This window comes from Streptomyces sp. NPDC048191 (assembly GCF_040652655.1).
Lineage (GTDB): Bacteria > Actinomycetota > Actinomycetes > Streptomycetales > Streptomycetaceae > Streptomyces.
Window position 1 is genome coordinate 1 of record NZ_JBEZMO010000020.1, and the last position, 115343, is coordinate 115343.

97 protein-coding genes and 1 riboswitch (1 of these 98 running past the window's edge) are annotated in these 115343 nt (G+C 71.3%); of the genes, 32 read left to right on the forward strand and 65 right to left on the reverse strand.

All coding sequences use genetic code 11. The annotated features are described in order from the left end of the window. Both AB0D93_RS28010 and AB0D93_RS28015 read right to left on the reverse strand, forming a co-directional pair. A partial coding sequence (locus tag AB0D93_RS28010; protein ID WP_362124706.1) for an amino acid adenylation domain-containing protein occupies positions 1-3519 on the reverse strand: 3519 nt, incomplete at its 3' end. 60 nt (positions 3520-3579) lie between these two features. Further along, positions 3580-3798, reverse strand: coding sequence for an MbtH family NRPS accessory protein (locus tag AB0D93_RS28015; RefSeq protein WP_362124709.1), 219 nt, complete (start codon positions 3796-3798; stop codon positions 3580-3582). Positions 3799-3984: 186 nt separating this feature from the next. Between AB0D93_RS28015 and AB0D93_RS28020 the strand changes: the two genes are divergently transcribed. From AB0D93_RS28020 to AB0D93_RS28035, 4 genes are all read left to right on the forward strand, one after another. Further along, the gene (locus AB0D93_RS28020; protein ID WP_362124712.1) at positions 3985-4353 is read left to right on the forward strand and encodes a helix-turn-helix domain-containing protein; all 369 of its coding nucleotides are present in this window, start codon (positions 3985-3987) and stop codon (positions 4351-4353) included. Next, positions 4350-4619 (forward strand): hypothetical protein, encoded by a 270-nt coding sequence (locus tag AB0D93_RS28025; protein WP_362124714.1) that lies wholly within the window; start codon positions 4350-4352, stop codon positions 4617-4619. The genes AB0D93_RS28020 and AB0D93_RS28025 overlap by 4 nt, the downstream gene beginning before the upstream one ends. Positions 4620-4741: 122 nt before the next feature. Then, positions 4742-5167, forward strand: a complete 426-nt coding sequence (locus AB0D93_RS28030) for a hypothetical protein (RefSeq protein WP_362124717.1) — start codon at positions 4742-4744, stop codon at positions 5165-5167. 90 nt (positions 5168-5257) lie between these two features. Continuing rightward, entirely contained in the window at positions 5258-5971 is a 714-nt protein-coding gene (locus AB0D93_RS28035; protein ID WP_362124720.1) for a DUF4097 family beta strand repeat-containing protein, read from the forward strand. Between the two features lie 105 nt (positions 5972-6076). Here the strand turns inward: AB0D93_RS28035 and AB0D93_RS28040 are convergent, their stop codons facing one another. After that, positions 6077-8074 (reverse strand): BTAD domain-containing putative transcriptional regulator, encoded by a 1998-nt coding sequence (locus AB0D93_RS28040; RefSeq protein ID WP_362124723.1) that lies wholly within the window; start codon positions 8072-8074, stop codon positions 6077-6079. Positions 8075-8209: 135 nt separating this feature from the next. On the opposite strand from AB0D93_RS28040, the gene AB0D93_RS28045 reads away from it, so the two are divergent. Continuing rightward, positions 8210-9277 (forward strand): hypothetical protein, encoded by a 1068-nt coding sequence (locus AB0D93_RS28045; protein ID WP_362124726.1) that lies wholly within the window; start codon positions 8210-8212, stop codon positions 9275-9277. 337 nt (positions 9278-9614) lie between these two features. Here AB0D93_RS28045 and AB0D93_RS28050 read toward each other — a convergent pair whose 3' ends face one another. Both AB0D93_RS28050 and AB0D93_RS28055 read right to left on the reverse strand, forming a co-directional pair. Further along, complete coding sequence (locus AB0D93_RS28050; protein WP_362124729.1) at positions 9615-10943, reverse strand: TRAM domain-containing protein; 1329 nt, start codon at positions 10941-10943, stop codon at positions 9615-9617. Positions 10944-11072: 129 nt separating this feature from the next. Beyond that, positions 11073-13124 carry an APC family permease gene (locus AB0D93_RS28055; RefSeq protein ID WP_362124732.1) on the reverse strand — a complete coding sequence of 684 codons (2052 nt, stop codon included), beginning with the start codon at positions 13122-13124 and terminating at the stop codon, positions 11073-11075. Positions 13125-13285: 161 nt separating this feature from the next. Between AB0D93_RS28055 and AB0D93_RS28060 the strand changes: the two genes are divergently transcribed. From AB0D93_RS28060 to AB0D93_RS28070, 3 genes are all read left to right on the forward strand, one after another. Beyond that, a complete protein-coding gene (locus AB0D93_RS28060; protein ID WP_362125076.1) occupies positions 13286-13414 on the forward strand; it encodes a hypothetical protein in 129 nt (42 codons plus the stop codon). A 144-nt stretch (positions 13415-13558) separates the two neighbouring features. Next, positions 13559-14230, forward strand: coding sequence for a TrkA family potassium uptake protein (locus tag AB0D93_RS28065; protein WP_362124735.1), 672 nt, complete (start codon positions 13559-13561; stop codon positions 14228-14230). After that, entirely contained in the window at positions 14230-14901 is a 672-nt protein-coding gene (locus AB0D93_RS28070) for a TrkA family potassium uptake protein (protein WP_362124737.1), read from the forward strand. Before AB0D93_RS28065 ends, AB0D93_RS28070 begins: the two co-directional genes overlap by 1 nt. 60 nt (positions 14902-14961) lie before the next feature. On the opposite strand, the gene AB0D93_RS28075 is transcribed toward AB0D93_RS28070, so the two are convergent. The 8 genes from AB0D93_RS28075 to AB0D93_RS28110 all read right to left on the reverse strand — a co-directional run bounded on the left by AB0D93_RS28075 (position 14962) and on the right by AB0D93_RS28110 (position 22355). Further along, positions 14962-15738 (reverse strand): DUF3159 domain-containing protein, encoded by a 777-nt coding sequence (locus AB0D93_RS28075; protein WP_362124740.1) that lies wholly within the window; start codon positions 15736-15738, stop codon positions 14962-14964. 3 nt (positions 15739-15741) lie between these two features. Continuing rightward, positions 15742-16140, reverse strand: coding sequence for an OB-fold nucleic acid binding domain-containing protein (locus AB0D93_RS28080; RefSeq protein ID WP_362124743.1), 399 nt, complete (start codon positions 16138-16140; stop codon positions 15742-15744). A 43-nt stretch (positions 16141-16183) separates the two neighbouring features. After that, positions 16184-16903: a response regulator gene (locus tag AB0D93_RS28085; RefSeq protein ID WP_362124745.1), complete on the reverse strand. Its 720-nt coding sequence runs from the start codon at positions 16901-16903 to the stop codon at positions 16184-16186. Next, positions 16897-19455: a sensor histidine kinase KdpD gene (locus AB0D93_RS28090; protein WP_362124748.1), complete on the reverse strand. Its 2559-nt coding sequence runs from the start codon at positions 19453-19455 to the stop codon at positions 16897-16899. Before AB0D93_RS28090 ends, AB0D93_RS28085 begins: the two co-directional genes overlap by 7 nt. Positions 19456-19579: 124 nt before the next feature. Further along, positions 19580-20272, reverse strand: coding sequence for an ABC transporter ATP-binding protein (locus AB0D93_RS28095; protein WP_362124751.1), 693 nt, complete (start codon positions 20270-20272; stop codon positions 19580-19582). Positions 20273-20456: 184 nt separating this feature from the next. Next, positions 20457-21221 carry a DUF3710 domain-containing protein gene (locus AB0D93_RS28100; RefSeq protein WP_362124754.1) on the reverse strand — a complete coding sequence of 255 codons (765 nt, stop codon included), beginning with the start codon at positions 21219-21221 and terminating at the stop codon, positions 20457-20459. A 1-nt stretch (position 21222) separates the two neighbouring features. Next, on the reverse strand, positions 21223-21774 hold the full coding sequence (gene dut, locus AB0D93_RS28105; protein ID WP_362124757.1) for a dUTP diphosphatase: 552 nt from the start codon (positions 21772-21774) through the stop codon (positions 21223-21225). Then, positions 21771-22355: a PaaI family thioesterase gene (locus AB0D93_RS28110; RefSeq protein WP_362124760.1), complete on the reverse strand. Its 585-nt coding sequence runs from the start codon at positions 22353-22355 to the stop codon at positions 21771-21773. The genes dut and AB0D93_RS28110 overlap by 4 nt, the downstream gene beginning before the upstream one ends. A 58-nt stretch (positions 22356-22413) precedes the next feature. On the opposite strand from AB0D93_RS28110, the gene AB0D93_RS28115 reads away from it, so the two are divergent. Further along, complete coding sequence (locus AB0D93_RS28115) at positions 22414-22878, forward strand: DUF3093 domain-containing protein (protein ID WP_362124763.1); 465 nt, start codon at positions 22414-22416, stop codon at positions 22876-22878. A gap of 15 nt (positions 22879-22893) precedes the next feature. Here AB0D93_RS28115 and AB0D93_RS28120 read toward each other — a convergent pair whose 3' ends face one another. From AB0D93_RS28120 to AB0D93_RS28135, 4 genes are all read right to left on the reverse strand, one after another. Further along, entirely contained in the window at positions 22894-23808 is a 915-nt protein-coding gene (locus tag AB0D93_RS28120) for a hypothetical protein (protein WP_362124767.1), read from the reverse strand. A gap of 13 nt (positions 23809-23821) precedes the next feature. Next, complete coding sequence (locus AB0D93_RS28125) at positions 23822-24118, reverse strand: DUF4193 domain-containing protein (RefSeq protein WP_003997302.1); 297 nt, start codon at positions 24116-24118, stop codon at positions 23822-23824. A gap of 393 nt (positions 24119-24511) precedes the next feature. Beyond that, positions 24512-25759 (reverse strand): HAMP domain-containing sensor histidine kinase, encoded by a 1248-nt coding sequence (locus AB0D93_RS28130; protein WP_362124770.1) that lies wholly within the window; start codon positions 25757-25759, stop codon positions 24512-24514. A 5-nt stretch (positions 25760-25764) separates the two neighbouring features. Beyond that, positions 25765-26418 carry a response regulator transcription factor gene (locus AB0D93_RS28135; RefSeq protein ID WP_031165802.1) on the reverse strand — a complete coding sequence of 218 codons (654 nt, stop codon included), beginning with the start codon at positions 26416-26418 and terminating at the stop codon, positions 25765-25767. Positions 26419-26833: 415 nt separating this feature from the next. Between AB0D93_RS28135 and AB0D93_RS28140 the strand changes: the two genes are divergently transcribed. Beyond that, positions 26834-27007, forward strand: a complete 174-nt coding sequence (locus AB0D93_RS28140) for a hypothetical protein (protein WP_023546087.1) — start codon at positions 26834-26836, stop codon at positions 27005-27007. A 91-nt stretch (positions 27008-27098) separates the two neighbouring features. Here AB0D93_RS28140 and AB0D93_RS28145 read toward each other — a convergent pair whose 3' ends face one another. Further along, entirely contained in the window at positions 27099-27914 is an 816-nt protein-coding gene (locus tag AB0D93_RS28145; RefSeq protein ID WP_362124773.1) for an inositol monophosphatase family protein, read from the reverse strand. Between the two features lie 8 nt (positions 27915-27922). Then, entirely contained in the window at positions 27923-29050 is a 1128-nt protein-coding gene (locus AB0D93_RS28150; RefSeq protein ID WP_362124776.1) for a ferrochelatase, read from the reverse strand. Between the two features lie 171 nt (positions 29051-29221). Here AB0D93_RS28150 and AB0D93_RS28155 point away from each other — a divergent pair, with 171 nt between their 5' ends. From AB0D93_RS28155 to sepH, 3 genes are all read left to right on the forward strand, one after another. Then, positions 29222-30460: an MFS transporter gene (locus AB0D93_RS28155; RefSeq protein WP_362124779.1), complete on the forward strand. Its 1239-nt coding sequence runs from the start codon at positions 29222-29224 to the stop codon at positions 30458-30460. Next, positions 30420-31739 (forward strand): D-arabinono-1,4-lactone oxidase, encoded by a 1320-nt coding sequence (locus tag AB0D93_RS28160; RefSeq protein WP_362124782.1) that lies wholly within the window; start codon positions 30420-30422, stop codon positions 31737-31739. The genes AB0D93_RS28155 and AB0D93_RS28160 overlap by 41 nt, the downstream gene beginning before the upstream one ends. Before the next feature lie 485 nt (positions 31740-32224). Next, positions 32225-33265: a septation protein SepH gene (gene sepH, locus AB0D93_RS28165; RefSeq protein WP_351208949.1), complete on the forward strand. Its 1041-nt coding sequence runs from the start codon at positions 32225-32227 to the stop codon at positions 33263-33265. Between the two features lie 91 nt (positions 33266-33356). Here sepH and AB0D93_RS28170 read toward each other — a convergent pair whose 3' ends face one another. Beyond that, positions 33357-34208, reverse strand: coding sequence for a sulfurtransferase (locus AB0D93_RS28170; RefSeq protein WP_362124785.1), 852 nt, complete (start codon positions 34206-34208; stop codon positions 33357-33359). Between the two features lie 320 nt (positions 34209-34528). Here AB0D93_RS28170 and AB0D93_RS28175 point away from each other — a divergent pair, with 320 nt between their 5' ends. Then, entirely contained in the window at positions 34529-35320 is a 792-nt protein-coding gene (locus AB0D93_RS28175) for a VOC family protein (protein WP_362124788.1), read from the forward strand. Between the two features lie 45 nt (positions 35321-35365). On the opposite strand, the gene AB0D93_RS28180 is transcribed toward AB0D93_RS28175, so the two are convergent. The 4 genes from AB0D93_RS28180 to AB0D93_RS28195 form a co-directional block, all read right to left on the reverse strand. Beyond that, complete coding sequence (locus AB0D93_RS28180; RefSeq protein ID WP_362124792.1) at positions 35366-36016, reverse strand: thymidine kinase; 651 nt, start codon at positions 36014-36016, stop codon at positions 35366-35368. A gap of 41 nt (positions 36017-36057) precedes the next feature. Further along, on the reverse strand, positions 36058-37248 hold the full coding sequence (locus AB0D93_RS28185) for a nucleotide pyrophosphatase/phosphodiesterase family protein (RefSeq protein WP_362124795.1): 1191 nt from the start codon (positions 37246-37248) through the stop codon (positions 36058-36060). Next, positions 37248-37844, reverse strand: coding sequence for a DUF5998 family protein (locus AB0D93_RS28190; RefSeq protein WP_362124797.1), 597 nt, complete (start codon positions 37842-37844; stop codon positions 37248-37250). The genes AB0D93_RS28185 and AB0D93_RS28190 overlap by 1 nt, the downstream gene beginning before the upstream one ends. A gap of 164 nt (positions 37845-38008) precedes the next feature. After that, the gene (locus AB0D93_RS28195; RefSeq protein ID WP_362124800.1) at positions 38009-40831 is read right to left on the reverse strand and encodes a GNAT family N-acetyltransferase; all 2823 of its coding nucleotides are present in this window, start codon (positions 40829-40831) and stop codon (positions 38009-38011) included. Between the two features lie 178 nt (positions 40832-41009). On the opposite strand from AB0D93_RS28195, the gene AB0D93_RS28200 reads away from it, so the two are divergent. Next, positions 41010-41291 carry an HPr family phosphocarrier protein gene (locus AB0D93_RS28200; RefSeq protein WP_030021209.1) on the forward strand — a complete coding sequence of 94 codons (282 nt, stop codon included), beginning with the start codon at positions 41010-41012 and terminating at the stop codon, positions 41289-41291. 147 nt (positions 41292-41438) lie between these two features. On the opposite strand, the gene AB0D93_RS28205 is transcribed toward AB0D93_RS28200, so the two are convergent. The 4 genes from AB0D93_RS28205 to AB0D93_RS28220 all read right to left on the reverse strand — a co-directional run bounded on the left by AB0D93_RS28205 (position 41439) and on the right by AB0D93_RS28220 (position 46267). Next, on the reverse strand, positions 41439-42125 hold the full coding sequence (locus AB0D93_RS28205) for a GntR family transcriptional regulator (protein WP_362124804.1): 687 nt from the start codon (positions 42123-42125) through the stop codon (positions 41439-41441). A gap of 198 nt (positions 42126-42323) precedes the next feature. After that, positions 42324-43067, reverse strand: coding sequence for a M23 family metallopeptidase (locus AB0D93_RS28210; protein WP_362124807.1), 744 nt, complete (start codon positions 43065-43067; stop codon positions 42324-42326). Positions 43068-43079: 12 nt separating this feature from the next. After that, a riboswitch (cyclic di-AMP (ydaO/yuaA leader) is annotated at positions 43080-43241 on the reverse strand. Between the two features lie 246 nt (positions 43242-43487). After that, positions 43488-44876 (reverse strand): pitrilysin family protein, encoded by a 1389-nt coding sequence (locus AB0D93_RS28215; RefSeq protein ID WP_362124810.1) that lies wholly within the window; start codon positions 44874-44876, stop codon positions 43488-43490. After that, positions 44873-46267, reverse strand: coding sequence for a pitrilysin family protein (locus tag AB0D93_RS28220; protein WP_362124812.1), 1395 nt, complete (start codon positions 46265-46267; stop codon positions 44873-44875). Before AB0D93_RS28220 ends, AB0D93_RS28215 begins: the two co-directional genes overlap by 4 nt. A 258-nt stretch (positions 46268-46525) precedes the next feature. Between AB0D93_RS28220 and AB0D93_RS28225 the strand changes: the two genes are divergently transcribed. Continuing rightward, a complete protein-coding gene (locus AB0D93_RS28225) occupies positions 46526-48985 on the forward strand; it encodes a DNA topoisomerase IV subunit A (protein ID WP_362124815.1) in 2460 nt (819 codons plus the stop codon). Here AB0D93_RS28225 and AB0D93_RS28230 read toward each other — a convergent pair. Next, positions 48982-50046: a GTP-binding protein gene (locus AB0D93_RS28230; RefSeq protein WP_362124818.1), complete on the reverse strand. Its 1065-nt coding sequence runs from the start codon at positions 50044-50046 to the stop codon at positions 48982-48984. The genes AB0D93_RS28225 and AB0D93_RS28230 overlap by 4 nt on opposite strands. 120 nt (positions 50047-50166) lie before the next feature. Here AB0D93_RS28230 and AB0D93_RS28235 point away from each other — a divergent pair, with 120 nt between their 5' ends. After that, on the forward strand, positions 50167-50403 hold the full coding sequence (locus AB0D93_RS28235; protein WP_362125059.1) for a hypothetical protein: 237 nt from the start codon (positions 50167-50169) through the stop codon (positions 50401-50403). A gap of 88 nt (positions 50404-50491) precedes the next feature. Next, positions 50492-51139: a DUF6082 family protein gene (locus AB0D93_RS28240; protein WP_362124821.1), complete on the forward strand. Its 648-nt coding sequence runs from the start codon at positions 50492-50494 to the stop codon at positions 51137-51139. A gap of 9 nt (positions 51140-51148) precedes the next feature. Here AB0D93_RS28240 and AB0D93_RS28245 read toward each other — a convergent pair whose 3' ends face one another. Beyond that, on the reverse strand, positions 51149-52312 hold the full coding sequence (locus tag AB0D93_RS28245) for a citrate synthase/methylcitrate synthase (RefSeq protein WP_362124824.1): 1164 nt from the start codon (positions 52310-52312) through the stop codon (positions 51149-51151). 116 nt (positions 52313-52428) lie between these two features. Here AB0D93_RS28245 and AB0D93_RS28250 point away from each other — a divergent pair, with 116 nt between their 5' ends. The 4 genes from AB0D93_RS28250 (at position 52429) to AB0D93_RS28265 (ending at position 57201) form a co-directional block, all read left to right on the forward strand. Then, a complete protein-coding gene (locus AB0D93_RS28250) occupies positions 52429-53685 on the forward strand; it encodes a citrate synthase (protein WP_362124827.1) in 1257 nt (418 codons plus the stop codon). Positions 53686-53798: 113 nt separating this feature from the next. After that, on the forward strand, positions 53799-54740 hold the full coding sequence (locus AB0D93_RS28255; RefSeq protein ID WP_362124830.1) for a sucrase ferredoxin: 942 nt from the start codon (positions 53799-53801) through the stop codon (positions 54738-54740). A gap of 104 nt (positions 54741-54844) precedes the next feature. Further along, positions 54845-56524 carry a sensor histidine kinase gene (locus tag AB0D93_RS28260; RefSeq protein WP_362124833.1) on the forward strand — a complete coding sequence of 560 codons (1680 nt, stop codon included), beginning with the start codon at positions 54845-54847 and terminating at the stop codon, positions 56522-56524. Next, positions 56521-57201, forward strand: coding sequence for a response regulator (locus AB0D93_RS28265; RefSeq protein ID WP_362124836.1), 681 nt, complete (start codon positions 56521-56523; stop codon positions 57199-57201). The genes AB0D93_RS28260 and AB0D93_RS28265 overlap by 4 nt, the downstream gene beginning before the upstream one ends. 18 nt (positions 57202-57219) lie before the next feature. Here AB0D93_RS28265 and AB0D93_RS28270 read toward each other — a convergent pair whose 3' ends face one another. The 3 genes from AB0D93_RS28270 to AB0D93_RS28280 form a co-directional block, all read right to left on the reverse strand. Then, a complete protein-coding gene (locus AB0D93_RS28270) occupies positions 57220-58278 on the reverse strand; it encodes an ABC transporter substrate-binding protein (RefSeq protein ID WP_362124839.1) in 1059 nt (352 codons plus the stop codon). A gap of 86 nt (positions 58279-58364) precedes the next feature. After that, complete coding sequence (locus AB0D93_RS28275) at positions 58365-59228, reverse strand: ABC transporter permease (RefSeq protein ID WP_362124842.1); 864 nt, start codon at positions 59226-59228, stop codon at positions 58365-58367. Then, on the reverse strand, positions 59218-60033 hold the full coding sequence (locus AB0D93_RS28280) for an ABC transporter ATP-binding protein (protein WP_362124845.1): 816 nt from the start codon (positions 60031-60033) through the stop codon (positions 59218-59220). The genes AB0D93_RS28275 and AB0D93_RS28280 overlap by 11 nt, the downstream gene beginning before the upstream one ends. Before the next feature lie 158 nt (positions 60034-60191). Between AB0D93_RS28280 and AB0D93_RS28285 the strand changes: the two genes are divergently transcribed. Next, positions 60192-60884, forward strand: coding sequence for a response regulator (locus AB0D93_RS28285; protein WP_362124848.1), 693 nt, complete (start codon positions 60192-60194; stop codon positions 60882-60884). 18 nt (positions 60885-60902) lie between these two features. On the opposite strand, the gene AB0D93_RS28290 is transcribed toward AB0D93_RS28285, so the two are convergent. The 6 genes from AB0D93_RS28290 to AB0D93_RS28315 all read right to left on the reverse strand — a co-directional run bounded on the left by AB0D93_RS28290 (position 60903) and on the right by AB0D93_RS28315 (position 68094). Next, positions 60903-62495 carry a cation acetate symporter gene (locus AB0D93_RS28290; RefSeq protein WP_362124852.1) on the reverse strand — a complete coding sequence of 531 codons (1593 nt, stop codon included), beginning with the start codon at positions 62493-62495 and terminating at the stop codon, positions 60903-60905. Beyond that, positions 62492-63040, reverse strand: a complete 549-nt coding sequence (locus AB0D93_RS28295; RefSeq protein WP_362124855.1) for a DUF485 domain-containing protein — start codon at positions 63038-63040, stop codon at positions 62492-62494. The genes AB0D93_RS28290 and AB0D93_RS28295 overlap by 4 nt, the downstream gene beginning before the upstream one ends. A gap of 68 nt (positions 63041-63108) precedes the next feature. Beyond that, entirely contained in the window at positions 63109-63798 is a 690-nt protein-coding gene (locus tag AB0D93_RS28300) for a response regulator transcription factor (protein WP_362124858.1), read from the reverse strand. Then, positions 63795-64946 (reverse strand): histidine kinase, encoded by a 1152-nt coding sequence (locus tag AB0D93_RS28305; protein WP_362124862.1) that lies wholly within the window; start codon positions 64944-64946, stop codon positions 63795-63797. The genes AB0D93_RS28300 and AB0D93_RS28305 overlap by 4 nt, the downstream gene beginning before the upstream one ends. Beyond that, positions 64943-65464, reverse strand: coding sequence for a DUF1453 domain-containing protein (locus AB0D93_RS28310; RefSeq protein ID WP_362124865.1), 522 nt, complete (start codon positions 65462-65464; stop codon positions 64943-64945). Before AB0D93_RS28310 ends, AB0D93_RS28305 begins: the two co-directional genes overlap by 4 nt. A 506-nt stretch (positions 65465-65970) precedes the next feature. After that, entirely contained in the window at positions 65971-68094 is a 2124-nt protein-coding gene (locus AB0D93_RS28315; RefSeq protein WP_362124868.1) for a DNA topoisomerase IV subunit B, read from the reverse strand. Positions 68095-68535: 441 nt separating this feature from the next. On the opposite strand from AB0D93_RS28315, the gene AB0D93_RS28320 reads away from it, so the two are divergent. Next, entirely contained in the window at positions 68536-68766 is a 231-nt protein-coding gene (locus AB0D93_RS28320) for a hypothetical protein (RefSeq protein ID WP_030735014.1), read from the forward strand. Positions 68767-68845: 79 nt separating this feature from the next. Here the strand turns inward: AB0D93_RS28320 and AB0D93_RS28325 are convergent, their stop codons facing one another. The 7 genes from AB0D93_RS28325 to AB0D93_RS28355 all read right to left on the reverse strand — a co-directional run bounded on the left by AB0D93_RS28325 (position 68846) and on the right by AB0D93_RS28355 (position 80835). Continuing rightward, positions 68846-69727, reverse strand: coding sequence for a serine protease (locus AB0D93_RS28325; protein ID WP_362124871.1), 882 nt, complete (start codon positions 69725-69727; stop codon positions 68846-68848). A 123-nt stretch (positions 69728-69850) separates the two neighbouring features. Then, on the reverse strand, positions 69851-71395 hold the full coding sequence (locus AB0D93_RS28330) for an RNA polymerase sigma factor (protein WP_362124874.1): 1545 nt from the start codon (positions 71393-71395) through the stop codon (positions 69851-69853). A gap of 438 nt (positions 71396-71833) precedes the next feature. Further along, entirely contained in the window at positions 71834-72721 is an 888-nt protein-coding gene (locus AB0D93_RS28335) for a FadR/GntR family transcriptional regulator (RefSeq protein WP_362124877.1), read from the reverse strand. A 161-nt stretch (positions 72722-72882) separates the two neighbouring features. After that, a complete protein-coding gene (locus tag AB0D93_RS28340) occupies positions 72883-75444 on the reverse strand; it encodes an ATP-binding cassette domain-containing protein (protein WP_362124881.1) in 2562 nt (853 codons plus the stop codon). A 177-nt stretch (positions 75445-75621) separates the two neighbouring features. After that, positions 75622-76380, reverse strand: coding sequence for an NUDIX hydrolase (locus tag AB0D93_RS28345; protein ID WP_362124884.1), 759 nt, complete (start codon positions 76378-76380; stop codon positions 75622-75624). Positions 76381-76510: 130 nt separating this feature from the next. Then, positions 76511-78484 carry a glycogen debranching N-terminal domain-containing protein gene (locus tag AB0D93_RS28350; protein ID WP_362124887.1) on the reverse strand — a complete coding sequence of 658 codons (1974 nt, stop codon included), beginning with the start codon at positions 78482-78484 and terminating at the stop codon, positions 76511-76513. A gap of 662 nt (positions 78485-79146) precedes the next feature. Next, positions 79147-80835: a DUF4192 family protein gene (locus AB0D93_RS28355; protein WP_362124890.1), complete on the reverse strand. Its 1689-nt coding sequence runs from the start codon at positions 80833-80835 to the stop codon at positions 79147-79149. A gap of 142 nt (positions 80836-80977) precedes the next feature. On the opposite strand from AB0D93_RS28355, the gene AB0D93_RS28360 reads away from it, so the two are divergent. Continuing rightward, positions 80978-83143 carry a RecQ family ATP-dependent DNA helicase gene (locus tag AB0D93_RS28360; protein WP_362124893.1) on the forward strand — a complete coding sequence of 722 codons (2166 nt, stop codon included), beginning with the start codon at positions 80978-80980 and terminating at the stop codon, positions 83141-83143. A gap of 267 nt (positions 83144-83410) precedes the next feature. Next, positions 83411-84031 carry a hypothetical protein gene (locus AB0D93_RS28365; protein ID WP_362124896.1) on the forward strand — a complete coding sequence of 207 codons (621 nt, stop codon included), beginning with the start codon at positions 83411-83413 and terminating at the stop codon, positions 84029-84031. A gap of 412 nt (positions 84032-84443) precedes the next feature. Here AB0D93_RS28365 and AB0D93_RS28370 read toward each other — a convergent pair whose 3' ends face one another. From AB0D93_RS28370 to AB0D93_RS28380, 3 genes are all read right to left on the reverse strand, one after another. Next, positions 84444-85076: a hypothetical protein gene (locus tag AB0D93_RS28370; RefSeq protein ID WP_362124898.1), complete on the reverse strand. Its 633-nt coding sequence runs from the start codon at positions 85074-85076 to the stop codon at positions 84444-84446. 68 nt (positions 85077-85144) lie between these two features. Further along, complete coding sequence (locus AB0D93_RS28375) at positions 85145-85846, reverse strand: ribonuclease HII (protein ID WP_362124901.1); 702 nt, start codon at positions 85844-85846, stop codon at positions 85145-85147. An 80-nt stretch (positions 85847-85926) separates the two neighbouring features. Beyond that, positions 85927-86550 (reverse strand): TetR/AcrR family transcriptional regulator, encoded by a 624-nt coding sequence (locus AB0D93_RS28380; protein WP_362124903.1) that lies wholly within the window; start codon positions 86548-86550, stop codon positions 85927-85929. Between the two features lie 185 nt (positions 86551-86735). Here AB0D93_RS28380 and AB0D93_RS28385 point away from each other — a divergent pair, with 185 nt between their 5' ends. Beyond that, positions 86736-88283 carry an MFS transporter gene (locus AB0D93_RS28385; protein ID WP_362124906.1) on the forward strand — a complete coding sequence of 516 codons (1548 nt, stop codon included), beginning with the start codon at positions 86736-86738 and terminating at the stop codon, positions 88281-88283. A gap of 355 nt (positions 88284-88638) precedes the next feature. Here the strand turns inward: AB0D93_RS28385 and AB0D93_RS28390 are convergent, their stop codons facing one another. The 3 genes from AB0D93_RS28390 to AB0D93_RS28400 form a co-directional block, all read right to left on the reverse strand. Beyond that, positions 88639-89544: an ADP-ribosylglycohydrolase family protein gene (locus tag AB0D93_RS28390; RefSeq protein ID WP_362124909.1), complete on the reverse strand. Its 906-nt coding sequence runs from the start codon at positions 89542-89544 to the stop codon at positions 88639-88641. Positions 89545-89556: 12 nt separating this feature from the next. Continuing rightward, a complete protein-coding gene (locus AB0D93_RS28395) occupies positions 89557-90216 on the reverse strand; it encodes a histidine phosphatase family protein (RefSeq protein WP_362124912.1) in 660 nt (219 codons plus the stop codon). A gap of 151 nt (positions 90217-90367) precedes the next feature. Beyond that, entirely contained in the window at positions 90368-90973 is a 606-nt protein-coding gene (locus tag AB0D93_RS28400; RefSeq protein WP_362124915.1) for a YdbC family protein, read from the reverse strand. A gap of 154 nt (positions 90974-91127) precedes the next feature. Between AB0D93_RS28400 and AB0D93_RS28405 the strand changes: the two genes are divergently transcribed. Next, positions 91128-91664 carry a TerD family protein gene (locus AB0D93_RS28405; RefSeq protein ID WP_362124918.1) on the forward strand — a complete coding sequence of 179 codons (537 nt, stop codon included), beginning with the start codon at positions 91128-91130 and terminating at the stop codon, positions 91662-91664. Between the two features lie 78 nt (positions 91665-91742). Here AB0D93_RS28405 and AB0D93_RS28410 read toward each other — a convergent pair whose 3' ends face one another. Both AB0D93_RS28410 and nrdR read right to left on the reverse strand, forming a co-directional pair. Continuing rightward, positions 91743-94640 (reverse strand): vitamin B12-dependent ribonucleotide reductase, encoded by a 2898-nt coding sequence (locus tag AB0D93_RS28410; RefSeq protein WP_362124921.1) that lies wholly within the window; start codon positions 94638-94640, stop codon positions 91743-91745. 164 nt (positions 94641-94804) lie between these two features. Then, on the reverse strand, positions 94805-95356 hold the full coding sequence (gene nrdR, locus AB0D93_RS28415) for a transcriptional regulator NrdR (RefSeq protein ID WP_362124926.1): 552 nt from the start codon (positions 95354-95356) through the stop codon (positions 94805-94807). A 565-nt stretch (positions 95357-95921) separates the two neighbouring features. On the opposite strand from nrdR, the gene lexA reads away from it, so the two are divergent. Then, positions 95922-96701: a transcriptional repressor LexA gene (gene lexA, locus AB0D93_RS28420; protein ID WP_361367348.1), complete on the forward strand. Its 780-nt coding sequence runs from the start codon at positions 95922-95924 to the stop codon at positions 96699-96701. Positions 96702-96849: 148 nt separating this feature from the next. Here the strand turns inward: lexA and AB0D93_RS28425 are convergent, their stop codons facing one another. From AB0D93_RS28425 to AB0D93_RS28440, 4 genes are all read right to left on the reverse strand, one after another. Beyond that, complete coding sequence (locus AB0D93_RS28425; protein WP_362124930.1) at positions 96850-98841, reverse strand: ATP-dependent DNA helicase; 1992 nt, start codon at positions 98839-98841, stop codon at positions 96850-96852. A 246-nt stretch (positions 98842-99087) separates the two neighbouring features. After that, the gene (locus AB0D93_RS28430) at positions 99088-99771 is read right to left on the reverse strand and encodes a GNAT family N-acetyltransferase (RefSeq protein WP_362125062.1); all 684 of its coding nucleotides are present in this window, start codon (positions 99769-99771) and stop codon (positions 99088-99090) included. A gap of 188 nt (positions 99772-99959) precedes the next feature. Then, a complete protein-coding gene (locus AB0D93_RS28435) occupies positions 99960-101915 on the reverse strand; it encodes an IucA/IucC family protein (protein WP_362124933.1) in 1956 nt (651 codons plus the stop codon). 289 nt (positions 101916-102204) lie between these two features. After that, positions 102205-103641, reverse strand: coding sequence for a diaminobutyrate--2-oxoglutarate transaminase family protein (locus AB0D93_RS28440; protein WP_362124936.1), 1437 nt, complete (start codon positions 103639-103641; stop codon positions 102205-102207). A 404-nt stretch (positions 103642-104045) separates the two neighbouring features. Between AB0D93_RS28440 and AB0D93_RS28445 the strand changes: the two genes are divergently transcribed. Further along, on the forward strand, positions 104046-105269 hold the full coding sequence (locus tag AB0D93_RS28445) for a hypothetical protein (RefSeq protein ID WP_362124939.1): 1224 nt from the start codon (positions 104046-104048) through the stop codon (positions 105267-105269). A 73-nt stretch (positions 105270-105342) separates the two neighbouring features. Here AB0D93_RS28445 and hflX read toward each other — a convergent pair whose 3' ends face one another. The 6 genes from hflX to miaA form a co-directional block, all read right to left on the reverse strand. Beyond that, entirely contained in the window at positions 105343-106833 is a 1491-nt protein-coding gene (gene hflX, locus AB0D93_RS28450; RefSeq protein ID WP_362124942.1) for a GTPase HflX, read from the reverse strand. 157 nt (positions 106834-106990) lie between these two features. Beyond that, complete coding sequence (locus AB0D93_RS28455) at positions 106991-108556, reverse strand: M1 family metallopeptidase (protein WP_362124945.1); 1566 nt, start codon at positions 108554-108556, stop codon at positions 106991-106993. 124 nt (positions 108557-108680) lie between these two features. Continuing rightward, positions 108681-110924, reverse strand: a complete 2244-nt coding sequence (locus AB0D93_RS28460; protein ID WP_362124949.1) for an HD domain-containing protein — start codon at positions 110922-110924, stop codon at positions 108681-108683. Between the two features lie 283 nt (positions 110925-111207). Then, positions 111208-112077 carry a diaminopimelate epimerase gene (gene dapF, locus AB0D93_RS28465; protein WP_362124952.1) on the reverse strand — a complete coding sequence of 290 codons (870 nt, stop codon included), beginning with the start codon at positions 112075-112077 and terminating at the stop codon, positions 111208-111210. Between the two features lie 124 nt (positions 112078-112201). Further along, on the reverse strand, positions 112202-112684 hold the full coding sequence (locus tag AB0D93_RS28470) for a hypothetical protein (RefSeq protein WP_362125065.1): 483 nt from the start codon (positions 112682-112684) through the stop codon (positions 112202-112204). Positions 112685-113007: 323 nt separating this feature from the next. Next, positions 113008-113946 carry a tRNA (adenosine(37)-N6)-dimethylallyltransferase MiaA gene (miaA, locus tag AB0D93_RS28475; RefSeq protein ID WP_362124956.1) on the reverse strand — a complete coding sequence of 313 codons (939 nt, stop codon included), beginning with the start codon at positions 113944-113946 and terminating at the stop codon, positions 113008-113010. 183 nt (positions 113947-114129) lie between these two features. Between miaA and AB0D93_RS28480 the strand changes: the two genes are divergently transcribed. Together AB0D93_RS28480 and AB0D93_RS28485 are read left to right on the forward strand one after the other, a co-directional pair. Next, a complete protein-coding gene (locus AB0D93_RS28480) occupies positions 114130-114423 on the forward strand; it encodes a hypothetical protein (RefSeq protein WP_362124959.1) in 294 nt (97 codons plus the stop codon). A gap of 24 nt (positions 114424-114447) precedes the next feature. Continuing rightward, positions 114448-114732, forward strand: a complete 285-nt coding sequence (locus tag AB0D93_RS28485; protein WP_362124962.1) for an antitoxin — start codon at positions 114448-114450, stop codon at positions 114730-114732. A gap of 109 nt (positions 114733-114841) precedes the next feature. Here AB0D93_RS28485 and AB0D93_RS28490 read toward each other — a convergent pair whose 3' ends face one another. After that, a protein-coding gene (locus AB0D93_RS28490; RefSeq protein ID WP_362124965.1) for a class III extradiol dioxygenase subunit B-like domain-containing protein crosses the window boundary here: on the reverse strand, positions 114842-115343 show its 3' portion. 212 nt of this gene lie beyond the right edge of the window; 502 of the gene's 714 nt are visible here — the last part of the coding sequence; the start codon falls outside the window, past its right edge; the stop codon is at positions 114842-114844.

Below are 115343 nucleotides of genomic sequence, written 5' to 3' on the forward strand. Positions count from 1 at the left end.
CCCCGCACCCGCATCCGACAACATCGCCTCCACACGCCCAGCCGGATACGACGGATCAAGCGGCACATACGCCCCACCCGCCTTCCACACACCCAACAGACACACCAACAACCCCACACCACGATCCAGCAGCACACCCACCACCGACTCAGGACCCACCCCAAGACCACGCAGCACACGCGCCACCTGATTCGCCCGCGCATCCAACTCCGCAAACGACAAACACCCATCCACACCAACCACCGCCGGCGCATCCGGAACCACCACCGCCTGCCGCTCCACCAGCTCCTGTACGGAGAGGGCGTCGCTCTCGGCGCTCGGGCCCGCGGCCCGCTCGGCGAGCCGGCCGCGCTCTTCCTGTGTCAGCAGGTCGATCCCGTCGAGGCGGCTGTGCGGCTGGGCGGCGAAGGCTTCCAGCAGGCGTACGTAGCGGGCGGCGATGCGCTCGACGGTGGCGCGCTCGAACAGCGAGGTGGCGTATTCGAGGCTGCCGGCGAACGAGCCGTCGGGCTGCCGCTTCATGTAGAGCGTCAGGTCCGTCTTGGCGACGCTCAGTGCCTCCTGGACGGCGCTCAGGTCCTCGGCGACCTCGACCGCCTGGGCTGCCTCGGCCGATCCGCCGAAGAGCTCGTCGTGCAGGTCGAAGGCGGCCTGGTACAGAGGCGTGCGGGACAGATCGCGTTCGGGTTCCAGGGTCTCCACCAGGCGCTCGAAGGGGAGCGTCGCGTGGGCGAAGGCGTCGCGGCAGACGTTGCGGACGCGCTGGACGGCCTCGGTGAAGTCCAGGCCGCCGTCGAGCCGGCAGCGCAGCACGAGGCTGTTGAGGAAGAAGCCGACCACGCCCTCGAGCTCGGGCCGGTCACGGCCCGCCGTGGGCGTGCCCACGGGAATGTCCCACTGGCCGGTGTGCCGGGCCAGAAGGGTGGCGTAGGCGGTGAGCAGGGTCATGAACGGCGTCGCACCGTGCTGCCGGCCGAGGGCCGTGAGGCTCTCGGCGACGGTGGCGGGAACGGTGAAGGGGACGCTGTCGCCGAGGGAGTCGCGCACGGACGGGCGCTGCCGGTCGGTGGGCAGCGCCAGCGGCTCGATGGCGTCGAGGACCTCTCGCCAGTGGGTGAGTTCCGCCTCCACCACCTCGTCGGTGAGCCGCTGCCGCTCCCACACGGCGTAGTCCGCGTACTGGACGGGCAGGGGCGGGAGTTCGGTGGCGCGGTGGGCGGCGTGGTCGGTCAGGAGCCGGCGCAGTTCGCGCTCCAGGACGCCGGAGGACCAGCCGTCGGAGGCGATGTGGTGCAGGGTGAGGAGCAGGCCGTCCGGCTCGCCGGGCAGCCGGACCAGCAGGGCCCGGGCCACCGGGCCGGTGACCAGGTCGAAGCCCTGGCACAGTTCTTCGCGCAGCGTCGCGGTGAGCTCCGCGCGGGTGGTCGCGACGGTGCGTACGGGCAGGGTGCCGTCGGCAGCGGGGATCTGCACCGGCTCGCCGTCGACGGCGGCGTACGTGGTGCGGAGCACTTCGTGCCGGGCGAGAAGGACGTCGAGGCACTGTCGTACGGCGTCGGCGTCCAGGCCCTCGGGAACGCGCAGCCACAGGCCGGTGACCCATTCGGGGCTGCGGGGTGCCATGCGGTCGAGGAACCACAGGCGTCGCTGGCCGAAGGACAGCGGCAGAGCCGCGCCGTCGCGGGAGGTCGGGGCGACGGGGCGGTCGGCCGTGGCTTCGGGGGCGATGAGCCGGGCCTGGGCCTCGATGGTGGTGGCGGTGAGCAGGGCCCGCAGCGGGATGGTCACGCCGGATGCGGCACGCAGATTGTTGGCGAGCCGGGTCAGCTGGAGGGAGGTGCCGCCGAGCTGGAAGAAGTCGTCGAGGACGCCGAGTCCGTCATCGCCTTGGCCCGTGCCCGTACCGAGGATGTCGCGCCAGGCGGCGGCGACGGTGTGCTCGGCGGAGGTGCGGGGCGCGACGCGCGTGGGCCGTCCGGTGGCGGGCGCCTGGTCGGGGGTGGGCAGCGCAGCGCGGTCGATCTTGCCGTTGGCGGTGAGGGGGAAGACGTCGAGCTGGAGGAAGAGGGACGGCAGGTGGGTCTCGGGGAGCCGGTCGCGCAGGAAGGCGCGCAGCCCGGCGGGGTCGAGAGGGCCGTCGTGGCGGACGTGGGCGACGAGGCGTGCCGTGCCGTCGGCCTTCGCCGCGGTGACCGCGCATTCCTGGACGCCGGGGTGGGCGGAGAGGGCGGCCTCGATCTCCGCGGGCTCGATGCGGACGCCGTTGACCTTGACCTGGTGGTCGACGCGGTCGAGGTACTCCAGGGTGCCGTCGGGACGCCAGCGCACGAGGTCGCCGGTGCGGTACAGCCGCTCGCCGGGGTGGCCGAACGGGTCGGGGACGAAGCGGTCGGCGGTCAGCCCCGGCCGGCCGAGGTATCCGCGGGCGACGCCGGGGCCGCCCAGGTGGAGTTCACCGGTGACTCCGATGGGCACGGGCATGCCGTGGCGATCGAGGACGAGGGCCCGGGTGTGGTGGATGGGGCGGCCGATGGGTACGGAGCCGACGGTCTGGGCGGGGTCGTAACGGTGCTCGGTGGCGTTGACCGTGCACTCGGTGGGGCCGTAGCTGTTCCAGACCTCGACGTCGGTCTTCTGGAGCAGCCGCTGGACGAGTTCGGCGTGCAGCGGTTCGCCGCCGGAGAGGACCAGGCGCAGCGCGGTGCGGTCCGCCCAGGCGGGTTCCTCGATCAGGAGCCTGAGGACGGAGGGTACGACCTGCAGGACGGTGATGTTGTGGGCGGCGACGGCACGGACGAGGGCCGTGGGGTCGCTCTCGGCTCCGTGCGGTGCCATGACGACGGTGGCACCGGCGAGCAGCGGGGCGAACAGTTCCCAGCACGAGGCGTCGAAGGTGAGGGGCGTCTTCTGCAGGACGCGGTCGGTGTCCGTCAGCTGGTGGGTGCCGGCCATCCAGCGGTTGAGGTTGGCGACACCCGCGTGGCTGACCACGACACCTTTGGGCCGGCCGGTGGTGCCGGAGGTGTACAGCACATAGGCGGTGTTCTGCGGACCCACGGCCACAGCGGGGGCGTTCGTGGGTTGTGCGGCGACCTGTTCGCGGACGGCCTCGATGACGAGGGGGCGGGCCGTGGCGCCGGGTACGGCGTCGGCGGACGCCTCGTCAGTGAGGACGAGGGCGGCCTTGGTGTCGTTCAGGACCCACTCGGTGCGCTGCCGGGGATGTCCCGGGTCGAGGGGGACGTAGCCGGCGCCTGCTTTCCAGATGCCGAGCAGCGCTGTCAGCAGGTCGGTGCCGCGCCGCATGCAGACGGCGACGAGCGTTTCCGGTCCCGCGCCACTGTCCCGCAGGAAGTGGGCCAGCTGATTGGCCCGTGCGTCCAGTTCGGCGTAGCTCAGCGCGGTCTCACCCGAGATCACCGCCGTGTGCGCGGGCGAGGCCGCGGCCTGGCCGGCGATGAGTACGTGAGTGAGCGCGTTCTCGTCGGAGAAGTCGCCCGACTGCGACTCAGGGGACATGGTGTTCCTTTGCGTGATCAGCAGCGGTGAGCGGGACAAGCGGTGCGGGACCGGGGCGGGTCAGGCGGCGGCCTGTTCCTGCATGCGGCGGCGCAGGCTCAGCGGACGCATGTCGGTCCAGACGGTGTCGATGTGAGCGAGGCACTCCTCCCGGGTGCCTTCCTTGCCCTCGGCGCGCCAGCCGGCGGGCAGGTCCCGGTCGATCCACCAGATCGAGTACTGCTCCTCGTGGTTGAGCACGACGCGGTAGGTGCGGTCATCGGTCCGCTCTTCAGCCATGGAATGAACTCCTCGCAGGATTCGTAGGTGGGGCGATTCACTCACCCCGTCCCTGCACTGCGGCATATCAGTCCTATACGGGCCCTATATCCGGCCCTTGGTCCCGCCGCCGGGTGGCCGTTCGCGAAGGCCCTTGCGGCGAAGGGCAGTTGCTCGATGATCTAGCACCTGCTAACTTCTGTTGGCATGAGCAAGGGGAACACCGCGAAGACCGGTGTGACCGGCGATGATCTGGTGCAGGTCATGGCGGCGCTGTCGAACCCGCACCGCATGCGGGTCGTGGCTGCTGTCGCCCGGCAACGCAACTATGTGAGCCGGCTCGCACGAGAGTTGGGCATCAGCAGGGCACTGCTGCAGATCCACCTTCGTAAGCTGGAGTCAGCAGGGCTCGTATCCGCCAGACTCGAACTCTCCGAGGACGGCAAGGCGATGAAGTTCTACGAGACGACGCCCTTCGCCTTCCACATCACACCGCAGTCCATCGCGACCGCTGCCGAAACGCTGCATTTCGAGGGCGCGTCAGACGGTGAAAGCAATCAGAAGGAGCAGTTGTGACGTTCTACGATCCGGACGCCGTCGTCTGGACTCTCGGATCGCTCGTCCTCATCGTGCCGGTCCTGATCGTGGCCATACGCCAGTCGGGCGCCACGGCACGGGCCAAGGCTCAGCTGGCGCGGGAGCAGGAGTACCAGCGGCTGACCGAACTGTCCGTGACGGCACAGGAACTGACGGATCAGAAGCTCGGCGAGATCGCCGCACAGCTCACGGACATCAGTGCGCGCGTGGCCTCTGTGGAAAGGTCCCTCAAGGAGATCGAGTAGAGATCCCGTAAAGAAATCTGGGTCGCCGGGCGGCCACCCGACGACCCAGGTCAGAGAAACACGCGTCTTCGTCTCGGGACGAATCCCGTCAAGCGCATCTCTCCGAGAAGGGAGAGCAGCCCGTGCTGCTCAAGAGCAAGTCCATCGACGACGGCTTCGCCGGCACCGACATGAGGAAACTGTCCCTCCCGCTCAGCGGCTGGTCCCTGCGGATCGGCCGGAGCAGCGAGAGGCGTACCTCACTGGCAGTTTACGACAGCGCGGGCGACTGCGTGGATGCCATGGTGTCGTCCTTCCTCGCTCCCACCTTGTTGCGCGACGCGTGCCACGGTGAACGGGACGGGCAGCACTGGACCGTCGCCTGGGGAAAGGTTCCCCGCCATGTTGAGGACGTGCACGTCGCCTTCCGGCAGCCACGAAGGGTACTGCCGGTCCCGCCCATCATCGTCGCGAACCGCTTCTGGGTCGCCGAGACCACCGGTCGGTTCAAACACGTCGCGGCCTTCGCCGACGGCTCGCCCTGGCGCCTGAAGGCGCGCGAGAGCTGACCGCCGGCAGCGCGCGAACGCCTCGGCGCCGTCCGTCCGACGGTCTCGTCCCGTCACCGCTTCCAGCACTGCATGAGGAACTCCACTGCCATGACGACCACGTCGCAATCCTCCCGTCTCACCAACGCCGCGAAGCTGGCCGCGCTGTGCGCGGTCACCGCCTCCCTGGCGACGGCCTGCTCCTTGACGCCGCCCAAGAGCGGTGAGAAGTCCTACGAGGTCACCGAGAAGGTCACGTCGCTGCGCGTCGACGACTATGCGGGATCCATCGAAGTCGTCGGTGGCAACAGCGGCGCCGTCAAGGTCACCGAGAAGTACGAGTACAGCGACGGCAAGCCGCGGACCGAACACTCCGTCAAGGGTGGCGAGCTGCTGCTCAAGAACCCCGGCTGCGGCGCCGACGCCGACAAGTGCAGCGTGAAGTACCGGGTGGAGGTGCCTGCGGCGGTCGCGGCCCATCTCACGCTCGGCGGCGGCGAGATCACCGTCCGCGGCCTGTCCGGTACCACCTACGCCAAGTCCGAGGGCGGGTCCGTGCAGGTCTCGGAGTCCAGTGCCAAGACGGTGACCGCCCTCGTGGACGGAGGCGACGCCTCCGCCTCCTTCGCCGCCGTACCCGACCAGGTGAGGGTGGAGTCCGGCGGCGGCGACGTCACGGTCCGCCTGCCGCAGAGCACGTACGCCGTGACCGCGCAGACGGACGGCGGGGACCGCAAGGTCGCGGTGAAGACCGACCCGGCTTCCCCGCACAAGATCAAGGCCCACACCGACGGCGGAGATGTCAGCGTCCTCTCCGCCGGATGACGTCCCCGTAACCCCCGACGGGGACGACCCTGCGGCTGAGCCCTCTCCGGGCTCAGCCGCAGACGGTCGCGGGCGGCGGCCGAAGGCCACCGACGGTCGGCCGTGTCAGGCCGCGCTGAGGGGGTGACCGACTCCGCCGGCCGGAACGCACGGCACGACGGTGTCGTCGACGCGCAGCGGCTCCATGCCCTCGGCATGAGCGTGCTCCCAGGCCATGACCCAGGTCAGCGGGTGCATGCGGTAGCAGTCCTCGGCGTCGTCGTGAACCATGAGCAGGTGGTGGTCGACGAGTTCGTCGATGAGGTTCTGTGTCTCCTCGGCCGGTTTGCCGACGGCCAAGACGGCCAAGGACAGCGGGAACGGCGAGGTACCCAGCGTCGCGAGGGCCAGCAGTGTGCGTCGCGCGTCCTCGCGGCACGCCGCGTAGGTTTCCTCGATCCGCGCCCTGACCCGCAGGTCGCCCAGCTCGAGTTCGTCCAGGATGCGGTCCTGATCGGCCAGTCGGCCGGCCAGTCTGGCGAGCGTCCAGTGCGGCCGGGCCGCGAGCCTGGCACCGCTGACCCGCACGGCGAGCGGATGACCGGCGCACAGCTCGACGATGCGGGACGCCGCCTGCGGCTCGCGGGCCGTACGTCGCGGGCCGACGATCCGGGTCAGCAGCTCCAAGGACTCCTCGTGGCTCAGTTCACCGAGGATCACGCTGCGGGCACCTTCTAATGCGGCCAGTCGGCCGCGGCTGGTGACCAGCACTCCGCAGCCGGATGTACCAGGCAGCAGAGGACGGATCTCGTCCTCGCTCCGTGCGTTGCCGATGACGATCAGCAGGCGGCGCCCGGAGACACAACTGCGGTAGTAGCGGGCGAGCTCACCGAGGCTCTCCGGCATCGCGGCGGCGTCGACGCCGAGCGCGCCCAGCAGGTCGCGCAACGTCCCGGCGGGCCCGGCCGACCGGTTGGCCGCGTCGAGGTCGATGTACACCTGCCCGTCCGGGTACTGGGTCCGCAGCCGGTGCGCCGCGTGGAGCGCCAGCGCGGTCTTGCCGATGCCGGGCATGCCCAGGACCGTACAGACCGCCGGAGCGCCCTCGTGGTCGTCCCGGTTCGCCAACCACGTGCAGACCTCGTCCAGTTCGGCCGTACGGCCGGTGAAATCCGCGGGAGGAGGCGGCAATTGCGCCGGCGGAACCGCCGGTGTGCCGCCGCGCGCCGGCCCGGCCTCGAACACGGGCTTCGCGGTCACCGTCGGAGCGGCCTGGGCCACGGACACGGACGACAACACACCGCGCGATGATCCGCTCTCCTGGCCCGACGACGGCGTCGAGTCGTCGGTGAGCACCCTGTGGTGCACCTCCTGGAGCAGTCTGCCGGGCTCCAGTCCCAAGTCGTTGACCAGCAGCCTGCGGTATTCGTGATACACCTCCAGGGCCTCCACGAGCCGGCCGCAGCGGTGCAGCGCGCACATCAGCTGTGCGCGGGGCCGTTCCCGGTGCGGGTGGGCGCTCACCAGGGCCATCAACTCGGCGATCAGTTCGGCGTGCCGGCCGTCCTCGAGGTCCGCGTCGATACGGTCCTCGAGGACGACGAGGCGCGCCTCCTCCAGCTGCGGCCCCTCGGCCGAGAGCAGGAACTCGCTGGCTCCCGCGAGCGCAGGGCCTCGCCACAGCGCCAGCGCGGCGGTGAAGTGCGCGGACGCCTGGTCAGGGCGGCCGGAAGCCGTTGCGTGGCGTCCGAGCGCGGTCAGCTGCTCGAACTCCACCAGATCAAGGCTGTGCAACTTGCTGCTGATGCGGTACCCCGGCCGCTGCCGCTCGATCCGCACCTCGGGCCCCAGCAGACCGCGCAGCCGGGACACATAGGTCTGTATCTGCGCCTGGGCCGTGGCAGGCGGGGCCTCGCCCCACAGGAGGTCCGCGAGGACGGTGTCGGAGACGACCCGGCCCCTCGACAGCACCAGGACGGCCAGAACGGTCGTGATTTTCGAGCCTTGCAGCTCTACTTCTCGGCCTTCTCTCCATACCTCGATCGGCCCCATGACATGAAATCGCATTTCGTTCCCCCACGAACCGATCCTTGGCCTGCCTGAACGGCAGACACCCAAGATCATATACCGGTCATCGGTTCCCCGACGGGGGTGGTAGTTGCAGACCGAACGGGCAGCTATAGCTGCGGTATGGGTTATATATAGGACCGATGCCAATGCTTGAGAGACGTATTTTGCGCTTTGCAAAGGATGTCTCAGGTGCCGAACAAGCAACGCATTGCCACCTCCCTCCTCGCTGCGGCACTGACCGCGACCGGTACCACGGCCCTCGCGCCCGCCGCCCAGGCGGCCCCGGCCGCGCAGGCCGGCGGGGCCGCCTGCGGCTACCGGCAGCCCACGCACCTGCCGGTGGGCCAGGACGTCACCGCGGGCACCGTCACCGCCACGGCCGGCACGGGCGTCTACGCGGGCACGGTCGAGGTCCCGAGCGGCTCCAGCGGCACGAAGAAGCACGCCGCACTGTGGACCGGCGGCGCCTACACCGACCTCGGCACCGTGGCGGACGCCGAGGACGGCCTCTGGGTCCGCGGCGTCAACAGCAGCGGCACGGTGGTCGGCGGGGCCACGAAGGTCGTCGGCAGCACCGAGGGCTGGCCCCAGACCGAGAACTATCCCGTCCGCTCCCGGGGGAGCAAGCTCGAGCGCCTTCCCGTTCCCGCCGGGGCGCACGACGTCGTCGCGGCGGCCGTCACCGAGCACGGGGACATCTACGGCTACGGGTACGGTGCCGACGACAACAACTACACCAAGGTGTACATGTGGCCCGCCGACAAGCCCGGCACTGTGCTCGAGCCCACCGGCTTCCCGCGCGGCAGCGAGGTGGAGGGCGTCGACACCGACGGCACGGTCGCCGTCACCGCGGTGTCCAACCCCGCGGGCACCTGGCGCCCGTACGTGTGGCGGGACGGCGTCGCCAAGGCCCTGCCGCTTCCGTCCGGTGCGCCGAACGCCGCCGTCTCGGCGATCTCCGACGGTCGCCTCGTAGGCCACGGCCTCACCGCCGACTTCGGCTACTTCGCCGTCCTGTGGGACAAGGACGGTAAGGCCAAGAAGCTGCCGGGCGGCCAGGACGCCACCGCCATCAACGCGGACGGCCTGATCCTCGGCACGGGCAAGACCAACCTCTGGCAGCTCACCCAGGCCAAGCCCGCCCTCGACGGCCGGGGTTCCCTCACGACCATCACCACCGACTCCACGATCGCCGGCTCCGCACCGGTCGACGGCGGCAAGTCCGCCGATCTCCCGGCACTCTGGCACTGCAACTGAACACGGGACCGGTCGGGGCCGGACAGGATCGGGCCGCAAAGCACCACGAGTGAATGCGTCCGTGCGCCCCCCCCAGGCCGAACCCGAACCTTGCCGGTGGAATCCGCTTGCTCTGCTTTGCTTGTCAGCCAGCGCATCGCCAGGGCCAGAACGTCCGGCATCCGTACGGGACTGACGTCGTGGGCGACGAGGAGTTCCCGTTCCTTTATCAGAATGCCTACGTCCGTGGCGTCAAGGCCCTCGGCATTCCGCACGATCTCCGAGACTCCCTGGAGACGGTCGCTGGACAGAATTCCCGCCAGGAACCATCACCTGACGCTCCGTCAGAATCAGCAGGTCAGAGTCCCTTTGCTGCGGGCTCAAGAATCGCCACGCACTCCACATGATGCGTCATCGGAAACAGGTCGAACGCCCGCAGTGTCCGCACCCGGTATCCGCCCTCGCGGAAGTACGCCAGGTCACGGGCCAGTGCGGCGGGATCGCAGGCGACGTAGGCGATGCGGCGCGCGTCGAGGGAGGTGAGGTGGGCGACCGTGTCGCGGCCCGCGCCGGCCCTCGGGGGGTCCAGGACGATCAGGTCGACCTCGGTGATGCCGGTGCGCGGCAGGACCGACTCGACCTTGCCCTGTTCGATGCGGACCCGGGGGAAGTCCGCGAGGTTGTGGCGGGCGTCCTCGACCGCCCGCTTGCCGGACTCGACGCCGAGGACCGCGCCCTGCTCACCGAGGCGGTCGGCCAACGCCCCCGCGAACAGGCCCACTCCGCAGTAGAGGTCCAGGGCCATCTCGCCCTTGCGGGGCAGCAGGCCCTGCATGACCGCCGTCACCAGGGTGTCCGCCGCCTTCGGATGGACCTGCCAGAAACCGCCGTTGCCCACCCGGTGCGTACGGCCGTCGGCGCGTTCGCGGACGAAGGGGCGGCCGTGGACGCGGTGCACCCCGCCGGACTTCTCGTCGACCCGGAGGACCGACACCGGCCTGTCCAGTTCGACCAGCGGGAGCCGGCCGCCCGGGCGCGGGGTGAGGATCACCTGGCGGTCCTGCGAGCCGGTCGCCGCGATCGCCTCGACCGTCTCCATTCCGGTCCAGTCGCGCCGCTCGATGCCCAGCTCGCTGACGCCCTCCGCCGCGATCATGCAGTGGTCGATGCGTTCGACCTCGTGCGAGCGGTGGCGGCGCAGGCCCGCGTGGCCCTCGGCGTCGACGGCGTACTGCACGCGGGTGCGCCACTGCGGGACCTGACCCGCGGGCAGCTTGTCGCCCTCGGCCGGCACCACCGTGCCGTCCCAGCCGGCCTCTTCGGGGGTGAGGCCCGCGAGCCGCTTGAGCTGCTCGGCGATCACCTCGCCCTTCAGCCGGCGCTGGGCGCCCGGCTTGGCGTGCTGCCAGTCGCAGCCACCGCAGCGTCCCGGTCCGGCGAAGGGGCAGGGGGCCTCGATGCGGTCCTTGGACGCCTCCAGGATCCGTACGGCGTCCGCGCGCAGGAAGCGGGCTCCCTCCTCGCCCTCGGTCACCCTCGCCACCACCCGCTCGCCCGGCAGCGTGTGCCGGACGAACAGCACCTGCCCCTCGGACGTACGGGCGATGCAGTGACCGCCGTGGGCGACCGGGCCGATCTCGACCTCGTACTCCTCCCCGACCAGCGACTTCTTCGGTTCTGCCTGCATGGCGGGGTGACTCCAGATCGGGAACGGGAAACGGCCGGACAACAGCCCACCAGTCTACGTGGCTGTCGTCCGGCCGCTCACCGCGGGCCGCGGCCCCGGGCCCGGTGCTCCGGACCGGGGGCGCGGCGCTCAGTCCTTGGCTGTCGACGGCTCCTTGGGCCGCTCCGCCGCCGGACCGCGTCGGACCGCACCCGGTGCGCTCCATTCCTGCCGCTTGCGGGCACGGTTGCGGGCGACCTCGGAGGACTCCAGCTGATAGGGCACGGAGGTGACCATCACGCCGGGTGTGAACAGCAGGCGGCCCTTCAGGCGCAGCGCGCTCTGGTTGTGCAGCAGGTGCTCGTACCAGTGGCCGACCACGTACTCGGGGATGATCACCGAGACGGCGTCGCGCGGGGACTCCTTGCGCAGGCCCTTGACGTACTCGATCACCGGGCGGGTGACCTCCCGGTAGGGCGAGTCCAGGACCTTCAGCGGTACGTCGATGCCGCGCCGCTCCCACTCGTCGCGCAGCGCCTTGGTCTCGGCCGGGTCGACGTTGACCGTCAGGGCCTCCAGGGTGTCCGAGCGCATCAGCTTGGCGTAGGCCAGGGCGCGCAGCGTCGGGCGGTGGATCTTGGAGATCAGGACGACCGAGTGCACCCGGGACGGGCGGACGAGGTCGTCGTCCGGCTCCTCGGGGGCGGCGATCTCCTCGGCGACGCGGTCGTAGTGCCTACGGATCGCGGTCATGGTCGCATAGAAGATGCACATGCCGAGCACGGCCACCCATGCGCCGTGCGTGAACTTGGTGATCAGCACCACGACCAGCACCAGGCCGGTCAGGAAGGCGCCGAACGCGTTGATCGCACGGGAGCGGATCATGTGGCGGCGCTTGGCCTGGTCCTTCTCGACCCGCAGGTGCCGGTTCCAGTGCCGGACCATGCCGATCTGGCTGAGCGTGAAGGACACGAACACGCCGACGATGTACAGCTGGATCAGCCGCGTGGAGTCAGCGCCGTAGATGACGGTCAGCAGCGCCGCGGTGCCGGCGAGCAGCACGATGCCGTTGGAGAAGGCGAGCCGGTCGCCGCGGGTGTGCAGCTGGCGCGGGAGGTAGCGGTCCTGGGCGAGGATCGAGCCGAGCAGCGGGAAGCCGTTGTACGCCGTGTTCGCCGCCAGGAACAGGACCAGGGCCGTCGCCGCCGCGAGGACGATGAACAGGAAGCTGCCCTTGCCGAAGACCGCCTCGGCGACCTGGGAGATCACCGGGTTCTGGACGTAGCCGGAGCCGAGCGGGTGGCCGTTGTGGATCAGGTCGACGGCCGGGTTCTCGGCCATGTGGACCTTGGTCGTCATCGCGAGGGCGATGATGCCGCAGAACATGGTGACGGCCAGCAGGCCCATCAGGGCGAGCGTGGTCGCCGCGTTCTTCGACTTGGGCTTGCGGAAGGCCGGGACGCCGTTGGAGATGGCCTCGACACCGGTGAGGGCCGCACAGCCCGAGGAGAAGGCCCGCAGCAGCAGGAAGACCAGCGCGAAGCCCGCGAGACCCTGGTGCTCGGCGTTGATGTGGTAGTCGGCGGTCGGTGCTCGCATGGTGTGGCCGAGGATCAGGCCCCGGACGGCACCCCACGCGATCATGATGAAGACGCCGCCGACGAACACGTACGTCGGGATCGCGAAGAGCTTGCCGGACTCCTTCACGCCGCGCAGGTTCATCAGCGTCAGCAGCACGATCACGATGACCGCGCACAGCACCTTGTGCTGGACGACGAAGGGGATCGCGGAGCCGAGGTTCTCGATGCCGGAGGCGATGGAGACGGCGACGGTCATGACGTAGTCCACGAGCAGGGCGCTCGCCACGGTCAGACCGGCTTTGGCGCCGAGGTTGGTCGTGGCGACCTCGTAGTCGCCGCCGCCGCTCGGGTACGCGTGGACGTTCTGCCGGTAGGAGGCGACCACGGTGAACATCAGCACCACGACCGCGACGGCGATCCACGGGCTGAAGTGGTACGCCGACACGCCCGCGATGGACAGGACCAGCAGGACCTCCCCCGGCGCGTAGGCGACGGAGGACAGCGGGTCGGAGGCGAAGACGGGGAGTGCGATGCGCTTCGGCAGGAGCGTTTCGCCCAGCCGGTCACTGCGCAGTGCGCGCCCGATCAGGATCCGTTTGGGCACGTCGGTCAGTTTGGACACGACAGAGGATCGTAGGCCTTCGAACAGGCTGCCGCCCACCCGGCATCCCGGATCTGCCTCACGAGTGAAATCAGAGGCGCACGTTACTGCGGATTCCGTGGTCCGCGCGCTCCCCGTGCCTAGATGGCAGATCCCGCATGTCGTCGCACCTCGGAGGACCTATGCCCGCCACCGCGGAGCTGATCGGAGCGACCCTCGCCCTGCTCGGCCTCGGAATCCTGACCCTGTGCAGCGTGCGCAGCATCACTCGCCGCCGCCCGCCCCCGGTGATCGCCGACGGGGACCACTGACGCCGCTCACGCGCATGATCGCGGACGGTGATCACGGCGAACCCGCGCACGGGGGTGCCCACCCCCGGCGCCCCTGTGTAGCTTTGGGCGTCGGTCTGAGACCCTGATGCTGAGCAGTAACTTTTGGACACCGGAAGGACGGTCGTGCACATCGTCATCATGGGCTGCGGAAGAGTGGGCTCCGCTCTTGCCCAGACCCTGGAGCAACAGGGCCACACGGTCGCCGTGATCGACCAGGACCCCACCGCCTTCCGCCGGCTGGGCCCGGGATTCGGGGGTCGCCGGGTCACCGGGGTCGGCTTCGACCAGGACACCCTGCGCGAGGCGGGCATCGAGGAGGCGGGCGCCTTCGCCGCCGTCTCCAGCGGTGACAACTCCAACATCATCTCCGCGCGCGTGGCCCGCGAGATGTTCGGCGTGGAGAACGTGGCCGCCCGTATCTACGACCCGCGCCGTGCCGAGGTCTACCAGCGCCTCGGCATCCCCACCGTGGCGACGGTCCGCTGGACGGCGGACCAGATGCTGCGCCGGCTGCTGCCCTCCGGTGCCGAGCCGCTGTGGCGGGACCCCACCGGCGGGGTGCAGCTCGCCGAGGTGCACGCCTCCACGCAGTGGGTCGGCCACAAGATCAGCAAGCTGCAGGAGGAGACGGGCGTCCGCGTGGCGTTCCTGACCCGCCTGGGCGAGGCGATCCTGCCGACCTCGCAGACGGTCCTGCAGGAGGGCGACCTCGTGCACGTGATGATGCGGTCGGACGACGTCGAGAAGGTCGAGGCGGCGTTCGCCCAGGGCCCTGAAGAGGAGGGCGGTCACTGATGAGGGTCGCCATTGCCGGAGCCGGCGCCGTCGGCCGCTCGATCGCGGGCGAGCTGCTGGAGAACGGCCACGAGGTCCTGCTCATCGACAAGGCCCCGACCGCCATCTCGGTGGAGCGGGTGCCCCAGGCGGAGTGGCTGCTGGCCGACGCCTGCGAGATCACCTCCCTGGACGAGGCCGCGCTGCAGCGCTGCAACGTCGTCATCGCCGCGACCGGCGACGACAAGGTCAACCTGGTCGTCTCGCTGCTCGCGAAGACGGAGTACGGCGTCCCGCGCGTCGTCGCCCGCGTCAACAACCCGAAGAACGAGTGGCTGTTCAACGAGGCCTGGGGCGTGGACGTGGCCGTCTCCACCCCGCGCCTGATGTCCGCCCTGGTCGAGGAGGCGGTGAGCGTCGGTGACCTGGTCCGCCTGCTCCGCTTCAGCCACGGCGACGCCAACCTCGTCGAGCTGACCCTGCCGGAGGAGTCGGCCCTGGCCGGCACCCAGGTCGGCGACGTCGAGTGGCCCGAGGACACCTCCCTGGTCACGATCATCCGCGGCACCCGCGTCCTGACCCCGTCCAAGGAGGACTCCCTGGAGCCGGGCGACGAACTCCTCTTCGTGGCCGCCCAGGCCCGCGAGGAGCAGCTGGAGGAGCTGCTGTCGGTGCGCCGGGAAGAAGGCTGAGCCTGCGGGAAAGGGCGCCCTTGCTGACAAGGGCGCCCTTTTTCGTCGTACGACGGCTGTCTACGCCCCGCGGCGGTGCCGTCCGCCCGCCTGCTCGCCGCCCTCGGCGGCCAGCGCGGCCTTGCGCTCCTGCTCCGCCTTCTCCTCGGCCTCCATCTCCGCGAACACGTCGATCGGCGCGGGCGCCTTCGCGAGGAAGACCCAGGTGAGCCAGACCGCCAGCAGGAACGGCGGGATCTTCAGGGCGATCAGGACCCAGCCGAGCTTGGCGGTGTCGGACCACCAGTAGAGCGGGAAGAGGATCGCGCACTTGGCGAGCAGGATCAGGCCCCAGGCCCAACTGGCCTTCGCGTAGGCCTTCTTGCGGCCGGGGTTGCGGGTGCGCCAGGAGAGGTTCTCCTTGAAGACCGGGCCGAGGATCAGACCGATCAGGGGCACGCCGGCCAAGGTCGTGAAGATGTAGGCCAGCGCCAGGCCCAGCGTGTAGAGCATGCCGGGGAGGTAGAAGTCCTTGGCGTTGCCGGTGAACATCGCGAAGACCACACCGAAGGCCACACCGAAGACCCCGCTGAAGGCGTGCTTGACGGTGTCCTTCATGGCGAGCCGGACCACGACGAGAACCAGCGACACGGCCAGCGCGGCGAGCGCGGACATGTGGAGGTTCTTGTTGACCGTGAAGATCGCGACGAAGAGCAGGCCCGGCACGACCGTCTCGACCATGCCGCGGACACCGCCGAACGCCTCGAACAGCGCGGCCTCGGTCACCGCGCGGGCGTCACCGGCCGCGTCGGGCTGACTCTGGTCGGTGCCTTCGGTCGGCTTGTCGAGGGACGTCACCGGCTACTCCCGTCCGAGGGGTCGCAGTTCGTACTTGGGGTTGAAGAGCACCCGGCGGCCACGGCTCATGGAGATCCGGCCCGATGCGATCAGCTTGCGCCCCGGTTCTATGCCCACGATGGAACGCCTGCCGAGCCACACCACGTCCAGCGCGGCGGAGCCGTCGAACAGCTCGGCCTCCAGCGCCGGGACCCCGGCACGCGGACGCAGGGTGACCGTGCGCAAGGTACCAGTTACGGTGACGATCTGCCGGTCGTGGCAGTCACCGATCTTCGTACAGCCCGCCGTCTCGGCGTCCACGCGCAGCTCCTCGGACTCCAGGTCCTCCTGCGACGAGGAGAGCCGGTCGAGCATGCGCCGGAACCGGCCGGCCGGCTTTTCGGAACGAGGAACAGCACTCATACCTGAAGCGTACCGGGACGCACCGACGGTGCCGTAGCCCAGCTCACTTCTCGAACCGGTAGCCCATTCCGGGCTCCGTGACGAAGTGCCGGGGATGCGACGGGTCGGTCTCGAGCTTCCTGCGCAGCTGGGCCATGTACACGCGCAGATAGTTCGTCTCCGTCCCGTACGACGGCCCCCACACCTCCTGCAGCAGCTGTTTCTGGCTGACCAGGCGGCCGGTGTTGCGGACCAGCACCTCCAGCAGGTGCCACTCGGTCGGGGTGAGCCGGACGTCCTTGCCGGCGCGGTTGACCTTCTTGGCGGCGAGGTCGACGGTGAAGCCCTCGGTCTCGACGCTCGTCAGGTCGTCCTCGCCGGGCCCGACCGGCTCGGCCCGGCGTACGGCCGCGCGCAGCCGGGCCAGCAACTCGTCCATGCCGAACGGCTTGGTGACGTAGTCGTCGGCGCCCGCGTCCAGCGCCTCCACCTTCTCGTCGGAGGAGTGCCGGGCGGACAGCACCAGGATGGGCACCCGGGTCCAGCCGCGCAGGCCTCTGATCACCTCGACGCCGTCCATGTCGGGCAGGCCCAGGTCGAGCACGACCGCGTCGGGGTGCCGGGAGGCGGCGAGTTCGAGGGCGGTCCCGCCGTCGGGGGCCGCGTCGACCTCGTACTTGCGCGCCTTGAGGTTGATCACGAGGGCGCGCACGATCTGCGGCTCGTCGTCGACCACGAGCACCCTCGTGGGGGTTGGGGGGGTACCCCCATTCGGGCTCAGCATAGGGTCTGCCTTTCTGGTTCTGCGCTGTCCCGGCCCGCTTCGAGGGGCTCGGGACGCGATCCTGCCGCGCGCAGGCTGAGGACCATGGTGAGTCCGCCGCCCGGCGTGTCCTCGGCGTTGAGGGTGGCTCCCATGGCCTCCGCGAAGCCCCGGGCGACCGCCAGGCCGAGCCCGACTCCGGCGCCGCGCGGGGCGTCACCGTACCGCTGGAACGGCTCGAATATCCGGTCCTTGGCCTCGTCCGGCACGCCCGGGCCGCCGTCCACCACCCGCACCTCGACCCGGTCGGCGATGGCGCTGGCGGAGACCAGCACGGAGCGCCCCTTCGGGCTGTACTTGACCGCGTTCTCCACCAGGTTGGCCACGGACCGCTCCAGCAGCCCGGGGTCGACCTCGACCATCGGCAGGGTCTCGGGCACGTCCAGCTCGACGCTGTCCTCGGGCACGCCGACCAAGGCCATCGGGACCACCTCGTCCACGTCGATCTCGCGGATGATCGGGGTCACCGTGCCGGTCTGCAGGCGGGACATGTCGAGGAGGTTGCCGACGAGGTGGTCGAGCCGGTCGGCGCCCTCCTCGATGCCCTGCAGCAGCTCCGCCTGGTCCTCCTCGGACCAGGCCACGTCGTCGGAGCGCAGCGAGGAGACGGCGGCCTTGATGCCGGCCAGCGGGGTGCGCAGGTCGTGGCTGACGGCGGCCAGCAGGGCGGTGCGGATGCGGTTGCCCTCGGCGAGCGTGCGGGCCTGGTCGGCCTCCTCCTGCAGGCGCCGGCGGTCCAGGGCGACGGCGGCCTGCGCGGCGAAGGCGGCGAGCACCCGGCGGTCCTCGGCGGGCAGCACGCGGCCGGTCAGCGCGAGCGCCATGTGGTCGCCGACGGGCATGTCGACGTCGGCGTCCTCGGGCCGCTGGAGCGGGCGCCCGAACCCGGCGCGCCCGGCGCAGGTCCACGGCTCGACGTCGCTCGCCCGTTCCAGCAGCGCGGCCGACTCCATCGCGAAGGTCTCCCGGACCCGCTCCAGCAGCTCCTCGAGGCTGGTCTCACCGCGCAGCACGTTCCCGGCGAGGAAGGAGAGGATCTCCGACTCGGCACGCAGCCGGGCGGCCTGGTGGGTGCGCCGGGCGGCCAGGTCCACCACCGAGGCGACCGACATGCCGACGCCGAAGAAGATCGCGATGGCGACGATGTTCTTGGGGTCGGCGATGGTCAGCCGGTGCAGGGGCGGGGTGTAGAAGTAGTTCAGCAGCAGTGAGCCGAAGGCCGCCGAGGCCAGGGCGGGCAGCAGGCCGCCGAGCAGCGCGGCGGCGACGGTGACCGCCAGGAACAGCAGCATGTCGTTGGCGAGCCCGAGGTCGACCGTGTTCAGCAGCACGGCGAGGACCGCGGGGCCCATCAGGCCCACTCCCCAGCCCCAGATGATCCGGGCCCGCCCGAGTCGTCCGCCGCGGGCCACGGGCAGTCCGCGTCCCTTGGCGACCTCCTCGTGGGTGACGATGTGCACGTCGAGGTCGGGGCCGGACTCGCGGGCGACCGTGGCGCCGACGCCGGGCCCGAAGACGTACTGCCAGGCCTTGCGGCGTGAGGAGCCCAGCACGATCTGGGTGGCGTTGACACCGCGCGCGAAGTCCAGCAGGGCGACCGGTATGTCGTCGCCGACCACGTGGTGGAAGGTGCCGCCGAGGTCCTCCACGAGGGTGCGCTGGACGGCCAGTTCCTTCGGGGAGGCCGAGGTCAGCCCGTCGCTGCGCGCTATGTACACGGCGAGGACTTCCCCGCCGGCGCCCTTCTCGGCCAGCCGCGCGGCCCGGCGGATCAGCGTGCGTCCCTCGGGGCCGCCGGTCAGGCCGACCACGATCCGCTCGCGCGAGCCCCAGATCTTGGAGACCCGGTGCTCGCTGCGGTACTCGTTGAGGTACTCGTCCACCCGGTCGGCGACCCACAGCAGCGCCAGCTCGCGCAGGGCGGTGAGGTTGCCGGGCCGGAAGTAGTTGGACAGGGCCGCGTCGACCTTGTCGGGCTTGTAGATGTTGCCGTGGGCCATGCGGCGGCGCAGGGCCTGCGGGGACATGTCGACCAGCTCGATCTGGTCGGCCCGCCGGACCACCTCGTCCGGGACGGTCTCCCGCTGCCGTACGCCCGTGATGGACTCGACGACGTCGCCGAGTGACTCCAGGTGCTGGATGTTGACGGTCGAGACCACGTCGACGCCGGCGGCGAGCAGCTCCTCGACGTCCTGCCAGCGCTTGGCGTTGCGCGAGCCGGGGACGTTCGTGTGGGCGAGCTCGTCCACCAGGGCGACGGCGGGCGCCCGGCGCAGCACGGCGTCGACGTCCATCTCACCGAAGGTGGTGTCCCGGTACTCCAGCTGCCTGCGCGGCACCTGCTCCAGGCCGTGGAGCATCACCTCCGTGCGCGGCCGGCCGTAGTGCTCGACGAAGGCCACGACGCAGTCGGTGCCCCGCTCCACGCGGCGGTGCGCCTCGGAGAGCATGGCGTAGGTCTTGCCCACGCCGGGTGCCGCACCGAGGTAGATCCGAAGCTTGCCGCGTGCCATGGCTCCATTGTCTTCCCGTGACTGCCGCCTACGCAGCGTCGACCTTACGGCCAACAATCACGGCGAACGGGACAGAGGGGCGGGCGACGGGCAACTTTGACGCAACCCTGACGAGCCGGCCGGTTCAGTGCTCGACGATCTCGCCGTCGCTCAACTCCAGCACCCGGTCGGCCAGGTCCAGCAGGGTCGCGTCATGGGTGGCGACCAGCGCGGTGGCCCGCTCGCTGCGGACGACGGCCCGCAACAGCTCCATGACGGCGTGCCCGGTCTCGGCGTCGAGCTGGCCGGTCGGTTCGTCGGCGACGATCAGCGCCGGGCGGTTGGCGAGGGCGCGGGCGATGGCGACCCGCTGCTGCTGGCCGCCGGACAGCTCGCCGGGGCGCTGGGCCGCGTGCCCGGCAAGCCCGACGAGGGACAGCAGCAGCTCGACGCGTTCCTCGCGCTCGCGCGGGTCGGCACGGCGCAGCCGCAGCGGTACGCCGACGTTCTCGGCCGCGGTGAGGATCGGGATGAGCCCGAAGGACTGGAAGACGAAACCGATCCGGTCCCGGCGCAGCCGCAGCAGTTCGCTCTCGCCCAGCTCCCCCAGCCGCAGCCCGTCGACCTCCACCCGGCCCCGGTCGGGTGTGTCGAGCCCGCCGACGATGTTCAGCAGGGTGGTCTTGCCGGAGCCCGAGCGGCCCTTGAGGGCGACGAGCTCACCGCGCCGCACCTCCAGGGAGACCCCGCGCAGGGCATGGACGACGGCGGCACCGCGCCCGTACGACTTGTGGACGTCCTCGACCCGAACCATGGTCTCGGTGATCACACCGCTCACGGCGCCTCCCCCATCGGCTGTGCGCCAGTATGGCGCCCCGAAAGGAGCACGGGGAACCGCGCGAGCAGCCACAGCCGACTCGCGCCCGGCCCTGACGCGCACCCCGGCGGCGCGCACCCGCAAAAACGGGCCGCACCCCTCGAAGGCGCGGCCCGTGTACCCCTGCTGAACCAGGGCGGAGCTACTAGCGGACCTCGGTGATCTCCGGGCCCCGCTGCAGCTGCCCCATCCCGCCGGAGAAGCGCGAGCCCTCCTCCTGCTGGACGCCCTCGGGGACCATCTGGGCGTCGTTGGGCAGCTTGAGGACGATCGGGTCGCGGGGCGCCATCGGGCCCTCGCCGCGGACCACGACCGTGTCGCGGAAGATCTGCTCCAGCAGACCCGCGGCCTGCGGCTGCACGGCGCCCTGGCCGGAGATAACACCGCGCAGGAACCAGCGCGGGCCGTCCACGCCGACGAACCGCACGACCTGGAAGCCGCCGGTGCCGTCGGGCAGCTGCACCGGCACCTGGGCGCGCAGTTCCCAGCCCAGCGGTCCCTCGACCTCGTCGACGATGCCACCCTGCTGGGTGATGCCGGAGGCGATCTCCTCGCGAACCTCGCCCCAGATGCCCTCGCGCTTGGGTGCGGCGAAGGCCTGGAGCTGGACGGCGCTGTCGCGCAGCACGACGGTCGCCGCGACGATGGCGTCACCGGCGACCTCCACGCGCAGCTCCATGCCGTCGACGCCGGGGACGAACAGTCCGCCGAGGTCGACGCGGCCCTCGGCCGGGTCGCGCACTTCGGTGCTGTCCCACGGCCCGTCGGGCCGGGGCTCGGGCTCCAGCCGGACGCGCTCGCGCCCGGCCTCCACTTCCTCGTCCGCCTCGGTGTCGACGCTGTCGACGACCTGCTCGGCCTCGCCGGCCGCGTCCTCGGCGGCACCCTTCTTCTTGCGACGTCCGAACACGTCACTGTCCTTCCCGGTCGGATACGACCGAAGCGTATCGATTCCCACCCGTCGGACCGCCCTCGGCGGCCTGACCGCTTGTGCCGCTCTCGCCGCCCACCGCGGCGTGACCACCGGTGGACCCGAAGCCCCCTTCGGCCCGCGCCGAGTCGGGAAGCTCCGCCACCTCATGGAAGCGGACCTTCTCGACCTGCTGGACGACCAGTTGGGCAATCCGGTCGAAGCGCTCGAACCGCACGGACTCGCGCGGGTCGAGATTCACCACGATCACCTTGATCTCCCCACGGTACCCGGCGTCAACCGTCCCTGGGGCATTGACGAGGGCGACACCGCAGCGGGCGGCCAGGCCGGAGCGTGGATGCACGAAGGCCGCGTACCCCTCGGGCAGGGCGATCGACACCCCCGTGGGCAGTACGGCCCGTTCCCCGGGCTTCAACTCGCACGCCTCGGTGGTGCGCAGATCGGCTCCGGCGTCGCCCGGGTGCTCGTACGCCGGAAGCGGTACGTCGGGGTCGACGCGCCGGATGAGCACGTCGAGGGGGCCACGGCTCACGGGTTCACCTCGAAGGCGCGGGCGCGCCTGATCTGGTCCGGGTCGCTCATGGCGGCCTGGATCTCCTCCTCGCGGCCGTGGTCGATGAAGTGGTCGACCTTGACCTCGATGAAGAGGGCGTCGGCACGGATGGCGACGCGTCCGTCGGGGCCGCCGATGCGTCCGGTGGCGGTGGAGTAGATCTTCCGTCCGGCGACGGCGGTGACCTCGGCCTCCAGGTACAGCGTGGTGCCCACCGGAACGGGCCGCACGAAGTCGGTCTCCAGCCGGCCGGTGACGGCGATGGTCCGCAGCAGCCAGTTCAGCGAGCCGAGGGTCTCGTCGAGGGCCGTGGCCAGCACTCCGCCGTGCGCGAGGCCCGGGGCGCCCTGGTGGGCGGGCTGGACGGTGAACTCGGCGGTCAGCGAGACGCCCTCGCCGGCGCGGGCCTCCAGGTGCAGCCCGTGCGACTGCCCGGGGCCGCAGCCGAAACAGTGTTCGTAGTGGGCGCCGAGGGACTCCCCGGGCGCGGGCGCGTCGGGATGCCGTACCGGTTTCACCGCGTCGGCGGGGGGCTGAAGGCTTGCGGAACTACCACTCACAGGCGCAGACCTTACCCGCGCGTCGGGGAGTTTCGGATCCCGTGCCAAGCTTGGCTCCATGCAGCCCTCCGCCACCCCCTACGAAGAACGCCTCACCGCCCCCCGCTCGTGGTGGCTGATCAGCTTCCTCGTGGGCGTCTCGTTCGCCCTGATCCTGCTTCCGTTCGGCACCCTGCCGCTGCTCGGCGGCCTGGTCGGCGGTACGGCCGCGGCGGCGGTGGTCGCCAGTGCGTACGGCTCCCCGCGCATCCGTGTCGTGGGTGACTCGCTGATCGCGGGCGAGGCGAAGATCCCGGTGTCGGCGCTGGGCGACTCGGAGGTGCTGGATCCGGAGGAGGCCCGGGCCTGGCGGACCTACAAGGCCGATACGCGCGCGTTCCTGCTGCTGCGGGCCTACATCCCCACGGCGCTGCGGGTGCAGGTCACCGACCCGCAGGACCCGACGCCGTACCTGTATCTGTCCACGCGGGAGCCGGAGCGGCTGGCGGCGGCCATCGAGGCGGCGCGGACGGCGAAGGCCTAGAGCTCCCGGGAACGTCTAGAGCTCTTCGGGGAGGTCGCGCAGCCGCAGGGGCTCCGCCGGCTTCTCCAGCGGCGGCAGCTCCTCCAGCTCCTCCCAGGGAACCTGGATCTTGCGCAGGTCGGCCCGGATGCGGGCGGCGAGCCTCCTGGTGTCACGGCGGTTCATGACCGCCCCGACCGCGGCGCCCACCATGAACGGCATGAGGTTGGGCAGGTCCCGGACCATCCGCTTCATGATCTGCTGGCGCAGCTCGCGCTTCATGCGGCCGCCGAGGGCCGTGTCGTACGTGGACGGCTTCATCACGTCGATGCCGCGCTCCCCCGACCAGGAGGACAGATACGCGGTACTGCGGGTCCGGAGGTTGCCGGGCGGTCGTACGCCGTAGACCTCGTGCAGCTCGGCGATCAGCTTCAGCTCGATCGCCGCGACCCCGGTGATCTCCGTGGCCAGCTCGGTGGGCATGGCCGGCGGCATGGGCAGCATGGCCGCCGCTCCGATCCCGGCCCCGACCGTCGAGGTGCCGGCCACCGCGCCCGCCACCAGCTTGTCCGCGAGCTCCTCGGGTCCAAGACCGGGGAACTGTCTGCGCAGGGCAGCGAGGTCGCGTACGGGGACACGCGGGGCGATCTCGATGATCCGGTCCGCGAGGTAGGCCAGACCCGCGCGGGCGCGGCTGCCGCCCCTGCGGGCCCCTTCCCGGGCCAGGTCCCGGGCTCTGTCACGCATCACCGCGGCCCGTCGCCTGGCGACGGGCGCGGGCTGCCGCACCGGCGCCGGGTGGTCCGCCCGGTGTGTCGCCGGTTCGAGCGGGGCCACCACGTCCGGTGAGCCCCGCTCGTCGTCACGCGCGCCCTGCGGGCCGTCCAGCGGCCCTTCGTCCGCCTTCCCGAGGGAGAAGCGGCGCTTCCTTGGAGGGGTCGAGCCAGACACGGCCGACCCGTCCTCAGTCGCAGTCGCGGCAGATCGGCTGACCGTTCTTCTCCCGGGCCAGCTGGCTGCGGTGGTGCACCAGGAAGCAGCTCATGCAGGTGAACTCGTCCTGCTGCTTGGGCAGCACCCGGACGGCCAGCTCCTCGTTCGAAAGGTCGGCGCCGGGCAGCTCGAGGCCCTCTGCGGCCTCGAACTCGTCGACGTCCACCGACGAGGTGGACTTGTCGTTCCTCCGGGCCTTCAGTTCTTCGAGGCTGTCCGAGTCGACGTCGTCGTCGGTCTTGCGTGGAGTGTCGTAATCGGTTGCCATATCGCTCTCCCCCTCTGGGTGTCTGCGGTGTCTCCAGCGCACGTAACGCGTGAGAGGCCGGACTTGTGCCCGACCTGAGGCGGAGATTTTGCCTCACATCAAGGTCTGTTACTCAATCGACACCCAACCCGACCCCTCAAGAGTGATCGGCTTGGACGGCGGTGAGGACCGTACACGGTTCGAATGCCGCACCTCAAAGGCGCCTCACCGTGTACTTCCCGTGATCAAGAGCCCTGAAAACCAGGACTTTCCCGGCTTTCCGTCATCTGTCATGATCACGGAACGTACATGGCTGGAAATCCGCCCATGTGATTGATCACACAGTGAGAAGCTCATTCGGCCGCAGAAAAATTCCGCGCACAGCGAACAGCCCTCGCGAGTGTCGGTTGCGGATCACACGGGCAGGGTGACCCGCATCACCAGACCACCGCCCTCGCGGGGCTGCGCCCCGATGTGGCCGCCGTGTGCGCGGGCCACGGACCGGACGATGGACAGGCCGAGGCCGACGCCCTTGTCGCTGCCCGTGCGCTCCGTACGGAGGCGTCTGAAGGGCTCGAAGAGGTTGTCGATCTCGTACGCCGGCACCACCGGCCCGGTGTTCGTGACGGTCAGCACCGCCTGCCCGTGCTGGACCTCGGTGTCCACCTGCACCCAGCCGGATTCGGCCACGTTGTAGCGCACGGCGTTCTGCACGAGGTTCAGCGCGATGCGCTCCAGCAGCACACCGTTGCCCTGCACCACGGCCGGTTTGCGCTCGCCGCGGATCTTCACGCCCTTGGCCTCGGCCTCGGCGTGCACCTGGTCGATGGCCTGGGTGGCGACCTCGGCCAGGTCGACGGGCCCACGCTCGACGATCTGGTTGTCGCTACGGGCCAGCAGCAGCAGGCCCTCGACCAGCTGCTCGCTGCGCTCGTTGGTGGCCAGCAGCGTCTTGCCCAGCTGCTGCAGCTCCACCGGCGCGTCCGGATCCGACAGATGCACCTCGAGGAGCGTTCTGTTGATCGCGAGGGGGGTGCGCAGCTCGTGGGAGGCGTTGCCGACGAACCGCTGCTGGGCGGTGAAGGCCCGTTCCAGCCGCTCCAGCATGTCGTCGAAGGTGTCGGCCAGCTCCTTCAGCTCGTCGTCCGGGCCGTCCAGCTCGATCCGGCGGGACAGGTCGGAACCGGCCACCGCGCGGGCGGTGCGGGTGATCCTGCCGAGCGGGGACAGCACGCGGCCGGCCATCGCGTAGCCGAACGCGAAGGCGATCACGGCGAGGCCCAGCAGGGCCAGCAGCGAGCGGCTGAGCAGGTTGTCCAGAGCGGCCTGGCGCTGCTGGTCCACGCAGTGGGCGATCGCGTCGTTGAAGTCCGACAGCGGCAGGCTGGTGGTGTTGATCGCCGGGCACTGGTTGCTGGAGACCTTGAGATTGTCGAAGCTGACGATCTTGAACAGCGGCTGGTTGCCCGTGCTGATCGCCTGGGCGGCCAGCAGATAGATGATCGACAGCAGCAGGATGCCGGCGATCAGGAACATGCCGCCGTACAGCAGGGTGAGCCGTATGCGGATGGTCGGGCGCAGCCACGGGAAGGGCGGCTGCGGCCTTCTGGGGTCCCAGGTGGGCTTCGGTGGCGCCTGGGGCGGCGCGGGAGTCGCGGCCATGGGGATCAGATCCGGTAGCCGGAGCCGGGCACGGTGACGATGACGGGCGGCTCGCCGAGCTTGCGGCGCAGCGTCATCACCGTCACGCGGACCACGTTGGTGAACGGGTCGGTGTTCTCGTCCCAGGCCTTCTCCAGCAGCTGCTCGGCGGAGACGACCGCGCCCTCGCTGCGCATGAGCACCTCCAGCACCGCGAACTCCTTGGGCGCGAGCTGGATCTCCTTGCCGTCGCGGAAGACCTCGCGACGGTTGGGATCCAGCTTGATGCCGGCGCGCTCCAGGACCGGCGGCAGGGGAACGCTCGTACGGCGGCCGAGGGCGCGCACGCGTGCGATCAGCTCGCTGAACGCGAAGGGCTTGGGCAGGTAGTCGTCGGCGCCGATCTCCAGGCCCTCGACCCGGTCGCTGACGTCGCCGGACGCCGTGAGCATGAGCACGCGCGTGGGCATGCCCAGCTCGACGATCTTGCGGCAGACGTCGTCTCCGTGCACCAGCGGGAGGTCGCGGTCGAGGACGACCACGTCGTAGTCGTTGACGCCGATGCGCTCCAGGGCGGCCGCACCGTCGTACACGACGTCGACGGCCATGGCCTCCCGGCGCAGTCCGGTGGCCACCGCATCGGCGAGCAGCTGCTCGTCCTCGACGACGAGTACGCGCACGTCGCAAGTCCTTCCTGTGTCCACCCGCGTAGCGCCCCGTGGGCGCGTGCGAGCAGGGGTCTTCGTGGGGTGTGACCTCCATCCTGCCCTTTTCGGCCGTAAGTCGGCTGTAAGACGGGTTGTGGGCCGCACGGATCGGCGCCCGGGCGCGGGAATACGAGATTTTCTCCTCCGGTTGAGGTTTCCGGGTGAGGGAGCGGGGGGAGGACGGCTTTACACCCCGCGATCACGCTCTGCATGTGCCGCAGCACCATGCGGTACTCCGCGATCCGCTTGTGCAGAGTGGGCGCGGGTGTCCGGCACCGTCGCCGCCCAGCAGGGCAGCGCTGGGCACCCGTGAGAGACGTGATCGCCCCTTTCCCAACCGGCACACCCCCGTGCCACCGACCCACGACCCAGGACGAGGGGGCGCAGCATGGACGCTTTCACCGCAGGACTTCTGCAGCGCATAAGGGCGACCGAGTCCGACCTGTCGCGGGCTCGTGACGAGGGTGACGACTTCCTCGTCGAAGTGGAGCAGGCAGAGCTCGACGACCTGCGACGCCTCGCCGCCGAACACGGTGTGGAGGTCGGCGCGTCACGCGTCTGATCGGCCCGAAAGCGCAAAGAAGGGACCCCGGCGAATCCAGCGCCGGGGTCCCTTTGCGTCGTGCGTTCCACCGGCCGGGGCCGGCCGGTCCTCAGTCGTGCCACGCTCCGAAGTCCTCCAGCAGCCGCTGGAGGGGCTCGAAGACGCCGGGCGACCCGGCGACGGTCAGATCCCGCGACGGCCGCTCCGCGGGCCGTCCGCCGACCAGCGCACCCGCCTCCCGGGCGATGAAGTCACCCGCGGCGAAGTCCCACGCGTTGAGCCCGCGCTCGTAGTACCCGTCGAGCCGGCCGCAGGCCACGTCGCACAGGTCGACCGCCGCCGAGCCGCCGCGCCGGATGTCCCGCAGCAGCGGGATCAGCCGGCCGGCCACCTCGGCCTGGTGGGCGCGGACCTCGGCGACGTAGTTGAAGCCGGTGGAGACCAGCGCCTGGTCCAGCGGGGGCGCGGGACGGCAGGCGAGCGCCCGCTCGCCCTCCCACGCGCCCGTGGCCCAGGCGCCGCCTCCCCGTACCGCGTGGTAGGTCTCGCCGCGCATCGGCGCCGCCACGACCCCGGCGACCGTCTCGCCGTCCTGCTCCGCCGCGATGGACACCGCCCAGGTCGGGAGCCCGTACAGGTAGTTCACCGTGCCGTCGAGCGGGTCGATCACCCAGCGGATGCCGCTGGTGCCGGGGGCGGAGGCGCCCTCCTCGCCGAGGAAGCCGTCGTCGGGCCGCCGGCCGGAGATCAGATCGGTGATCAGCTTCTCCGCCGCGATGTCCATCTCGGTGACGACGTCGATCGGGCTGGACTTGGTCCTCGCCACGGCCAGGTCGGCCGGGCGGCCGTCCCGCAGCAGCTCTCCGGCCCGGCGGGCGGCCTCCTGGGCCAGCTCCAGCAGTTCCCGGTGCAGTGCGTCGGTCACGGGTCTCCTCACGCGTAGGGGCTGTCGGCGCCCGCGGCGGCCGGGCGGGGCGCACGGGCGGGGCAGCAGCCGACGGGGCAGACGTCATGACTCGGGCCGAGGGCGCCCAGGGCGCAGGGGGTGACCGGCCGGCCGCGCTCCGCGGCGGAGCGCTCCATGATCAGCTCGCGGACGGCGGCGGCGAACCGCGGGTCGGCGCCGACGGTGGCCGAGCGGCACACGGGCAGGCCCAGCTCCTCGGCCTTGGCCTTGGCCTCGGTGTCGAGGTCGTAGAGGACCTCCATGTGGTCGGAGACGAAGCCGATGGGCGCCATGACGACGGCCGGCACGCCGGCCGCGTGCTGCTCCTGCAGGTGGTCGCAGATGTCCGGCTCCAGCCACGGGATGTGCGGGGCGCCGGAGCGGGACTGGTAGACCAGCCGCCAGGGGTGGTCGACGCCGGTGCGCTCGCGGACGGCGTCGGCGATCAGCTGGGCCACGTCCAGGTGCTGCTCGACGTAGGCCCCGCCCTCGCCGTGGGTCTCGACGGGGCCGGAGGTGTCGGCGGCGGAGGCCGGGATGGAGTGCGTGGTGAAGGCGATGTGGGCGCCCTCGCGGACGTCCTCGGGGAGGTCGGCCAGCGAGCGCAGCACGCCGTCGGTCATGGGCTCCACGAAGCCGGGGTGGTTGAAGTAGTGCCGCAGCTTGTCGATGCGCGGCAGCTCCAGGCCCTCGGCCTGGAGCGCGGCCAGCGCGTCGGCGAGGTTCTCGCGGTACTGGCGGCAGCCCGAGTAGGAGGCGTACGCGCTGGTGGCGAGCACCAGGATGCGGCGGCGGCCGTCGGCGACCATCTCGCGCAGGGTGTCCGTGAGGTACGGCGCCCAGTTGCGGTTGCCCCAGTAGACGGGCAGGTCCAGGCCGTGCTCAGCGAAGTCCTTGCGCAGGGCGTCCAGCAGGGCGCGGTTCTGGTCGTTGATGGGGCTGACCCCGCCGAACAGGAAGTAGTGCTGCCCGACTTCCTTCAGGCGTTCCTTCGGGATGCCGCGCCCGCGCGTGACGTTCTCCAGGAACGGGACCACGTCGTCCGGGCCTTCGGGGCCGCCGAAGGAGAGCAGGAGGAGGGCGTCGTACGGGGTGGCATCGAGGGCGTCTGGCATGTCTCGATCCTGCCACCCGGTGCTGACGGCCGGGAAACAGCGGGGTGACGAGTCGGGTTCCAGTCGGTTTATGCCGGTTTTTTCAACGGTCGTTCCCGTGCCACGAGGATGGCCCGACTCGTAATCTGTATCAGCCGCATTCGCGCCTTACCGAGCCGCTTCGGAGACCACGTGCCCAGCCCCTACAGAGCCCTGTTCACCGAACCCGGCACCAAGGCGTTCTCCGCCGCGGGCCTCCTCGGCAGGATGCCGCTGTCGATGATGGGCATCGGCGTGGTCACGATGGTCTCCCAGCTGACCGGGCGGTACGGACTCGCGGGCGCGCTGTCGGCCACCATCGCGCTGTCCGCCGCGGCGATCGGGCCGCAGATCTCCCGGCTGGTCGACCAGCACGGTCAGCGCCGGGTACTGCGCCCGGCGACCCTGGTGGCCCTCACCGCGGCCGCCGGGCTGCTGCTCGCCGCGCACCTGGAGTGGCCGGACTGGGTGCTGTTCGTGTGCGCGGCCGGGATCGGCTCGGTGCCGAGCCTGGGCGCGATGATCAGGGCCCGCTGGGCGGCGCTGTACCGGGGCACCGACCAGCTGCACACCGCTTATTCGTTCGAGTCGGTCGTGGACGAGACCTGCTTCGTCTTCGGCCCGATCATCTCCATCGGGCTGTCCACGGCCTGGTTCCCGGAGGCCGGGCCGCTGCTCGCCGCGTGCTTCCTGGCCGCCGGCGTCCTCTGGCTCACGGCCCAGCGCGCCACCGAGCCCGAGCCGCACCCGCGTGAACGCCACGGCGGTGGTACGGCGCTGCGTGCGCCGGGGCTGCAGGTGCTGGTGGCCACCTTCGCGGCGACCGGCGCGATCTTCGGGTCGGTGGACGTGGTCACCGTCGCCTTCGCCGACGAGCGCGGCCACAAGGGCGCGGCGAGCGTGGTCCTGGCGCTGTACGCGGCCGGTTCCGGCGTGGCCGGCGCGGTCTTCGGCCTGCTGCGGCTCGCCGGGGCACCGCAACGCCGCTGGTTGCTGGGCGTGACGGCGATGGCCGTGAGTATGATCCCCCTCCTACTGGTCGGAAACCTGCCGCTTCTGGCCGTGGCGCTGTTCGTTGCGGGGCTGTCCATCGCACCGACGATGATCACGACGATGTCCCTCATCGAAGAGCACGTACCTCGCGCGCAGCTCACCGAGGGCATGACCTGGGTGAGCACCGGCCTCGCGGTCGGGGTCGCGCTCGGCTCGTCCGTGGCCGGCTGGGTCATCGACGCAGCCGGGGCGCGGGCCGGGTACGGGGTTCCGGCCGTGTCCGGGGCCGTCGCGGTCGCGGCCGGTTTCCTGGGGTACCGCCGGCTGCGCAGGCCGGCCGCGGGTCGGGGAGGCACCGTTGAGCAGCACAGCGAGCGGGAAGAACGGCACCTGGCGTAACTGGGGCGGGAACGTCTCCGCCCGGCCCGCCCGGCAGGTCGCGCCGGCGTCGGTGGAGGAACTGGCCGCGGCGGTGCGCCGGGCCGCCGAGGACGGCCTGAAGGTGAAGGCGGTCGGGACCGGCCACTCCTTCACCTCGATCGCGGCCACCGACGGCCTGCTGATCCGCCCTCAACTCCTGACCGGCATCCGCAACATCGACCGGAGCGCCATGACGGTCACGGTCGAGGCCGGCACCCCGCTCAAGAGGCTCAATGCGGCGCTGGCGCGCGAGGGCCTGTCGCTCACCAACATGGGCGACATCATGGAGCAGACGGTCTCCGGGGCCACCAGCACCGGCACGCACGGCACGGGCCGCGAGTCGGCCTCGATCGCCGCCCAGATCACCGGGCTCGAACTCGTCACGGCCGACGGTTCGGTGCTCACCTGCTCCGAGAAGGAGAACCCGGACGTCTTCGCGGCCGCCCGAATAGGTCTGGGCGCCCTCGGCGTCGTCACCGCGATCACCTTCGCCGTGGAGCCGGTCTTCCTGCTCACCGCGCGCGAGGAGCCGATGCCCCTCGAGCGGGTCCTCGCCGAGTTCGATCAACTGTGGGCGGAGAACGAGCACTTCGAGTTCTACTGGTTCCCGCACACCGGCAACACCAACACCAAGCGGAACAACCGCAGCGCCGGTCCCGAGCAGCCCGTGGGACAGCTGGCCGGCTGGTTCGAGGACGAGTTCCTCTCCAACGGCGTCTTCCAGGTGGCCCAGTTGGTCGGGCGCGCCGCCCCCGCGACCGTTCCCGCCATCGCCCGGATCTCCAGCAAGGCACTGTCCGCGCGCTCGTACACGGACATCCCTTACAAGGTCTTCACCTCGCCGCGCCGGGTGCGCTTCGTGGAGATGGAGTACGCCGTCCCGCGCGGGGCCCTGGTGGAGACAGTGCGGGAGCTGAAGTCCATGGTCGACCGCTCGGGCCTGCGGATCGGCTTCCCCGTCGAGGTGCGCACCGCACCGGCCGACGACATCACCCTTTCCACCGCCTCCGGACGGGACAGCGCCTACATCGCGGTCCACATGTTCCGCGGCACGCCGTACCAGGCCTACTTCACCGCCGCCGAGCGGATCTTCACCGCGCACGAGGGCCGTCCGCACTGGGGCAAGGTGCACACCCGGGACGCCGAGTACCTCGCGCGTGTGTACCCGCGCTTCGGCGAGTTCACCGCACTGAGGGACCGCCTTGATCCGGAACGGCTGTTCCAGAACGGCTACTTGCGTCGGGTCCTCGGGGCGTAGGCGTGGCGGCGGGCCCGGCGCGCGTGGGGCCGTTGAAGAAGTGCCGGAACAGTGCCGCAGGTGGACGCGGACACGGCGCGGAAACCATTAGTTCCGTTTCTGTCGATTGCGTGAAGTACACCACGTTCATGATCGGCGAAACCGGTTGCCCGGGGCCAAGTCGCCGCCCTTGCCAGAAGTTGGGCGGCGCGCCCATCCACGCACATGGTCCAAATGGAGTACTGTTGCGAGCCCTGGGTCCGGTCTCCCACCAGGGTGTCCGCGGCCTCGCAGGACCGCCGGGAGGGGGCTGGTTGCACAGGGTGACGGTTTTGGTCACTTAGCGTTGCGAACAGGTAACCGTGCCATAACGGCGACCCAGGGCCCATGCCCGACACGCCGGGCAACTCGGCAAGGTTGTGGCAGGCTGCACCCGGGCAGGCCACACTCGACTAGCGGAAGCAGCGACGCACGTGACGTCGGCAGGCACCACCCGGGAGGTCCCCATGCCCGAACTGCGTGTCGTGGCCGTCTCGAATGACGGCACACGGCTGGTGCTGAAGGCTGCCGACGCAACGGAGTACACCCTTCCGATCGACGAACGGCTCCGCGCCGCCGTGCGCGGCGACCGGCCACGCCTCGGCCAGATCGAGATCGAGGTCGAGAGCCATCTGCGCCCGCGTGACATCCAGGCGCGTATACGCGCCGGTGCCACCGCGGAGGAGGTCGCCCAGCTCGCCGGGATCCCCGTCGACCGGGTGCGGCGCTTCGAGGGCCCGGTGCTGGCCGAGCGCGCCTTCATGGCCGAACGCGCCCGCAAGACCCCGGTCCGCCGCCCCGGCGAGAACTCCGGACCGCTGCTCGGCGAGGCCGTGCAGGAGCGGCTGCTGCTGCGCGGCGCCGAGAAGGACACCGTGCAGTGGGACTCCTGGCGCCGCGACGACGGCACCTGGGAGGTCCTCCTCGTCTACCGGGTCGCGGGTGAACCGCACTCGGCGAGCTGGACGTACGATCCGCCCCGGCGGCTCGTACAGGCCGTGGACGACGAGGCGCGCTCGCTGATCGGCGAGTCCGACGACCTCGCCGTGCCCGAGCCGAGCTTCCCGTTCGTCCCGCGCATCGCCCGTCTGCCGCGCGAGCGTTCGATGGACCGGGCGCTCGACCGGGGCGAGCGGGAGCGGCCGAGCCTGCCAGCGCAGCCGTCCGAGCCCGCCGAGGAGAGCACGGGCGAACGCGACTCGCTGACCAGCCTGCTGGAGGCGGTGCCGAGCTTCCGGGGCGACCTGGTGGTTCCGGAGCGCCCGGCGGAGACGCCGGAGGAGCCCGCCGACGAACCGGCCGCCGAGGAACCGCCGGCCCCCGCCGCCTCGGCCGGTTCGGCCTACGCGGACGTCCTCATGCCCCGCTCCGTGGGCAGCCACCGCGACCGGCTCATCGGCGCCACCGACCGCCAGGCCGAGGCCGACGGCGTCCGCCCGGGCCGCCGCGCCGCCGTGCCGAGCTGGGACGAGATCGTGTTCGGCACGCGCCGCAAGAAGCAGGAGTAACGGCCCGCACGGAAACGGAGAAGTGGGGGGCACGCGTGCGTGCCCCCCACTTCCGGCTGCACGCGTGCGTGCCCCCGCCTTTCGGCCGCCGCTACTGCGGATCCGCGCCCACCGCCACCGGCCGGGACGGGTCCGAGGACCACTCGGACCAGGAACCGACGTACAGGGCCGCCGGAATGCCGGCCACCGCGAGCGCGAGGGCCTCGTGCGCGGCGGAGACGCCCGAACCGCAGTAGACGCCCACCTCGGTGTCATCGGAGACGCCCAGGGCCTTGAAGCGGTCCCTCAGCTCGGCCGCGGGCAGGAAGCGGCCGTCGGGGCCCACGTTCTCCGTCGTCGGCGCCGACACCGCGCCCGGGATGTGTCCGCCGACCCGGTCGATCGGCTCCACCTCACCCCGGTACCGCTCCCCCGCGCGCGCGTCCAGCAGCACGCCCGTGCCGGCCAGGGCCGCGGCCCCGTCGGCGTCCAGCAGCCCCGCGGCGGCCGGCCGCGGCCGGAAGTCGCCCTCGGCCACCTCCGGTACGTCCGCGGACAGTTCGCCCTCCCAGGACGGCAATCCGCCGTCGAGGACCCGCACGTCCGGGTGACCCGTCCAGCGCAGCAGCCACCACGCGCGGGCCGCCGCCCAGCCCTGACCGCCGTCGTACACGACGACGGGACGGTCGGCCGACACTCCGGCGCGGCGCATCGCCGCACCGAACTCCGCGAGGTCCGGCAGCGGATGCCTGCCCCGTTCCCCGGGGGCGCCGGCCAGCTCCCGGTCCAGGTCGACGAAGACCGCGCCGGGGATGTGACCGGCCGCGTACTCGGCTCGCCCGTCGAAGGCCGGCGCGCCCGCCGCCTTCGCCACGCTCAGCTGCCAGCGCACGTCCAGCAGCACCGGCGGGCGGTCCCCGGTCAGCTCGTGTGCGAGATCGGATGCGGTGATGATGGCTGTCATGGCGTCCATGCATACGCCAGGGGTGGCCGCGGCGTCCAGGTCCGGCTACTCTGCTCGGCCGGACACGCTCGATCACCAGGCGTATGGGATCGAGCACGTGCTGTACAACCGGCGGACACCCGCCGGGCATCGTCAGGAAGTGGCGAAAGACGGCAGATCGGGCATCCTCCCGGAGGTGTCGCCGAGCGGCGGCGCGCCCAGGCCCGCTGCGGCGTGGAGGATGCGGGCACCGGCACGGGCGTACCCGCCGCCGGCGTGGACACCCCTTCGGGGAGCGGAAGCGACACGGCCACCGCGAGGGGCCGGGGAGAGAGTGATCGATGACCGAGGCACGGGAGCCGGCCGGCCCGCACGCGCGGCGTGCGCCCGGCACGCCCTGCTGGGTGAGCCTGATGGCGCACGGGCTGGCCGCCACCGAGGAGTTCTACGGTGAGCTGTTCGGCTGGGAGTTCCGGCCGGGCCCGCAGCAGCTCGGCCCGTATGTGCGGGCGTTGCTGGACGGGCGCGAGGTGGCGGGCATGGGCCAGCTGCCGCCGGACCGCCGGCTGCCGATCGCCTGGACGCCGTACCTCGCCTCGGCCGATGTGGACCAGACGGCCGACACGGTGCGCGAGTGCGGCGGCACGGTGGCCGTCGGCCCGCTGGACGCCGCCGAGGCCGGGCGCCTGGCCATCGCCGCGGACCCTTCCGGCGCGGTGTTCGGCATCTGGCAGGGCTCCGCGCACCTCGGCACCGCGATCACCGGGGTCCCCGGCACGCCCGCCTGGAACGAGCTGGTGACCTTCGAGACGGAAAGCGTCGCCAAGTTCTACGCGACCGTGTTCGGTTACGAGCAGGAGCCGGTGGTGTCCGCCGACTTCGACTACGTGACCCTGCACCTCGCCGGCCGTCCCGTGGCCGGGCTGCACGGTGTGGGCCACGCCCTGCCCCGTGACCGCGGACCGCACTGGCAGACGTACTTCGAGGTCGCCGACGCCGACGCGACGGTACGGCAGGTCGGGGACCTCGGCGGCCGTGTCGTCAGACCGCCGCACAACAGCCCGCACGGCCGGGTGGCCACGGTGGCGGACCCGGAGGGCGCGGAGTTCTCGGTGATCCAGAACCCGCACTGAGCCCCCGGGTTCCTTGGGGTTCGGCCGGTCCTTCCGGGGGTGGGTTCAGCCGGAGGAGACCGGAAGGACGTCCGGGGAGAGGGCCGCCGCGCGGGCCGTCGCCGCGGTCATCCGGCGGCGGTGGTGGCGGCGGCACAGCACCTCGTAGCCGACCTCGCCCGCCGCCTGGTTGACGTCGCCGACGACCACCTGGGCGCCCTCGACCACCATCTCGCCGCCTATCGTGCGGGCGTTGTGCGTGGCGCGGGCGCCGCACCAGCACAGCGCCTCCACCTGGAGCACCTCGATGCGGTCGGCCAGCTCCACCAGCCGCTGCGAGCCGGGGAAGAGCTTGGAGCGGAAGTCGGTGGTGATCCCGAAGGCGTACACGTCCAGGCCGAGATCGTCCACCACGCGCGCGAGCTGGTCTATCTGCCCGGGCGCGAGGAACTGCGCCTCGTCCGCGATCACGTAGTCGGCCCGGCGGCCCTGCGAGAGGTGCTCCACGAGATAGGCGTACAGGTCCTGGTCGTCGGCGACCTCCACCGCGTCGGTGACCAGGCCGAGCCGGGAGGACAGCTTGCCCTCGCCCGCGCGGTCGTTCCGGGTGAAGATCATGCCGACGAGGCCGCGCGCGGAGCGGTTGTGCTCGATCTGCAGAGCCAGCGTCGACTTCCCGCAGTCCATCGTTCCGGAGAAGAACACCAGCTCGGGCATGAGGAGTTGGACACCTTTCGGCGAGTAGTCGGGGGGCAGCGTCAGGAGCGTACTTCGAGCAGCGGGACCAGCTGCTCGGCGGGCGTCATCGAACCGTGGTTGCCGACCAGCGCCGACTCCTTCGGCTCCCGCTCGGAGGCGATGATCAGGACGTCGTCGTGCGCGGCGGCGATCACGTCCCCGAGCCGTTCGTACACCCGCTCGTCGATGCGCGGCCCGAACCAGCCCGCTGCGATCGCCTCGTCCCGCGAGGCCACCCAGAACTGCTCGCCGAGCACCTCGCGCCAGACGGTCAGTACGTCGTTCCGGGCGCCCGGCACCGCGTACACGTGCCGCGCCCGGCCCTCGCCGCCCAGCAGGGCGACGCCGGCGCGCAGCTCCCAGTCGGTGTCGAAGTCGATGCGGTGCTCGTCGTCGAACGGGACGTCGACCATGCCGTGGTCGGCGGTGACGTAGAGCGCGGTGCGCGGCGGCAGTTGCTCGGCGAGGCGCTGGGCGAGCCGGTCCACGTACATCAGCTGGCCGCGCCAGGTGTCGGAGGCGACGCCGTAGCGGTGTCCGGCGCCGTCCAGCTCGGAGTAGTACGTGTAGACGAGCGAGCGGTCCCCGGCGGCCAGTTGTTCGGCGGCGAGGTCCATGCGCTCCTCGCCGCTCAGCCGGCCGTGGAAGCTGCCGCCGCTGAGCGCGATCCTGGTGAGCGGGGTGTGCTCGAAGATCGGCGAGGTCACCTGGGCGGCGTGCACCCCGGCTTCCTGCGCCAGCTGGAAGACGGTGGGGTACGGCTGCCAGGCGTGCGGATCGGTGTACGGCTGCCAGCGCAGCTGGTTCATCAGCTCGCCGGTGGCCGGGTTGCGCACGGTGTAGCCGGGCAGGCCGTGCGCGCCGGGCGGCAGGCCGGTGCCGACGGAGGCGAGGGAGACCGCGGTGGTCGCCGGGTAACCGGCGGTGAGCGGGCGGCCGGTGCCGCCGCGCGAGGTGCCGAGCAGCGAGGTCAGGAAGGGGGCCTCGGCGGCGTGCGCCCGCAGCTGCTCCCAGCCGAGCCCGTCTATGAGGAGGACGCAGACCCGGTCGGCCGCGGTCAGTTCCCCGATCGTGGCGGTCAGCCCGGGCACGCCCATTCCGGCGGCCAGCGTGGGCAGCAGGTCGGCGAGGGAGCCGGTGCCGTACTCGGGCAGGGGGGCGGTGTCCAGGGCGAGGGGTTCCGGGTGGTCCCAGGCGGAGAGCTGGGACATCAGCGGGTGAGGTCCGCGGTCGCCTCCGAGATGGACTGTGCGAAGGCGAGCGCCTGGCGCACCGTCTCCGGGCCGTCCCCGGCCTCGCTCACCCGCAGGCTGAGGTCGTCCGCCGTGGAGCTGCCCGTGTAGCCGTGGTCGGCGTCGCAGTTGGGGTCGCCGCAGGCCGCGGGCTCCAGGTCGATGCGGCTGACCGCGCCCCAGCCGATGGTCAGCACGACCTCGCGGGGCAGGGTGCCCGGCTTGTACTGCTCGGGATTCGCGACCACCCGGCTGACCACGACCGACGAGATCCGGCCGAGCTTCACGGACTCCGTGGAGGTGGTGGCGTACGGCGTCGGGGAGGTGCTGTCGGCGGCCTGCTCGTCGGTGTGGCTGACGATGAAACGGTTGTCGGTGAGAACGAGCACGGTCACATGCCGCCGCACCTCGTTCTGGTCGAAGGTGGTCTCCTGGTGGACCAGGTACGACCGGATGGGCTCGCCGCCCACAGCGGCCTCCACCGCCTCGGCCACGAGGGCCGGGTAGTAGCCGCTGCGCTCGATCGCCGCGCGCAGCCCCTGGGTCGTCGTACTGGTCTTGGCCATGGCGTCCATCCTAATCCGTGGGCAAGGGGGGTCCGGGCCAGTCGGGAGGACCGGGGGCGGCCCGGGCACGCGCCCGTGCGGGCCCGCGGACCGGCGCCGTGAGGATGTCCGGCCTTCACCCGGCTGCCCTCCGGCAGCCGCCGGCGGTCTCGATGTGGTGGCCCCTCCCCGGGTCAGTAGGCCGGCATCCTGCGCGGGCCGAGGTCGTCCCGGGCGGGCGGGGGCGCGAGCCGTACCGTGGCGCCGAGGACGCTCACGCCGTGCGGCGCGACGACGACCGGTTCCAGGGTGACGGCGACCACCTCCGGGTGGTCGTCGACCAGCCGGGACACCCGCAGCAGCAGTTCCTCCAGCGCGGGGGTGTCGACGGGCGTGGACCCGCGCCAGCCGAACAGCAGCGGTGCGGTGCGGATGGACCGTACCAGCGAGGTCGCCTCCCGGTCGGTGACCGGGACGAGCCGGTGCGCCATGTCCCCGAGCAGCTGCGAGGCGGCCCCGGCGAGCCCGAAGGACAGCACGGCCCCGGCCGCCGGGTCGATCACGGCCCGTACGACGGTGTCGACCCCGCGCGGTGCCATGCCCTGCACCACCGGCCGCAGCTCCTCCGGCTGCCCGAACAGCTCGGTCAACTCGGCGTACGCCCGGCGCAGTTGCTCCTCGTCCGCGAGATCCAGACGTACGCCGCCGAGGTCGGCACGGTGCCTGAGGTGCGGGGCGGTGGCCTTGAGGGCCACCGGGTAGCCGAGGGCGCGGGCGGCTTCGGCCGCGGCGTCGGGGGTGGGGGCGGGTACGGCGCGCCGCACCGGGATGCCGTACCTGCCGAGCAGTTCGCAGGTCCCGGCGTCGGGGATGGTGAGCCCTTCCCCGCGCGCGAGCAGCCCGTCGATCAGCCGTGCGGCCCCCTTCTCGTCGATGTCGTCGTACTCGGGCACCTTCCCGGGGTCCATGGCCTCCCGCCGCCACTGCCCGTACCGGACGGCTTCGGCGAGCGCCCGTACGGCGCGTTCGGCCGCCGGGTAGGCGGGGATGAGGTGCTTGCCCTCCGGAGGAACGTCCGCCGGCGCGGTGGGCAGCGGTTCCGCCGGGCGGAACCCGGTGCCCGGCGCCCTCTCGACGGCGGCAGGTGCCGTGCTCGCCGCGGCCGACAGCGCCTCGGCGAGCCCGCCGAGCTCCACATGCACCACCAGCACGGGCTTCCCCGGCACCGCGGCCGCGGCCGACCGCAACGCCTCCGCCAGCTCCGGATCCCCCGGCGACGCCTCCCCGATGGCGGGGATCGCCGTCACGACGACGGCGTCGTTCGTGTCGTCGGCCAAGGCCCGCGCCAGCGCCGCGTGGAAGTCCGCCGCGGTCGCCCCGGTCGTCAGGTCCAGCGGACGCGACGGCCGCAGCCCCTCCGCCAGACACCGGTCGTACGTGAGCACCCCCAGCGATTCCGAATTCCCGAGGATCGCCACGCGTGGCCCCACCGGCAACGGCTGGCGCGCGAGCAGCAACCCCGCGTCGACCAGCTCGGTGATCGTGTCGACCCGGATCACGCCGGCCTGTCGCAGCAGCGCGGAGACGGTCGCGTGCGGCAGCCGGGTGGCGCGCACCGCGTGTCCCTGCGGTGCGGAGCCGACTCCCTGCACCACGACCAGTGGTTTCGCCGCCGCGGTCCGCCGCGCGAGGCGCGTGAACTTGCGCGGGTTGCCGATGGACTCCAGGTACATGAGGACGACGTCGGTCCCCGGGTCGTCGTACCAGTACTGCAGGACGTCGTTGCCGGAGACGTCCGCGCGGTTGCCGGCGGACACGAAGGTGGACACGCCGCTGACCCCGGTGACCCCTCCACCGCGCCGGTGCAGCCGGGACAGCAGGGCGATGCCGATGGCGCCGGACTGGGCGAACATCCCGATGCGTCCGGTGCGGGGCATCTCCGGGGCGAGGGAGGCGTTCAGCCGGACGCCGGGCGCGGTGTTGATGATCCCGAAGGCGTTCGGGCCGATGATCCGCATGCCGTACGCGCGTGCCTGCCGGACGAGTGCCCGCTGCCGCTCGCGCCCCTCGGGCCCGCTCTCGGCGTACCCGGCGGAGAGCACCACGAGCCCCTGCACCCCGTGCTCCCCGCACTCGGCGACCACGGCGGGCACGTACTCGGCCGGTACGGCGACCACGGCGAGGTCGACGGGGCCCTCGATGTCCCGCACGCACCGGTGGGCCGGCACCCCGTCGACCTCGGCGAGGTCCTCGGGAAAGGCCTTGTTCACGGCGTGCAGCCGGCCGCCGTAGCCCGCGTCGCGGATGTTGCCGAGGACGCTGCGGCCCACCCCGCCGGGCGCACGGCCCACGCCGACGACCGCCACGGAGCCGGGCACGAGCAGCCGCCGTACCGACCGGGCCTCGGCGCGCTGCTCCCGTGCGCGCTGCACGGCGAGGGAGCGGTCGGTCGGCTCGAGATCGAACTCCAGGCGCACGACGCCGTCCTCGAAGCTGCGCTTCTGGGTGTAGCCGGCGTCCGTGAACACCTTGATCATCTTGTTGTTGGCGGGCAGCACCTCGGCGGCGAAACGGCGGATCCCGCGCTCGCGGGCGACGGCCGCGATGTGCTCCAGCAGGGCGGAGGCGACCCCGCGGCCCTGATGGGCGTCCTGCACCAGGAAGGCGACCTCGGCCTCGTCGGCGGGCGAGGACGCGGGCATCCCGTCGGCACCGATGCGGTCATAGCGTACGGTGGCGATGAACTCGCCGCCGATGGTGGCCGCGAGTCCCACCCGGTCCACAAAGTCGTGGTGCGTGAAGCGGTGGACGTCCTTGGCGGAGAGTCTGGGGTACGGCGCGAAGAAGCGGTAGTACTTCGACTCGTCCGAGACCTGCTCGTAGAAGCTGACCAGGCGGTCGGCGTCATCAATGGTGATGGGCCGGATGCGCGCGGTACCCCCGTCGCGCAGCACCACGTCCGCCTCCCAGTGGGCGGGGTACTCGTGCCGGTCCTGCCGGTCCGCCGGGGTCTGCATGGGCCCCAGAGTACGGCTCGCGTACGACAACGTCGCGGGGCAGTCTGTGGGGGACGACACGTCGGATCGAGGCCGCGGTCCGACGCCGCTCGGGGACAGGACGAAGGTCCGATCCGGGCATGCTTCACGATATGGGAAACTGGTCTAGACAACCCTGAAGACTGAAGGGCAGCAACACATGGCTGAGCGCCGCGTCAACGTCGGCTGGGCCGAGGGCCTCCACGCCCGCCCCGCTTCCATCTTCGTCCGAGCCGCCACGGCCGCAGGCGTCCCGGTGACGATCGCCAAGGCTGACGGCAACCCCGTCAACGCGGCCTCCATGCTGGCCGTCCTGGGCCTGGGCGCCCAGGGTGGCGAGGAGATCGTCCTGGCCTCCGACGCCGAGGGCGCGGACGCCGCCCTGGACCGGCTGGCCAAGCTGGTCGCCGAGGGCCTCGAGGAACTGCCCGAGACGGTCTGAACTCCAGCGCACTGACACACCGGAGCCGCGTCGCCCTTTTTCGGGCGGCGCGGCTTCGACTTTCCGGCCCATTGCGCGCACACCGGAATAAGAGGCAGCGGAAATACGGCGCCGCCGAATAACACTTCTTTGTATACGGCGCCCGTGTTAATGCCGGACGCTCGACATGTTTACGGCGTGTTGCGAAGTCCTCACACCTTCGACGGGCCCGGAAAAACGCAGCCGGTGCGCGGCGGTCGCACGCTCGGTGTGCAGCGCCGTGACCGCCCGCGCGCGCTCGCCGTCGCCGCGCGCCACCGCGTCCACGATGGCGCCGTGCTCCGCCCAGGACTCCACCGGGCTGTGCGGCGCGTCCACCGCGTACATCCAGGCGATCTTGTGGCGCAACTGGGTCAGCATCGCGGTCAGCGAGGGGCTGCCGGAGGCCTGGGCGAGCGTCTCGTGGAACCAGCCGCCCAGGGAGCGCAGATCATCGTTGTGCCCCCTCCTGGCCCGCTCCTGGCCCAGCCTGACCAGGCCACGCAGCACCTTCAGATGGGCCTCGGTGCGCCGCTGGGCTGCCCGTGCGGCCCCGAGCGGCTCCAGCAGCAGGCGCATCTCCAGCAGGTCGGCGGCCTCCTGCTCGGTCGGCTCGGCCACGCACGCGCCCGCGTGCCGGCGGGTCACCACGAAGCCCTCGGCCTCCAGGGTGCGCAGGGCCTCGCGGACGGGGACGCGCGAGACGCCGTAGCGGCGGGCGAGGACTTCCTCGGTGAGGCGGCCGCCGCGCTCGTGGACACCCGCGACGATGTCGTCCCGGATCGCCGTGCATACCGAGTGCGCCGGAATGCGCATGACCGACCTCCGCCTTAATCCCCGTGAAACGCCGACGATGGACGCCTGTTCCGTGACTCTATTCCAATGGGCCGGAATTTCCGACGGCGGGCCGGAATCCATGGATATTTTTTGGTCAGCGGCTCGGGGGAACCCGTCGGAAAACGGCGAAAGCCCCGGCTCGGTGAGCCGGGGCCTAGGATGCCGTGCGGGTGTCGGTCAGACGTTCACACCGTGCTTGCGGAGGTAGGCGACGGGGTCCACGTCCGAGCCGTAGTCGGGGGTCGTACGCGCCTCGAAGTGGAGGTGCGGGCCGGTGGTGTTGCCGGTCGAGCCGGACAGGCCGATCTGCTGCCCCGGGGTGACGTGCTGGCCGGCCGTGACACCGATGGACGACAGGTGGCCGTACTGGGTGTACATGCCGTCGGCCATCCTGATCACGATCTGGTTGCCGTACGCGCCGCCCCAGCCGGTGGAGACGACGGTGCCGGAGCCGACCGCGTGCACGGGCGTGCCGCTGGCCGCGTGGAAGTCGATGCCGGTGTGCGAGCCGGAGGACCACAGGGAGCTGCTGGCCTTGTAGCCCGTGGAGACGTACGAGTCCGCTATGGGGGCGACGAAGGCGTTCAGGCGCCTGCGCTCGGCCTCGCGGGCCGCACGGGCCCTGGCCTCGCGGATCTCCTGGGCCCTCTTGGCCGCGGCCTCCTCGGCCGCCTTCTGCTCGGCGACCTGCTTCTGGGCGGCGGCCTGGGCGTCGATCTGCTCGGCGATGTCGTCGCCGACGCTGACCACCGGGGTGAGACCGGTCTGCTCGGCGGTGTTCTCGGCGGCCAGTGCCGGGGAGGCCGCGAGGGTGCCGATGACGCCGGTGGTGGTGAGGGCCGCTATACCGGCCGCCTGAGCGGTGGTGCGCTTGACCCGGCCGGGCTTGCGGTGCTTCCCGGTGGCGCACATGAACGCCATGAAGTGGCTGGTCCTTTCCTTCCCTCTCGCCTACCGGGTTAGCTGACGGGTTCGGAGCAGGAAGGTCTCCTACGGGCACCCACGGCTCGCGCGGGCGCCCGATTCACCCCAGGGACTGCGTGGGTCCCCGGCTCCCCTGGCTCGCGCCGTGCGGGGACTCGGCGATGGCTGTCCGGTGCCGCGGGCGCGGCGTACTGCCTGACGAACAGCCCGGACGACGCTACGGAAGCCTGCTTTCCAACCCCAAACGGATCCGGGCTTTTGTAGCGCATCCCACAGGGCAGACAGGCAACCTCCGGCCCAAATCGGGCATCTGGGGAAGGGAGTGGAACAGCAGGGGCCCTGACGGCCCGTAGGTCGTCAGGGCCCACGCGCGCGTGCGGCCGTCCGGTCGTACGCGGGCGCCGCGGCGGCGGACGTCTACTCGGCCGCCACCACGGTCACTTCACCGATGCCGAGCGCCTCCACCGGCGCCTTGATCTGGGCGGCGTCACCGACGAGGACGGTCACCAGGCGGTCCACCGGGAAGGCGTTCACGGCGGCCGCCGTGGCCTCCACCGTGCCCGTCGCCGCCAGCTGCTGATAGAGCGTCGCCTGGAAGTCGTCGGGCAGGTGCTGCTCGACCTGGTCGGCCAGCGTGCTCGCGACGGCCGCCGCGGTCTCGTACTTCAGCGGCGCCACCCCGACGAGGTTCTGCACGGCCACGTCCCGCTCGGCGTCGGTCAGGCCGTCCGCGGCGAGGACGCGCAGCACCTTCCACAGGTCCTCCAGCGCGGGACCGGTGTTGGGGGTGTCCACGGAGCCGCTGATGGCGAGCATCGAGGCGCCTGTGCCGTCCGGGGCGGAGCGCAGGACCTGCCCGAACGCGCGCACTCCGTAGGTGTAGCCCTTCTCCTCGCGCAGGACGCGGTCCAGGCGCGAGGTGAGGGTGCCGCCGAGGCAGTAGGTGCCGAGCACCTGGGCGGGCCACACACGGTCGTGCCGGTCGGGGCCGACACGGCCGATGAGCAGCTGGGTCTGGACCGCGCCGGGCCGGTCCACGATGACCACGCGCCCGGTGTCGTCGGCGGTCACCGGCGGCACGGGCCGCGGCCGGCCGGGGGTGCCGGTCCAGGCGCCCAGGGTGTCCCCGAGCAGCGCGTCCAGGTCGACGCCGGTGAGGTCGCCGACCACGACCGCGGTGGCCGTGGCGGGGCGGACGTACCGGTCGTAGAAGGCGCGTACGGCGGCGGCGTCGATCTTCTCGACGGTCTCCTCGGTGCCCTGGCGCGGGCGCGACATGCGCGAGGCCGCCGGGAACAGCTCCTTGGAGAGCTCCTTGGCGGCCCGGCGGGAGGGGTTGGCCAGCTCGTGCGGGATCTCGTCCAGGCGGTTGCGGACCAGCCGCTCGACCTCGCTCTCGGCGAAGGCGGGCGCGCGCAGGGCGTCGGCGAGCAGGCCGAGCCCCTTGGCCAGGCGGGAGGCCGGGACCTCCAGGCTGAGCCGGACGCCGGGGTGGTCGGCGTGCGCGTCCAGCGTGGCGCCCGCGCGCTCCAGCTCGGCGGCGAACTCCTCGGCGGAGTGCTTGTCGGTGCCCTCGGAGAAGGCGCGCGCCATGATCGTGGCGACGCCGTCCAGGCCGGCCGGCTCGGCGTCCAGGGGCGCGTCCAGCAGCACCTCGACGGCGACGACCTGCTGGCCGGGGCGGTGGCAGCGCAGCACGGTCAGGCCGTTGTCCAGCGCGGTGCGCTCGGGGGCCGGGAACGCCCACGGCCGGGCCGCGCCGGGCTGCGGCTGGGGGTGGAAGTCCATGGTGGCGAGTTCGGTCACTTGGCCGTCTCCTCGTTCTCGTTACCGGCCTCTACGGTGGCTTCCTGCTCCGGGTCCTCGGGGACGTCGGCGTCCGGGGCCTGCTCCGGGGCCTTCGGTTCGTAGACCAGGACGGCACGGTTGTCGGGCCGCAGGCGGGCCTCGGCGACCTCCCGGACCTCCTCGGGGGTCACCTCCAGGACGCGCTTGACGGCGGTGAGGGCGAGCTGCGGATCACCGAACAGGACGGCGTACCGGCACAGTTCGTCGGCGCGGCCGGCCACCGTGCCCAGCCGGTCCAGCCACTCGCGCTCCAACTGGGCCTGGGCGCGCTCCATCTCCTCGGGCGTGGGGCCCTCCTCGGCGAACCGGGCCAGCTCCTCGTCGATGGCGGCCTCGATGACCGGCACCTCGACGTCACCGGAGGTCTTCACGTCCAGCCAGCCCATGGAGGGCGCGCCGGCCAGGCGCAGCAGGCCGAAGCCCGCCGCGACGGCCGTGCGGTCGCGGCGCACCAGCCGGTTGTAGAGGCGGGAGGACTCGCCGCCGCCGAGGACGGTCAGGGCCAGGTCGGCCGCGTCGCACGCGCGCGTGCCGTCGTGCGGCAGCCGGTAGGCGGCCATCAGCGCGCGCGCCGGGACCTCCTCGACGACGACCTCGCGCTTCTGCTCGCCGATGACGTCGGGCAGGGCGCCGTCGCGCGGCCGGGGCTTGCCGTCGTGGGACGGGATGGACCCGAAGTACTTCTCGATCCAGGCGAGGGTCTGCTTGGGGTCGATGTCGCCGACCACGGAGAGCACCGCGTTGTTCGGCGCGTAGTAGGTGCGGAAGAACTGGCGGGCGTCCTCCAGCGTGGCCGCGTCCAGGTCCGCCATCGAGCCGATCGGCGTGTGGTGGTACGGGTGGCCCTCCGGGTACGACAGCCCGGTCAGCTTCTCGAAGGCGGTGCCGTAGGGCACGTTGTCGTAGCGCTGGCGGCGCTCGTTCTTGACGACGTCCCGCTGGTTCTCCATGGACTCGTCGTCCAGGGCGGCCAGCAGCGAGCCCATGCGGTCGGCCTCCAGCCAGAGGGCGAGCTCCAGCTGGTGGGTGGGCATGGTCTCGAAGTAGTTGGTGCGCTCGAAGCTGGTGGTGCCGTTGAGCGAGCCGCCGGCGCCCTGCACGAGCTCGAAGTGACCGTTGCCCTTGACCTGCGCCGAGCCCTGGAACATCAGGTGCTCGAAAAGGTGAGCCAGGCCGGTACGCCCCTTGACTTCGTGGCGGGAGCCGACGTCGTACCAGAGGCAGACCGCCGCCACCGGGGTCAGGTGGTCCTCGGAGAGCACCACCCGCAGACCGTTGGCCAGCCGGTGCTCGGTCGCAGTCAGGCCCCCGGAGCCTGCCTCGGCTGTGGTCGTGTGACCCATGGGCATGTACATCCCTTCGCGAGCGGAGGCGGTTGTGGAAACCGCGGTTTTCCTGCCGTTCCTGCCACTGTATGCAACGTGTGCGGGGCCCCGGCGAAGTTCCCGCGGGACGTACGCCCACAGCGGATCCCGTAGCCTGCCACGGACCCACCCGGGATGCCGGGAAGTCCGCCGGGACCGGGTCGTGGCACGGGTTGTCAGTGCCTCGGTCCACAATGGTCGGCGTCAGATCCGTCCCACGCTTCAGCAAGGAGCCAGGCAGCGATGGCCCGCCGCAGCACGAAGACCCCGCCGCCCGACGATTCGTTCGAGGAGAGGATCCTCGACATCGACGTCGTGGACGAGATGCGTGGCTCCTACCTCGAGTACGCGTACTCGGTCATCTACTCGCGCGCCCTGCCGGACGCCCGTGACGGCCTCAAGCCGGTGCACCGCCGGATCGTGTACCAGATGAACGAGATGGGACTGCGTCCCGACCGCGGCTACGTGAAGTGCGCGCGTGTCGTCGGCGAGGTCATGGGCAAGCTGCACCCGCACGGCGACGCGTCGATCTACGACGCCCTGGTGCGCATGGCCCAGCCCTTCTCCATGCGCGTGCCGCTGGTCGACGGCCACGGCAACTTCGGCTCGCTGGGCAACGACGACCCGCCGGCGGCCATGCGGTACACCGAGTGCCGGCAGGCCGAGGCCACGAGCCTGATGACCGAGTCGATCGACGAGGACACGGTCGACTTCGCGCCCAACTACGACGGCCAGGAACAGGAGCCGGTGGCGCTGCCCGCCGCCTTCCCGAACCTGCTGGTCAACGGCTCCTCCGGCATCGCGGTCGGCATGGCGACAAACATGCCGCCGCACAACCTCGGCGAGGTGATCGCGGCCGCCCGCCACCTGATCCGGCACCCGAACGCGGACCTGGACGCCCTGATGAGGCACGTCCCGGGCCCGGATCTGCCCACCGGCGGCCGGATCGTCGGTCTGGACGGCATCCGGGACGCGTACGCGACGGGCCGCGGCACCTTCAAGATCCGTGCCACGGTGTCGGTGGAGACGGTGACGGCCCGCCGCAAGGGCCTGGTCATCACCGAACTGCCCTTCACGGTCGGCCCCGAGAAGGTCATCGCGAAGATCAAGGACCTGGTCAACAGCAAGAAGGTCCAGGGCATCGCCGACGTCAAGGACCTCACCGACCGCGAGCACGGCCTGCGCCTGGTCATCGAGGTCAAGAACGGCTTCGTGCCGGAGGCGATCCTGGAGCAGCTGTACAAGCTGACCCCGATGGAGGAGTCCTTCGGCATCAACAACGTGGCGCTGGTGGACGGCCAGCCGCTCACGCTGGGCCTGAAGGAGCTGCTGGAGGTCTATCTCGACCACCGCTTCGACGTGGTCCGGCGCCGCAGCGAGTTCCGCCGTGGCAAGCGCCGCGACCGGCTGCACCTCGTCGAGGGTCTGCTGACCGCGCTGGTCGACATCGACGAGGTCATCCGGCTGATCCGGTCCAGTGAGAACTCCGCGCAGGCCAAGGAGCGCCTGATGCGGCGCTTCTCGCTGAGCGACGTGCAGACGCAGTACATCCTCGACACGCCGCTGCGCCGGCTCACCAAGTACGACCGGATCGAGCTGGAGGCGGAGAAGGACAGGCTCACGGCGGAGATCGCGGAGCTGACCCGGATCCTGGAGTCCGACGCGGAGCTGCGCAAGCTGGTCTCGGCCGAACTGGCCGCCGTGGCCAAGAAGTTCGGCACCGACCGGCGTACGGTCCTGCTGGAGTCCGCGGGTGCCCCGGTGGCCGCGGTGCCGCTGCAGGTCGCCGACGACCCGTGCCGGGTGCTGATGTCCTCGACGGGGCTGCTGGCCCGTACGGCGACCGTCGAGCCGTTCCCGGAGCGGGCGGGCGCCAGGCGCGTCAAGCACGACGTGATCGTCTCCGCGGTCCCGGCGACCCAGCGCGGCGAGATCGGCGCGGTGACCTCGGCGGGCCGCCTGCTGCGGATCAACGTGGTCGACCTGCCCCAGCTGCCGGAGACGGCGGCCGCGCCGAACCTCTCCGGAGGGGCGCCGCTGGCGGAGTTCGTCTCCCTGGAGGACGACGAGACGGTGGTCTGCCTGACCACGCTGGACGAGTCCTCCCCCGGTCTGGCGCTCGGCACCGAGCAGGGTGTCGTCAAGCGCGTGGTGCCCGACTACCCGTCCAACAAGGACGAGTTGGAGGTCATCACGCTCAAGGAGGGCGACCGGATCGTCGGCGCGGTGGAGCTGCGCACCGGCGAGGAGGACCTGATCTTCATCACCGACGACGCGCAGCTGCTGCGCTTCCAGGCGTCCATCGTGCGCCCGCAGGGCCGCCCGGCGGGCGGTATGGCGGGCATCAAGCTCGCCGAGGGCGCGAAGGTCATCTCCTTCACGGCCGTCGACCCGGCGGCCGACGCGGTGGTGTTCACGGTGGCCGGCTCGCGCGGCACGCTGGACGACTCGGTGCAGACGACGGCCAAGCTGACCCCGTTCGACCAGTACCCGCGCAAGGGCCGGGCCACCGGCGGCGTGCGCTGCCAGCGGTTCCTGAAGGGCGAGGACTGCCTGTCGCTGGCCTGGGCGGGCCCGGCACCCGCCCTCGCGGCGCAGAAGAACGGCACCCCGGCGGACCTTCCGGAGCTGGACCCGCGCCGGGACGGCTCGGGCACGTCGCTGCCGAAGACGGTGTCGGTGGTCGCGGGCCCGGTGTCCTAGGCCTCGTACGGCTCCTGGTCCGGCTCCTCCTCGGAGCCCTGGACGTACCGCAGGACGCCCCACATGCCATGCTCGTCGGCGTGGGGGGCGTCCTGCTTGCACCCCTCCAGTTCCTTGCCGAGGGCGGCCGCGTCGATGCCGGAGCCGATCAGCACGAGCTGGGTGAGGCGGGTGCCGGCGGGGCCCCAGGGCTCGGGGTAGAAGCGCAGGAAGCGGCCGACGGCGTGCACCGCGTACCGGTTCCGGGTGTCGTACGGGCCGAAGTCGACGTACCCCTTGATCCGGTACAGCCCATCGGGCCGGCTGTCCAGGAACTCCATCAGCCGGCGCGGGTCCAGGGGCACGTCGGAGGTGAACGACAGACTGTCGTAGCCCGTGTGCAGGTGACCGGCGTGATCGCGCGTGCCGTGATCGTGCAGGTCGTCGAAGGACAGCTGCCCGATGCGCTCCTCGCTGGGCCGGCAGTCGAAGAGGAACTCCGGGTCGATCCGGCCGTAGGTCGCGGGGACGACGGCAGCGCGGTCGGTGAGGGACCGCACCAGGCCCAGCACCCGGTCACCGTCCGCGGCCCGGTCGAGCTTGTTGACCACGACCAGGTCGGCGAGGGCCAGGTGCCGGTCGATCCCGGGGTGCCGCGCGCGCGTGTCGTCGAACTCGGCGGCGTCCACGACCTCCACCAGTCCGCCGTAGACGACCCTCGGGTGCTCGCCGGCCAGCACCATCCGTACCAGCTCCTGCGGCTCGGCGAGTCCGCTGGCCTCGATGACGATCACGTCGACGCCGGTGCCCGGCCCGGCGAGCCGGTCCAGGTAGAGGTCGAGTTCGCTCGTGTCCACGGCACAGCACAGGCAGCCGTTGCCGAGGGAGACGGTCGAGTCGCCGAGGGCGCCTGCGACGGCCATCGCGTCGATCTCGACGGCCCCGAAGTCGTTGACGATCGCCCCGATGCGGCTGCCACCGCTGCGGTGCAGGAGGTGGTTGAGGAGTGTGGTCTTCCCGGAGCCGAGGAATCCGGCGAGGACGACGACCGGGATCTGCGGCGGGGTGTGGTTGTTGCCCAAGGGGCGGCCTCTCGTGCGGTGCTGACTGCATGACCAGGATAGGAAGTCCCGACGGCCGTTCGTCCGACTATCCTGGGCCTGCTTCCCGCCTCTCCCTCGGCAAAGGATCAGGTGGACCAGTTGAAGATCGTGCGCCGTCTGGGTGCCTCCCCGCGTGAACGGGGCAGTCTGTCCGGCGAGACGTGTCCCGACATCTTCGAGCTGAGCGACGGGAGCTTCGCGGTGATCGGGACCGAGGCCACGGAGCTGCTGGAGCCGGAACTTCCCGCGGATGCGGCGCGCGGCGACCACGAACGCATCGTGATCATCCCCCGGGACACCCTGATCCGGGCCAAGGCCGACATACCCGACTCCTGAGGGCCGAGGCCGTCTTGTCGGGTTCGTGAACAGACACGATGATGGCCCCCCTGACTCGGACACGCGGTCCGGCATCCGGGGGGTCACGATGCCCAACAACCGTCAACGCGTCGCACAACAGGGGCTCTACTGGGCCGTCGCCGCCGTTCTCTCACTCGGCGCCATGCTGGCCACGCCCTTCGCGCTCGCCGCACTGGCACCGCGGCACATGAACTGGGAGCGGCTCAGCGCGATCAGCCAGACGTACGGTGCCCTGTCCGTCTTCATCTCCCCGGCGGCCCTCGTCGGCGTCGCCCTGTCGCTGGCCTACCAGGCGCGCCAGACCGGCATCGAGAACGAGGAGGCGCATCTTTCCGCCCACCGCGAGCTGATACTCCTCACCCTCAGCGAGCCCGCCTACCAGACCTGCTGGGGGCCGCCGAACACACCCATGACGCGTGAGCAGTGGAAGCAGATCCTGGTCTCCAATCTGATCGTGAGCATGTGGAGCAGCGCCTATAAGCGCGGCTTCGCGGACGAGCGGGAGATACGGGCGATCCTCGACGACTACTTCCGCGGGGAGGACGGGCGCAGGTACTGGCACAGCAGCGGCCCCGCGTGGCACCGCTATTTCGCCGACAGCCGCAACAGGCGGCAGCGGCGGTTCCTGACCCTCGCCGAGGACGCCTACCGGACCGCCGTGGCCGCCGGCCCTCCCGTCCCGACCCGCGAGTACTTCATCACCTCGGCGCAGTGACCCCAGCCCTCACGCCGGCACCGGCACCGCCACCGGCGGCTCGGGTCCGACATACCGCGCCACGGGTCGGATGATCTTCGAGTCGGCCGCCTGTTCCAGGATGTTGGCGCTCCAGCCGACCACCCGGGCCGCGGCGAAGGTCGGGGTGAACATCTCGCGCGGCAGGCCGCACAGTTCCATGACCACACCCGCGTAGAACTCGACGTTCGTGTGCAGTTCACGGCCGGGCTTCAGCTCCGCCAGAATCGCCTCCACCTGACGCTCGACCTCGACCGCGAACTCGACGCGTGGACCGCCGAAGCCGAGGGCGATCTCGCGCAGCATCCGCGAACGGGGGTCCTCGGTGCGGTAGACGGCGTGCCCGAAGCCCATGATGCGATCGCCGGCGAGTACCCGCTCCCGGATCCAGGAGCCGATGCGGTCCGGTGTCCCGATGGCGTCCAGGGTGTCCAGGGCACGGCTGGGCGCCCCGCCATGCAACGGCCCGGACAGTGCTCCCACGGCCCCGACCAGGCAGGCGACCACATCGGCACCCGTGGATGCGATGACCCGCGCGGTGAAGGTGGACGCATTGAACCCGTGGTCAATGGTTGAGATCAGGTATTGCTCGACCGCACGGGCCCGCCGGGGGTCCGGTGCCGAACCGGTCAACATGTACAGGTAGTTGGCCGCGTACGACAGGTCCTCGCGCGGCTCCACCGGGTCGAGGCCCTGCCCCAGCCGGTACAGCGCGGTGAGGAGGGTCGGTGCGGCCGCGCAGGCGGCGATGGTGTCCGCACGGCGCCGGTCGGCGTCGGTGTCGTAGACCGGCCTGAACCCCTTCGCCGCGCCGAGCAACGACAGCGCCGTGCGCATACCGGCCAGCGGGCCGGACAGACGGCTCGCGGCGGCGATCGCCGGCAGGACCGCACGGACCTCCTCCGGCAGCCGGCGCAGTGCGGCGGTCTCGGCGCCGAAGGCGGCCCGGCGCTGCGCGTCCGGCAGGGTGCCATGGACCAGGAGATGCCAGACGTCCTCGAAACCGCGGGTCTGCGCGAGTTCGACGGCCGAGTACTGGCGGTAGTGGTAGAAGCCCTCGAGCCCCCGGACGTCCCCGATCTCGGTGTCCGTGACGACGACTCCCGCGAGCCCGCGCGGCACGTCGACGCGGGGTGCGGTCCTGTTGATGGACATGGTGTGTTTCCTCCCTGGACTTGATCTGACTGTCCATGCTTGACTCAGTTATTGTCAATATTGATTGGATCAATGTACGGCGATCAAGTTGTGTAGAGGCGGCTACGGTGACCCCCATGCGCGCTCACGAACCCGCTCCCGGCCGTCCCGGACGAAGGCTGACCACCAAGGAGACCGCCGAACTGCTCGGCGTGAAGCCGGAGACGGTGTACGCGTACGTGAGCCGCGGGCTGCTCAGCAGCAGACGCGAGCCCGGTGGCCGCGCCAGCACCTTCGAGGCGAAGGAGGTCGAGGCGCTCGCCCGGCGCAACCGGCGCGAGGCGGCCGGGACCCCGGGCTCGGGCGGGGACCTGTCCGTCCGCACCCGCATCACGCTGATCGAGCAGGACCGGTACTACTTCCGGGGCGTGGACGCCGTCGAACTGGCCGCCCGTCACTCCTACGAAGAGGTGGCGGAGTGGCTGTGGACGGGCCGGCCGGCCCCCGGCGTCACCTTCGCCGCGCCCGGCCCGACCGTCGAGGTCGCCCGCCGCGCGGTGAACGCGCTGTCCGGGCACGCCTCCCCCACGGACCGGCTGCGGGTGGCGGCGATCGCCGCGGCGGCCGAGGACCCGCTGCGCTTCGACCTCTCCGAGGACGCCGTGCTGAACACCGCGCGGATCCTGATCCCCACTCTGGTCGCCGCGCTGCCGCCGGTCCTTCACGAACCCAAGGACGACGGTCCGCTCGCCCACCGGCTCTGGGGCCGGCTGACCGGCCGCCCCGCCGACGAGGCGTCCCTGCGCGTCCTGGACACCGCCCTCGCCCTGCTCGCCGACCACGACCTGGCCGCCTCCACGCTCGCGGTCCGGGTCGCCGCCTCGGCCCGTGCGCACGCCTACGCGGCCGTGTCCGCCGGGCTCGGCGTCCTGGAGGGCCCGTTGCACGGCGCCGCGAGCGGCATGGCCCACCGCATGCTGACGGACGTGCTCGACCAGGGCACGGCGGTCCCGGTGATCGCCGACGAACTGCGCGCGGGCCGCCGCGTCCCCGGTCTCGGCCACCGGCTGTACACCGGGGAGGATCCCCGCGCGAGCGTGCTGTTCGGCCTGCTGGAGCAGGTGCCCCGCGCGGAGTCCGCCCTGCTCGCCGCCCGGGACATCGTGGCCACGACCGCCCGCCACACCCCGCTGCACGCCAACGTCGACCTGGCCCTGGCGGTGTTCACCGCGTCCAGCGGCATGCCCGCCACGGCCGGCGAGACGATCTTCGCCGTCGCCCGGACGGCGGGCTGGATCGCACACGCCCTGGAGGAGTACGGCGAACGCCCCCTGCGGATGCGCCCTGTCGGCCACTACGTGGGCCCACGGCCTCCGCAGCCCCTGCCGGAGTAGAGCACCGCTCGCTGCCGAGCAGGCCGTCGGCCCGCTGTCCCCGAACCCTCCCGGAGCAGGACACCACCACGGCCGGAAGTCGCCCCGGAGAGAGTCAGGTTAGGCTCACCTCTGTGAGTAGGTGTGCGACCGTCTCCCGGAGCCTCGACGAGCCCGTTTCCGGTACGGCGGCCACGGCGACGACGTGGCTGCTGCTGGAACAGCCGGGCCCGTGGGGTGCCAAGGCGCTCACTTCGAGCCACCTGGACCCCACGCTGGGCCGGACACTGGAGGCGGCCGCCGAGGGAACCGGCGTACGCATCGCGCTCATCCGGCGCCCCGGGCGCCACGCCGACCCCGGCAGAGCCGCCGTCCGGCAGGTGTACGCCGCCCACACGGTGCCGGGCCGCGCGTGGCTGCACAGCGCGACGACCCGCGATCCGCGGGATCTGCTCGGCCTCGACCTCGCCGCCCTCGGAGGAGGTGACCACCGTTCCTTCGGCGCCGCGCTCGGCGGACGGCCGTACGACGGCGACCCGCTCGCGCTCGTGTGCACGAACGGCAAGCGCGACCGCTGCTGCGCCCTCCTGGGCCGCCCTCTCGCCACCGAACTGGCCTCCTCCGGAGTGCGCGGCGTCTGGGAGGTCACCCATCTGGGTGGACATCGGTTCTCGCCGACGGTGCTCGTCCTCCCGTACGGCTACGCCTACGGCCGTGCCGAGGCGCACACCATCAAGGAGGCGCTGCACGGCGCGCAGGAGGGGCGCGTGGTGGCCGAGGGCTGCCGCGGCCGCTCCGCCTGGGAAAGGCCGGGCCAGGCGGCCGAGCTGGCCGTGCGGTCCGTCGCCGGTGAGTACCGGGCGGACGTGCTGAGCGTCGTACGGACCGACGGCGAGGCCCCGCACTGGGAGGTGACCGTCGGGCACGCCGACGGCCGCCGCTGGCGGGTGACCGTGGCGCGGGGCGCGTCCCTGCCGCCCCGCCCGGAGAGCTGCGGCGCGGCGGTCCTGGGCGCGCCCGCGCGGATGGACGTGCTGGCCGTGCGCGAGCTGCGACCGACGGCGCTGGCGAGCTGAGCGGCCGGCCTCCTCAAGAACCACCGCCTCCTTCAAGAACTGGTCAAGAGATCCCCACCACACCCCCTGGGGCACGCCGGGCCTTCCCACGTAACGTCGTGCGTATGAGCCCCACTCCCCCCGCGCGCCGTCTGCGCCTCGGTCTGCCACGGCGGGTGTTCTCGCAGGTGCTGCTGATGCAGCTGGCGATCGCCGCGGGGGTCGCGGTGCTCGCGACCGGGCTGTTCCTGGCGCCGCTGAGCAAGCAGCTGGACCAGGAGGCGGAGCGCCGCGCGCTGGCCATCGCGCAGACGACGGCTCAGGATCCGCAGATCGCCGAGGGCGTCCTGACCACCCCGCCGACCGCGAACGGCCCGGTGCAGAAGGAGGCCGAGCGGATCCGCACGTCCACGCACGCCGAGTACATCGTGGTGCTGGACCGGCGGGGGGTGCGCTGGTCGCACACCACGCCCTCGGAGATCGGCCAGATCGTCTCCACCAGCCCCAAGGACGCCCTGGCCGGCAACGAGGTCATGGAGATCGACAACGGCACCCTGGGCCGCTCGGCCCGCGGCAAGGTGCCGCTGTACGACACGCACCACCGGATCATCGGGGCGGTCTCGGTCGGTATCGCCTACGACAGCGTGCGGGCGCGGCTGATCAGCGCGATCCCGGGCCTGTTCGCGTACGCCGGCGGCGCTCTCGCGGTGGGCGCGCTGGCCGCCTGGCTGATCTCCCGCCGGGTCCAGCGGCAGACCCGGGACCTGGCCTTCTCCGACATCTCGGCGCTGCTCGCGGAACGCGAGGCGATGCTGCACGGCATCCGGGAGGGGGTGGTCGCCCTCGACAAGGGCGGCCGGGTCCGCCTGCTCAACGACGAGGCGCGGCGGCTGCTGGGCATCGGCGACGAGGCCGTCGGGCAGACGCCCGACGAGGCGCTCGGCGCGGGCCGTACGACGGACGTGCTGGCCGGCCGGGTGACCGGCACCGATCTGCTCACCGTGCGCGGCCAGCGGGTGCTGGTCGCCAACCGGATGCCCACCGACGACGGCGGCGCGGTGGCCACGCTGCGCGACCGCACCGAACTGGAGCAGCTGGGGCGCGAACTGGACTCCACGCGCGGGCTGATCGACGCCCTGCGGGCCCAGGACCACGAGCACGCCAACCGCATGCACACTCTGCTCGGACTGCTGGAACTGGAGATGTACGACGACGCCGTGGAGTTCGTCGGGGAGGTGGTCGGCGACCACCGGGTCACCGCCGAGCAGATCACCGAGAAGATCCTGGATCCCCTGCTGGCGGCGCTGCTGGTCGGCAAGGCGACGGTCGCGGCCGAGCGCGGGGTCGCGCTGTGGGTGTCCGAACACAGCCGGCTGCCGGACCGGCTGATCGATCCGCGGGGTCTGGTCACGGTCGTGGGCAACCTGGTGGACAACGCCCTGGACGCGGTCGCCGGCACCCTGCACGCGCGCGTGGAGGTCGAGTTGCGCACCGAGGGCCGTACGGTCGTCCTCCGGGTGCGCGACACGGGCCCGGGCATCCCGGCCGACCAGCGGGAACTGATCTTCACCGAGGGCTGGACCACCAAGAAGCCGCCCGCGCACGGGAAGCGGGGCATCGGACTCTCGCTGGTGCGCCGGCTCGCGGAACGGCAGGGCGGGAGCGCGAGGGCGGACGCGGCGGGCGGCGGGGGCGCGGAGTTCACCGTGGTCCTGCCGGAGGCGCTGACCGAGCCGGAACCGGAACCCGCGGTGCCCGTGCGGTCCGCCGGGACCGCTGCCCTCGCCGAGGAGGAGGCGCGATGATCGAGGTCCTGGTCGTGGACGACGACACGCGCGTCGCCCACGTCAACGCCGCGTACGTGGAGAAGGTGCCGGGGTTCCACGTGGCGGGCGAGGCGCACAGCGCGGCCGAGGCGCTGCGACAGGTGGAGACGCTGCCGCGGCTGGACCTGGTGCTCATGGACCACTATCTGCCCGACGACACCGGTCTCGCGGTGGTCCGGGAGATGCGCCGGCGCGGCCACCAGACCGACGTGATCATGGTGACGGCGGCGCGGGACGTGTCCACCGTCCAGGCCGCGATGCGGCAGGGCGCGCTGCAGTACCTGGTGAAGCCGTTCGCCTTCGCCGGTCTGCGCGCCAAACTGGAGGCGTACGCCGTGCTGCGGCGCACCCTGGACGGCGGCGGCGAGGCCGAACAGGCGGAGGTGGACCGCATCTTCGGCGCCCTGTCCGCGCCGTCGGAGCCGGGGCTGCCCAAGGGGCACTCCCCCACGACCGCCGAGTTGGTGCGCCAGGCGCTGATGAACGCCGAAGGGCCGCTGTCGGCCCAGGAGATCGCCGAGCGGACGGGTGTGAGCCGGCAGACGGCTCAGCGGTATCTCAAGCTCCTGGAACGCACCGGACGGGCCCGGCTGACCCTCAAGTACGGCGACGCGGGCCGCCCGGAACACCGTTACGTGTGGGCGACCCGCGGCTGAGCGCGTTTCAGGCGGCGGTCACCTGACCGCCTTGACGAACTCGGTCGTGTACGTCTTGCTCAAGTCGACCCTGGCGTTCTTGATGTTGGGGTTGAACGCCTTGAGCACCTTCTCCACGGTCTCGGGGCCGTTCGTGGGCATCACCCCGTCGTCGGTGAACATCGGCAGGGTGCTCTTGATGGCCTGCGCGTAGAGCGCCTTGTTGCCCTGGGAGTAGTCGGCGGGCATCTTGGCGGCGATCTCGTCGGCGCTGTGGGTGGACATCCACTTGAGCGTCTTGACGAACGCGTTGACCAGCTTCTGGACGGTGTCCTTGTGGCTGTTCACCCAGTCCGTCTGCATGTACAGACTGGACGACGGGTACGGCCCGCCCAGCGCCTTCTGCGACCCCTCGGGGGTACGCATGTCGAGCAGGACCTTGCCCGCCTTCTTGTCCAGGATCGTCGCGACGGTCGGGTCGGTCGTCATGCCGCCGTCGATGGAGCCCTTCTGGAGCGCCGAGATGAAGGTCGGCCCCGCACCGACGGCGACCGGCGTGAACTCGCTGATACGCACGCCGTTCTTGACGGCGAGGTACTTGGTGAGGAAGTCGGTCGAGGAGCCGAGACCGGTGATGCCGAGCTTCTTGCCCTTGAAGTCCTTCGGCGAGGTGATGTCGCCCGCCTTCTTGGTGGAGACGACCTCCACCTCGCCGGGCGCGTGCGAGAACTGCACGACGGACTCCACGGACTTGCCCTTGGTCTGCAGGTCGAGGGTGTGGTCGTAGAAGCCGACGGCGCCCTGGACCTGGCCGGAGACGAGCGCGGTCTCGGCCTGGACACCGGCGGGCTCGCTGAGGAGTTCCACGTCGAGGCCCTCGGAGTCGAAGTAGCCGAGCCGCTGGGTCAGCGTCGCGGGGAGGTAGATGACCTTGTCCAGGCCGCCGACCATGATCTTGACCTTCGTACCCTTGCCGTCACCCTTGCTGCCGGCGTCGGCGGAGGTGCTGCTCGCCGCGTCGTTGGCGCAGGCGGTGAGCGAGGAGAGGGCGAGCAGGCCGGAGGCGGCGAGCGCGGCGTATCTGGCGGTCTTGCGCATGGCGGTTCACGTCCTTGTGAGGGGGCGGTGCGGGGAAGGGTGTCTCTTGAGCGCTCGGCCTCGGGGCGGCGCCGGGCGGGCGGGACTCAGTGGCCGGAGTTCGCCGGCTTCCACCGGAAGATGCGGTGCTCGGCGAAGGTCAGCAGTCCCTCGGCGACGAGCGCGACGGCCGCGAGGATGACCATCGCGGCGTACACGCCGGCGGCGTTGAAGGTGCCCTGGGACGCGGCGACGAGCAGGCCGATGCCCTTGGTGGCGCCGATGTACTCGCCGACGATGGCGCCGATGAGGGCGAAGCCGAAGCTGACGTGCAGGCTGGTGAAGATCCAGGAGGTCGCCGACGGGATGACCACCTGCAGCGTCACCCGGCGGTCGCTCGCGCCGAGGATCCGGGCGTTGGCCACCAGGTTGCGGTCGACCTCGCGAGCGCCCTGGAAGGCGTTGAAGAACACCGGGAAGAACACCAGCACCACGGCCGACGCGACCTTGGATGCGGGTCCCAGCCCGAACCAGATCAGGAAGATCGGGGCCAGGACGATCCTGGGGATGGAGTTGAGCACCTTGATGTACGGACCGAGGACATCGGCGAGGAAGGAGATCCGGCCCAGAGCTATACCGAACACCACACCGGCGACGACACCGATGACCCAGCCGAGCAGCGCTTCCTGCAGCGTGGCCCAGATCTGCTCGCCCAGCGAGCCCTGTGCCGTTCCGTGCATCACCCAGGTATAGATCTGGTCCCAGATCTGCGAGGGCATCGAGAAGTTGAAGGGGTCGATGACCTTGGCCCGCGACAGGGCCTCCCACAGGCCGAGCACGGCCACCAGGAGCAGCACCCGCGCGGCCGAGACGACCACCTTGCGTCTGCGGGCGGCCTGGGCGCGCGACTGGGCGCGGCCCGGGACCTTGGCCGTGTCGACGACCGGCGTGCTGAGAACCTCAGGCGACATGGGCGGCACCCCTCTCACGGGTGATACGGACCTCTTCGCCGAGGGACTCCCAGATCTCGCGGTAGATCTCGATGAACCGCGGCTCCAGGCGCACCGACTCCACCTTGCGCGGCCGGGGCAGGTCGATGTCGAAGACCTGCTTCACGGTCGCGGGCCCGGCGGTCATCACGACGACCTTGTCGGCGAGCGCGATGGACTCCTCCAGGTCGTGCGTGACGAACACGACGGAGGCGCCCGTGCCCTCCCACAGCTCCAGCAGCTCGTCCGACATCAGGGCCCGGGTCTGCACGTCGAGCGCCGAGAACGGCTCGTCCATCAGCAGGATCTCGGGGTCGTTGACGAAGGTGGCGGCAAGTGCGACGCGCTTGCGCTGGCCGCCGGAGAGCTGGTGCGGGTAACGGTCCTCGAAGGCGGCGAGCCCGACGCGGGCCAGCCACTCACGTGCCTTCTCCTTGGCCTCGGCCTTCGGCACGCCCCGGAAACGCGGGCCGGCCATGACGTTGGACAGGACCGTGCGCCAGGGAAAGGTGGCGTCCTGCTGGAAGACGAAGCCGACCTTGTCGCCGACGCCCTCGACCGGCTCGCCGGCCACCAGCACCTCGCCCTCGGTGGGCTCCTCCAGGCCGCTGACCAGCGTCAGCGTGGTCGACTTACCGCAGCCCGTCGGGCCTACGACGGCCACGAACTCGCCCCGCCCGACGGCGAGATCCAGACCGCGCACGGCCGTGTGCAGTCCCCCGGACGGGGTTCTGAAGGTCTTGCTCGCGCCCCGCAGCTCGATGGCGGGGCTGGTGTGTGCGCTCATGGCCCGGGACGGTAGGTGTGGTTCCGGCCACAGCAGCAGTCTTGTGCTTACAAGCCGTTCTTTTGCTCGCAACAGTCTGTTGTGCTCATTTTGCTCGCGCTACAACTGCGGAGCCGAAACACGGGCTCAACGCTCGTCGGCCTTGAAGGAGAGGCCTGATGATTGACGTCCTCGTCGTGGACGACGACTACCGCGTCGCAGAGATAAACGCCAAGTACGTGGGAAAGGTTCCCGGCTTCCGGGTGACCGCACGCGCGCACAGCGCCGCCCAGGCACTGGCCGCTGTCGAACGCGGCAGCGTCGACCTGGTTCTGCTCGACCACTATCTGCCGGACCAGACGGGCCTCGACCTGGTCCACCGGATGCGGGAGCAGGGGTACGGCACCGACGTCATCATGATCACCGCGGCCAGCGATGTGACGACCGTCCAGCAGGCCATGCGCCTGGGCGCCCTGCACTATCTGGTCAAGCCCTTCACCTTCGCCGCCCTGCGCACCCGGCTCGACTCCTACGCCGCGCTGCGTCGCACGGTGGACCGGGTCGGGGGCCGGGGAGTGACGGGCCAGGAGCAGGTAGACCGGATCTTCGGGGCGCTGCGGACGAGCCCCGCGCCGTCCGCGCCCGGCCTGCCGAGCGGCCACTCGGAGCCCACGACCGATCTGATCTGCGGCGTCCTGCACCGCGCCGACCAGCCGCTGTCGGCGCACGAGGTGGCCGCCAGGACCGGCCTGAGCCGCTCCACGGCCCAGCGCTATCTCCGCCACCTGGAACAGGCGGGCCGGCTCCGGCTCTCCCTGAGGTACGGCGACACCGGACGGCCGGAGCACCGGTACGCCTGGGTGGCGCCGTAACGGGCCCTGCGGCGCCTCCTACACGGCCCCGGCGCCGGTCAGTGACCGTACCTCCGTCTCGGCGTACTTGGCCTCGTCCGGGACCTCCCCGGAGGTCACCGTGCCGAGCCAGCCGGCCAGGAAGCCGAGCGGGACGGAGACGATGCCCGGGTTCTGCAACGGGAAGTACTGGAAGTCGACGTCCGGGAACAGCGAGGTGGGGCTGCCGGACACCACCGGGGACAGCAGCACCAGTCCCAGCGCCGGGATCAGCCCGCCGTATACGGCCCACACGGCGCCGCGGGTGGTGAAGCCGCGCCAGAACAGCGAGTACAGCAGCACGGGAAGGTTCGCCGACGCGGCGACGGCGAACGCGAGGCCGACGAGGAAGGCGACGTTGAGATCGCGGGCCAGCAGACCGAGCGCGATCGCCACGACACCGATGCCGACCGCCGCCCACCGCGCCACGGCCACCTCGCTGCGCACCTTGCCGCGCGAGCGCCGCAGCGAGGCGTACAGGTCGTGCGCCACCGACGCGGACGAGGCGAGCGTGATGCCGGCGACCACGGCGAGGATCGTGGCGAAGGCCACGGCGGCGACGACCGAGAACAGGACCGTGCCGCCCGTGGAGTCCGCGCCGCCGCCGAGGTCGAGGGCGAGCAGCGGCACCGCCGTGTTCCCGGCCGCGTTCGAACCGCGCACCGTCTGCGGCCCCAGCACCGCGGCCGCCCCGAAGCCGAGGACGATCGTCATCAGATAGAAGCCGCCGATCAGCCCGATGGACCACACCGCGGAACGGCGGGCCGCCCGCGCGGTGGGCACGGTGAAGAAGCGGGACAGGATGTGCGGCAGTCCTGCCGTGCCCAGCACCAGGGCGAGCCCAAGGCTGATGAAGTCGATGCGGGCGGTCCACGTCCCCCCGTACTTCAGGCCCGGCGCCAGGAACGCCCTTCCGTGACCGCTGCGGTCCGCGGCCGTGAGCAGCAACCGGTCGACGTCTCCGTGGAAGCGCAGCAGGACGAGCACGGTCAGGGCGATCGTGCCGCTCAGCAGCAGTACCGCCTTGACGATCTGGATCCAGGTGGTGGCCCGCATCCCTCCCACCGACACATAGATCACCATGAGCGCGCCGACCCCGATGACCGCCCAGGCCTGGTCCACCCTGCTCGTGCGCCCCAGCAGCAGCGCCACCAGACTGCCCGCGCCGACCATTTGCGCCACCAGATACAGAACGGACACCGTGACCGAGGAAGTTCCCGCGGCGATCCGCACCGGCCGCTCGCTCATCCGGGCGGCCACCACGTCGGCCAGGGTGAACCGTCCGCAGTTGCGCACCAGTTCGGCCACCAGGAACAGCACGACCAGCCACGCCACGAGGAAGCCCACGACATAGAGCATCCCGTCGTACCCGTACAGCGCGATGAGCCCGGTGACCCCGAGGAAGGAGGCCGCCGACATGTAGTCACCCGCGATGGCGAAACCATTCTCCATGGGAGAGAACAGCCGCCCCCCGGCATAGAACTCCTCGGCCGAACCGTGCCTGCGACGGCTCACCCACGTCGTGATCCCGAGGGTGACGGCCACGAAACCGCTGAACAGCAGCAGCGCCAGCGTCTGATGGTCAGCGGTCACGAGGCACCTCCCCGCATCCCACGGGCCAGTTCCTGGGTGTCCCAGCGCAGTTCCAGCGCGGCCCGGTCCCGGCGCAGCCGTGCATGCCGGGCGTAGGCCCAGGTGAGCAGGAACGTGGTCAGGAACTGTCCGAGCCCTGCCAGCATGGCCACGTTCACAGCCCCCGCCACGGGCCGGGCCATGAGGCCGGGCGCGGCCGTGGCGGTGACCACATAGGCCACGTACCAGGTGAGGAAGACGGCGACTCCGGGCACCACGAACCGCCGGTACGTGGTGCGCACCTCCTGGAAGGCCGCGCTGCCCTGCACCTCGACGTACACGTCGCGGGCAGGGGCCGCCGCTCCGCTCCGCCCTCCGCGAGCGGGCGGCACCGCCGGGGCGGGCGCACCGGTGCCGTCCAGTTCGCCCCAGCCGGAGGCCAGGGCGTCGTACCAAGGGTCCTCGTACCTGATGTCGCGGGAGGGCGCCTCGTGGTCTTCCTGGTTCTCGGCCGAACGCTCGGAACCGTCCCCGGCTCCACGGGCACGACCGTTGCTTGACTGCATGCCCAAGGATGGACAGATCGGAAGATCCCTGACTCTTCTTCCCCCGGCTCTTCACCCCATCAGGTGATTCACTGCGCGGGCGGCCGCACCAGGCCCTTGCTGTAGGCGTAACGCACCGCCTGCGCCCGGTCCTTGAGGCCCGTCTTGGAGAAGAGGTTGTTGATGTGTGTCTTCACCGTCGCGGTCGACACATGCAGCCTGCGGGCGATCTCCTGATTGCTGAGCCCCTCGGCGATCAGCAGCAGGACCTCGGTCTCCCGCGCCGTCAGTCCATCGGGCGGCGCCCCGGCAGGCGCCGGCGGGCCGGGCTCGGGCTGGGACAGCCGCTCCAGCAACCGGCGCTGGACGCTGGGTGACAGGCCCGCCTCCCCCGACAGCACGCTCTCCACGGCACGCACGATCTCGTCACCGCCCGCGTCCTTGGTCAGATAGCCCCGGGCGCCGGCGCGCAGCGCGGGGAACAACGACTCGTCGTCCGCGTACGTGGTGAGGACCACGACCTGGGTCCCCGGGTACTGCGCCCGGATCCGCCGGGTGGCCTCCACGCCGTCGCAGCGGGGCATCCTGAGGTCCATCAGAACGACGTCCGGGGCCAGTTCCCCGACCAGCCGCACCGCCTCCTCGCCGTCTCCCGCAGCGCCCACGACCTCCACTCCGGGCAACAGCCCGAGCAGCATCACGATGCCCTCCCGGACCACCGTCTGGTCGTCGGCCACCACCACCCGTGCGGGCTTCTTCTCCCCCTCCGTCTCCGTCATACGGGCACCTTCAGCGTCACCACGAAACCCTCCTCGTCCGGCCCCGCGTCGAGCGAGCCGCCCAGCAGCTCGGCACGCTCGCGCATGCCCAGCAGACCGTACCCGCCCCCGGAGCCCGTGAGTTCGCCCGGTCGACCGCCCGAGTCCCGTACGTTCAGTGTCACTTCGTGGTCGCTGTAGTCGAGCCGCAGGCACACCTTGGCGCCGTGTGCGTGCTTGCGGACGTTCGTCAGCGCCTCCTGGGCGACCCTGCGCAGGGTCTGGGAGGCCTCCACCGGCAGGGGTTTGCGCTCACCCGTCACGGTGATCTCGGCACCGTCGGCCCCGCTGACGAGTTCGCTCAGGAAGTCCTCCAGCGGAGTCAGCTCACCCCGCAGGGCGGACAGGGCCTGCCGGGTCTCGGCGAGTCCGTCGCGGGCCATGCCCCGGGCGGCCACCACCCGCTCCAGGATGCGTTCGCGGTCCGCGCCGTTCTCGATCAGCAGCCGGGCCGCCTCCAGGTGCACCAGCTGCGCCGAGAGGCTGTGGGCCAGGACGTCGTGAATCTCCCGTGCGATGCGCGCCCGCTCGTCCAGGGCGGCGGACTCGGCCTCGGCCGCCCGGGCGGCGCGCTCCTGGGCGAGGAGTCGATGTGCGTTGCCGCGAGCCTCGGCGTCCAGCCGCAGAACGTATCCGGCGAGGGCCATGCCGGCCACGGTGGCGGCCGTGGTCAGCCACACGTCGTTGTTGAAGGCGGAGTACGACGCCAGAGCGACCGACGCCACGGGGAGCGCCGCTCCCAGCGGGAGCCGCTCCAGGGCGCTGATTCCGCAGCCGCACCAGAGCACCAGGGCCGGCGCTCTGAACCCGGTGGCCTCGGCGGCGACGGCGATCGCCAGGAGGACGGCGACGAGCCCGAGGGAGGGCACCAACCGGTGCTGGTAGGTCGTCCGGAAGAAGGCCCAGGAGACGAACGCGGCCAGGAGGACTCCCGCCGCTGCCGCGAGGCCGCTCCAGGCGCCGACGTGCCGCTGGCTGAAGGCACTCCACAGCAGCAGCGCGAGCACGAGCAGTCTCACCGCCCAGGCGAGCATGCGCCGTGGCCGGGAGATTCCCGCACGGCCGAGCGCCTCCCGCGACGGCCAGCGTGTCCAGGCGTTCTCGGTCACGCGCGCTCCCTCCTGACCGACCGCATGCCGTCACCGTACGCCGGGGCAGGACGGTTCGCGGTGCCGAAAGACTGGGCCCGCCAGACCAGGATCCCGCCGCGCACCAACAGGGTGCCGGCGAGGCCCAGCATCAGGGCGGAGCTGTCCTGGTGCAGGCCGAGCGCGGCGCCGATGCCGTAGACACCTATGCGCAGGGCGATGCCCAGGGCCCATACGGCGCCGCTTGCCTTGGTGCTCTTCGTCCACACGACGCCGTCGGGAGCCGTCCAGATACGAGTCGTCCAGGCCCAGCCGGCGCCTGTGGCCAGACCGGTCAACAGCTCCACCGCGAGCAGTGCGGCCGATTCCACGCGGTGATGAGCGTCGAGGATGCCGGGCTCGCGCAGTGCGACGACGGCGAGGATCACGGGGAGCAGCCACCAGCGCCGGTCGGTGTTGATCGCGCGGGCGCGGAACTGCCGCGCGATCACTATGGCGGCGACGGCCACGATCACCAGCGCGTTGACGAGCCCGGGCATCAGAGCCTCCGTGAGCGAGAAGGTGGTGCCGGCAGCGGGTGCCGCCGACACCATCGAAGCTACGGAAAAGCGCAGGTCGGGAGATCGGAGCCCGGGTGGATCACGGGTGGAAATCAGGAGGGCTCCATCTCCACCCACGGGTGCAGATCCCACGGATGCAGACCCCTGCGGGGGCGGAGGACGGACTCGGACGGGCGGGTCCCGCCGCTCGACAGAGCTGCCGGCCTTCAGCCGGGCGCCGTCAGCACCACCGACCGCACCCGGCATGCATCCGGCACGCACCCGGCATGCATCCGGCACCGCAAGCGCATGCCACGACCGCACCCGCGCCGGCACACGCCGGGCCTGTCGTCGGCCGGGGTCGTGCGGCCGGCGAAGGACGACCGTCGTCCTTCGCCGGTCAGCAAGCCGGTCACGTCCCGCGCACCGCGTCGCTGGGCCCGCCCCGCGTCGCTGCGCCCGGCCCGCCTCGGCAGGCCCGCTGCGGCCGAAGACCGGTACGGCGGCTACGCGTCGATGCGCGACCGGTCCAGCGTCGCCGCCGAGCTGGAGATGAACTCCTTGCGGGGCGCCACGTCGTTGCCCATCAGCAGGTCGAAGACCTGCTCGGCGGCCTCGAGGTCGGACAGGTTGATCCTGCGCAGGGTGCGGTGACGCGGATCCATTGTGGTCTCGGCCAGCTGGTCGGCGTCCATCTCACCCAGACCCTTGTAACGCTGGATGGAGTCCTTGTACCGGATGCCCTTGCTCTGGAACTCCATGAGTTTGTCGCGCAGCTCGCGGTCGGAGTACGTGTAGACGTACTTGTCCTGGCCCTTCTTCGGCTGGACGATCTCGATGCGGTGCAGCGGCGGCACCGCGGCGAAGACCCGGCCGGCCTCGACCATCGGCCGCATGTAGCGCTGGAACAGCGTGAGCAGCAGGCAGCGGATGTGCGAGCCGTCCACGTCGGCGTCGGTCATCATGATGATCTTGCCGTAGCGGGCCTGGTCGATGTCGAACGTACGGCCCGACCCCGCTCCTATGACCTGGATGATCGCGCCGCACTCGGCGTTCTTGAGCATGTCGGTCACGGACGACCGCTGCACGTTGAGGATCTTGCCGCGGATCGGCAGAAGGGCCTGGAACTCGGAGTTGCGCGCGAGCTTGGCGGTACCGAGGGCGGAGTCTCCCTCGACGATGAACAGCTCGCTGCGGTCGACGTCGTCGCTGCGGCAGTCGGCGAGCTTCGCCGGCAGGGACGAGGACTCCAGGGCCGTCTTCCGGCGCTGGGCGTCCTTGTGCTGGCGGGCCGCGACACGCGTACGGGCGGCGGCCACCACCTTCTCCATGACGACCCGGGCCTGAGCGGCGGCGTCCCGCTTCGTGCTGGTCAGGAACGCCTTCAGCTCCTTGGTGACCACGCTGTTCACGATGCGGCGGGCCGCCGACGTACCCAGGACCTCCTTGGTCTGGCCCTCGAACTGCGGCTCGGCCAGGCGCACGGTCACGACGGCGGTGAGGCCCTCGAGGGCGTCGTCCTTGACGATGTTGTCCTCGGCCACCCGCAGCAGCTTCTTGGCGCGCAGCACATCGTTGAACACCCCCGTCACGGCCTGCTCGAAGCCGGAGACGTGAGTGCCGCCCTTGGGGGTGGCGATGATGTTGACGAAGGACCGGACGCTCGTGTCGTAGCCCGTTCCCCAGCGCAGCGCGACGTCCACGCCCAGCTCACGCGTGACCTCGGTCGGCGTCATCTGCCCGTGCTCGTCCAGGACGGGGACCGTCTCCTTGAAGGTGCCCTTGCCGGAGAAGCGCAGGACGTCGCAGACCGGCTTGTCGCCCGCCAGGTACTCGCAGAACTCGCTGATCCCGCCGTCGAAGCGGAAGGACTCCTCGCCCTTGCTGCCGCCGTCGCCCAGGCCGAACTCGTCGCGGACGACGATCGTCAGGCCCGGCACCAGGAAGGCGGTCTGCCGGGCGCGCTGGTGCAGGGTCTCCAGGGAGAGCTTGGCGTCCTTGAGGAAGATCTGCCGGTCGGCCCAGTACCGCACGCGCGTGCCGGTGCGGGTCTTGGGGATCTTCTTGGTCTTGCGCAGGCCGCTCTTGGCCTCGAACTTCCCGTCGGCGCCGCCGGACGCGAAGGCGCCGGGCACGCCGCGCCGGAAGCTGATGGCGTGCGTGTGGCCGCCGCGGTCCACCTCGACGTCGAGACGGGCGGAGAGGGCGTTGACGACAGAGGCACCGACACCGTGCAGGCCGCCGGAGGCGGCGTACGAGCCGCCTCCGAACTTGCCGCCGGCGTGGAGCTTGGTCATGACGACCTCGACGCCGGACAGCCCGGTCCTGGGCTCCACGTCCACGGGGATGCCGCGGCCGTTGTCACGCACCTCCACGGAGCCGTCGTCGTGGAGGATCACCTCGATGCGGTCGCAGACGCCCGCGAGAGCCTCGTCCACGGAGTTGTCGATGATCTCCCACAGGCAGTGCATCAGACCGCGGCTGTCGGTCGAGCCGATGTACATGCCCGGGCGCTTGCGCACGGCCTCGAGGCCCTCGAGGACGAGCAGGTGCCGCGCGGTGTAGTTGGAGCCGTCCCGGTCTGCTCCTGCCAGCAGCGCTGTGGACGGCACGGACGTATCGGCGGTCACGCGGTTCGCTCCTCGCTGAATTTCAGTTGGCCCCCTACTGGGTAAGGGGACGGCTTCGGTCGCCGCTCAGAGGGTACCGAGGCCTGGTAGAGCCGGTGTAACGCCACCCTCGTCGGGAACTCAGACTAGTCCAGGCTCGCATAGATGTTCGATCCCTCGATGGGGTGAAGTACATATCACGTTCCCTTGGAGGCATGAACCATTTAGGCTCCGGGCACGTCCTCATGAACAACAGGCAACCCGGCCTGGAGGACCGAGACACAACACTGCGCGAAACCGTAAGCACCATAAGAGACGCACTACGGCACATTCGCCGCCAACCGGCAGCAGACAGCCGCCCCGGAAGATTTTTTTCGAGGAAATGCCACGAGCGGGAACGTTTTCGGGCTGGTTGGATGTTGACCCTGGTACGACAGCTCGTCGAGCTAGAGAAGAGGCGACGTGACTACTGTTCTGACCCCCGCGAGCCCGTTGACGGCCGCCGATCGCTGCGACCGCTGCGGCGCCCAGGCATACCTGCGCGTCGTCCTGCTCAGCGGCGGAGAACTGCTCTTCTGCGCCCACCACGGTCGCAAGTTCGAGCCGGAACTCAAGAAGATCGCCGCTGAGATACAGGACGAGACGGAGCGGCTGACGTCCGTTCCGAACACCGCTTCCGAAGAAGAGCGCTGAATCTCGCACACACGACGAGCCAGCCCCGGCACAGGCCGGTGAACGGGCGGCCGCTCCCCCCAGGAGCGGCCGCCCGTGCTCATGCCGCCGTACCGGCGCGCCAGGAGCGCCCGTGGGGCCCCTTCTGGCCCCCCGAGGTCGCCTTCAGGACGCGTACGACTTCGGAGACGCGCGTGTACACGCCGGGGCTACCCGGTTTGCCACAGCCGTTGCCCCATGACACGAGCCCGATGAGGCGCCCTGCCACCACCAGCGGGCCGCCGCTGTCTCCCTGGCACGCGTCCGGGCCGCCGGCGGTCTCCCCTGCGCAGAGCATGCTGCGCGCCTGGTAGGTCCCGTCGGGGCCGCCCGGGTACGCGCGAGCGCAGAGTTCGTCGGGCAGTACACGCACGCGTGCGGCGTGCAGCCTGCGGGGGTAGGCCCCGTCGCCGCTGAGGTCCCCCCAACCGGAGACCAGGGCCTTCGTGCCGGGCGCGTAGGCCGGGTCGCCCGCGGCCGCCATGCCGACGACCGCGCTCTTCGGCAGCGGCTGGGCGAGGGTGAGTACGGCGAAGTCGCCGGCGTTGGTCTCGCTGTCGTACCCGGGATTGATCCGGGCGTCACGTACGGCGATCTCCCGGCCCTCGCCCGACAGCAGATCGGTGCGGCCCGTGATGACCCGGAAGTCGCGCGCGCGGTTCCCGGGCGCTCCGAGGACGTCCTCCCCCAGACAGTGGGCCGCGGTGAGCACCGCCGTCGGTGCGACGGCCACGCCGCCGCAGAACTGGCCCGCCCGCGTACCCCCGAACCGGTCACGGCTGGACAGCGCGACCGTCCAGGGGGCCTGTGAGATCTCTATCGGGAAGCCCCCGACCACCACGCTGTCGGCGGCGACGGGAGCCGCGCTCACCAGAGGTATCACGGTCATCGTGGCCGCCAGGGCAAGCGGCCGGATCAGTGCCCGGACAACGGAACGGCGCATGCAGCAACCTCACTCTCGGGTGGTTCCGGAACACCCAGAGTGATCCACTGTGCGACCGCGCGCAGCACGAAGGCCCGGCTCCCCCTCGGGGGAACCGGGCCTTCGCCGTCGTACGACCGCGACCTAGTCGAGGTAGTCGCGCAGCACCTGGGAACGCGACGGATGGCGCAGCTTCGACATGGTCTTGGACTCGATCTGGCGGATCCGCTCACGCGTGACGCCGTACACCTTGCCGATCTCGTCGAGTGTCTTCGGCTGACCGTCGGTGAGACCGAACCGCATGGAGACGACGCCGGCCTCGCGCTCGGACAGGGTGTCCAGGACGGAGTGCAGCTGCTCCTGCAGGAGCGTGAAGCTGACGGCGTCGGCCGGGACGACGGCCTCGGAGTCCTCGATGAGGTCACCGAACTCGCTGTCGCCGTCCTCGCCCAGCGGGGTGTGCAGCGAGATGGGCTCGCGGCCGTACTTCTGGACCTCGATGACCTTCTCCGGGGTCATGTCGAGCTCCTTGGCCAGCTCCTCCGGGGTGGGCTCGCGGCCCAGGTCCTGGAGCATCTGGCGCTGCACGCGCGCGAGCTTGTTGATGACCTCGACCATGTGCACCGGGATACGGATGGTGCGGGCCTGGTCGGCCATGGCGCGGGTGATGGCCTGACGGATCCACCAGGTGGCGTACGTGGAGAACTTGTAGCCCTTGGTGTAGTCGAACTTCTCGACCGCGCGGATCAGACCGAGGTTGCCCTCCTGGATGAGGTCCAGGAAGAGCATGCCGCGGCCGGTGTAGCGCTTGGCCAGGGAGACCACCAGACGGAGGTTGGCCTCCAGCAGGTGGTTCTTGGCGCGGCGGCCGTCCTCGGCGATGATCTCCAGCTCGCGCTTGAGCTTCGGCGCCAGCTTGTCGGCGTTGGCCAGCTTGTCCTCGGCGAACAGACCCGCCTCGATGCGCTTGGCCAGCTCGACCTCCTGCTCGGCGTTGAGCAGGGGGACCTTGCCGATCTGCTTCAGGTAGTCCTTGACCGGGTCGGCGGTGGCGCCGGCGGCGGCGACCTGCTGCGCGGGCGCGTCGTCCTCGTCCTCGTCGGACAGCACGAAGCCCGCGTTCTCGGCGCCCTCGGGCTCGTCGGCGACCTTGGTGTCCTCGAGAACCTCGTCCTCGAGAATCTCGGCGTCGTCCTTCTTGGCCGTGGTCTTCTTAGCGGCCGTCTTCTTCGCGACGGTCTTCTTGGCGGTGGCCGCCTTCTTGGCGGTCGCCTTCTTCGCCGCGGCCTTCTGGGCGGGTGCGGCTTCCTCGGCGGAATCGGCTGCGGCCGGAGCGGTGGGCGCCGCAGGGGCGGCCGTGGTGGCGGTGGCCTTCCTGGTCGTCACCGTCTTCGCCGCGACCGTCTTGGTGGCGGTGCGCTTGGCCGGGCTCTTCGCTGCGACGCTCTTGCGGGTGCGCTTGGGCTCTGCGGCACTGACCATCAGCGTCACACCCTCTTCCTCAAGAATCTGGTTGAGGCTGCGCAGTACGTTCTTCCACTGAGTGGCCGGAATCTGGTCAGCTTCGAAGGCCCGACGCACATCGTCGCCGGCGATCTGCCCCTCAGCCTTTCCCCGCTCAATGAGCGCCATGACAGAGACGGACTCGGCGATCTCCGGCGGGAGCGTACGGGATGTGCTGGCCGACACGAACAACCTCTCGGAACGTTGGAAAACGGCTTCCGGCACCGTCCACTGCGGACAGGAGCCGACCACCGGCCTGGGGATGGGCCGACGGCGCGGGCGGGGGCCGGGAAGATGCACAGCGCCTGTCATGGCGTCCGTATTCCCTCCGCGACTGTCACCTCTTAGGTCATCGCGCTGTTCCCACGAGCGTTACGCCCAATCTGCGTGGCCCGAGTCACACCCCGTAAGCAGTCAAAAGCGGTCAGAGTCGGGCAGAGGAGATCACCGTCGTTGCCTCGCCCGGTCGTGCGCTTGGCCCCCGGCGGCCCGTCGCACCGCTGGGCCCCGCCGGACCGCACAGGGTCCGGCAGGGTCCAGCGGCGGCCGGCAACGAGCCCGGCGCCGCCAAGAGCACCACGAGGACGCCGCACACCGGCGACCGCACCGCCCTGACCCCGGAGGTCAGTGCTCGCGCGGGGCGGGCACCACGCGCTCGACCTCGGGGTGGACCGTGAGCAGTTGACGCATGGCCGTCTCGGCCGCCGTGCCGTCGCCGGTGCCGAGCGCGTCGACGATCCGCGCGTGCTGTGCGAGCGACGACTCGTTCGGCCGGTCACATCCCGTGACCGGGCCGCCCGAGACCTGGAGCGCCGCCGAGACGATCCCGGACAGGTGCTCCAGCATGCGGTTGCCGGCGATCTGGATGAGCAGCGCGTGGAACTCGTTGTCGGCGCGCGAGTACGTCAGCGCGTCGCCCTGGGCGAGGGCGTGACTCATGATCTCGACCATGTCGCACAGGCGCTGCTGCACCTCCTCACGTCCGTGACCGGCGGCCAGGCGGGCGGCGAGCGGCTCGATCGTCCAGCGCAGCTCGCTGAGCTCGCGTCGCTGGTCGTCGCGCTGGGGCCCGAAGGCCCGCCACTCGATGATGTCCGGGTCGAGCAGGTTCCAGTCGCTGACGGGACGCACGCGCGTGCCGACGTTCGGGCGGGCGCTGACGAGGCCCTTGGCCTCGAGGACACGGAGGGACTCGCGGACGACGGTGCGGGAGACCTCGAAGCGCTGGCCGATCTCCTCGGGCACCAGCGGGCGGTCCGCGCCCAGGTCGCCGGAGACGATCATCTGTCCCAGCTGTTGTACGAGTTGGCCGTGCAGTCCGCGTCCGCGGCTGCCTGCGGCGCGCCGGCCGACGCGGCCCAGCTCGGGGTCCGCGCCTTCCCAGGAAGGCGCTCCGACGCGGTCGGCCACCTGGGGCTCTGCGTAGGGGTAGCGGTCGAGTTCGCCCGGGCCGACCAGACCGGAGTCGGTGGAGCGGGCGGCGGTCATCATGGTGTGCGCAAGGGTACTCACGGATCCTTTGTCGGCGTCGCCTCCAACTCCCTTGAGGTCTTTGGTGAAAAGCACACGAAAGGGTGATCGCTCACCCCGTCGCAATTGACGCCTTATCGGAAAGAAATGGCCTTTCCGTGGGGAGTTGTGCACACGGCGGGATCGGAAGTGCGCGCACACCGTCACCGGAACCGGGTGCGCAGCGTCGTGGCCAGATAGGCGCACAGCAGCACCGACAGCGACAACGCCAGTGCTCCGCCCACGGGTTGAGCGAGCACCCGCGCCATTCCGAGCAGATAGCGCTCGCCCCCGAAGGGCCACTGGAGCAGTAGGACCTCCCGCATTCGCACGGGGAACCCGGCGGCCATGCGCAGAGCCGGCCCCTGCATCGCCTTGTGCACGAGCGGGACGACGACCACGGGCACGGCGAGGACGGCGGCCAGACCGCCCGTGGTGGACCGGAACACCCCGGCCGCCAGCACTCCGGCCCATGCGCAGCCGACGATCAGCCCGAACCAACTCGCGCTCAGCAGGAGCCAGTCCGCGGGAACTTGCGTCAGCTCCCGTCCGTAGACGACGTAGAGCGCTTCGGCGTCGCAGCCCAGGGTGAGGAAGGCCAGCATCACCGCGGTGGCTCCGGAGACGAGCAGTTTCGCGGTGAGCAGCCCCAGGCGGCGGGGCACCGTGCCGCGGTCCGCCGCGAGGGCGGGGTGGCGGAACTCGTCCCCGAAGGCCAGCGCACCGAGCAGCCCCGCCGCCAGCGCCGCGGGCGGCAGCGGCAGCTCCCGCGGCCAGGCGGCGAACAGCCGCGCCTGCGGCGTGTGCCCGACCCGGGCCAGCAGTACGGCGATGAGCGCGGACAGCGCCAGGACGACACCGCAGGTGAGGAAGCCGACGCCGATCCCGGCGGCGCGCCGGATCTCGTAGCGCAGCGGACGGAGGGGGCTGGGGGCGGGGCGGACGGAGATGGGGGGCGGGAGGGAGGACAGGGCACCAGGGGTGCTGACACCGTCCCGGTGGGCGGCGCGGTTGCCCTGCGGTGAACGGCTGCCGGGGTTTCTGGCGCCGGGGAGGCGGGTGCGCAGGGCGGAGGTGCCCGTTGCCGGGGTGCCCGTGCTGCCGGTCTGCGGTTTCCGGGCCGCTGGGGCCGCATCGCCACCGACGATCGGCTCGGCCGCCCTGTCGGCGGTCCGGACGGCCTCGGCCTCCATGAGCGCCTCGACGGGAGCCGCTTCGGCGCCTTCGCCGGGCGCGTCCCCACCGCCGGGCCCGGCGTGCGCACTCCCGCGGCCTCCCGCAAGCGCGTCGGCCGGTGCGGTGCCCTCGGCAGGTGCGCGAGGGGTACTCTCCGCGTGCTCGCTCCCCGGCCGGTCCAGGGGAACCCCGCCGGGCGGCAGCTCACCGTCCAAGGCCTGCGCTTGCTCCCCCGCCGGCGGTTCGTCGCCCAACGAGACACCGGACACGGCCCGCTGTGGCACCGAAGTGGCCGGTGCGGCCGTCTCCCGCCGCTCCGCCGAGAATCCGAACGGCGTGGCTCCCCGCTGCCTCGCCGGGGCGTCCGACGCGGTGACACCCGCCTCCCTCGAGGAGAGACCGGACACGACGGCGGCCCTCTCCGACACGGACGAGCCGAACGCCGCCGCTCCGGACTCCGCCGTCGCCAGGCTGACCGCGGAGCCACCCGACACCGATGCGGCCACGCCGAACCCCGAGGCCTCCGGCTCTGCCGCGGGCAGAGCGCGCACCGCCGTCTCCGGCTCCACGGACGCCGCTCCGGGCACGGCGGCTTCCCGCTCCACCGGTGACTCGTTCGCGGCCGCGACGCTCCCCTCCGCCGACGAGGCGCTGTCGGGGCCGACACCGACTCCTGAGCCCATGTCACCGATCTCGTCGGCGAGTTGGTGGACGAGAATGCCGTGGCGGAACGCCGTCTCGCCGACATCGGCGGTGGTGGAGCCGTATACCGACAGCCGATTGCCGCCCTCGCGTACGACCTCGACGGAGCGGCGCGCGGTACGGGCCTCCTTGGCGAGCAGAGTCGCGAGGCGGGCCGCGTGCGGGCTGCGGACGGCCACCCGCGGGCGCAGCCGGGTGCGGGCGAACTCCGGGGCGTCCTGGTCGGCCACGAGCCGTCCGTTGTCAAGGGTGACGACTCGGTCCGCCGTGCGCGCGGCCTCCTTGGAGTCGGCGGTGGTGAAGAGCACCGTGCCGCCCTGACCGGCGTGGGCCCGCAGCATGCCGTGCAGCCACTGCGCCTCACGGGCGGAGACGTCGGCGGTGGGTTCGTCCAGGACGAGGGTGTGCGGGTCGGGCAGCAGGGCGCAGGCCAGGCCGAGCCTGCGGTCCGCTCCCCGCGAGAGCGTGCCGAGGCGCTCCTCGCCCAGGCTGACGAGGCCGACGACTTCGAGGACTTCGTCGGCTCGTCGCGCGGGGACGCCCGAGGCCGCGCACAGCATGCGCAGATGTCCTCGGACCGAGCGGGCCGGATGCCCCGGAACGTCGCCGAGGAGCACGCCGACTTCTCGCGCGGGATGCGCGATCCGGTGCAGGGGCCGCCCCCTGAAGTAGGTGATGCCGCGCCCCTGTTGAAGCTCGAGCATGAGTCTGAGCGTCGTCGTCTTGCCCGCGCCGGCACCTCCGAGGAGCACGGTGACATGTCCCGCGCGCGCTTCGAAGGAGACGTCGTCGACGGCGGGCGGGTGCGCCTTGCGGGGATTGCTGGTCAGTCCGAAGGCCTGGATCACCTGCAGCAAGATAGCGCGAGATGTCCAGTTTTTCCGGTATCGCGAGGCTCACTACCACACACGGCACGGATCGACCCGGCTCCTGTCCGCCGTTCGGCGGAACGGGACGCGGCGGAGCCGGCCGGTGGAGATGGTCGGCCCGCCCGGCCGTCGGGGCGCGCCGGTCAGCTGTACGACTCAGACCTCGGGCCGCAGCATCGGGGGGTTGAGCAGCGTGGCACCGCCGGCCCGGAAGAGCTGCGCCGGCCGGCCGCCCTGGCGCGTGGTGGTACCTCCCGTGGGGACGAGGAATCCGGGGGTTCCGGTGACCTTGCGGTGGAAATTGCGCGGGTCGAGGGCGACTCCCCATACCGCCTCGTACACCCGGCGCAGCTCCCCGACGGTGAACTCGCTCGGGCAGAACGCGGTGGCCAGCGACGAGTACTCGATCTTGGACCGGGCCCGTTCCACCCCGTCGGCGAGGATCTGGGCGTGATCGAAAGCGAGCGGCGCCACGGGTTCACCGTCGCGGCCGTAGCCGCCCTGCTGGAGCAGTTCCTCGACCGGGGCCCAGCGCGCGTTGCTGGCGTCGCCGCCCGCGCGCGGGGCGGGGAGATCGGGCGCGAGCGCGAGGTGCGCGACGCTCACGACACGCATGCGAGGGTCCCGCTTGGGGTCCCCGTAGGTCGCGAGCTGCTCCAGGTGGGCGCCGTTGTCCTGGGCCGGGGCCATCGGGTCGTGTGCGCACAGCCCGGTCTCCTCGGCGAGTTCACGTGCCGCCGCCTGGGAGAGATCCTCGTCGGCCCGTACGAATCCGCCGGGCAGCGCCCAGCGCCCTTGGAACGGTGGCTCGCCCCTGCGGACCGCCAGCGCGCACAGGGCATGGCGGCGCACGGTCAGCACGACCAGGTCCACGGTGACGGCGAAGGGCGGAAAGGCTGACGGGTCGTAGGGCATGCCGCGATCATAGTCGTCTGCCTGACGATAAACACTCCCTTCCTCGACCGCATCGGTGGTGGTTCCGCTTCGTTCGGGTATGGGGCGCAGGACCGGCTCCTGTTCTTCGTTCCGGTTGCGTCGTACGAGGTCACACTCCCAGTTGCAGGCCGTCCCCCGCCTCCTCGACCATGGCCAGACCGAGCCTGCTGACGCGCACGGCGAACGGGGCGCCGGCGACGCGCAGCCCGGTCAGGCCGAGTTCGCCGAGCGGTGCGCTCCGCACGGGGCGCAGCGTGACGGTTCTGCCAGGGGTGTCGGGACGGATGCCCGCGAGTGAGGCAAGCATCATGATCACAGATGCCGCCGCGGTGGCGGCAGGCCGGCAGGCCGCGGGGTGCGGGAGGGGAGCGTTCCCGCTGGAGCGCTGTTCGCCGGCGAACATCTCCGGCAGCCGGTGGCCGAAGTGCTCAGCCGCTTCCAGCAGTCCTCTCAGCAGGCCGCCGGACTCCCTCTCATAGCCTGCGGCTGCCAGACCAGCGACGGCCACGGCGGTGTCGTGGACGCGGATGGCCCCGGTCCGGTGTCCGAACGGGTTGTGTCCCGCCTCCTTCGTACTGAGACCGCGCAGCCCCCAGCCCGCGTCCATGGCGGGAGTGCCGAGCAGCCGGGCGAGCTGTCCGGTCTGTACGGGGTCGAGCAGACCCGGCGCGAGTCGGCCGGACCCGAGCAGGCCGGTATCGAGAAGGTGCACGGCGGTCGAGCCCAGGCACGGTACGGGCCGGCCGTCCGGTGCCAGGGCCGCGGCCGGGCGACCGCCACCACGGTCCTCGACCCAGAAGTCGGCCCGGAAAGCAGTCTGCAAGTCCTCGGCCCACTGCCGTAGGCCGGGGCCGCCCGGCCGGTCGAAGGCGTCGAGGAGATCGGCGCCGAGCAGGGCCGCCCGACACGCGTGAGCCTGCGTCTCGCAGCGGGCCGGGCCCACGGGCTGGGGGTCGTGGAGGTAGGGGCCGTCATCTGCGGCCTTCCGCAGCCAGGCGAGGCAGCGTTCCGCCGCGGGGAGCAGCTCTCTCGTCTCCTGCTCGGGAAGTCCCCAGCGGCGGGCCTCGGCGAGCAGGACGGGGAAGAGCAGTGTGGCCTCCGTGCCCGTGCAGGCCGGCGGCAGGAGCGGGCCCGCGTCCCGCCGCGGCCCCGGGATCATTCCGGCCTGCGGGCTCCGGTCCGGGAGCTGGGTGCGTGCCAGGGTGCGCAGGGTCCCCACGGCGAGCCGGGTGCCGAGTGGCAGGGCCATGCGGGCCGCGGCCAGTGCCTCGGCGGGGGCCGTTCCGCAGCGCCAGGGCGCGCCTGCCGCGAGGTGGGTGTCGGAAGGGTGGGCGGGGTCGCGCAGGAGCAGTGCTCGGAGGTCGGCCACCGCCGCCTGCAACAGCGGGGCCACCCGGGAGTCGTCGCCCGTCGCCCGTGTCGGAGCGAACGGGCTGGTCGTGGCATGTCCCGCCGGTCGCAGCGGGCCCGCGCCGTCGAGTCGCACTCTCAGTTCCACGGCTGCCGTGCCGTTCGGCGGCAACTCCAATTCCCAGCGCAGCAGTCCGGCGGACGCGAGGGCGTCCGAGGGCGGCGGATCGGCGATCACGGAGGCGGCGGCGCCGGCCGTGGCCCAGCGCAGGCCCGAGTCGTGGACAGTGGCGGGAAGTTCGGGGCCCGCTCTGCCGGAGGCGATGGCGCCTAGTTCGGCGAGGTCCGTGCCGAGGGCGACCTCGACCGGCAGCCTCAAGGGCCGCGCGGCGGCGTTGCGGAGCGTGATCCGTTCGGTTCCGTCCGCGCTCCGGGTCCGCTCGACCACGACGTCCGGGTCGGGGCCCGACGACGGGGAAGCGTGCAGTGTCCCCACGAAGCGGGCGCTGTCGGCGCCGGTCATCCTGGCCTGCACGGGCAGGGGCTCTCGGCCGGCCACGCGGACCTGACACCGCGAGAGCAGGCGCCTGCCGCCACGGTAGAACCCGTCCAGTCCACGGCCGGCCAACTGCCCCTCGCCGGAGATGGCGAGACCGGGCAGGGCGACACAGACCAAGGCGCTGTGCGTGGGCGGCAGGTCGGGTCCGGGCCGGCTGACCTGCGGTGCGCGCACCGGCGGAGTGGCGGGTCGGCGGCCCGGGGCCGGCGGCTCGTCATGACCCTTCGGCCTGTTCGAGCCAAGGCTCCTGGGGGATGGCAGGACGGTGAGGGTCTGCGGTGCGGTGGCGGTGGCCCCCTCCGACGACCATCCGCGCCTGTCCCAGGGCGGACGTTCGTCGTCGGCGACGGAGGGCGGAGTCGGCTGCTGGTGCATGGGGTGGCTTCCTCTGCGCTCGCGGCGCCTTCGACGGCCTGGATGACCGGTGGGGCGCCCCGGAGGACAAGGGTCGTACGGCGGCGACGGGACCCGTCCGGGCGTTCCGCCACTCAGGTGAACGGAGGGGGACTTGTCCAGGTCACGGCTCACCTCGGGGAAGCCGACCGAACGGCGGCGGGACGAGTGGGAGGCGGGGACGCCGAGAACGGCCGCGAGTCGGTGCCGCCGATGGGCGCGTGGCGGGCCCTGGCACGCACTGCGGGAAGGCGCACCTGTCCGGTGGGCCCGGTCGGCCAGGCGGCCGAGAAGAGTGCCGCCGCATCGGCGCCGGCAACGACTCACGCGGGACCGGTTTCGGAGCAGCCTCCAGGTGCGCGCGCCGCAACCCACGGTTTCCGGCGATGGGCCAGGCGTCTTCCGTGCCGGTACCTGCTCGACCAGGTGTCCGCCCAGGAGACTCACCTCTCCCCCTCGGGCTCGCGATGGTCGCCTCCGGCTGCGGCGGCGCTGGTCGTGGGGCCGCCCGGCCCCGTAGCACGCGTGCGCGTGCCGCCGGGGCGGCGGCTGCCCGAGCGTGAGCGTTCGGCTGCCAAGGCGCCGGGCGCGGAGCCGGCTGGACGCCGCCGTCCGCCCGTGGACCGCGCCGCGCGCGGGGCGTCGCCCGCACCCGCGGACCGTGGTCGGCGCCCTCGGCGCGTGCTCGTCGCTCGTTCCGCTTCGGGGCTCTTGTCGTCCACCGGCGTGCGCGCGCCCGGCTCAGGCCCCTGCTCGTCCGTCCCCTCGTGCGCGCCGTCCGTCGCGTTGTCGGTTGCCGGTGATTCGGACCGAGGCACTTCCTTCTCAGCGTGCGGAGGCGCGCCGATCCCTGACGGCGTGCGGCCCGTGCCGTCCACGCTTGCCTGCACGCGGTCCCCACGGTCCGGCGCCGACTGCACGGAGCCCTCACCATCCCCTGCCGCCTGTGCGCGGTCCTCGCGGTCGGCGCGCAGACAGCGGCGGATCGATTCCGGGTCGAGGCCTTCGTTGCAGGCCTGGTGGAGCAGGCGGGCGAACAGATAGTCGGGGTCCGCGCCCAGCGCCATGGCCAGCGCCTCACGGGCCTCCACCTCGTCACCCGCCGACCAGGCCACCCAGCCGGCCAGGGTCAGCGGGGCCGCGGCGTGCTCGCCGTAGGGTCCGACGCAACGGCGGGCCAGGGCGCGCCAGAGCCGGAGGGCCGGCCCCGCCTCGTCGCCCTCCATCCAGGCGGCCGCGCGGTCGCGGGTCGTGCGGTCCTGGAGCCCGAGGATCAGTGCCGCCGCCTCGTCGTGTGCGAGCAGGCCGTCGTCACGCACGTCCGCCGCGTGCATACCGGACACCGGTGCCGCCGCGGCGAGGCGGCGGATGATCCGCTCGGCGAGTTCCAGTGTCTCCTCCGCCACTGCCGCGCGGCACGCCTCGTCGAGGATGCGGGGCACCAAGGTCATACCGGCCGCGTCCAGAGCGACCTCCTGTTCCAGAGCCGCCGTCGTCTCCCAGGGCTGCATCCGGGCGCGCAACTCCCTGAGTGTGCCGCGCACTTGGATGCCGGCGTAGGTGGCCGCGGCGGCCAGCACGGATGTGCCGGGCAGGCCCATCGGCGCGCCGTCTTCCGGGCAGCAGCCCTCATACGGGCAGCAGTACGACCAGTAACGGCCGTCGGAGATGCACAGCGCCTCGATGACCGGCACGTCGAGGTCGCCGCACTGGGTGCGCAGCAGGTGGACCAGCTGTTCGAGCCGTCGTTTGACGTCGCGGCCGGTCTCTCCCGGGGCCGGTTCCTGGCAGACGTAGGCCACCATCTGTTCGGGCCGGGCGCCCCGCCGCTCGCTGCCGGACACCAGTCCGCGGGCCAGTTGGCGAGCGGCCGCCTCCCAGTCCTCCGCGTGCGCGGGAATGCCGAGCCGGGCCCGGCCGCCGAACCTGCCACGGCCCTCGCGGTCGTGCAGGGCCACCAGCACCATGCTGTCCTCCGGGCGGTAGCCGAGGAGGTAGGGAAGGGCGTCGGCCAGCTCGGCGGGCGTGCGGAGCGTGATCTGCGTGTCGTGCGCGGACGGGCCGGTGAACGGCTCCTGTCCCGAGATGTCGCTGTTTTCGAATGGTCCGGTGGTTTCGCTGTGATGCGTCATGCGCCGACGATCTCGCGGATCTCGAGACTCCGCTTGGGCCTGTGGATAAGTCGAATCAGGGACACGACAAGCCGGTCGCGGTCGTCCACAGTCTCTGCTCTGGCCCGCCCGTCTGTCGGTCCCGTCCTGTTGTATGGGACGCATGGAGCACATGAACAACGCGGATCTCCGGGCGCACGCCGACGCCGTCCTCGCCCGGCTCGTCGGTGATGCCACGGGCGCGGCCCGCCTGCGCGAGGACCAGTGGAGGGCGATCGAGGCGCTGGTCGCCGAGCGGCGCCGGGCCCTGGTCGTGCAGCGCACAGGCTGGGGCAAGTCCGCGGTGTACTTCGTGGCGACCTCGTTGCTGCGAGCCAGGGGCAGCGGACCCACGGTGATCGTCTCGCCCCTCCTCGCGCTCATGCGCAACCAGGTGGAGGCCGCGGCCCGGGCCGGCATCCACGCCCGCACCATCAACTCCGCCAACACCGAGGAGTGGGAGGCCGTTCAGTCCGAGATCGCGGCCGGCGAGGTCGATATGCTGCTCGTCAGCCCGGAGCGGCTGAACAACCCGGACTTCCGCGACCAGGTCCTGCCCAAGCTGTCCGCGGCGACCGGACTGCTGGTCGTGGACGAGGCCCACTGCATCTCCGACTGGGGTCACGACTTCCGCCCCGACTACCGGCGGCTGCGCACCATGCTCGGGGATCTCCCGCCCGGCGTCCCCGTGCTGGCCACCACCGCCACGGCCAATGCCCGTGTGACCGCCGACGTCGCCGAGCAGCTGGGCACCGGCGGCACCTCCGACGCCCTGGTGCTTCGCGGGCCGCTGGACCGGGAGAGCCTCAGCCTCGGTGTGCTGCGCCTGCCGGATGCCGCGCACCGCATGGCCTGGCTCGCCGACCACCTCGACGACCTGTCGGGATCCGGCATCGTCTACACGCTCACTGTCGCCGCTGCCGAGGAGGTCACGGCGTTCCTGCGGCAGCGTGGGCACACCGTCGCCTCCTACACCGGTAGGACGGAGAACGCCGAGCGCCAACAGGCCGAGGACGATCTGCTCGCCAACCGGGTCAAGGCGCTGGTCGCCACCTCAGCGCTCGGCATGGGCTTCGACAAGCCGGATCTCGGTTTCGTCGTCCACCTCGGCTCTCCCTCCTCCCCCATCGCCTACTACCAGCAGGTCGGCCGGGCCGGCCGCGGGGTCGAGCACGCCGAGGTACTGCTGCTGCCGGGCAAGGAGGACGAGGCGATCTGGGAGTACTTCGCTTCACTCGCCTTCCCATCCGAGGAACTGGTCCGGCGCACCCTGGACGTCCTCTCCCGGGCGGACGGCCCCCTGTCGCTGCCCGCGCTGGAGCCCCTGGTCGAGCTGCGCCGCTCCCGGCTGGAGACGATGCTGAAGGTCCTCGACGTGGACGGAGCGGTTCGCCGCGTCAAGGGTGGCTGGATCGCCACCGGACAGCCCTGGTCGTACGACACCGAGCGCTACGGCTGGGTGGCCCGGCAGCGCACGGCCGAGCAGGACGCGATGCGCGCGTACGCGTCCACCACCGAGTGCCGGATGGAGTTTCTGCAGCGTCAGCTGGACGACGAGGGTGCCAAGCCGTGCGGTCGCTGCGACAACTGTGCCGGCCCACGTTTCACGGCCGACATGTCCACGGCGGCGGTGGACGCCGCGCGGAGCGACCTGGACCGTGCGGGCGTCGAGGTGGAACCCCGGCGTATGTGGCCGACCGGTCTGCCGACCATCGGCATCGAGCTGCGGGGACGCATTCCGGCCGGTGAGCAGGCCTCGGCGGGGCGTGCTCTGGGTCGGTTGTCGGACATCGGCTGGGGCAACCGGCTGCGTCCTCTCCTCGCGCCCCAGGCTCCGGACGCCGAGGTGCCGGACGACGTGGCGCGAGCCGTCGTGGGGGTCCTGGCCGACTGGGCGAAGGGGCCCGGCGGCTGGGCTTCGGGGGCATCCGGCGGACAGGCCCGGCCCGTAGGTGTCGTCACCGTCGCCTCGCGGACCCGGCCCCTGCTAATCCGCTCCCTGGGCTCCCGGATCGCCGAAATCGGCCGCCTGCCGCTGCTCGGCTCCGTCGAGTACGCCGAGGACGTGCCACGGGTGCCGCGCAGCAACAGCGCGCAGCGGCTGAAGGCACTCGACGGCGCGCTGACGGTACCGACCGCCCTCGCCTCGGCACTCACCGCCGCCGGCGGCCCGGTGCTGCTCGTCGACGACTTCACGGAGACGGGCTGGACGCTCGCGGTCGCGGCGCGGCTGCTCAGAAAGTCCGGCACGCAGGCGGTGTTGCCACTGGTCCTGGCCGTGCAGGGCTGACCGCGCGCGCCCGGCGGCGGGAGCCGCGCCGGGCACGGCCTGGCGCGTCAGGCGTCATCGGGCCAACCTTTGGGTAGGGATATAAGCCCCGCACCACCAGATAACCGTCGGTGGCCCCAATTGCTCGTTGCCGCATCCAAGTTCGGCAGGAAGAATTGAGGTCCGCTCCCCGCACGGCTCGTCCGTTCCGGTTGGGCTCTGCTGCGGCGCGCGGTCCCTCGAATCCGACCTCGCCCGCAGTGTGGGCGCGTAGCCGAAGGGAGGAACGTGACCTTCGGATTCGCCTCGTCGTCGGCGGCCTCGTTCTCGACCTCCGCGTCCGCCGCTTCCGCCAGTCGTCTGCTCGAGCCGGCCGAATGGGCCGCCGCCGGAATCCCTCTGCTGCGCAACCCACGTGAGGTTGTCAGCGGGCTGCACACCCGCCATCGGCCGAGGCTTGCCACCGCGATCGTGGCGGTACTCGATCCGGACGAGCGGCTGTGCGCCAGCGCGTCGTTCATACGTCGCCCGGCCCCGGCCGACGGCTGGATGTTCCGCAATGCGCTCCTCGCGCAACTGCGCCGGGTCATTCCGCACGACCTTCGGCGCCGGACCCCGGTGCGCACGGCGATCCTCATCTACTGCCGTGAGGGCGACGCGCGTTGGACCGAGGAGGACGGCGCGTGGATGTGGGGCCTGCGTGACGCCTGCACGCTGCACGGGCTGCGCTGCGGGGCGTACATCACGCTGACCCATGACGGCTGGCACGTGCTCGGAGAGGGCCGTAGCGGACGCCGCCCCAACGCCGAATCCGAGCCGGAGCCCCTCGCCACCTCGGAGGCGCCGCCGCTGACGCCGCGCACCGGCGGCCCCGTCTCCGAGGTCCTGCGCCGCGCGGCAGCTCGCTGAAGGGCGCGCCGGAAGACCGGGCCTTCAACCGTCGTCCTCCACACCGCCCGACGACCCACGCGAAGGGCGAGCCGCCCGGCCGCCGGCACACCGCACAAGTCCCGTGCCGTGCGGAGGAACGTGACGGCCACGCCGAGGAACGGACGACACGTGGACCGCGCCGGAGCGGCCCTGCGAGAGCCCAGCGCGGCTGAGCGGGCGCCCCTCACGGACCGGCCTCTACGGGCAACCACGTCGGCCGGCGCCCGACGTCCGCGGCCCGCGCCGGATGCCCCGGCCCGGCGCCTCCTCAAAGGCCGCCCCACCAGTGGGACGGCCGTCGGTCATCCGGGCACGCCAAAGGCCACGCCGTGCGGATACCGCCCGACTGGGTCCTTCCTCAGCCCGGGTGCCCCGAGGTGACGGACGCGGCTCAGACGCCGGCGCCGAGCACCGAGTTGATCTGCTGCGGGTCGCCGCAGACGATCAGCAGGGCACCGGCCCGGGTGTGGGCCAGCGGGAGGGCCGAGGCGGCAGCGGAGGCGGGACCCCCGTTGACGGCCACGACGACCACGGGGCGGGACGCGGCGCGGGACGCGATGGCGGCGTCGGCGTAGAAGACGTCGTCACCGGCGTCGTGCTGCGCCCAGTAGGAAGCTTCACCGAAGGACAGTTCGTGTTCGGCCCACGGGTGCTGGGACCCGGTGGTGATCACGAGCACGTCGCCGGGGGCACGGCCCGAGTCCAGCAGCAGGTCCACCGCCTCTTCGGCGGCGTCGAGCGCACCCTCGGCCGAAGCCGGGATCAGCTGGATCTGCGGGGTGGCCGCCGTGGCGGCGGGAGCGGCCGGGCCCGACGGGCCCGGCTTGGCCGGAGCCACCTCACGCGGGGTGCGCTGCACCGGAGGCGCGGGCCGCAGAGGGCCCGGACGACCGGGGCGGGACGGAGCCGCGGGACGGGGGCCGGGTACGGGGCGGGGGGTCGGCGCGGTACGGCCGCTGGCCGGAGTGGCGCGGGGACCCTGGGCACTCTCGTGAATCTGAGGCTCCTCGGGAATGAGAGGCATGAGCTGATATTTATCAAACGTTGGTGCGGCGCGGGTGACCGGGTGGCACATCAGTGCGATCGGAACCGTCAGAAATCGAAGCCGAGCTGACCCTCGATCTCCGGAACGCCTCCGTCCGCCCAGCTGCGGACCTTCTTGAGGTGCCGCCACTGAGGCAACGCATCAAGATACGCCCACGACAAGCGGTGGTGCGGGGTGGGCCCCCACTCCTCCAGTGCGGCCTTGTGCACGGGCGACGGATACCCGGCGTTGTCCGCAAAACCGAAGTCTGCATGGTCGACACCCAGTTCGGCCATCATTTTGTCGCGCTGAACCTTGGCTATCACCGACGCCGCCGAAACGGCCACACACGACTGATCGCCCTTGATCACCGTGCGCACCCTCCAGGGAGCACCGAGGTAGTCGTGCTTCCCGTCGAGGATCACGGCGTCGGGGCGGACCGGCAAAGCCTCCAGGGCGCGGGCCGCGGCCAGCCGCAGGGCGGCCGTCATCCCCAGGTCGTCGATCTCCTCGGGAGAAGCATGCCCCAGCGCGTAGGCCGTCACCCACGTCCGCAGGACCTGAGCCAGTTCCGTCCGTCGCTTGATCGTCAGCAGTTTGGAGTCGGTCAGCCCGTCGGGCGGGCGGCGGAGTCCGGTGATCGCGGCGCAGACGGTGACAGGTCCGGCCCAGGCGCCGCGCCCCACCTCGTCGACACCGGCAATGACCTTCGCTCCGGTCGTGGCGCGCAAGGAGCGCTCGACGGTGTGAGTAGGCGGTTCGTACGGCATGGCGTCCTTAGCCTACGCCGACCGGAACGCCGCCCGACACCCGGTCACCCGACCGTCGCGCGGATCGCGGACGTGCGGGATCAGCCTGCGCAGGGACGCAACAGCGGAAGCATCAGCTGGTCGATCATCTCTTCGAGCTCCCGATCGCACCATTCGCTTGCGCACACCTTCGAGCGGTACATCATCATGGCCGGAACGGCGTCGAAGACATAGCTGTTGACCGCGTCCGGACGAACCTCACCCCGCTCCAATCCGCGGGTGATGACCTCACCGAGGAGCTGGAGGGTCGGCTCCACCACACCTCCAACAATCACTTCATGAAAGCGCTCCGCCTGGATCTGATCGCACTCGTGAATGACCGAACGCAGTGCCACACCGGGGGGCGAGAACATGATCTGCCGCACCTGCCGGCACAGGGCGAGGAGGTCCTCGCGCACACTGCCGAGATCCGGAGCCGCCTCCACCCGAGGCAGTCCCGCCGCCAGCGCATCCGCGACGAGGTCCTCCTTGGAGGGCCAGCGCCGGTAGACCGCGGCCTTGCCGGTCTGGGCGCCGGCCGCGACCCCCTCCATGGTCAGCCCCTTCCAGCCGACCTCACTGAGCTGCTCCAGCGCGGCATCCAGGATGGCGCGCTCCAGCACCACGCCGCGCCGACGTGGGGAAGCCGCCCGGGCGGGAGCAGCCGTCCAGCGCGAGGTAACCATCTGTGTCTCTCCAACATGCAGGGGAAGCGGGGATTCCGGGGTGATTGACGCCACGCCGCGGCAACAGGGGGACGCGAGGCGGGGCGCGGGATTAAGTGAACGCTTGCGTTCACTGTCGGGGACTCACTACCGTGGAAGCGAAAGTGAACGCGAGCGTTCACTAACGCCTTTATGGGGGACCCATAGTGACGACCTCTCAGCTGCTTCAGGAACCAGAACCGGGCGTGGCCCGCCGGGAGGGGCATCCCGGCATCGCACTCACCGTCATCGCGGCCTGCCAACTCATGGTGGTCCTCGACGCGACGATTGTGAACATCGCGCTTCCGCACATTCAAGATGCACTCAAGTTCAGCACCACGGATCTGACTTGGGTGGTCAGCGCCTACACGCTCACCTTCGGCGGCCTGCTGCTGCTCGGTGCGCGGGCCGGTGACATCCTCGGCCGTCGCCGGGTGTTCATGGCCGGCATCCTGCTGTTCACCTTCGCCTCGCTGCTGGGCGGTCTCGCCCAGGAACCCTGGCAGCTGCTGGCCGCACGGGCCGTACAGGGCGTCGGCGGCGCGATCGCCTCGCCCACGTCGCTGGCGCTGATCACCACCACCTTCCCCGAAGGCCCGGAACGCAACCGGGCCTTCGGTGTGTTCGCGGCCGTGTCCGCGGGCGGCGGCGCCATCGGCCTGCTGGCGGGGGGCATGCTCACGGACTGGCTGGACTGGCGGTGGGTGCTGTTCGTCAATGTCCCCATAGGCGTGCTGATCGCGGCGCTCGCGCCGCTGTACATCAGCGAGTCCGAGCGGCATCCGGGGCGCTTCGACATCACGGGAGCGCTCACCTCGACGGCGGGCATGGCCTCGCTGGTGTACGGGTTCATCCGTGCCTCGGAGAACGGCTGGCGGGACGGCCTCACCCTCGGCTCGTTCGGCGCGGCCGTGGTGCTGCTGGTCGCCTTCATCCTCACCGAGACCCGGGCCAAGGAGCCGATCACCCCGCTCAGGATGTTCGCGGACCGCAACCGCTGGGGCACGTACGTGATCATGCTCGCGCTCTCCGCAGCGATGTTCGGCATGTTCTTCTACATCGTGCTGTTCGTCCAGGACGTGCTCGGCTACAGCGCCGTGAAGGCCGGTGTGGCCTTCCTCCCCGTGACGGTCGCGATCGCGGTCGGTGCGGGTCTGTCGCAGGCCTTGCTGCCGAAGCTCGGCCCGAAGCCGTTCATGACGGTCGGCTCGGCGCTCGTGGTGGTCGGTCTGGTGTGGCAGACGTTCATCCGGCCGGACAGTTCCTATCTCGGCGGAGTGCTCGGGCCGATGCTGGTGTTCGGCTTCGGCATGGGCCTGAACTTCGTGACGGTCACGGTCACGGCGGTTTCCGGTGTCGCCCAGCACGAGGCGGGTGCGGCTTCCGGGCTCCTCAACGCCACGCAGCAGGTGGGCGGTTCGCTCGGACTGTCCATCCTGACGACCGTGTTCGGATCGGCCGCCAAGGACGAGGCGAAGAAGCAGGTGCCGAAGTTCCTCGCCAACAGCTCTCCGGAGCAGCAGGCGCACTTCGCCAAGACGCACCAGTTGCCCGGGCCCTGGGGGCACGAGGTGCTCGCCCACGGCATCTCCACCGCCTTCGTGCCGGCTGCCGCGATGGCCGCGGTGGCGTTCCTGACCGCCTTGCTGGTGATCAGGGTGCGCAAGAGTGACCTCGAATCCCTCGCCGGCGTGGCAGGCCCGGGCATCGGCTGAACCGGGCCGAGCCGCGCGAAGCCGCGGCCGGCCGGACCGCCGCCGTGGGCTGGACGGCACGTGCGGCGGTCCGGCCGGCCGCGCCCCGGTCACCGACCCCCGCGCGGCCAGGAGCGCCAGGAGCGCCAGGACCAGCATCAATGCCGAGTACGCCATCTCTCCCCCGCCCCTCGCTCCGTTGCTCTCCGGGTTTTCACCCGCCCCGCCCCCCGACGGCCGCGGCACACGCCGGACAGGAGTGGAACGGGTGGCGGTCACGGAGAGTTCCCGGACGGTACGGAGAGTCTCCGAGCCGGAGGACTGGGCGTACCGACGCGATCCGGGGAAGGGTGGAGCCGGTCTTGGCGGGCGGTCCTCAGAGCCCCGTCGGCACCCAGTCCGGCAGCGCTTCGACGCGTTCCACCCAGTCCGCGGGCGGGGTCCCCGCCTTGCCGGAGCCGAGCACACCGCCCACGATCGCGCAGGTGGTGTCCACGTCGCCGCCCACCCCTGCCGTCGTCCAGAAGGCCGTCTCGTAGTCACCGAGGCTGCGTGCGGCAGACCACAGGGCAAAGGGAACGGTGTCGTGGGCTGTCGTCCGCCGTCCGCATCCCAGCACCGCCGCGACCGTGCCCGCGTCGTCGTAGTCGAGCATGTCCCGGGCGCGCCGCAGCCCCTGGCCGACGGCGCTCTTCGGCACCAGGGCGATGACGCCGTCGAGGAGCGCCTCGGGGGTCGGCGGCCCGTCCGGCGAGCCCGCCAGCGCCGCCGCGGCGGCCACGGCCATGGCGCCGACCACGGCCTCACGGTGCTGGTGGGTGGGGTAGGCCGAGATCTCCGCCTGGTGGGTCGCCTGCTCCGGGTCGTCCGCGTACCAGGCGCCCAGAGGCGCGATCCGCATCGCCGCTCCGTTGCCCCAGGAACCTCGTCCGTTGAAGAGCCCGGCGGCCAGCTCCCGCCAGTCCTCCCCCTCGCGGACGAGCCTCAGCAGGCGGTTGACCGCGGGGCCGTAGCCCCGGTCGAAGTCGTGGTGCTCGGCGAAGGAGCGGGCCAGCGCGTCCTGGTCGATGCGCCGGTGCTCGGCCAGGACGGCGACCACGGAGCAGGCCATCTCGGTGTCGTCCGTCCACTGCCACGTCCCCGCGGGCAGCTCGCGTCGCTTCAGGAGGGGATAGTTCGCCGGGACGAAGAACTGGGAGCCCAGGGCATCCCCCAAGGCCAGTCCGCGCAGGCCGGCCAGGGCGCGCTCCAGACGCCCGGAGGAAGAACAGTCAGCGGTCATCGCTCTGCCACTCTATCCGTTCGCCCAGTACGGCACCGGCTTGCGCCAGCGCTCGAAGGGCCGGTCGAGGGTGTACTTGCCGTCGTCTCCGAGGACGAGCATCCGCACCTCGGCGTTCCCGGGGTTCGACAGCGACTCGAATTCCGCGACCGTCCAGTGGAACCACCGCATGCAGAACAGCCGCATCGCGAGGCCGTGCGTCACCAGGAGGACGTTCGGCGGATGATCCGGTGCCTCGAAGCTGCGGTACAGGCTCTCCAGGAAGCCGCCGACCCGGTCGTACACGTCGGCGCCGGACTCACCCTGCGGGAACCGGAAGAAGAAGTGGCCGTAGGCGTCGCGGTAGGTCTTCTGAAGGCGCACGTCGTCGCGGTCCTGCCAGTTGCCCCAGTCCTGTTCGCGAAGCCTGGGCTCCTCCCGGACACGTATCAGGTCGGGGTCGAGGTGGAAGGCGCGGAGCGTCTCGTGCGTCCGGCGGTACGGGGAGACGTACACGCTCACGCGCTCGCGGCCGAAGAGTTCCCGGAGCCCCTTTCCGGTCTCCTCGGCCTGCCTCCAGCCGCGCTCGGTCAGCGCGAGAGCGTGGTCCGGCTCGCGCTCGTACACGGAGTCGTCGACGTTGCCCGTTGACTCGCCGTGCCGGACAAGGACGATGCGCCGTGGTCGTGCCATGCCAAAACCCTAGATCGAGCGAGGGAAAGTCGAGCACTCGTACGGGCCTTTTACGGCGTAGGTCACATATATCCCGCGTGTCGGGCCGCCCCGGACGCGCTGTGCGACACCCGGGCAGCGAGTTTGATCCTCAAACGCACGTCGTGTGGCTTCAGACCGTCCAGGACGGCTCGAGCTCCACGATGTCACCGGTAAGGGCCGCGATGTCGGCCTCGGTCTGTGCGCGCAGCGCGAGACGTTCCACCCGCTCGGTGCGGTACTTCCCGTGCTCGGCAGCCGACCGCCACATCGACAGCACCAGGAACTCCTGCTCGGCAGCCTCGGCGAACATGCCGCGGATCATGCCGGGCGAACCGGCCATCGCCGGGTTCCAGACCTTCTCCTGCATGAGGGTGAAGTGCTCGACGCGCTCCTCACGGACCCGGCACAGGGCCACACGGACCAGATCGGCGTCGGTGAACCTCGGCTCGAAGCCGGTCTTCACATCGAAGCGGTACTCGAAGAGCTTGACCTGCGCGTCCTTGAACGTGCCGGCCTGGGCGGACGCGAGGCGGTCGTGCGAGCGGGCCATGAAGGAGTCGTAGAACGCGCGGCTCTCCCAGAAGGCGAAGATGTGCGCCACGCCCGACCGCTGCCGGCTCCAGCCTCCGCCCTGCCCCCGAAAACCCGGCTCCCCCAGAAGCCCCGCCCATTTCCGCTGCCCCCGCTCGAAGCCGCGGCGGTCCACCACGGTGCAGCGAATCCACTTGACCAGCACCGCGCCATCGTAAGGCCACGGGGCGTGGCGTCGGTCACGCTCCGGCTGAGATCACCCGAGCATGCGCCCCCGCGCGCGTGGCACGATGGACAAGGAACCCTGCCCCCAAGGGCGTTGGGTGGATGGGGCAGGCACCGGGGGAAGGGAGAAGCCGTTGGCCGGCTTCAGCAAGGGAATCGGCAAGGTCGAGGTCGGGCTGAAGTGGGACCCCAGTCCTGCGGGCGAGCCGCCCAGCGATCTCGACCTCGTCGCCGCGACGTTCCTGTCGGGCGATCCGTACGGGACCCCGGCCTATGTGGTGCACTTCGACAGCCGCTCACCGGACGGCACGATCTTCCTCAACCGGGACAGCACGGACGGCAGGGGCTTCGGCTGGGACGAGGTCATGACGCTGGAACTGGACCGGCTCGACGACCGGTACGCGCGCGTGGTGGTCGGTGCCGTCATCCAACAGCGGTACGGGCACAAGACGTTCGTCAACGTGCTGAATCCGGCCATGCGCATCCGGGTGGACCGCTACACCGTGCTCGCCCAGGACGACTTCGGCTCGGTCCTCGGGGCGACGGCTGCCACGATCGCCGAGTTCGTCCGTGACGAATCCGGCGAGTGGGCCTTTCGGCCCGGCGTTCACGGTTTCGCGGAGGATCCGGCCACCTTCACCCGGGTCATGGGCAGGGCTCAGCAGAGCTGACGGACGCCGGAGCCCCGCAGAGGTGAGGGGCGTCAGCATGGCCGACGCCCCTCACCTCACTTCAGGAACCGCTTGTCATCAGCTGCAGCCGCTGGTGGAACCGCAGCCCTCGCAGATGTAGCAGGAACCGGCCCGCTGCATCTTCGTACCGCAGGAGAAGCACAGCGGGGCGTCGGCCTGGATGCCCAGCTGCATCTCCACCAGTTCGGCGCTGGTGTGGGCCTGCTTCGGGGCGGGCTTGGCCGCCTCGGACTCGGGCTTCGGCGCGGCGACCGCCTTCAGCTCCTGGGCACGCGGAGCGGACTGCGCGAGGCCCTCGACGTCGACCTCGTCCTCGTTCGGCTCGTAGGAACCGGTCTCCAGGTGGCGCTGGCGCTCCTCGGCGGAGTGGATGCCGAGCGCGGAACGGGTCTCGAAGGGCAGGAAGTCCAGCGCCAGGCGGCGGAAGATGTAGTCGACGATCGACTGCGCCATCCGCACGTCCGGGTCGTCGGTCATGCCGGCCGGCTCGAAGCGCATGTTGGTGAACTTCGAGACGTAGGTCTCCAGCGGCACGCCGTACTGGAGGCCGACGGAGACCGCGATCGAGAAGGCGTCCATCATGCCCGCGAGGGTCGAGCCCTGCTTGGACATCTTCAGGAACACCTCGCCGAGACCGTCGTCCGGGTAGGAGTTGGCGGTCATGTAGCCCTCGGCGCCGCCGACCGTGAAGGACGTGGTGATGCCGGGGCGGCCCTTCGGGAGGCGCTTGCGGACCGGGCGGTACTCGACCACCTTCTCGACCGCGGCACGGATCGTGTCCTCGGTCTTCTCGGCGATCTCGGCCTTCTCGTCCTCCTTCTTCTTGGCGGAGAGAGGCTGGCCCACCTTGCAGTTGTCGCGGTAGATCGCGAGCGCCTTGACGCCCAGCTTCCAGGCCTCGAAGTAGATCTCCTCGACCTCCTCGACGGTCGCCGTCTCCGGCATGTTGACCGTCTTGGAGATGGCGCCGGAGATCCACGGCTGGATCGCGGCCATCATGCGGACGTGACCCATCGGGGAGATGGCGCGCTCGCCCATGGCGCAGTCGAACACCTCGTAGTGCTCGAGCTTCAGGCCGGGAGCGTCGATCACATTGCCGTTCTCGGCGATGTGGGCGACGATCGCCTCGATCTGCTCCTCCTGGTAGCCCAGGCGGCGCAGGGCCTGCGGGACGGTGCCGTTGACGATCTGCATCGAGCCGCCGCCGACCAGCTTCTTGAACTTCACGAGCGCCAGGTCGGGCTCGACACCGGTGGTGTCGCACGACATCGCGAGGCCGATGGTGCCGGTCGGCGCGAGGACGGACGCCTGGGAGTTACGGAAACCGTTCTTCTCGCCAAGACGCAGCACGTCCTGCCAGGCCTCCGTGGCGGCGGCCCACACCGGGGTGTCCAGGTCGTCCATACGGACGGCCGTGCCGTTGGCCTCGGAGTGCTGCGCCATGACGCGCTTGTGGGCGTCGGCGTTGCGGGCGTAACCGTCGTACGGGCCGACGACCGCGGCCAGCTCGGCCGAGCGGCGGTAGGCCGTACCCGTCATCAGGGAGGTGATGGCGCCGGCCAGGGCGCGGCCGCCGTCGGAGTCGTAGGCGTGGCCGGTGGCCATCAGCAGGGCGCCGAGGTTGGCGTAGCCGATGCCGAGCTGGCGGAACGCGCGCGTGTTCTCGCCGATCTTCTGGGTCGGGAAGTCCGCGAAGCAGATCGAGATGTCCATCGCGGTGATGACGAGCTCGACGACCTTCTGGAAACGCTCGGTCTCGAAGGACTGGCGGCCCTTGCCGTCGTCCTTCAGGAACTTCATCAGGTTCAACGAGGCCAGGTTGCAGGACGTGTTGTCCAGGTGCATGTACTCGCTGCACGGGTTCGACGCGGTGATCCGGCCGGACTCGGGGCAGGTGTGCCAGGTGTTGATGGTGTCGTCGTACTGGATGCCCGGGTCGGCGCAGGCCCAGGCGGCCTCGGCGATCTTGCGGAACAGCGCCTTGGCGTCGACCTCCTCGATGACCTCACCGGTCATACGGGCGCGCAGGCCGAAGTTGCCGCCGTCCTCGACCGCCTTCATGAACTCGTCGTTCACACGGACCGAGTTGTTGGCGTTCTGGTACTGGACGGAGGTGATGTCGTCGCCGCCCAGGTCCATGTCGAAGCCCGCGTCACGCAGGACGCGGATCTTCTCCTCCTCCTTGACCTTGGTCTCGATAAAGTCCTCGATGTCGGGGTGGTCGACGTCGAGCACGACCATCTTGGCCGCGCGGCGGGTGGCGCCACCGGACTTGATGGTGCCGGCGGACGCGTCGGCGCCGCGCATGAAGGAGACCGGTCCGGAGGCGTTGCCGCCGGAGGACAGCAGTTCCTTGGAGGAGCGGATGCGCGAGAGGTTCAGGCCGGCACCGGAGCCGCCCTTGAAGATCATGCCCTCTTCCTTGTACCAGTCGAGGATCGACTCCATGGAGTCGTCGACGGACAGGATGAAGCAGGCGGAGACCTGCTGGGGCTGCGAGGTGCCCACGTTGAACCAGACGGGGCTGTTGAAGCTGAAGATCTGGTGCAGGAGGGCGTAGGCCAGCTCGTGCTCGAAGATCTCGGCGTCGGCGGGCGAGGCGAAGTACTTGTGGTCCTCGCCGGCCTTCCGGTACGTCTTCACGATGCGGTCGATCAGCTGCTTGAGACTGGTCTCGCGCTGCGGGGTGCCGACGGCACCGCGGAAGTACTTGCTGGTGACGATGTTGACCGCGTTCACCGACCAGAAGTCGGGGAACTCGACGCCACGCTGCTCGAAATTGACCGAGCCGTCGCGCCAGTTGGTCATGACGACGTCACGGCGCTCCCAGCTCACCTCGTCGTACGGGTGTACGCCGGGGGTGGTGTGGATGCGCTCGATGTGCAGTCCCTTGTTTCCCGCCTTGCCGCCCTTGGCTCGGGAACCTCGTGCCGGACCGCTCGCCGTCTCTGTCATGCCGCCTCCCTCTACGGGCAAAAACGCCCTGAAGTGCCCCGTTTGTTCCCGTGGCACGGTGTTCTGTCTTGTGTTGCGGGCACCCTCAGCTGCCGCCCGCAACAGGCTTCGGTCGCCGCCTTCCGGCCGGAACCCGGCTCTCCTCCCGGTTCCCGGCCCGCCGGTCAGTCGGCGGCGTGAGCGGGCACGGGGACCTCCTCGGTCCCGCCGGGCCCGTGATCGTCTTCCTGGCTCCCCGTTCCCGCGTCTTCCTCGTCCGCGTCGGGGCCTCGCGTCGCCTCCCTCAGCTCCGCGATGGCGGCCTCGAAGTCCTCGAGCGAGTCGAACGCCCGGTAGACGGAGGCGAATCGCAGATAGGCGACGAGATCGAGCTCCTGCAACGGGCCGAGTATGGCCAGCCCCACGTCATGGGTGGTCAGCTCGGCGCTTCCGGTGGCCCGCACCGCCTCCTCGACCCGTTGGCCGAGCTGGGCGAGTGCGTCCTCGGTGACAGGTCGTCCCTGGCACGCCTTGCGCACGCCGTTGATGACCTTGGTACGACTGAAAGGCTCGGTGACTCCGGACCGCTTCACCACCATGAGCGAGCACGTCTCCACGGTCGTGAAACGACGGGAGCAGTCGGGGCACTGGCGGCGCCTGCGGATCGACGTGCCGTCGTCGGTCGTACGACTGTCGACCACACGGCTGTCGGGGTGCCTGCAGAAGGGACAGTGCATGATCTCCAACCCTCCTCACAGCAGACTCAATAGCCTCGCCAGGCCCATGGGCCCCGCGAAGCAGCCCTAAGCATAGGCGATCGCGAGGCCGAGTCAGACCCGGGGGACCACAACTTGTGGGCTGCTGTAGCCATCCAACCACTACATGTGGGGATTGGCTCATACACCGAGGCAGACTCGCGTGTCGCAGTGGAACGACCGCGGGCACCCGACGCCCGGGCGGTCACGAGGGACACGCGGGTGCAGAGCGGTGCCACTGTGGCGCTTACGGAGATACCGTGGGCGCCGCACGGAGGACGCGTGGGACTCCGGCGGAGAAGGGACCCGCTTCCCGGATGGTCGGGTTCCGGATGGCAGACTGGGGTGGCGGCCCACAAGGTCGGCAACCCCAGCGGTGAAGAGTACAACAATGGGCGCTTTTGTCCGCCAGATGGTGCGTTAGCAATACACCCAGACACGTGATCGCGTCCGGTGAATCGCACTTTTTCACTCGAACGTGTGTTTGGCGCAACCTTTCGAAAGCAACTACCGTTGTCCAGCAGGGAGACCATCGAGAGGGGCCGACGTGACCACCACCGCAGACAGCGCCACCATCACCGCCCAGGACCGCTCCCAGGGACGACTCGAGCCGGTACACGTGATGAACGAAGCCACGAATCCCGAGGGACACAAGCGTTCCCTGCCGGGCCGACCTCCAGGCATCCGGGCGGACAGCTCCGGACTCACCGACCGCCAGCGCCGCGTGATCGAAGTCATCCGTGACTCGGTACAGCGACGCGGCTATCCACCGTCGATGCGGGAGATCGGTCAGGCCGTCGGCCTCTCCAGCACCTCCTCGGTCGCGCATCAGCTGATGGCGCTGGAGCGCAAGGGCTTCCTGCGTCGCGACCCGCACCGTCCGCGCGCGTACGAGGTGCGCGGCTCGGACCAGGCCGTGACCGTGCAGCCCACGGACACGGCCGGCAAGCCCGCCGCGTCGTACGTCCCGCTGGTCGGCCGTATCGCCGCCGGTGGCCCCATCCTCGCGGAGGAGTCCGTCGAGGACGTCTTCCCGCTCCCCCGCCAGCTCGTCGGCGACGGCGAACTCTTCGTCCTCAAGGTCGTCGGCGACTCCATGATCGAGGCCGCGATCTGCGACGGCGACTGGGTCACCGTGCGCCGCCAGCCGGTCGCCGAGAACGGCGACATCGTGGCGGCCATGCTCGACGGCGAGGCCACCGTCAAGCGCTTCAAGCGCGAGGACGGCCACGTCTGGCTCCTCCCGCACAACGCGGCCTACGAGCCGATCCCCGGCGACGACGCGACCATCCTGGGCAAGGTCGTCGCGGTGCTGCGGCGCGTGTGATGCCTGCGGCGGGCGGGCCGTACGGCTGCTCGCTCCCTGACCGGGCCCCGGAACCCCTGCGCCGGTTCCGGGGCCCTGCCATGTGCACGGCCGGTGCCCGTCGCTCTTCCCTTGCGGCCCGACCGGCACCGGCCGGGCCATCCCGCGATCACTTCACCTCGGCTTGCTGGGCTTCCGCGGCCTTCGCCGCCGCGTCGATCGCGGCCAGCGACTTGCGGACCTGGTTACGGTCCGTGGTGTACCAGAAGTCCGGCAGCGACGCCTTGAGATAGCCGCCGTACCGTGCGGTGGCCAGCCGCTGGTCCAGTACGGCGACCACGCCCCGGTCCCCCGACGCGCGGACGAGCCGACCGGCACCCTGGGCCATGAGCAGGGCAGCGTGCGTCGCGGCCACCGCCATGAAACCGTTGCCGCCGGCGTCCTCCACCGCCTTCTGCCGGGCGCTCATCAGCGGATCGTCGGGGCGGGGGAACGGAATCTTGTCCATGACGACCAGCTGACAGCTGGGGCCGGGGACATCCACGCCCTGCCACAGCGACAGGGTGCCGAACAGGCAGGTCTTCGGGTCGGCCGCGAAGTTCTTGATCAGTTCGCCGAGCGTCTCCTCGCCCTGGAGCAGGATCGGGAAGTCCGGGATCCGGGAGCGCAGCTCCTCCGCCGCGAGCTGCGCGGCCCGCATCGACGAGAACAGCCCGAGGGTGCGGCCGCCGGCCGCCTGGATGAGTTCGCTCAGCTCGTCGAGCATGTCGGAACGCTCGCCGTCACGTGCGGGGCGCGACAGATGCCTGGCCACATAGAGGATGCCCTGCCTGCGGTAGTCGAAGGGCGAGCCGACGTCGACTCCCCTCCACTTCGGCAGGTCCTCGTCCTCCGCACCCTCGGGGCCGAGGCCCAGGGAGGCGCCGACGCCGTTGAAGTCCCCGCCCAGCTTGAGGGTCGCGGAGGTGAGGACGACCGCGCGGTCGGCGAAGAGCTTCTCCCTGAGGAGCCCGGAGACCGACATGGGTGCGACCCGCAGGGACGCGCCGAAGCGGTCGTGCCGCTCGTACCAGACGACGTCCCACTCCGAGCCGTTCACCACCCGCTCGGCCACGTCGTGCACCGTCTCCACCGAGGCCAGGGCCTGCTTGCGCACGGCGTCCTCGTCCTGCACCGACTTGTCGCGCGTCGCGCCGATCGCGGAGATGACGGTGCGCGCGGCGTCCCGCAGCGCCATCAGGGCGTAGCCGAGGTCCTCCGGGATCTCTTCCAGGCGGCCCGGCAGGGCCAGCTCCATCAGCCGCTCGAAGCCCTCGGCGGCGGTCTGCAGCTGGTCGGCGGCCTTCTCGTTGACGAGCTTGGCGGCGCGGCGCACGGCACGATTGACCTGGCCGGGTGTGAGCTCGCCGGTCGCGACGCCGGTGACCCGGGAGACGAGTTCGTGGGCCTCGTCCACGATCAGCACCTCGTGCTGCGGCAGCACCGGCGCGCCCTCGATGGCGTCGATGGCGAGCAGGGCGTGGTTCGTGACCACGACCTCGGCGAGCTTGGCACGCTCGCGGGCCATCTCCGCGAAGCACTCGGCGCCGTACGCGCACTTCGACGCCCCCAGGCACTCCCGCGAGGACACCGACACCTGTGCCCACGCGCGGTCCGACACACCGGGAGTGAGATCGTCCCGGTCACCCGTCTCGGTCTCGTCGGACCAGTCCCGAAGGCGCAGCAGGTCCTGGCCCAGCTTGCTGGAGGGGGCGGCGGCCTCGAACTGGTCGAAGAGGCCGTCGTCCTCATCCTGCGGCATGCCCTCGTGCAGGCGGTGCAGGCACAGATAGTTCGACCGGCCCTTGAGCATCGCGAACTCCGGGCGGCGGCGCAACAGCGGGTGCAGGGCGTCGACCGTGCGCGGCAGGTCGCGCTCCACGAGCTGACGCTGCAGCGCCAGGGTGGCCGTCGCGACGACCACTCGTTCCCCGTGCGCGAGCGCCGGCACGAGATAGCCGAGCGACTTTCCGGTGCCGGTGCCGGCCTGGACCAGCAGGTGGGATCCGTCGTCGATGGTCTCGGCGACCGCTTCGGCCATGGTCACCTGGCCGGGGCGCTCCGTGCCGCCGACAGCGGTGACAGCGGCATGCAGGAGTTCGGGGAGTGAGGGCTTCGTCATAGCCCGACCACCCTACGGCCCGGCACTGACAAACGGGCGGTCAAGGCGGGGGCGGAGGGCGGGATCACGGCCGGGCTCCTGGGTGGGTGGGGTGGCGGGAGGTGGACGGAGGTTGCGCAGGGCAGTGCGGAGCGGGTGACGAGCGATGCCGGCGCCCGGCTTTGCCTCCCGCGCGGATTTCCCCGATCGAGCGGGAACTCGGCCGCCACCGGTTCGTACTATCTGTGAACGTGCCGTCACGTGGCGCTACAGCACATCGCGCAGGACCCGGTCCCGCATCATGAGGGCGGCCCGCTTGCCGGGCAGGTCGACCTCGTCCGCGAACCGGAAGCCGGCGCTCAGGAACGCTGCGACGGAGGGGGTGTTGCCAAGATCGGGTTCCGCTACGACCCGTGCGCACGCGGGGCGCCGGTCCAGAATCAGGTCGGCCACGGCTCGGATCAGCGAGGATCCCAGCCCGCGTCCTCGGTCCGCGGCTCGGCCGACGAGGAGGTGGATCCCGGTGTCGTGCGGGCGGGCCGGGTAGTGGCGGGCCAGTGGATCCAGATCGGCCCGGTAGATCTCCCAGTAGCTCATCGGTGTGCCGTCCAGGACACCGAGACACGGCACGCTGCGACCGTCGCCGTCGAGCTGGGCGCGCAGGTGGTCCTCGGTCCGGTTCCGGGGCTCGTCCAGCTCCCAGTACGGCGCGACCGCGGGGTCGTTCATCCAGCTCTGGATGAGCGGCAGGTCCTCCTCGATGCGCACGGGCAGGAGGTGGAAGGAGCCGACGGAGGTGGCCACCGGACCCCATGTGTGGAGTTGGTCCAGAAGGTAGGTCGTCCCTCCGCCGAAGAGGGCGAGGAAGTCGACGGGCAGGTGCAGGTCCAGCGTGTCTTCGCAGTCCCCGTCGTCGTCCTCGATGGCGAACCCGGTGAACGGGGAGCCCAGGGTGAACGCGCTGTCCGCCCGGGGGCCCACGGGGTCTCGGCGGGCTGGGGTGCCGCTGTGGACGGGGACGCCCGGGCGGGCGGGGCTGGAGCCGGCGTTCGCGTCGGTGGGAGGCACGGTGCGCTCCTCTCAGGAGACGAGGTGGGTCATGTTCCTCGGATGTGCGGGGGGGGGACGGGCCGTTTCAGTCAGGAATGAAGGGGGTTGGCGATGGTGACGTAGACGGACTGGGTGTCGACCGGGCCGACGAGTTCGTCGAGGCCGTGCAGCCGGGTCAGCAGATTGGCCTTGCACCGCAGGACGGGTGAGTCGAGCAGGTGGCGCGGCAGAGTGGTGCGCGGTGAGGTGGGCCCTGTGGCGACGTCGGTGAGGAAGCGTCGGAACGCGGCGAGGAGCAGGCGCTCGTCGGCGAGGCGCTGGGAGCCGAAGGCACCGATGAGGCCGAACACGTTGTTGACGGCGAGGTAGTAGGCGAAGCGTTCGTCGGTGACGTCGTCGGAGACGAAGGTGTCACTGCGGTCACCGATGCCGGGCAGCTGGGCATCCAGTTCGGCTCGCCGGGACTCCCGGAAGTAGTAACCCTGGTTGTCGCGGTAGCGGCCGCCGGTGGGCCAGCCGTCGCGGTCGAGCAGGAGCAGGGTGTTCTGCTGGTGCGCTTCCAGGGCGATGCCGGCCTCGCTGTCCAGCCAGAGCACCGGACGGACGACCTGCTCCAGGTAGCGGAGGAACCACTCCGCGGCAACCGCTCCGACGGGTCGGCCGGTGCGAGCGGCGAGCCGGGCCACGACCCGGTCGAGCCGGGAGCGCATGGGCCATGCGCCCTGCTGGGACGCGGAGTTGGTGCCGCACTCGGGGGAGGGCCGGGGCGAGACGAGTCCGGCGACGCAGCCGGCGTCGTCGGCGTGGGTGAACGGGTTGTGCCTGATCATCACGTCGAGGCCGGGCACGGGCCGGCCGTCCGCGTCGTCGACGGCGAGCCAGGCCGGGTCGCGGACGATGTCGAAGCGGGGATGTACGGACTGCCATTGCTTGAACAGGCCGGTGCGCAGCAGCCTGTGCACCTCGACTCCGCGGTGGAGTTCCTTGCGCAGGTTCTCACGGCGGGAGTTGGTGATGCGCAGACCCAGCGACAGCTTCAGCATCGCCGGGGCATCGGACCGGTGGACGGTGCGCACGGAGGAGGTGGGGTGCCAGGCGGGACCGAGCGGGCCGAGGTCGCGCAGGAGGCCGGCGTCGATCAGGGCGGCGACCCGTTCGCGGTACCGCAGTTCGCGGGCCTGCCACGGGTGCAGGGGAAGGGCGGCATGGCCGTCGGGCAGAGGGAGGTCTGTCTCGGCGAGGCGCCGGGTGAGGTGATCGGCGGGGACGGGACGGCCGCGCTCGGTCCATGCCGAGTCGGTGGCGAGGAGGGAGGGGGCGACAGCCAGCCAGTGCAGGGGAAAGGAGCCGCGCAACTCGGGTGAGTACCGGCGGGCTTCGGCCTCGGTCAGGCCTTCCCGGCTCTTGGGGGTCGGGTGCAGGGGGTGTCCGAGGAGGAGGGCCTGCTCGGCGGAGAGGAACAGGTCTGGGCCGTCGGTGGGGTGGTCGCGCCGGTCGTGGATGAAGGTGGCGGTGCGACGGAGGGAGTCGGCCACCCTGGCCGCGAGATCGCCGTCGTCGCCGTGGCCGGCGGCGGTGGGTTCGTGGGTGCGGGAGGTGCTGCCCGCCTCGCCGGCCGTCTCCCGGGCGAGCAGCGCTGCCAGGGTGACGGCGTCGACGGCGGGGGCGGCCTCGGGGGCGTCGGCCAGGCGTGGCGGTCCGAAGCGGTGCAGGCCCGTCGCCGACCAGTAGCGGACCGGCACGAGCAGTGAGGTGCCGCTGGCCGGGAGCGGGATGCGGAGGGTGCCACTGGTGGGGGCGGCGACGTCGGTCTCGCGTGCCCAGCACCGGACCAGGTTCTCCACGGCGGCGGCCTGGGCCGCGGTGCGGGGGTCGGGGTGTTCCAGCAGGTCGGTGCCCGGATCGGTGACTCGGGTGAGATCCGCGATGCGCCTCTTCTGCTGGGGAACCGACTCGGCGAGTGGTACGGAAGAGGCCGGGGTGCCGGGGTCTCCTTGTTCGTCGGGCGCACCGGAGCTGCCGTCGGGAGTGGGGGTGGCGTTCATGACGGCTCCTGGTGGCTGGCTGGGGCGGTGCGGGGTTCGTGCTCTCGCATGGGCGTCGCCGTTCTCGCGGGGCCGGGCGTCGCGTGGCCGGTCAGGGCGGTCGGCGTGACCGTGTCGCTGGGCCGGGTCGGCCAGGAGAGGAAGCGTGTACGAGAGGGGTGCGGGTGTGTCATGGGAGGCCGGTCCCGGCCTGAACGTCCTTGGAAAGGGAGGCCCAGTCGGGATGAGGGAGGCAACGGATCCGAAGGCTTGCGCCGGGTTCAGGGGACGGGTGGTGTGGGGGTGGCGCTCAGCCCGCTCGCTGGGCGGGGCCATGGTGTCGGCCGTGGTGCGCGCCGTGCTCCGTGTGGGTGCGTGCCACCGCTGCCACCGCGTCCGCCAGGCGGTCCAGCACGGCCGTCGCCTGCTCGTCGCTGATCGTCAGCGGGGGAAGCAGGCGCACCACGGCCGAGTGACGGCCGCCGAGTTCGACGATCAGTCCGCGCTGGAGGCACTCCCGCTGGACGGCCGCGGCGAGTTCGGGCGCGGCGGGGCGGGGGGTGCGGGTGGGTTCGGGGCCGGTGGGCGGGGAGTACGGGTCGCCCGGGCCCGCCCCGGCGCCTTCCGGGTCCACCAGCTCGACCCCGATCATCAGTCCACGCCCGCGTACCTCGCCCACGCACGCGTACGTGTCGGTCAGCTCGCCGAGTTGGCGCAGCATGCGGGCTCCGAGGGCGGCGGCGCGTTCGGCCAGGCCGTTCTCCCGGACGTAGGTGAGGGTCGCGGTGCCGGCGGCCATGGCGAGCTGGTTGCCCCGGAACGTTCCCGCGTGGGCACCCGGTTGCCAGACGTCGAGATCGTCACGGTAGACGATCACGGCGAGGGGGAGGCTGCCGCCGATGGCCTTGGACAGGACCATGACGTCGGGGGCGACACGGCTGTGGTCGACGGCCCAGAAGGCGCCCGTCCTGCCGACTCCGGTCTGGATCTCGTCGGCGATCAGCGGGACGGACCGGTCCTCGGTGAGCTGCCGCATGCGGCGCAGCCAGTCGTCCGGTGCGGGGATCACCCCGCCCTCGCCCTGGACGGGTTCGAGGATCATGCCGGCGGGCAGCGGCACACCCGACTTGGGGTCGTCGAGGAGGGACTCGGTCCAGCGGGCGGCGAGTTCGGCGCCTCGCGGTCCGCCGACGCCGAAGGGACAGCGATAGTCCTGCGGATAGGGCAGGCGGGCGACCTGGACGTCACGGGCTCCGCCGGAGGCGGCCAGGGCGCCGGCGGTCATGCCGTGGTAGGCACCGGTGAAGGCGAGGATGCCCGTGCGGCCGGTCGCGGCCCGGACGAGTTTGAGGGCGGCCTCGACGGCGTCGGTGCCGGCCGGTCCGCAGAACTGGACGCGGGCACGGTCGGCGAGCCCGGGTGGGAGCGTGCGGAACAGCTCGGTGATGAAGGCGTCCTTGACCGGGGTCGCCAGGTCGAGGACGGACAGGGGGGCGCCGGAGTCGAGGACCCTGCGGATGGCTTCCAGCACCACCGGATGGTTGTGACCGAGAGCGAGCGTGCCGGCGCCGGAGAGACAGTCCAGATAGCGGCGGCCGTCGGCGCCCTCGATGGTGAACCCCCGCGCCCGCACCGGGACGATGGGCAGGGCCCGGGCGTAGGTGCGGGCGGAGGATTCACGCGCCGACTGGCGTCTGAGGATCCCCTCGTGCACAGCACGCGCTTCCTCGTGCCTGCCCTCAGCCATCGACTCCGTAACGGCCACGGCTCGCTGTCCTCCCGCTGCTCAGAGGCGAGTTGATCCGCGGGGAGCCGCTTACAGGCAGCTGGCCCCCCACCGCTACAACCACGGAAACTTCGTCGGGTTACGGGTTGATACAAGATCATTGCCAGAAGAGGAGGAACTCCGGTCAGGTGCGTCGGGAAGGACGGCGGTGAGTGGACGTCAAATCGGGCAATCCATGGCTGATGGGCCAGGTCAGACGGCTTGTAGCCGAACCGTTGCCGTTCCGTCGGAAGTCCCCCGCAGCGAGCGCATAGTGTGTGGTGCCGTTCCGATACGGTCGTGAGACCGGCGTGAACTCCTCGTGGGTTCACGGCCGGTGGGAGACCGAAGCGCCGAGTACCTTCACTTCAGGGGGATTCACCAGCATGCGATCCATACGGCCGTCGTTCACCGTTCGGCGAGGCAGGGGCCCTCGCCGTGGCTCCCCCGCAGTGGCGGCGGTCGCCCTCGCCTCGACGCTGGCGCTGACCGCCACCGCCTGCAACGGTGACGACACCGCCGACGGCAAGCCGACCGCCTCCGCGACCGTGGCGGGCAGTGGTGACGGAAAGATCAGGATCCCGGACGACCTGAAGCAGAAGCTCAAGCAGCACGGGATCGACGTCGACAAGTGGAAGAACGGCGCCTGGAAGAACTGGAACAGGAAGGACTGGCTGCGCGAGGCCAACGAGTTCATCAACCCGATCATCAAGGGCCTGTGGGACCCGGACCGGATGCGCCACGCCAACGACCCGAACAAGGGGGTCAACGACAACGACATCTCCGGTGACCAGGGGGTGACGGACCCGACCCCGCAGCCGGTGAAGGCGCAGGCGGTGGCGCCGCCGTACCACACCAACGCGGCCCCGTTCGGCAAGCTCTTCTTCGACTCCCCCGAGGGCCACATGGTGTGCTCGGGCACGGTCGTGGACGATCCGGCGCACCCGGGCAAGTCCAACCTGGTCTGGACGGCGGGTCACTGTGTGCACGCCGGCAAGAGCGGCGGCTGGTACCGCAACATGGCCTTCGTGCCGTCGTACAACAACTCCGGCAAGTCGGCCGACCAGCTGCAGAACGCCAGCCGGTCCGAGATCGCCCCGTACGGGGTCTGGTGGGCCGATGCGGCGCAGACCTCGCAGCAGTGGATCGACCAGGGCGGCGAGACCGGCGGCAACGGTGCCTCGTACGACTACGCGGTGATCCACGTGACGCCGGAGCAGGGCACCGGCGGCAAGTCGCTGGAGGAGACGGTCGGCGGGGCGATGCCGGTGAACTTCAACGCCCCCGCGGTGCCGAAGGTCAGCAGCATCACCGCGTCCGGCTACCCGGAGGCGGCCCCGTTCGACGGTCAGCTGCTGTACCAGTGCAAGGACAAGCCGGGCCGGCTGTCCCTGAACAACTCGGACCCGACGATGTACCGGATCGGCTGCACGATGACCGCGGGCTCCTCGGGAGGCGGCTGGTTGGAGACGGGTTCCGACGGCAGGCCGGCGCTCGTGTCCAACACGTCGATCGGTCCGGTGACTTCGGGGTGGCTGGCCGGGCCGCGGCTGGGTTCCGTGGCCAAGGGCGTGTACGAGTCGGTCAGCAAGAAGTTCGCCGGGCAGTAGTTCCCCGCGCCCTTTTGAGGGTGCGCGAAGGCCCGCCCCCGCAAAGGGGGCGGGCCTTCGGCATTCGCGTCGATCAGGCCGCCGACACCGGTGCGTACGGCGCCAGGTCCGCCGCCAGCTCCTCGTGCACCCGGACCTTGAGCAGGGTGCCCTCCGCGGTGTGCTCCTCGGAGATCACCTCGCCCTCGGTGTGGGCGCGGGCGACGAGCTTGCCGTGCGTGTACGGCACGAGGGCCTCGATCTCGACCGACGGGCGCGGCAGGTCGTTGTCGATCAGCGCCAGCAGCTCCTCGATGCCCCGGCCTGTGCGGGCCGAGACGGCGATCGAGCGCTTCTCGACCCGGAGCAGCCGCTGGAGGACCAGCGGGTCGGCCGTGTCCGCCTTGTTGATCACGACGATCTCGGGCACGTCGGTGGCGCCGACGTCCCGGATGACCTCGCGTACGGCGGCGAGCTGCTCCTCGGGGTTCGGGTGCGAGCCGTCCACGACGTGCAGGATCAGGTCGGAGTCGCCGACCTCCTCCATGGTGGAGCGGAACGCCTCGACCAGGTGGTGCGGCAGGTGGCGTACAAAGCCGACGGTGTCCGCCAGCGTGTACAGCCGGCCGCTCGGGGTCTCCGCCCGGCGGACGGTCGGGTCCAGGGTCGCGAACAGGGCGTTCTCGACCAGGACGCCGGCGCCGGTGAGGCGGTTGAGCAGGGAGGACTTGCCGGCGTTGGTGTAGCCCGCGATGGCGACGGACGGCACCTTGTTGCGCCGGCGCTCCTGGCGCTTGATCTCCCGGCCGGTCTTCATCTCCGCGATCTCCCGGCGCATCTTCGCCATCTTCTCGCGGATCCGTCGCCGATCCGTCTCGATCTTGGTCTCACCGGGGCCACGCGTGGCGAGGCCGCCGCGACCGCCACCCATCTGCCGGGACAGGGACTGACCCCAGCCTCGCAGTCGGGGCAGCATGTACTGCATCTGCGCGAGCGCGACCTGCGCCTTGCCCTCTCGGGACTTGGCGTGCTGGGCGAAGATGTCCAGGATCAGGGCCGTGCGGTCGATGACCTTGACCTTGACGACGTCCTCCAGCTGGATCAGCTGGCCCGGGCTCAGCTCACCGTCACAGATGACCGTGTCGGCGCCCGTCTCGAGGACGACGTCACGCAGCTCGGCGGCCTTGCCGGAGCCGATGTAGGTGGCCGCGTCGGGCTTGTCACGGCGCTGGATGACGCCGTCGAGCACGAGCGCGCCCGCGGTCTCGGCGAGGGCGGCCAGCTCCGCGAGGGAGTTGTCGGCGTCCTGCGCGGTGCCGGTGGTCCACACCCCCACGAGCACGACCCGCTCCAGGCGGAGCTGGCGGTACTCGACCTCGGTGACGTCCTCCAGCTCGGTGGACAGGCCCGCCACGCGGCGCAGGGCCGCACGCTCGGAGCGGTCGAACTGCTCACCGTCCCGCTCGCCGTCGATCTCGTAGCTCCAGGCGACGTCCTCTTCCATCAGGGCATCGGCCCGAAGACCCTCGGGATAGGCGTGCGCGAGGCGCTTGGTGTCCTGGGAAGGGGAAGAAGAGGAGGTCATTGGATCCTTACGTCGATGGGATGCCGTTGCGGCGTCGATGCGGCGGCCCTGCGGGGCCACTCATCTACTCAACGGATGAGTACCCCGGGAGATTCCCGTGTCCCGTACCGCGCCGACCTGACGATGGTCGCACGAGGCGACCCGTCTCGTCACCGTGTTATCGGGTGCCTCGCGGCCTCGCGGTCCCGGACTTGTGGGCGCTCTTCGCTCCCTCGGCAGCGCCCGACGTGGCCGGTGCCAGCTGCTTCCAGTCCGGGTGGCCGGGCATCGGCGGGGTCTTCGCGCCGTACAGCCAGGCCTTGAAGAAGCCGCTCAGGTCGCGGCCGGAGATCGTCGACGCCAGCCGGACGAAGTCGGCCGTGCCGGCGGTCGAGTCCCGGTACTGGCGGACCCAGACCCGCTCCAGCCGCTCGAAGGCCGGCCGGCCGATCTCCTGGCGCAGGGCGTAGAGGACGAGCGCGGCGCCGTCGTAGACGTTCGGGCGGAAGATGCTGATCTTCTGGCCGGGGGCCGGCGCCTTGGGCCGGGCGGGCGGACCGCCGGCCTCGCGCCAGCGGTCGGAGGAGCCGTAGGCGGCCTTCATCCGCTCCGCCATGGGCTTGTGCGCGCTCTCCTCGGCGTACAGCTCCTCGTACCAGGTGGCGTGTCCCTCGTTCAGCCAGACGTCGGACCAGGTCCGGGGGCTGACGCTGTCGCCGAACCACTGGTGGGACAGCTCGTGCACCATGACCGACTCGACGTACCACTTGGGGTAGGCCGGCTCGGTGAACAGGTTCTTCTCGAAGAGCGAGAGGGTCTGCGTCTCCAGTTCGAAGCCGGTGGACGCCTGTGCCATGAGCACGCCGTAGGTCTCGAACGGAAACTTCCCGACCTTGCTCTCCATCCAGGCGATCTGGTCGGGCGTCTTGGCGAGCCAGGGTTCGAGGGCCTTGCGGTCGGCGGCGGGCACGACGTCACGCATCGGCAGCCCCTCCGGGCCCTCGCGGTGGACGACGGCAGAGCGGCCGATGGTCACCTGGGCGAGTTCGGTGGCCATGGGGTGCTGGGTGCGGTAGGTCCAGGTCGTGGTGCGGCCCACCCGGTCCGCTCCGGCGGGCAGGCCGTTGGCGACGACCGTGTAGTCGTTCGGGGCCGTGACGTGGAAGGTGAACATCGCCTTGTCGGACGGGTGGTCGTTGCACGGGAAGACCAGGTGGGCGGCGTCGGCCTGGTTCGCCATGGCGAGGCCGTCGGAGGTGCGCACCCAGCCACCCTCCTGGGCCTTGCCGGCGACGGGATCGCTGGTGTGCCTGACCGTGATCCGGGTCCAGCTGCCCTCGGAGAGCCGGTGGTCCGGGGTGACGACCAGGTCGTCGCCGGCACTGGTGAAGTCCGCGGGATGCCCGTCGACCTCGACGGACCGCACGGTGCCGTGCGCGAAGTCGAGGTTGATCCGGTCCAGGTCGGCGGTGGTCCAGGCGTCGATGGTGGTGACGGCCTGGAGCGGCTTGTCGTTGCTGCCGGGATAGGTGAAGGACAGGTCGTACGACGCCACGTCGTAGCCCGGGTTGCCCAGCTCGGGGTAGAGCCGGTCGCCGACGCCGAGGGGTTCGGGCGGGGCCGCGGCGGCGAGGAGGCAGACGGAGACGGCGGAGGCGAGGAGCGCCGCCTTGCGGTGCCGGGAGCTCCGGGGCTGGGTCCGGGACTGTGAGCGGGTGCGGAGCGTGACGGGAGTGAGCAGCATGCATCACCGCTACCAGTGCGTTCCCGCGCCGCGAGGACGACGCGCGCCCGTCCCACCCGATCGGGTTCGCTTCCGGAGGCCTTCTGCCTCACGTACCGCAGCCGTCGGTCACAGGGGGCGACCCTCATGCCCCCGGGGCCTGGTGCTGCGCACGGGACACGTCGTACACACCCGGCACGTCGCGCATGGCGCGCATCAGGGACGGCAGACGGGCCGCGTCGGGGAGCTGGAGGGTGTACGTGTGTCTGACCCGCTGCTGGGTGGGCGGTTCGACGGTGGCGGAGACGATGTCGACTCCCGCCGACGAGATCGCCTCGGTGAGGTCGGCCAGCAGATGCGGACGGCCGAACGATTCGGCGACCAGGGTGACCCGGCACTCGGTGGTGTCCCCCCAGCGCACGCCGATCTCCGCGCGCCCCCGGCCCTTCATGTGCGCCACCGCGGCGCACTCCACGCGGTGCACGGTCACCACTCCCCCGCGCACCGCGAAGCCGGTGATCTCGTCCGGCGGGACGGGCGTACAGCATCCGGCGAGGCGCACGGAGGCCCCCGGCCGGTCCATGAGGACGTCGGTACGGCGGGGGCGGGGTGCGAGCGCGCCCTCGACGCCGGGTGCTGCGTCCGCCGGACGGAGGGCGGCGGCGCTCTGCGCGGGATCGCCCCGGCGCAGGGGGGCGGCGTCCTCGGCGGGTTCGGCGCGTGTGCCGGTCGTCTCGTCCGTGTCGGTGCCGCCGCCGGGGTGGGTCGCCAGCCAGCGCTGGATGGCGATGCGGGCCGCGGGGGTGTGGGCGTGCTCCAGCCATTCACGGGAGGGCTCGGAGGCGGGGTCCTGGCCCATGAGGAGCTGGACCGTGTCGCCGTCCCGCAGGACTGTGCTCAGGGTGGCCAGACGACCGTTGACACGGGCTCCGATGCAGGCGTGGGCGTCCTCGCCGTACTGGGCGTAGGCGGCGTCCACGCAGGTGGCGCCCTCGGGCAGGCCGAGGGTGCCGCCGTCGGGGCGGAAGACGGTGATCTCCCGGTCCTGGGCGAGGTCCTCGCGCAGGGTGGACCAGAAGGTGTCGGGATCGGGCGCGGCCTGCTGCCAGTCGAGGAGGCGGGAGAGCCAGCCGGGACGGGTGGGGTCGGCGCGCTCGCCGTCGGCGGCGTCGTCGGAGGTCGGCGCGTCGGAGGCGGGGGCGTAGGGGTTGCCGAGGGCGACGACGCCCGCCTCGGCGACCTTGTGCATCAGGTGCGTGCGGATGAGGACTTCGACGACCTGACCGTCCGGCCGGGCGACGGCGGTGTGCAGCGACTGGTACAGGTTGAACTTCGGTACGGCGATGAAGTCCTTGAACTCCGAGACGACCGGCGTCATGCAGGTGTGCAGTTCGCCGAGGACGGCGTAGCAGTCGGCGTCCTCGTTCACCAGCACGAGCAGGCGGCCGAAGTCGGTGCCGCGCAGCTGTCCGCGTTTGCGGGCCACGCGGTGGACGGAGACGAAGTGCCGGGGACGGATGAGGACTTCGGCGGGGATGCCGGCCTCGCGCAGCACCCCGCGCATCTCGTCGGCGACCTCGGCGAGCGGGTCGTCGGGGCGGGCGGCGTTCTTCGCGATGAGCTCGCGGGTGTGCTCGTATTCCTCGGGGTGGAGGATGGCGAAGACCAGGTCCTCCATCTCGGTCTTCAGGGCCTGCACGCCGAGGCGTTCGGCGAGCGGGATGAGGACGTCGCGGGTGACCTTGGCGATCCGCGCCTGTTTCTCCGGGCGCATGACGCCGAGGGTGCGCATGTTGTGCAGGCGGTCGGCGAGTTTGATCGACATCACGCGCACGTCGCTGCCGGTGGCGACGAGCATCTTGCGGAAGGTCTCGGGCTCGGCGGCGGCCCCGTAGTCGACCTTCTCGAGTTTCGTCACCCCGTCGACCAGATAACGAACCTCCTCGCCGAACTGTTCCCGCACCTGGTCGAGCGTCACATCGGTGTCCTCGACGGTGTCGTGGAGCAGGGACGCCGTCAAGGTCGTGGTCTCGGCGCCGAGTTCGGCGAGGATCAGGGTCACGGCGAGCGGGTGGGTGATGTACGGTTCACCGCTCTTGCGCATCTGGCCGCGGTGCGAGGACTCCGCGAGGACGTAGGCGCGGCGCAGCGGGTCGAGGTCCGCGTCGGGGTGGTGGGCGCGGTGCGCCTCCACGACGTGGCTGATCGCGTCGGGCAACTTGCCGCGGACGGCTGGGCCGAGCAGCGCGGCCCGGCCAAGCCTGCGCAGGTCGATCCGGGGCCGGGACTTCCTGCGGTCCGCCCTGGGCACCGCGGGGGCGGTGGCCGCCGGGGACGCCGTGGGCGCTACCGGGCCAGGGGTCGCAGGGTTCGTGGCCTCCGCACTCATGGGCACCTCCGGCTCGTGGACCGGCGGACGGGGCCCCAGGGCGTACGCGGCTCAGGGAAGGCGACGTTCCCCCGTCCGTGCCGGTGCTTGATGCTACCGAGCCCACCACGTGCGACCGACCGCCTCCCGGCGAGCGTGAAACGGATCACCCATTCGAGCGACGCAAAAGAGGTTTAGGTTTTGCGCCACGCGCCCCGAGGGCGTACGCCGTTGCGAGCGCCTCCGCTGCCGGAAACCGCTGATCCGGGAGCTGACGGGGTGTCGACTCGTAGGTTTCGCCGGGTCAGCCGAGCGCGTTTTCCAGCCACTTGCCGTCGATCTCACCCTCGGCCACGATCACGGCGGGTCCGGTCATCTCGATCTCGCCGTCGGGCCGCTCGGTGATGACGAGCCGTCCGCCGGGCAGGTCGACGGTGTACGTGGCCGGCGTTCCGGTGACGGCCGGGTCGGCGCCGTCGCGCCGGGCGGTGGCCACCGCGACGGCGCACGCGCCCGTGCCGCACGAGCGGGTCTCGCCGGAGCCGCGCTCGTGCACCCGCATGGCGACGTGGCGGGGGCCGCGGTCGACGACGAACTCGACGTTGACCCCGTCGGGGTAGGCGGCGGCCGGGCTGAACGGCGGCGGGTCGTACAGATTGCCGGCCTGCGCGAGGTCGTCGACGAAGGCCACCGCGTGCGGGTTGCCCATGTTCACGTTGCGCGCGGGCCAGCTGTGCTCGCCGACGCTCACCGTGACGTCGCCCTCCGGCAGGCGGGCCCGGCCCATGCCGACGGTGATGTCACCGTCCTTCGCGATGTGGACGGTCTTCACACCCGCACGCGTGGCGATCGCGAGGTCCCCTTCGCCCACATGCCCGGCGTGCTGGAGGTAGCGCGCGAACACACGGACTCCGTTGCCGCACATCTCGGCGACCGAGCCGTCGCCGTTGCGGTAGTCCATGAACCACTCGGCCTCGGCCGCCATCGCCTTCGCCTCCGGGTGCGCGGCGGAGCGCACCACGTGGAGCACTCCGTCGCCGCCGATACCGGCGCGGCGGTCGCACAGGACGGCGACGGCGGCCGGGCTCAGGTCGTGGGCGTTCTCCGGGTCCGGGACGATCACGAAGTCGTTCTCGGTGCCGTGGCCCTTGAGGAAGGCGATCCTTGTGCTCATTCCTCGATCGTACGGGAGCGCTCCGCCGGGCCGGGCCGACGGGAGGCGGGGGTGGCGCGGGCCGTGCGACGGTGCGGGCCGGTGGACCTTGATCCCGTAGTCCCCGCCCCTGAAGGGGCACGCGTCAGCGCAGTCTCGCCACTCGCCACACCGCCAGGACCACGACCACGGCCACCAGCAGCACGTAACCGAGTACGACCCGCCAGTCCGGGCGGCGGCCCGAACCGCGCGCCGGCAGGCCGGGCCAGGTGTAGCCCACCCGGCGGGCGGCCATCATGCCCCAGCCGGCGGCGCAGGAGCAGATCAGCAGGCCGAGCATGGCGATGACGGCGCCGCTGTCGCCGAAGTCGAAGGCGAGGGGGAAGGCGAACATCAGGGAGCCGACGGCGGACAGTCCCACGATGGGAGCGAGCTGCCAGAGGCGGAGCCTGCGCTGCGGGCGCAGCTCGACCTCGACCTCCGGACCGCCCTGGTACATCTCCTCGGGTTCCGGTCCGTCGTCGGTCACGCCGTCCGGCGACTCATCGGGGCCGTCGTCGGTGAGCCGTACGTCGGCGAGGGGCTCCTCGACCGGCTGCGCCTGGACCTGCCGGCCGTCGCCCGGCAGGTACCCGGCCGGAGCCGCATGCGTGGGCCGGTCCTCGGCCGGGCGGTCTCCTTGCAGAGGGCCTGCGCCCAGGCGCTCGCCGTTCCGGCGGCCTTCGGGCCCGCGGTCCTCGCCCAGGCAGTCCTCGGTCGGACGGCCCGCGCCGGGGTCCGGTTCGTCACTGTCGGTGGTGACGTGCTCGGCACTTTGTGCGGTGTCGCGAGGGCCGGCCTCCATCGCCACGCGCCCTCCCAACTAGGCTCCACTTGGTCGATCGAAGCTCGATGATGGCACGGCGCCGAAGGCCTCGATGACCGGCGGCGCATCCCGATGCCATGACGTGATCAGGCTGTAACCGGTCGTTCGACCAACGCCAGGGCCTGATGCGGAAGTTCCCCGCGATCCGCCACGGCCCCACTCAGCCAGTGCACGCGGGGATCGCGCCTGAACCACGAATCCTGACGGCGCGCGAAGCGCTTGGTCGCGCGTACGGTCTCGGCCCGCGCCTCCGCTTCCGAGCACTCCCCGGCGAGCGCCGCGAGCACCTGCTGGTAGCCCAGCGCGCGCGACGCCGTACGCCCCTCGCGCAACCCCTGCGCCTCCAGTGCGCGCACCTCGTCCACGAGGCCCGCCTCCCACATCCGGTCGACGCGGCGGGCGATCCGCTCGTCCAGTTCCGGACGGCCCACGTCGACTCCGATCTGGACGGTGTCGTAGACGGAGTCGTGGCCCGGCAGGTTGGCGGTGAAGGGCCGGCCGGTGATCTCGATCACTTCCAGTGCCCGGACGATACGGCGGCCGTTGCTCGGCAGGATCGCGCGGGCGGCCTCGGGGTCGGCGGCGGCCAGGCGGGCGTGCAGCGCGCCGGAGCCGCGCAGCGCCAGTTCCTCCTCCAGGCGGGCCCGGACCTCGGGGTCGGTACCGGGGAACTCCAGGTTGTCGACGGCCCCGCGGACGTACAGGCCGGAGCCGCCGACCAGGACGGGCCAGCGGCCCTCGGCGAGCAGTGCGTCGATCCTGGCGCGGGCCAGCTTCTGGTACTCGGCGACGGAGGCGGTGACCGTCACGTCCCAGATGTCCAGCAGGTGGTGCGGGATGCCGCCGCGCTCCGCGGGCGTCAGCTTGGCGGTGCCGATGTCCATCCCCTGGTACAGCTGCATGGAGTCGGCGTTGACGACCTCCCCGCCGAGTTGCTGGGCCAGGAAGACGCCGAGATCGGACTTTCCGGCCGCGGTGGGGCCGACGACGGCGATGACACGCGGGGTGGAGGGTGCGCTGCTCACCGCACCAGTCTCGCAAACCTCCTGGCGGCCGCCCGAACGAGTTACGTGACGGGTGGGGTTCCCGGTCGTTGCCCGAGGCGAGTACCGCCCTCCGGCCCGCCGGGAGGCGGTGACCCCGGCGGCGCAACCGTACGCACCGGGTTACGCGGGAATTCGCCCGCACGAGTACCGTATGGAGTGGATATGGGCGTTTTTGCACGACTCCTCGGCAGGTCGAAGGCGACTTCGGAGGCGTCGGCCGCCGAGGCGCAGACCGGCGCGGAGCCGGAAGGGGCCGAGGCGGAGGAAGCGAAGGCGGCGGAGGCAGAGGCGGCCGGGCCGGCCGAGGCGAAGGGTTCGGCCGGGGACGGGAGCGAGGACGTGGCGGCGCGGTCGGACGCCGACGCGGACGAGGCGTCCGACGGCTCCGGCATCCCCAAGCAGCAGTCCGCCGAGGAGGCCGCCGACAGCGAGGCCGGCGAGGGCGCCCGCAGGTAACTGCCCGGCGAGGGAAGGTGGACCATGGGTCTGTTGGACAACATGAAGGCCAAGCTCGGCCCGGCCAGGGAAAAGGTGTCGGACCTCGCGCGTGAGCACGGGGGGAAGGTCCAGCACGGTATCGACAAGGCCGCGAAGGCCGTGGACGAGCGGACCAAGCACAAGTACAGCGACAAGATCCAGGCGGGCACCGGCAAGGCCAAGGATGCGATGGACCGCCTGGCTCACAAGGAAGGCCCGGGCCCGGAGACGGCCACCGGTGGTCCGACGACCCCCACCCCGCCGGAGGGCCCGCCACCGGCTTCCTGAGTCCTGAACGGCATACAGATCGGCGGACGGTCGTGGAGCACAGCGGCTCCCGGCCGTCCGCCGTCTGCGCGTACGCCGGCCCGCTGGGACCGGACGGGGCGGGTTGCCGCTATGACCAGGTCGCGACCAGGTATCCCACGCCGTACGGCGCGTCGTCGTACAGCAGCGCACCGCTGAGGTCGGCACCCTCGGCGGCGCCGGCCAGGACCTGCCAGGGGGCCCGGCCGGAGGCCTTCAGTTCATGGGCCAGCTCGGCGTCCAGCGCCTGCACGGCCGCCACGTCCGCGGCGCCCAGCGCCCGGGCGGCCTCCGCATCGAAGGGGGCCGCCCGCTCGTCCAGGTAGCCCGGAGCCTTGACCGTGCGGCACGCGCTGGCGTCCCCCATCACCAGCAGCGCCACCCGCCCCGGCCGGGCGCCGATCTGCCGGCCGACGTCGATGCACCGCTCCGGCGCGAGCGGTTCCCCGACGCCGAGTCCCTCGATCGGGGCGTCCGCCCAGCCGGTCCGCTCCAGCAACCAGGCGCCGACGGCCAGCGACGACGGCAACTCGCGCTCGGCAGCGGTGTCCGTCGCGGGGCCGAGGCGTACGTCCACGTCGACCCCGAACCCG

What these genes read in the sequence shown, in the direction of transcription:
- AB0D93_RS28220 (WP_362124812.1), bottom strand. Translation starts at nt 46,267, where the DNA reads ATGCCCATGGGTCACACGACCACAGCCGAGGCAGGCTCCGGGGGCCTG.
- AB0D93_RS28295 (WP_362124855.1), bottom strand. Translation starts at nt 63,040, where the DNA reads ATGCAGTCAAGCAACGGTCGTGCCCGTGGAGCCGGGGACGGTTCCGAG.
- AB0D93_RS28085 (WP_362124745.1), bottom strand. Translation starts at nt 16,903, where the DNA reads ATGCTGAGCCCGAATGGGGGTACCCCCCCAACCCCCACGAGGGTGCTC.
- AB0D93_RS28125 (WP_003997302.1), bottom strand. Translation starts at nt 24,118, where the DNA reads ATGGCAACCGATTACGACACTCCACGCAAGACCGACGACGACGTCGAC.
- sepH (WP_351208949.1), top strand. Translation starts at nt 32,225, where the DNA reads ATGCCCGAACTGCGTGTCGTGGCCGTCTCGAATGACGGCACACGGCTG.
- AB0D93_RS28355 (WP_362124890.1), bottom strand. Translation starts at nt 80,835, where the DNA reads ATGACGCATCACAGCGAAACCACCGGACCATTCGAAAACAGCGACATC.
- AB0D93_RS28485 (WP_362124962.1), top strand. Translation starts at nt 114,448, where the DNA reads ATGGGTCTGTTGGACAACATGAAGGCCAAGCTCGGCCCGGCCAGGGAA.
- AB0D93_RS28080 (WP_362124743.1), bottom strand. Translation starts at nt 16,140, where the DNA reads ATGAGTGCTGTTCCTCGTTCCGAAAAGCCGGCCGGCCGGTTCCGGCGC.
- AB0D93_RS28225 (WP_362124815.1), top strand. Translation starts at nt 46,526, where the DNA reads ATGGCCCGCCGCAGCACGAAGACCCCGCCGCCCGACGATTCGTTCGAG.
- AB0D93_RS28325 (WP_362124871.1), bottom strand. Translation starts at nt 69,727, where the DNA reads ATGCGCCGTTCCGTTGTCCGGGCACTGATCCGGCCGCTTGCCCTGGCG.
- AB0D93_RS28480 (WP_362124959.1), top strand. Translation starts at nt 114,130, where the DNA reads ATGGGCGTTTTTGCACGACTCCTCGGCAGGTCGAAGGCGACTTCGGAG.
- AB0D93_RS28445 (WP_362124939.1), top strand. Translation starts at nt 104,046, where the DNA reads ATGCGATCCATACGGCCGTCGTTCACCGTTCGGCGAGGCAGGGGCCCT.
- AB0D93_RS28410 (WP_362124921.1), bottom strand. Translation starts at nt 94,640, where the DNA reads ATGACAGAGACGGCGAGCGGTCCGGCACGAGGTTCCCGAGCCAAGGGC.
- AB0D93_RS28250 (WP_362124827.1), top strand. Translation starts at nt 52,429, where the DNA reads ATGCGCGCTCACGAACCCGCTCCCGGCCGTCCCGGACGAAGGCTGACC.
- AB0D93_RS28380 (WP_362124903.1), bottom strand. Translation starts at nt 86,550, where the DNA reads ATGGTTACCTCGCGCTGGACGGCTGCTCCCGCCCGGGCGGCTTCCCCA.
- AB0D93_RS28210 (WP_362124807.1), bottom strand. Translation starts at nt 43,067, where the DNA reads ATGGCGTTCATGTGCGCCACCGGGAAGCACCGCAAGCCCGGCCGGGTC.
- AB0D93_RS28200 (WP_030021209.1), top strand. Translation starts at nt 41,010, where the DNA reads ATGGCTGAGCGCCGCGTCAACGTCGGCTGGGCCGAGGGCCTCCACGCC.
- AB0D93_RS28090 (WP_362124748.1), bottom strand. Translation starts at nt 19,455, where the DNA reads ATGGCACGCGGCAAGCTTCGGATCTACCTCGGTGCGGCACCCGGCGTG.
- AB0D93_RS28300 (WP_362124858.1), bottom strand. Translation starts at nt 63,798, where the DNA reads ATGACGGAGACGGAGGGGGAGAAGAAGCCCGCACGGGTGGTGGTGGCC.
- AB0D93_RS28375 (WP_362124901.1), bottom strand. Translation starts at nt 85,846, where the DNA reads ATGCCGTACGAACCGCCTACTCACACCGTCGAGCGCTCCTTGCGCGCC.
- AB0D93_RS28035 (WP_362124720.1), top strand. Translation starts at nt 5,258, where the DNA reads ATGACGACCACGTCGCAATCCTCCCGTCTCACCAACGCCGCGAAGCTG.
- AB0D93_RS28275 (WP_362124842.1), bottom strand. Translation starts at nt 59,228, where the DNA reads ATGTCGCCTGAGGTTCTCAGCACGCCGGTCGTCGACACGGCCAAGGTC.
- AB0D93_RS28190 (WP_362124797.1), bottom strand. Translation starts at nt 37,844, where the DNA reads ATGGACGCCATGGCCAAGACCAGTACGACGACCCAGGGGCTGCGCGCG.
- AB0D93_RS28240 (WP_362124821.1), top strand. Translation starts at nt 50,492, where the DNA reads ATGCCCAACAACCGTCAACGCGTCGCACAACAGGGGCTCTACTGGGCC.
- AB0D93_RS28455 (WP_362124945.1), bottom strand. Translation starts at nt 108,556, where the DNA reads ATGCTGCTCACTCCCGTCACGCTCCGCACCCGCTCACAGTCCCGGACC.
- AB0D93_RS28425 (WP_362124930.1), bottom strand. Translation starts at nt 98,841, where the DNA reads ATGACGAAGCCCTCACTCCCCGAACTCCTGCATGCCGCTGTCACCGCT.
- AB0D93_RS28285 (WP_362124848.1), top strand. Translation starts at nt 60,192, where the DNA reads ATGATTGACGTCCTCGTCGTGGACGACGACTACCGCGTCGCAGAGATA.
- AB0D93_RS28040 (WP_362124723.1), bottom strand. Translation starts at nt 8,074, where the DNA reads ATGATCTTGGGTGTCTGCCGTTCAGGCAGGCCAAGGATCGGTTCGTGG.
- AB0D93_RS28435 (WP_362124933.1), bottom strand. Translation starts at nt 101,915, where the DNA reads ATGAACGCCACCCCCACTCCCGACGGCAGCTCCGGTGCGCCCGACGAA.
- AB0D93_RS28195 (WP_362124800.1), bottom strand. Translation starts at nt 40,831, where the DNA reads ATGCAGACCCCGGCGGACCGGCAGGACCGGCACGAGTACCCCGCCCAC.
- AB0D93_RS28205 (WP_362124804.1), bottom strand. Translation starts at nt 42,125, where the DNA reads ATGCGCATTCCGGCGCACTCGGTATGCACGGCGATCCGGGACGACATC.
- AB0D93_RS28175 (WP_362124788.1), top strand. Translation starts at nt 34,529, where the DNA reads ATGACCGAGGCACGGGAGCCGGCCGGCCCGCACGCGCGGCGTGCGCCC.
- AB0D93_RS28150 (WP_362124776.1), bottom strand. Translation starts at nt 29,050, where the DNA reads ATGCCAGACGCCCTCGATGCCACCCCGTACGACGCCCTCCTCCTGCTC.
- AB0D93_RS28060 (WP_362125076.1), top strand. Translation starts at nt 13,286, where the DNA reads ATGCCCGCCACCGCGGAGCTGATCGGAGCGACCCTCGCCCTGCTCGGC.
- AB0D93_RS28170 (WP_362124785.1), bottom strand. Translation starts at nt 34,208, where the DNA reads ATGACAGCCATCATCACCGCATCCGATCTCGCACACGAGCTGACCGGG.
- AB0D93_RS28185 (WP_362124795.1), bottom strand. Translation starts at nt 37,248, where the DNA reads ATGTCCCAGCTCTCCGCCTGGGACCACCCGGAACCCCTCGCCCTGGAC.
- AB0D93_RS28260 (WP_362124833.1), top strand. Translation starts at nt 54,845, where the DNA reads ATGAGCCCCACTCCCCCCGCGCGCCGTCTGCGCCTCGGTCTGCCACGG.
- AB0D93_RS28345 (WP_362124884.1), bottom strand. Translation starts at nt 76,380, where the DNA reads ATGCCCTACGACCCGTCAGCCTTTCCGCCCTTCGCCGTCACCGTGGAC.
- AB0D93_RS28140 (WP_023546087.1), top strand. Translation starts at nt 26,834, where the DNA reads ATGGACGCTTTCACCGCAGGACTTCTGCAGCGCATAAGGGCGACCGAG.
- AB0D93_RS28270 (WP_362124839.1), bottom strand. Translation starts at nt 58,278, where the DNA reads ATGCGCAAGACCGCCAGATACGCCGCGCTCGCCGCCTCCGGCCTGCTC.
- AB0D93_RS28280 (WP_362124845.1), bottom strand. Translation starts at nt 60,033, where the DNA reads ATGAGCGCACACACCAGCCCCGCCATCGAGCTGCGGGGCGCGAGCAAG.
- AB0D93_RS28115 (WP_362124763.1), top strand. Translation starts at nt 22,414, where the DNA reads ATGCAGCCCTCCGCCACCCCCTACGAAGAACGCCTCACCGCCCCCCGC.
- AB0D93_RS28370 (WP_362124898.1), bottom strand. Translation starts at nt 85,076, where the DNA reads ATGCCTCTCATTCCCGAGGAGCCTCAGATTCACGAGAGTGCCCAGGGT.
- AB0D93_RS28245 (WP_362124824.1), bottom strand. Translation starts at nt 52,312, where the DNA reads ATGTCCATCAACAGGACCGCACCCCGCGTCGACGTGCCGCGCGGGCTC.
- AB0D93_RS28015 (WP_362124709.1), bottom strand. Translation starts at nt 3,798, where the DNA reads ATGGCTGAAGAGCGGACCGATGACCGCACCTACCGCGTCGTGCTCAAC.
- dapF (WP_362124952.1), bottom strand. Translation starts at nt 112,077, where the DNA reads ATGAGCACAAGGATCGCCTTCCTCAAGGGCCACGGCACCGAGAACGAC.
- nrdR (WP_362124926.1), bottom strand. Translation starts at nt 95,356, where the DNA reads ATGCACTGTCCCTTCTGCAGGCACCCCGACAGCCGTGTGGTCGACAGT.
- AB0D93_RS28310 (WP_362124865.1), bottom strand. Translation starts at nt 65,464, where the DNA reads ATGCCCGGGCTCGTCAACGCGCTGGTGATCGTGGCCGTCGCCGCCATA.
- hflX (WP_362124942.1), bottom strand. Translation starts at nt 106,833, where the DNA reads ATGACCTCCTCTTCTTCCCCTTCCCAGGACACCAAGCGCCTCGCGCAC.
- AB0D93_RS28070 (WP_362124737.1), top strand. Translation starts at nt 14,230, where the DNA reads ATGAGGGTCGCCATTGCCGGAGCCGGCGCCGTCGGCCGCTCGATCGCG.
- AB0D93_RS28130 (WP_362124770.1), bottom strand. Translation starts at nt 25,759, where the DNA reads ATGGCCGCGACTCCCGCGCCGCCCCAGGCGCCACCGAAGCCCACCTGG.
- AB0D93_RS28265 (WP_362124836.1), top strand. Translation starts at nt 56,521, where the DNA reads ATGATCGAGGTCCTGGTCGTGGACGACGACACGCGCGTCGCCCACGTC.
- AB0D93_RS28050 (WP_362124729.1), bottom strand. Translation starts at nt 10,943, where the DNA reads ATGCAGGCAGAACCGAAGAAGTCGCTGGTCGGGGAGGAGTACGAGGTC.
- AB0D93_RS28020 (WP_362124712.1), top strand. Translation starts at nt 3,985, where the DNA reads ATGAGCAAGGGGAACACCGCGAAGACCGGTGTGACCGGCGATGATCTG.
- AB0D93_RS28390 (WP_362124909.1), bottom strand. Translation starts at nt 89,544, where the DNA reads ATGACCGCTGACTGTTCTTCCTCCGGGCGTCTGGAGCGCGCCCTGGCC.
- AB0D93_RS28360 (WP_362124893.1), top strand. Translation starts at nt 80,978, where the DNA reads ATGGAGCACATGAACAACGCGGATCTCCGGGCGCACGCCGACGCCGTC.
- AB0D93_RS28460 (WP_362124949.1), bottom strand. Translation starts at nt 110,924, where the DNA reads ATGAGTGCGGAGGCCACGAACCCTGCGACCCCTGGCCCGGTAGCGCCC.
- AB0D93_RS28440 (WP_362124936.1), bottom strand. Translation starts at nt 103,641, where the DNA reads ATGGCTGAGGGCAGGCACGAGGAAGCGCGTGCTGTGCACGAGGGGATC.
- AB0D93_RS28395 (WP_362124912.1), bottom strand. Translation starts at nt 90,216, where the DNA reads ATGGCACGACCACGGCGCATCGTCCTTGTCCGGCACGGCGAGTCAACG.
- AB0D93_RS28180 (WP_362124792.1), bottom strand. Translation starts at nt 36,016, where the DNA reads ATGCCCGAGCTGGTGTTCTTCTCCGGAACGATGGACTGCGGGAAGTCG.